The organism is Salsuginibacillus kocurii DSM 18087, from assembly GCF_000377705.1.
In the GTDB taxonomy this organism is placed as follows: domain Bacteria; phylum Bacillota; class Bacilli; order Bacillales; family Marinococcaceae; genus Salsuginibacillus; species Salsuginibacillus kocurii.
In genome coordinates, this window is record NZ_KB898623.1 from 1 (window position 1) to 115343 (window position 115343).

At 43.1% G+C, this 115343-nt stretch carries 113 protein-coding genes and 1 other annotated feature (1 of these 114 running past the window's edge); of the genes, 20 read left to right on the top strand and 93 right to left on the bottom strand.

Translation table 11 applies throughout. The features are described 5' to 3' along the window. The 16 genes from D469_RS0100005 to D469_RS0100085 form a co-directional block, all read right to left on the bottom strand. Positions 1-1672, bottom strand: a 1672-nt coding sequence (locus D469_RS0100005) for an IS1182 family transposase (protein ID WP_018921294.1), incomplete at its 3' end; no start/stop codon positions are given. A 744-nt stretch (positions 1673-2416) separates the two neighbouring features. Next, positions 2417-2500, bottom strand: coding sequence for a stage V sporulation protein SpoVM (spoVM, locus tag D469_RS19275; protein ID WP_018921296.1), 84 nt, complete (start codon positions 2498-2500; stop codon positions 2417-2419). Positions 2501-2652: 152 nt separating this feature from the next. Continuing rightward, on the bottom strand, positions 2653-3306 hold the full coding sequence (gene rpe, locus D469_RS0100020) for a ribulose-phosphate 3-epimerase (RefSeq protein WP_018921297.1): 654 nt from the start codon (positions 3304-3306) through the stop codon (positions 2653-2655). 3 nt (positions 3307-3309) lie between these two features. Then, a complete protein-coding gene (rsgA, locus tag D469_RS0100025; protein WP_018921298.1) occupies positions 3310-4191 on the bottom strand; it encodes a ribosome small subunit-dependent GTPase A in 882 nt (293 codons plus the stop codon). A 9-nt stretch (positions 4192-4200) separates the two neighbouring features. Further along, positions 4201-6222 carry a Stk1 family PASTA domain-containing Ser/Thr kinase gene (gene pknB, locus D469_RS0100030; protein WP_018921299.1) on the bottom strand — a complete coding sequence of 674 codons (2022 nt, stop codon included), beginning with the start codon at positions 6220-6222 and terminating at the stop codon, positions 4201-4203. A gap of 6 nt (positions 6223-6228) precedes the next feature. After that, the gene (locus D469_RS0100035) at positions 6229-6984 is read right to left on the bottom strand and encodes a Stp1/IreP family PP2C-type Ser/Thr phosphatase (RefSeq protein ID WP_026286026.1); all 756 of its coding nucleotides are present in this window, start codon (positions 6982-6984) and stop codon (positions 6229-6231) included. A 6-nt stretch (positions 6985-6990) separates the two neighbouring features. Then, positions 6991-8076 (bottom strand): dual-specificity RNA methyltransferase RlmN, encoded by a 1086-nt coding sequence (gene rlmN / locus D469_RS0100040; protein ID WP_018921301.1) that lies wholly within the window; start codon positions 8074-8076, stop codon positions 6991-6993. 10 nt (positions 8077-8086) lie between these two features. After that, complete coding sequence (rsmB, locus tag D469_RS0100045) at positions 8087-9442, bottom strand: 16S rRNA (cytosine(967)-C(5))-methyltransferase RsmB (protein ID WP_018921302.1); 1356 nt, start codon at positions 9440-9442, stop codon at positions 8087-8089. Continuing rightward, on the bottom strand, positions 9435-10379 hold the full coding sequence (gene fmt, locus D469_RS0100050; protein WP_018921303.1) for a methionyl-tRNA formyltransferase: 945 nt from the start codon (positions 10377-10379) through the stop codon (positions 9435-9437). Before fmt ends, rsmB begins: the two co-directional genes overlap by 8 nt. Before the next feature lie 40 nt (positions 10380-10419). Beyond that, on the bottom strand, positions 10420-12822 hold the full coding sequence (priA, locus tag D469_RS0100055; protein WP_018921304.1) for a primosomal protein N': 2403 nt from the start codon (positions 12820-12822) through the stop codon (positions 10420-10422). Then, positions 12819-14024, bottom strand: coding sequence for a bifunctional phosphopantothenoylcysteine decarboxylase/phosphopantothenate--cysteine ligase CoaBC (coaBC, locus tag D469_RS0100060; protein ID WP_018921305.1), 1206 nt, complete (start codon positions 14022-14024; stop codon positions 12819-12821). Before coaBC ends, priA begins: the two co-directional genes overlap by 4 nt. A 176-nt stretch (positions 14025-14200) precedes the next feature. After that, positions 14201-14404, bottom strand: coding sequence for a DNA-directed RNA polymerase subunit omega (gene rpoZ, locus D469_RS0100065; RefSeq protein WP_018921306.1), 204 nt, complete (start codon positions 14402-14404; stop codon positions 14201-14203). Next, complete coding sequence (gmk, locus tag D469_RS0100070) at positions 14404-15021, bottom strand: guanylate kinase (protein WP_018921307.1); 618 nt, start codon at positions 15019-15021, stop codon at positions 14404-14406. Before gmk ends, rpoZ begins: the two co-directional genes overlap by 1 nt. A gap of 33 nt (positions 15022-15054) precedes the next feature. After that, positions 15055-15315 carry an extracellular matrix/biofilm regulator RemA gene (gene remA / locus D469_RS0100075; protein ID WP_018921308.1) on the bottom strand — a complete coding sequence of 87 codons (261 nt, stop codon included), beginning with the start codon at positions 15313-15315 and terminating at the stop codon, positions 15055-15057. A 156-nt stretch (positions 15316-15471) separates the two neighbouring features. Further along, positions 15472-16353 carry a YicC/YloC family endoribonuclease gene (locus tag D469_RS0100080; protein ID WP_018921309.1) on the bottom strand — a complete coding sequence of 294 codons (882 nt, stop codon included), beginning with the start codon at positions 16351-16353 and terminating at the stop codon, positions 15472-15474. A 219-nt stretch (positions 16354-16572) separates the two neighbouring features. Then, complete coding sequence (locus D469_RS0100085; RefSeq protein ID WP_018921310.1) at positions 16573-19197, bottom strand: cation-translocating P-type ATPase; 2625 nt, start codon at positions 19195-19197, stop codon at positions 16573-16575. Between the two features lie 96 nt (positions 19198-19293). Between D469_RS0100085 and D469_RS0100090 the strand changes: the two genes are divergently transcribed. Then, positions 19294-21006 carry an Rqc2 family fibronectin-binding protein gene (locus tag D469_RS0100090; protein WP_018921311.1) on the top strand — a complete coding sequence of 571 codons (1713 nt, stop codon included), beginning with the start codon at positions 19294-19296 and terminating at the stop codon, positions 21004-21006. A 59-nt stretch (positions 21007-21065) separates the two neighbouring features. On the opposite strand, the gene D469_RS0100095 is transcribed toward D469_RS0100090, so the two are convergent. From D469_RS0100095 to D469_RS0100300, 42 genes are all read right to left on the bottom strand, one after another. Beyond that, positions 21066-21728, bottom strand: a complete 663-nt coding sequence (locus D469_RS0100095; protein WP_018921312.1) for a class I SAM-dependent methyltransferase — start codon at positions 21726-21728, stop codon at positions 21066-21068. A gap of 23 nt (positions 21729-21751) precedes the next feature. After that, positions 21752-22411, bottom strand: coding sequence for an orotate phosphoribosyltransferase (pyrE, locus tag D469_RS0100100; RefSeq protein WP_018921313.1), 660 nt, complete (start codon positions 22409-22411; stop codon positions 21752-21754). Next, the gene (gene pyrF, locus D469_RS0100105; RefSeq protein WP_018921314.1) at positions 22408-23130 is read right to left on the bottom strand and encodes an orotidine-5'-phosphate decarboxylase; all 723 of its coding nucleotides are present in this window, start codon (positions 23128-23130) and stop codon (positions 22408-22410) included. Before pyrF ends, pyrE begins: the two co-directional genes overlap by 4 nt. After that, positions 23127-24041, bottom strand: coding sequence for a dihydroorotate dehydrogenase (locus tag D469_RS0100110; RefSeq protein ID WP_018921315.1), 915 nt, complete (start codon positions 24039-24041; stop codon positions 23127-23129). Before D469_RS0100110 ends, pyrF begins: the two co-directional genes overlap by 4 nt. Then, entirely contained in the window at positions 24038-24814 is a 777-nt protein-coding gene (locus D469_RS0100115; RefSeq protein ID WP_018921316.1) for a dihydroorotate dehydrogenase electron transfer subunit, read from the bottom strand. The genes D469_RS0100110 and D469_RS0100115 overlap by 4 nt, the downstream gene beginning before the upstream one ends. Next, complete coding sequence (gene carB, locus D469_RS0100120) at positions 24811-28026, bottom strand: carbamoyl-phosphate synthase large subunit (RefSeq protein WP_018921317.1); 3216 nt, start codon at positions 28024-28026, stop codon at positions 24811-24813. The genes D469_RS0100115 and carB overlap by 4 nt, the downstream gene beginning before the upstream one ends. Continuing rightward, positions 28019-29119 carry a carbamoyl phosphate synthase small subunit gene (locus D469_RS0100125; RefSeq protein WP_018921318.1) on the bottom strand — a complete coding sequence of 367 codons (1101 nt, stop codon included), beginning with the start codon at positions 29117-29119 and terminating at the stop codon, positions 28019-28021. Before D469_RS0100125 ends, carB begins: the two co-directional genes overlap by 8 nt. A 123-nt stretch (positions 29120-29242) precedes the next feature. Then, on the bottom strand, positions 29243-30181 hold the full coding sequence (locus D469_RS0100130; RefSeq protein WP_018921319.1) for an aspartate carbamoyltransferase catalytic subunit: 939 nt from the start codon (positions 30179-30181) through the stop codon (positions 29243-29245). Between the two features lie 266 nt (positions 30182-30447). After that, on the bottom strand, positions 30448-31785 hold the full coding sequence (locus D469_RS0100135; RefSeq protein ID WP_018921320.1) for a solute carrier family 23 protein: 1338 nt from the start codon (positions 31783-31785) through the stop codon (positions 30448-30450). A gap of 274 nt (positions 31786-32059) precedes the next feature. Further along, complete coding sequence (pyrR, locus tag D469_RS0100140; protein ID WP_018921321.1) at positions 32060-32602, bottom strand: bifunctional pyr operon transcriptional regulator/uracil phosphoribosyltransferase PyrR; 543 nt, start codon at positions 32600-32602, stop codon at positions 32060-32062. 197 nt (positions 32603-32799) lie between these two features. Beyond that, a complete protein-coding gene (locus D469_RS0100145; protein WP_018921322.1) occupies positions 32800-33720 on the bottom strand; it encodes an RluA family pseudouridine synthase in 921 nt (306 codons plus the stop codon). Further along, complete coding sequence (lspA, locus tag D469_RS0100150) at positions 33710-34186, bottom strand: signal peptidase II (protein ID WP_018921323.1); 477 nt, start codon at positions 34184-34186, stop codon at positions 33710-33712. Before lspA ends, D469_RS0100145 begins: the two co-directional genes overlap by 11 nt. Before the next feature lie 220 nt (positions 34187-34406). Further along, on the bottom strand, positions 34407-37178 hold the full coding sequence (gene ileS, locus D469_RS0100155) for an isoleucine--tRNA ligase (RefSeq protein ID WP_018921324.1): 2772 nt from the start codon (positions 37176-37178) through the stop codon (positions 34407-34409). Positions 37179-37587: 409 nt separating this feature from the next. After that, the gene (locus D469_RS0100160; protein WP_018921325.1) at positions 37588-38112 is read right to left on the bottom strand and encodes a DivIVA domain-containing protein; all 525 of its coding nucleotides are present in this window, start codon (positions 38110-38112) and stop codon (positions 37588-37590) included. A 92-nt stretch (positions 38113-38204) separates the two neighbouring features. Continuing rightward, complete coding sequence (locus tag D469_RS0100165; RefSeq protein ID WP_018921326.1) at positions 38205-38984, bottom strand: YlmH family RNA-binding protein; 780 nt, start codon at positions 38982-38984, stop codon at positions 38205-38207. Positions 38985-39095: 111 nt separating this feature from the next. After that, positions 39096-39350 carry a YggT family protein gene (locus D469_RS0100170; RefSeq protein WP_018921327.1) on the bottom strand — a complete coding sequence of 85 codons (255 nt, stop codon included), beginning with the start codon at positions 39348-39350 and terminating at the stop codon, positions 39096-39098. A 21-nt stretch (positions 39351-39371) separates the two neighbouring features. Next, positions 39372-39809, bottom strand: a complete 438-nt coding sequence (locus D469_RS0100175) for a cell division protein SepF (protein ID WP_018921328.1) — start codon at positions 39807-39809, stop codon at positions 39372-39374. Continuing rightward, positions 39806-40519, bottom strand: coding sequence for a YggS family pyridoxal phosphate-dependent enzyme (locus D469_RS0100180; RefSeq protein ID WP_018921329.1), 714 nt, complete (start codon positions 40517-40519; stop codon positions 39806-39808). The genes D469_RS0100175 and D469_RS0100180 overlap by 4 nt, the downstream gene beginning before the upstream one ends. Positions 40520-40536: 17 nt before the next feature. Continuing rightward, on the bottom strand, positions 40537-41370 hold the full coding sequence (pgeF, locus tag D469_RS0100185) for a peptidoglycan editing factor PgeF (RefSeq protein WP_018921330.1): 834 nt from the start codon (positions 41368-41370) through the stop codon (positions 40537-40539). Between the two features lie 100 nt (positions 41371-41470). Continuing rightward, positions 41471-41716, bottom strand: a complete 246-nt coding sequence (locus tag D469_RS0100190; protein ID WP_026286032.1) for a YlmC/YmxH family sporulation protein — start codon at positions 41714-41716, stop codon at positions 41471-41473. 147 nt (positions 41717-41863) lie between these two features. Next, positions 41864-42661, bottom strand: a complete 798-nt coding sequence (gene sigG, locus D469_RS0100195; protein WP_018921332.1) for an RNA polymerase sporulation sigma factor SigG — start codon at positions 42659-42661, stop codon at positions 41864-41866. 198 nt (positions 42662-42859) lie between these two features. Continuing rightward, the gene (gene sigE, locus D469_RS0100200; RefSeq protein WP_040606403.1) at positions 42860-43585 is read right to left on the bottom strand and encodes an RNA polymerase sporulation sigma factor SigE; all 726 of its coding nucleotides are present in this window, start codon (positions 43583-43585) and stop codon (positions 42860-42862) included. 14 nt (positions 43586-43599) lie between these two features. Further along, complete coding sequence (locus D469_RS0100205; RefSeq protein WP_018921334.1) at positions 43600-44493, bottom strand: sigma-E processing peptidase SpoIIGA; 894 nt, start codon at positions 44491-44493, stop codon at positions 43600-43602. 271 nt (positions 44494-44764) lie between these two features. Then, positions 44765-45919: a cell division protein FtsZ gene (gene ftsZ / locus D469_RS0100210; protein WP_018921335.1), complete on the bottom strand. Its 1155-nt coding sequence runs from the start codon at positions 45917-45919 to the stop codon at positions 44765-44767. 45 nt (positions 45920-45964) lie between these two features. Then, the gene (gene ftsA, locus D469_RS0100215; RefSeq protein WP_018921336.1) at positions 45965-47260 is read right to left on the bottom strand and encodes a cell division protein FtsA; all 1296 of its coding nucleotides are present in this window, start codon (positions 47258-47260) and stop codon (positions 45965-45967) included. Positions 47261-47562: 302 nt separating this feature from the next. Then, positions 47563-47904: a DUF1290 domain-containing protein gene (locus D469_RS0100220; protein ID WP_018921337.1), complete on the bottom strand. Its 342-nt coding sequence runs from the start codon at positions 47902-47904 to the stop codon at positions 47563-47565. Next, positions 47901-48596 carry a DUF881 domain-containing protein gene (locus tag D469_RS0100225; RefSeq protein ID WP_018921338.1) on the bottom strand — a complete coding sequence of 232 codons (696 nt, stop codon included), beginning with the start codon at positions 48594-48596 and terminating at the stop codon, positions 47901-47903. Before D469_RS0100225 ends, D469_RS0100220 begins: the two co-directional genes overlap by 4 nt. Further along, positions 48593-49306, bottom strand: a complete 714-nt coding sequence (locus tag D469_RS0100230) for a DUF881 domain-containing protein (protein ID WP_018921339.1) — start codon at positions 49304-49306, stop codon at positions 48593-48595. Before D469_RS0100230 ends, D469_RS0100225 begins: the two co-directional genes overlap by 4 nt. Beyond that, the gene (locus tag D469_RS0100235; RefSeq protein ID WP_018921340.1) at positions 49296-50108 is read right to left on the bottom strand and encodes a cell division protein FtsQ/DivIB; all 813 of its coding nucleotides are present in this window, start codon (positions 50106-50108) and stop codon (positions 49296-49298) included. The genes D469_RS0100230 and D469_RS0100235 overlap by 11 nt, the downstream gene beginning before the upstream one ends. Positions 50109-50139: 31 nt before the next feature. Further along, positions 50140-51042 carry a UDP-N-acetylmuramate dehydrogenase gene (murB, locus tag D469_RS0100240; RefSeq protein WP_018921341.1) on the bottom strand — a complete coding sequence of 301 codons (903 nt, stop codon included), beginning with the start codon at positions 51040-51042 and terminating at the stop codon, positions 50140-50142. A gap of 45 nt (positions 51043-51087) precedes the next feature. Next, positions 51088-52185, bottom strand: a complete 1098-nt coding sequence (gene murG, locus D469_RS0100245; protein ID WP_018921342.1) for an undecaprenyldiphospho-muramoylpentapeptide beta-N-acetylglucosaminyltransferase — start codon at positions 52183-52185, stop codon at positions 51088-51090. 21 nt (positions 52186-52206) lie between these two features. Beyond that, on the bottom strand, positions 52207-53316 hold the full coding sequence (gene spoVE / locus D469_RS0100250) for a stage V sporulation protein E (protein ID WP_018921343.1): 1110 nt from the start codon (positions 53314-53316) through the stop codon (positions 52207-52209). Between the two features lie 80 nt (positions 53317-53396). Then, on the bottom strand, positions 53397-54752 hold the full coding sequence (gene murD, locus D469_RS0100255; protein ID WP_018921344.1) for a UDP-N-acetylmuramoyl-L-alanine--D-glutamate ligase: 1356 nt from the start codon (positions 54750-54752) through the stop codon (positions 53397-53399). Next, on the bottom strand, positions 54749-55726 hold the full coding sequence (gene mraY / locus D469_RS0100260) for a phospho-N-acetylmuramoyl-pentapeptide-transferase (protein ID WP_018921345.1): 978 nt from the start codon (positions 55724-55726) through the stop codon (positions 54749-54751). Before mraY ends, murD begins: the two co-directional genes overlap by 4 nt. Then, positions 55719-57221, bottom strand: coding sequence for a UDP-N-acetylmuramoyl-L-alanyl-D-glutamate--2,6-diaminopimelate ligase (locus tag D469_RS0100265; protein ID WP_018921346.1), 1503 nt, complete (start codon positions 57219-57221; stop codon positions 55719-55721). The genes mraY and D469_RS0100265 overlap by 8 nt, the downstream gene beginning before the upstream one ends. A 74-nt stretch (positions 57222-57295) precedes the next feature. Continuing rightward, a complete protein-coding gene (locus tag D469_RS0100270; protein WP_018921347.1) occupies positions 57296-59230 on the bottom strand; it encodes a stage V sporulation protein D in 1935 nt (644 codons plus the stop codon). 94 nt (positions 59231-59324) lie between these two features. Beyond that, positions 59325-61571 carry a penicillin-binding protein gene (locus D469_RS0100275; RefSeq protein ID WP_018921348.1) on the bottom strand — a complete coding sequence of 749 codons (2247 nt, stop codon included), beginning with the start codon at positions 61569-61571 and terminating at the stop codon, positions 59325-59327. Between the two features lie 30 nt (positions 61572-61601). Next, positions 61602-61955 carry a cell division protein FtsL gene (ftsL, locus tag D469_RS19280; protein ID WP_018921349.1) on the bottom strand — a complete coding sequence of 118 codons (354 nt, stop codon included), beginning with the start codon at positions 61953-61955 and terminating at the stop codon, positions 61602-61604. 14 nt (positions 61956-61969) lie between these two features. Further along, on the bottom strand, positions 61970-62908 hold the full coding sequence (gene rsmH / locus D469_RS0100285; RefSeq protein WP_018921350.1) for a 16S rRNA (cytosine(1402)-N(4))-methyltransferase RsmH: 939 nt from the start codon (positions 62906-62908) through the stop codon (positions 61970-61972). Between the two features lie 19 nt (positions 62909-62927). Beyond that, the gene (mraZ, locus tag D469_RS0100290; RefSeq protein WP_018921351.1) at positions 62928-63359 is read right to left on the bottom strand and encodes a division/cell wall cluster transcriptional repressor MraZ; all 432 of its coding nucleotides are present in this window, start codon (positions 63357-63359) and stop codon (positions 62928-62930) included. A gap of 314 nt (positions 63360-63673) precedes the next feature. Beyond that, entirely contained in the window at positions 63674-65293 is a 1620-nt protein-coding gene (bshC, locus tag D469_RS0100295) for a bacillithiol biosynthesis cysteine-adding enzyme BshC (RefSeq protein ID WP_018921352.1), read from the bottom strand. An 84-nt stretch (positions 65294-65377) separates the two neighbouring features. Further along, positions 65378-65770 carry a DUF3397 domain-containing protein gene (locus D469_RS0100300; RefSeq protein ID WP_018921353.1) on the bottom strand — a complete coding sequence of 131 codons (393 nt, stop codon included), beginning with the start codon at positions 65768-65770 and terminating at the stop codon, positions 65378-65380. A 189-nt stretch (positions 65771-65959) separates the two neighbouring features. Between D469_RS0100300 and D469_RS0100305 the strand changes: the two genes are divergently transcribed. Continuing rightward, positions 65960-66439 carry an N-acetyltransferase gene (locus tag D469_RS0100305; protein ID WP_018921354.1) on the top strand — a complete coding sequence of 160 codons (480 nt, stop codon included), beginning with the start codon at positions 65960-65962 and terminating at the stop codon, positions 66437-66439. A 125-nt stretch (positions 66440-66564) separates the two neighbouring features. On the opposite strand, the gene D469_RS19285 is transcribed toward D469_RS0100305, so the two are convergent. From D469_RS19285 to D469_RS0100325, 4 genes are all read right to left on the bottom strand, one after another. Next, positions 66565-67020, bottom strand: a complete 456-nt coding sequence (locus D469_RS19285) for a hypothetical protein (protein WP_156816867.1) — start codon at positions 67018-67020, stop codon at positions 66565-66567. A 75-nt stretch (positions 67021-67095) separates the two neighbouring features. After that, on the bottom strand, positions 67096-67860 hold the full coding sequence (locus tag D469_RS0100315; RefSeq protein ID WP_018921356.1) for an enoyl-CoA hydratase/isomerase family protein: 765 nt from the start codon (positions 67858-67860) through the stop codon (positions 67096-67098). 104 nt (positions 67861-67964) lie between these two features. Beyond that, the gene (rpmF, locus tag D469_RS0100320) at positions 67965-68135 is read right to left on the bottom strand and encodes a 50S ribosomal protein L32 (protein WP_018921357.1); all 171 of its coding nucleotides are present in this window, start codon (positions 68133-68135) and stop codon (positions 67965-67967) included. Positions 68136-68181: 46 nt separating this feature from the next. Beyond that, on the bottom strand, positions 68182-68715 hold the full coding sequence (locus D469_RS0100325) for a YceD family protein (RefSeq protein WP_018921358.1): 534 nt from the start codon (positions 68713-68715) through the stop codon (positions 68182-68184). A gap of 253 nt (positions 68716-68968) precedes the next feature. On the opposite strand from D469_RS0100325, the gene D469_RS0100330 reads away from it, so the two are divergent. Next, positions 68969-70198 (top strand): nucleotidyltransferase, encoded by a 1230-nt coding sequence (locus D469_RS0100330; RefSeq protein WP_018921359.1) that lies wholly within the window; start codon positions 68969-68971, stop codon positions 70196-70198. A 466-nt stretch (positions 70199-70664) separates the two neighbouring features. Here the strand turns inward: D469_RS0100330 and D469_RS0100340 are convergent, their stop codons facing one another. Beyond that, the gene (locus D469_RS0100340) at positions 70665-71720 is read right to left on the bottom strand and encodes a SepM family pheromone-processing serine protease (RefSeq protein WP_018921361.1); all 1056 of its coding nucleotides are present in this window, start codon (positions 71718-71720) and stop codon (positions 70665-70667) included. Continuing rightward, entirely contained in the window at positions 71680-72501 is an 822-nt protein-coding gene (locus D469_RS0100345; RefSeq protein WP_018921362.1) for a patatin-like phospholipase family protein, read from the bottom strand. The genes D469_RS0100340 and D469_RS0100345 overlap by 41 nt, the downstream gene beginning before the upstream one ends. Positions 72502-72698: 197 nt before the next feature. Between D469_RS0100345 and ylbJ the strand changes: the two genes are divergently transcribed. Continuing rightward, on the top strand, positions 72699-73895 hold the full coding sequence (gene ylbJ / locus D469_RS0100350) for a sporulation integral membrane protein YlbJ (RefSeq protein WP_018921363.1): 1197 nt from the start codon (positions 72699-72701) through the stop codon (positions 73893-73895). A gap of 894 nt (positions 73896-74789) precedes the next feature. Here the strand turns inward: ylbJ and coaD are convergent. Both coaD and rsmD read right to left on the bottom strand, forming a co-directional pair. Beyond that, positions 74790-75290 carry a pantetheine-phosphate adenylyltransferase gene (gene coaD / locus D469_RS0100360; RefSeq protein WP_018921365.1) on the bottom strand — a complete coding sequence of 167 codons (501 nt, stop codon included), beginning with the start codon at positions 75288-75290 and terminating at the stop codon, positions 74790-74792. A gap of 23 nt (positions 75291-75313) precedes the next feature. Beyond that, positions 75314-75862: a 16S rRNA (guanine(966)-N(2))-methyltransferase RsmD gene (gene rsmD, locus D469_RS0100365; RefSeq protein ID WP_018921366.1), complete on the bottom strand. Its 549-nt coding sequence runs from the start codon at positions 75860-75862 to the stop codon at positions 75314-75316. A 480-nt stretch (positions 75863-76342) separates the two neighbouring features. Here rsmD and D469_RS0100375 point away from each other — a divergent pair, with 480 nt between their 5' ends. After that, positions 76343-76729 (top strand): DUF7147 family protein, encoded by a 387-nt coding sequence (locus D469_RS0100375; protein ID WP_018921368.1) that lies wholly within the window; start codon positions 76343-76345, stop codon positions 76727-76729. Here the strand turns inward: D469_RS0100375 and D469_RS21385 are convergent. Then, on the bottom strand, positions 76726-77004 hold the full coding sequence (locus D469_RS21385; RefSeq protein WP_083910668.1) for a YlbG family protein: 279 nt from the start codon (positions 77002-77004) through the stop codon (positions 76726-76728). The two genes, D469_RS0100375 and D469_RS21385, sit on opposite strands and share 4 nt — an antisense overlap. Positions 77005-77170: 166 nt before the next feature. Here D469_RS21385 and D469_RS20865 point away from each other — a divergent pair, with 166 nt between their 5' ends. Then, entirely contained in the window at positions 77171-77482 is a 312-nt protein-coding gene (locus D469_RS20865; protein WP_018921370.1) for a hypothetical protein, read from the top strand. Between the two features lie 187 nt (positions 77483-77669). On the opposite strand, the gene D469_RS0100390 is transcribed toward D469_RS20865, so the two are convergent. Next, complete coding sequence (locus D469_RS0100390) at positions 77670-77921, bottom strand: hypothetical protein (RefSeq protein ID WP_018921371.1); 252 nt, start codon at positions 77919-77921, stop codon at positions 77670-77672. Between the two features lie 101 nt (positions 77922-78022). Between D469_RS0100390 and D469_RS0100395 the strand changes: the two genes are divergently transcribed. Beyond that, a complete protein-coding gene (locus D469_RS0100395) occupies positions 78023-78217 on the top strand; it encodes a YqzH family protein (RefSeq protein ID WP_018921372.1) in 195 nt (64 codons plus the stop codon). Here D469_RS0100395 and D469_RS0100400 read toward each other — a convergent pair. Continuing rightward, a complete protein-coding gene (locus D469_RS0100400; RefSeq protein ID WP_018921373.1) occupies positions 78204-78992 on the bottom strand; it encodes an SDR family NAD(P)-dependent oxidoreductase in 789 nt (262 codons plus the stop codon). The genes D469_RS0100395 and D469_RS0100400 overlap by 14 nt on opposite strands. A 137-nt stretch (positions 78993-79129) precedes the next feature. Further along, positions 79130-79342, top strand: a binding site (T-box leader). A 51-nt stretch (positions 79343-79393) separates the two neighbouring features. Between D469_RS0100400 and proB the strand changes: the two genes are divergently transcribed. From proB to D469_RS0100420, 4 genes are all read left to right on the top strand, one after another. Then, the gene (proB, locus tag D469_RS0100405; RefSeq protein WP_018921374.1) at positions 79394-80518 is read left to right on the top strand and encodes a glutamate 5-kinase; all 1125 of its coding nucleotides are present in this window, start codon (positions 79394-79396) and stop codon (positions 80516-80518) included. A 2-nt stretch (positions 80519-80520) separates the two neighbouring features. Next, a complete protein-coding gene (locus tag D469_RS0100410) occupies positions 80521-81771 on the top strand; it encodes a glutamate-5-semialdehyde dehydrogenase (RefSeq protein ID WP_018921375.1) in 1251 nt (416 codons plus the stop codon). A 15-nt stretch (positions 81772-81786) separates the two neighbouring features. After that, on the top strand, positions 81787-82620 hold the full coding sequence (gene proC / locus D469_RS0100415) for a pyrroline-5-carboxylate reductase (RefSeq protein ID WP_018921376.1): 834 nt from the start codon (positions 81787-81789) through the stop codon (positions 82618-82620). Positions 82621-82798: 178 nt separating this feature from the next. Continuing rightward, on the top strand, positions 82799-83665 hold the full coding sequence (locus D469_RS0100420; RefSeq protein WP_018921377.1) for an ion transporter: 867 nt from the start codon (positions 82799-82801) through the stop codon (positions 83663-83665). 25 nt (positions 83666-83690) lie between these two features. Here D469_RS0100420 and D469_RS0100425 read toward each other — a convergent pair whose 3' ends face one another. From D469_RS0100425 to D469_RS0100445, 5 genes are all read right to left on the bottom strand, one after another. Then, on the bottom strand, positions 83691-85058 hold the full coding sequence (locus tag D469_RS0100425) for an aspartate kinase (RefSeq protein WP_018921378.1): 1368 nt from the start codon (positions 85056-85058) through the stop codon (positions 83691-83693). Positions 85059-85311: 253 nt separating this feature from the next. Beyond that, positions 85312-86091: a tetratricopeptide repeat protein gene (locus D469_RS19295; RefSeq protein WP_018921379.1), complete on the bottom strand. Its 780-nt coding sequence runs from the start codon at positions 86089-86091 to the stop codon at positions 85312-85314. A gap of 55 nt (positions 86092-86146) precedes the next feature. Next, entirely contained in the window at positions 86147-86485 is a 339-nt protein-coding gene (locus D469_RS0100435; protein WP_018921380.1) for a hypothetical protein, read from the bottom strand. A gap of 25 nt (positions 86486-86510) precedes the next feature. After that, a complete protein-coding gene (locus D469_RS20870; protein WP_018921381.1) occupies positions 86511-87077 on the bottom strand; it encodes a nitroreductase family protein in 567 nt (188 codons plus the stop codon). Positions 87078-87396: 319 nt separating this feature from the next. After that, positions 87397-88173, bottom strand: a complete 777-nt coding sequence (locus tag D469_RS0100445) for a PRC-barrel domain-containing protein (RefSeq protein WP_018921382.1) — start codon at positions 88171-88173, stop codon at positions 87397-87399. A 692-nt stretch (positions 88174-88865) separates the two neighbouring features. Between D469_RS0100445 and D469_RS0100450 the strand changes: the two genes are divergently transcribed. From D469_RS0100450 to cbpB, 3 genes are all read left to right on the top strand, one after another. Then, positions 88866-89171 carry a MerR family transcriptional regulator gene (locus D469_RS0100450; RefSeq protein ID WP_018921383.1) on the top strand — a complete coding sequence of 102 codons (306 nt, stop codon included), beginning with the start codon at positions 88866-88868 and terminating at the stop codon, positions 89169-89171. A gap of 61 nt (positions 89172-89232) precedes the next feature. Beyond that, on the top strand, positions 89233-90060 hold the full coding sequence (locus D469_RS0100455) for a divergent polysaccharide deacetylase family protein (protein WP_018921384.1): 828 nt from the start codon (positions 89233-89235) through the stop codon (positions 90058-90060). Between the two features lie 659 nt (positions 90061-90719). Then, complete coding sequence (cbpB, locus tag D469_RS0100465; protein ID WP_018921386.1) at positions 90720-91157, top strand: cyclic-di-AMP-binding protein CbpB; 438 nt, start codon at positions 90720-90722, stop codon at positions 91155-91157. Positions 91158-91282: 125 nt separating this feature from the next. Here the strand turns inward: cbpB and D469_RS0100470 are convergent, their stop codons facing one another. The 4 genes from D469_RS0100470 to ylbD all read right to left on the bottom strand — a co-directional run bounded on the left by D469_RS0100470 (position 91283) and on the right by ylbD (position 93483). Beyond that, positions 91283-91732, bottom strand: coding sequence for an SRPBCC family protein (locus D469_RS0100470; RefSeq protein WP_018921387.1), 450 nt, complete (start codon positions 91730-91732; stop codon positions 91283-91285). Positions 91733-91915: 183 nt separating this feature from the next. Beyond that, positions 91916-92359, bottom strand: a complete 444-nt coding sequence (locus D469_RS0100475) for a YlbF/YmcA family competence regulator (protein ID WP_018921388.1) — start codon at positions 92357-92359, stop codon at positions 91916-91918. A 70-nt stretch (positions 92360-92429) separates the two neighbouring features. Beyond that, on the bottom strand, positions 92430-92795 hold the full coding sequence (locus D469_RS0100480) for a hypothetical protein (protein ID WP_018921389.1): 366 nt from the start codon (positions 92793-92795) through the stop codon (positions 92430-92432). 259 nt (positions 92796-93054) lie between these two features. Further along, positions 93055-93483: a YlbD family protein gene (gene ylbD / locus D469_RS0100485; protein ID WP_018921390.1), complete on the bottom strand. Its 429-nt coding sequence runs from the start codon at positions 93481-93483 to the stop codon at positions 93055-93057. A 224-nt stretch (positions 93484-93707) separates the two neighbouring features. Between ylbD and D469_RS0100490 the strand changes: the two genes are divergently transcribed. After that, complete coding sequence (locus tag D469_RS0100490; RefSeq protein WP_018921391.1) at positions 93708-94214, top strand: PaaI family thioesterase; 507 nt, start codon at positions 93708-93710, stop codon at positions 94212-94214. A 20-nt stretch (positions 94215-94234) separates the two neighbouring features. Here the strand turns inward: D469_RS0100490 and D469_RS19305 are convergent, their stop codons facing one another. Next, complete coding sequence (locus D469_RS19305; protein WP_018921392.1) at positions 94235-95341, bottom strand: CAP domain-containing protein; 1107 nt, start codon at positions 95339-95341, stop codon at positions 94235-94237. A 156-nt stretch (positions 95342-95497) separates the two neighbouring features. After that, entirely contained in the window at positions 95498-95929 is a 432-nt protein-coding gene (locus D469_RS0100500; protein WP_018921393.1) for a CBS domain-containing protein, read from the bottom strand. A 160-nt stretch (positions 95930-96089) separates the two neighbouring features. Between D469_RS0100500 and D469_RS0100505 the strand changes: the two genes are divergently transcribed. Both D469_RS0100505 and ytvI read left to right on the top strand, forming a co-directional pair. Further along, positions 96090-96446 carry a YugN family protein gene (locus D469_RS0100505; protein WP_018921394.1) on the top strand — a complete coding sequence of 119 codons (357 nt, stop codon included), beginning with the start codon at positions 96090-96092 and terminating at the stop codon, positions 96444-96446. Between the two features lie 203 nt (positions 96447-96649). Next, positions 96650-97708, top strand: a complete 1059-nt coding sequence (ytvI, locus tag D469_RS0100510) for a sporulation integral membrane protein YtvI (RefSeq protein ID WP_018921395.1) — start codon at positions 96650-96652, stop codon at positions 97706-97708. 377 nt (positions 97709-98085) lie between these two features. Here the strand turns inward: ytvI and D469_RS0100515 are convergent, their stop codons facing one another. The 6 genes from D469_RS0100515 to cyoE all read right to left on the bottom strand — a co-directional run bounded on the left by D469_RS0100515 (position 98086) and on the right by cyoE (position 103819). After that, positions 98086-98640 (bottom strand): DUF420 domain-containing protein, encoded by a 555-nt coding sequence (locus D469_RS0100515; RefSeq protein ID WP_018921396.1) that lies wholly within the window; start codon positions 98638-98640, stop codon positions 98086-98088. Between the two features lie 187 nt (positions 98641-98827). Beyond that, positions 98828-99172 carry a cytochrome C oxidase subunit IV family protein gene (locus tag D469_RS0100525; protein ID WP_018921398.1) on the bottom strand — a complete coding sequence of 115 codons (345 nt, stop codon included), beginning with the start codon at positions 99170-99172 and terminating at the stop codon, positions 98828-98830. A 4-nt stretch (positions 99173-99176) separates the two neighbouring features. After that, positions 99177-99797: a cytochrome (ubi)quinol oxidase subunit III gene (locus D469_RS0100530; protein WP_018921399.1), complete on the bottom strand. Its 621-nt coding sequence runs from the start codon at positions 99795-99797 to the stop codon at positions 99177-99179. Between the two features lies 1 nt (position 99798). Beyond that, positions 99799-101676, bottom strand: a complete 1878-nt coding sequence (ctaD, locus tag D469_RS0100535; RefSeq protein ID WP_018921400.1) for a cytochrome c oxidase subunit I — start codon at positions 101674-101676, stop codon at positions 99799-99801. Positions 101677-101710: 34 nt separating this feature from the next. Next, positions 101711-102793 (bottom strand): cytochrome c oxidase subunit II, encoded by a 1083-nt coding sequence (gene coxB / locus D469_RS0100540; RefSeq protein WP_018921401.1) that lies wholly within the window; start codon positions 102791-102793, stop codon positions 101711-101713. Positions 102794-102877: 84 nt separating this feature from the next. Further along, entirely contained in the window at positions 102878-103819 is a 942-nt protein-coding gene (cyoE, locus tag D469_RS0100545; protein WP_018921402.1) for a heme o synthase, read from the bottom strand. Positions 103820-104173: 354 nt separating this feature from the next. Here cyoE and D469_RS0100550 point away from each other — a divergent pair, with 354 nt between their 5' ends. After that, complete coding sequence (locus D469_RS0100550; protein WP_018921403.1) at positions 104174-105073, top strand: COX15/CtaA family protein; 900 nt, start codon at positions 104174-104176, stop codon at positions 105071-105073. Between the two features lie 309 nt (positions 105074-105382). Here D469_RS0100550 and D469_RS0100555 read toward each other — a convergent pair whose 3' ends face one another. From D469_RS0100555 to D469_RS0100565, 3 genes are all read right to left on the bottom strand, one after another. Beyond that, positions 105383-106552: a GNAT family N-acetyltransferase gene (locus D469_RS0100555; RefSeq protein ID WP_018921404.1), complete on the bottom strand. Its 1170-nt coding sequence runs from the start codon at positions 106550-106552 to the stop codon at positions 105383-105385. 267 nt (positions 106553-106819) lie between these two features. Continuing rightward, positions 106820-110269: a pyruvate carboxylase gene (gene pyc, locus D469_RS0100560; protein WP_018921405.1), complete on the bottom strand. Its 3450-nt coding sequence runs from the start codon at positions 110267-110269 to the stop codon at positions 106820-106822. Between the two features lie 387 nt (positions 110270-110656). Further along, entirely contained in the window at positions 110657-110941 is a 285-nt protein-coding gene (locus D469_RS0100565) for an Fpa/YlaN family protein (protein ID WP_018921406.1), read from the bottom strand. A 160-nt stretch (positions 110942-111101) separates the two neighbouring features. Between D469_RS0100565 and D469_RS0100570 the strand changes: the two genes are divergently transcribed. Then, a complete protein-coding gene (locus tag D469_RS0100570) occupies positions 111102-111599 on the top strand; it encodes a hypothetical protein (protein ID WP_018921407.1) in 498 nt (165 codons plus the stop codon). A gap of 142 nt (positions 111600-111741) precedes the next feature. On the opposite strand, the gene D469_RS0100575 is transcribed toward D469_RS0100570, so the two are convergent. Both D469_RS0100575 and D469_RS0100580 read right to left on the bottom strand, forming a co-directional pair. Beyond that, complete coding sequence (locus D469_RS0100575; protein ID WP_018921408.1) at positions 111742-113070, bottom strand: PhoH family protein; 1329 nt, start codon at positions 113068-113070, stop codon at positions 111742-111744. A 216-nt stretch (positions 113071-113286) separates the two neighbouring features. Next, positions 113287-113742, bottom strand: coding sequence for a pyridoxamine 5'-phosphate oxidase family protein (locus D469_RS0100580; protein WP_018921409.1), 456 nt, complete (start codon positions 113740-113742; stop codon positions 113287-113289). Positions 113743-113991: 249 nt separating this feature from the next. Here D469_RS0100580 and D469_RS21390 point away from each other — a divergent pair, with 249 nt between their 5' ends. Then, entirely contained in the window at positions 113992-114192 is a 201-nt protein-coding gene (locus tag D469_RS21390) for a YlaI family protein (protein ID WP_083910671.1), read from the top strand. A gap of 273 nt (positions 114193-114465) precedes the next feature. On the opposite strand, the gene D469_RS0100585 is transcribed toward D469_RS21390, so the two are convergent. Next, entirely contained in the window at positions 114466-114816 is a 351-nt protein-coding gene (locus D469_RS0100585) for a YlaH-like family protein (RefSeq protein WP_018921410.1), read from the bottom strand. Between the two features lie 20 nt (positions 114817-114836). Beyond that, positions 114837-115343 carry the 3' portion of a translational GTPase TypA gene (typA, locus tag D469_RS0100590; RefSeq protein ID WP_018921411.1) on the bottom strand. 1326 nt of this gene lie beyond the right edge of the window, so the window shows 507 of its 1833 coding nt (coding positions 1327-1833); its start codon lies off the right edge, out of view — the gene reads right to left on this strand; its stop codon occupies positions 114837-114839.

Below are 115343 nucleotides of genomic sequence, written 5' to 3' on the forward strand. Positions count from 1 at the left end.
GGGGCTGTCCCAAAAGCCTTTGAAAAGTATTAAAAAATCCGTTGTGATGGTTATTCATCACAACGGATTTTTTAGTATTATCCTTATGATAATGATAGAGGTTGTCCACCTCCTTTTGTTTTAGGAGGTTATGGGCTATGGCTGCCAACCCAAACTCTACGTTGACCTTGTCTAGGCCGCGAAGAGAAAAGCGGCGCAACGACCTATTGCCCTTGATATGGCCGAACACGCTTTCGACCTCTACTTTACGCAACTTATAGGTCTCAGCGCCTTCTTCCGTACCAAGGGCTTCTCTCGCTTTTTTCTTTTTCGCTTCATACAGCGGATTATAATGAATCTGCCGATTCCCTTTTGCTTTCGTACAAGCTGACTTGACCGGGCAATTACTGCAATCTTCCGCCTCGTAAATCCGAAATTGACGTCGGTAGCCATACGTATCCGTTCGATGTTTTTTGTATCGAAAGGTTACCTTTTGATTATTCGGGCAAATAAAGTAATCTCCTTTATCATCATAGGTCCAGTTTTGTACATGATAAGGATTTTTCTTAAAACTGCGTTTCTTCTCTTTTCGCCACATATTATAGGGAACGAGGAGATCGATGTCCTGATCATCGGCATATACATAATTACTCTCATTTCCATAACCAGCGTCCGCAACAACTTGCTCAGGGAAGGGCAGTGCTCGGTTTTTCAGCATTTTCATATGCGGTTGAAAGCAGCGAGCGTCCGTTGGACGTTGGTGAATCGAGTACCCCAGAATAAATTGATTTTCCGTACCAGCTTGAACGTTATAACCCGGCTTGAGCTGCCCATTTTTCATATGATCTTCCTTCATGCGCATAAATGTCGCATCACGGTCTGTCTTTGAGAAACTATTACGGTCTCCAAATGTGGCAAAATGATCTTCGTACTTTTGGAGCCGCGGCAAATAATCTGATGTCATGGATTTATGCATCCGCCGTAAGGTGCGAAGCTCTTCTTTCTTTACTTTTTTCTCTTCAGGATCGGCAGCTGATTCAACAGCCTGTTCCGCTTTGCCTAACTGCTCTTCCACTTGATGGACCGCCTCTTGAAGTTGTTCTGAGGTTATGCGAGCCGAAGGTTCTTCCGAAGGGGAACAGGTGGCTTCATCTTGACGGATCGTGTCTTCAATATGAGCGAAAAGGGTTTTTAGTTTGTCTTGGAGCTTTGCTTCATAACGCTCAGAAGCCTTTCGCCATACAAATGAATACCGGTTGGCATTCGCCTCGATTTTCGTCCCATCGAGAAAATAATGTTCCATAGTGATATACTCTTGGTCTAAGAGAAGTTGGATTAATTGGGTGAAAAGGGGCTCAATCAAGTCTTGCATGCGTTCGGAACGAAAGCGGTTGATGGTTCGAAAATTCGGTACTTGCTGGGCAGCTAACCACATCATCGGCAGGTTTTCTTCAAGGGCTTTTTGAATGTCACGACAGGAATACCATTTTTGCGTGTAGGCATACAAAACAATTTTCGTCATCATTTTTGGGTGATAAGAAGGGCGGCCTCCGCCCTCATAAGCGGCATAGAACAACTGCTCATCCACCTGTTCAATCATGTCATGCACCACACGTGACACATGATTTTCTGGAATCAAATCACTAAAATCCATTGGTAGAACGAGTTGTCCCATGGTATAATCTTTAAACATAAGAGATCATCCTTTCTAGTGGTTGGTGTGGTTACTTTCCATTTTAGCAAAAGGATGATCTCTTTTTTAGTATTTTAAATTGGAATAAAAAGGTAAGGGGCTGCCCTTTTGGGACAGCCCCTTCTGTGCTTTTTGCAGGGCTAATGGCGACACCTCAACTAACGTTGCAAATGTATCAAGAGATCATAAGTCCCGCTCCTTCAAAGCCAAAAAGTAGCTTTGCCAGCGCTCGCCTTTTGCTTGACGCCCCTCAACTCCGTTTTCCGCTTTTCTTTGTCTAGCTACGGACGTTAGCGGCTTGCAATCGCTTCTGGACCGGTCTGCGGCGGCAACAGCCTCCTCGCCGGTTAAGAACCGTGCGGCGCCGCTGACCAAACGCCCTCCGCTTTTCTGTCTAGCTACGGGCGTTAGCGGCTTGCAATCGCTTCTGGACCGGTCTGCGGCGGCAACAGCCTCCTCGCCGGTTAAGAACCGTGCGGCGCCGCTGACCAAACGCCCTCCGCTTTTCTGTCTAGCTACGGGCGTTAGCGGCTTGCAATCGCTTCTGGACCGGTCTGCGGCGGCAACAGCCTCCTCGGGGGGTGAGAAGGGCTCTGCGTCGCAAGACAAGTCCGCTCCGCTTTTCTCTGTCTAGCTGCGCATGCTAGCGGCTCGAGGTTTTTTCTAGTCCTGACTCCGCACAGCGAGCTGTGCTGCGCAGTTCTTGAAAAACTTGTCGCCGCTTTTCAAGCATGCTCCGCTTTTCTACGTATCTTTTCGGAATGAATGTAAGACGGCGCGGACCATTCCACCTAGAAACTTCGGCAGTTTAACCGTGTAAAATTTCATCGCCATTCCTCCTTGGTTCAAAGCTGGCGTTTATTCCGTCAATGCCCACATGTTCTTTGTTATATATATTCAACTTGACGAAAAAAGTACACGATTTTTTTAAAAGAGATTTAAAATCTTCTGCCTTCGCCTTTACCTCAGTTTATCCACGGTTACCCTTCCTTGCGAATGGCTTCCATTGCTGCTTTTCGGTCTGTTTGATTAAAAATGGCTGAACCAGCAACGAGCACATTTGCTCCAGCTTGCTTACACCAGGCGGCTGTTTGCTCATTCACTCCGCCATCCACTTCAATATCAATTGCTTGTGAACAATGTTCAGTTAATGTTGTAATCTCGCGAATTTTTGTCAACGTCTCCTGAATAAAAGCTTGACCCCCAAAGCCAGGGTTTACCGTCATAACTAAAATTAAATCTGTCAACTCCAGGCAATGCTGAACCACATCTATTGGCGTGTGAGGATTAATCGCCACTCCTGCTTTCATATCGTGTTCTTTGATGAGTTGAAGCGTCCGATGTAAATGCGGACTAGCTTCCGCATGCACAGTAAGAATATCTGCGCCTGCCTCTTTAAAATCGCTTACATACTTCTCTGGTTCTTCAATCATTAAATGAACATCAAGTACTTTGTTTGTATGCGGACGAATGGCTTTAACCACGGGCGGTCCCATTGTAATGTTCGGCACAAAGCGGCCATCCATTACATCCACATGAATATAATCAGCTCCGAGCTGATCAACTCCGCGGACCTCTTCACCCAAGTTGGAGAAATCTGCTGCTAAAATAGAAGGCGCAATTTTTATCGTCATGTTTTACCTCCAGGAAGTTTGTTTCACAATCTCTTCGTAAAATGATAGATAATGCTCGTAACGTTCACGGGAGATTTCAGCTTGTTCAACAGCTTCTTTGATCGCACAAGCCGGCTCTTTTCGATGCGTACATTCCCGAAACTTACAGGCGCTTCGCCGCTCCCTCATTTCCGGAAAATAAAGAGTAAGCTCTTCGGGCTGAATGTTTTCAAAATCGAGCGCACTAAAGCCAGGTGTATCTGCTACTTGTCCGCCCTGAACAGAGAGAAGTTCCACGTGACGAGTCGTATGTTTGCCACGCTTTAGCTGTTTTGAAATTTCACCCACTTCCAGATCGAGGCCGGGGCTGATCCTATTTAAGAAGCTGGACTTTCCAACTCCTGATGCTCCTGCCAGCACCGTAACCTTACCTGCAAAAGCAGTAGCAACTTGGTCCAGGTCCTCTTCATCTGTATGAGAGACAAAATAAACAGGATACTCCAATGATTCATAAAGCTGCTGGTAGCCTTTCATTTGCTCATATTTCTCCTCATTGCACTGATCTCTTTTCGTAAACAGCAAGATCGGTTCGATATCTTTCGCTTCCACATGTACAAGCATGCGGTCTAAGAGCCAAGGAGAAAAATCCGGAGAAACCGCTGAACACACAATTAATGCCTGCTCTACATTGGCAATCGGAGGTCGAGTCAATTTATTAAACCGCGCTTTAATTTCGAGGACGTATCCTTCCTCTATAGTCTCAGCCTCAAAGATTACCTCATCACCTACTAGTGGTTTTTCTTTCTTTTTGCGAAATAACCCTCTGGCCCGGCATTGATAACGACCTGTTTCATTTTCTACGTAAAAAAAACCACCGACTGCTTTTACAATCTTACCTTCAGCCATAGAGCCTCCTTATTCTTCGTACGGAAATGTATTGGATTGGACTTCTTCATCATCGATATAAAGTGTGTACGTGCCATCTATTTCGGGTGTAATCTCAAGTGGTATGTGGTACGTTTCTGACTCCTCAATCGTCTCTTCTACGAAAACTGACGGCTCATCTGTTGTCGCATCCTCATAAACGATCAGCACCTCATACTCTATTCCTTCGTCCTGTTCCTCTTCTGAGATTTCCACCGGAAGAACTGCTTCTACTTGTTGGCTTTCTGGTTCTTCTGGTTCTTCTTCCTCTACTACTTCTTCTTCTTCCTCTTCTTCTGGCCCTAACGAAATCACAAATTGGACCTCATCCCCGTATTCTACCGTTTCATACGGCCCAGGTTCATGTTGAATAACATCACCTTCAGCTACCGACTCAGAATGTGCTTCATTAAAGGTCCCCGTAAGTCCCTGTGATTGTAAATAATTACGTACATTTTCTTCTGACTGGTCCTGAAGGTTATCTAGAGAAAATTCAGGGAGTGAACTATATACTAAGTGAATTTCATCTTCATAAACAACACGTTCACCTTCGTCCGGGTCTTGACTGATAATTGTGTTTTCCTCTGCTTCAGTGGACTCTTCAGCTTCAAAACTGACTTCTTCAAAATCAGCCAGAGTTTCTTCAGCTTGTTCTCTCTGCATGCCCATAACACCTGGCATATCAACATTTTCAGGCCCTTCACTAACATGTAAATTTACAGTTGAGCCTTCTTTTACCGTCCGGCCTGGGTTCGGATTTTGCCTAATAACATAATCTTCTTCTATTTCTTCATCTTCAATCCACTCAATTTCGCTGATAAGCCCTTGTTCTTCAAGCTGTTCTTCTGCGTCCTCTATATGAAGCCCAGCCACCTCAGGCACGTCTACATCATCAACACTAAATAAGGCAGGAATTAAAGTAAAGGCGGCAACAATCGCCCCAAAAAACAACAATCCAATAAGAAATAATATTAACACCCAATTCTTCTTCTTCTTCTTTTTCTTAATTGGTCGCTCTTCATTGGAATTAGCTTCTTCGTTAGGGAGAGGTCCTGCAAGCGTTTCCTCTTCCTTTATATCCGCTCCTGCAATCTGCGTCTCTTCGTCAGGGTACTCCACTCCGCCTACAATAGGAACCGCTTTTGTCTGCTCATTATCCTCCTGCTCTAAAACAAGAGGTGCTTCCTCATACCGGTCAGGATCTAACGTAGTATCCACATCTCTTACCATTGCCTCAACGCTTTCATGACGTTGGTCGGGGTCTTTTGCGGTTGCTTTATAAATCGCATTTTTTAAACTTTGCGGGATGTTCTCGCGGAAATTCGATGGGTCCGGAAGAGGCTCCTGCAAATGTTTAATCGCAATGGAGACGGCAGAATCCGCATGAAAAGGCAGCTCGCCTGTAACCATTTCAAATAACACAATACCTAAAGCGTAAATATCAGAGGCTGTAGTCACCATGCCTCCCCGGGCCTGTTCTGGTGACAAATAATGGACTGTACCGAGCACAGATTTTGTATGAGTCATCGTCGCTTCTGTTGAAGCTCTAGCAATCCCAAAGTCAGCTACCTTTGCTTCTTGGTTCTGATTTAGCAATATATTGTGCGGCTTAATATCTCGGTGTATGACTTGCTGGCTGTGTGCATAAGCTATCGCTGAACCAACTTGGTGAAAGATCCGGATAACATCATCAAGCGACAAAACACCGACGCGATTGATATATTCTTTTAATGTTTCACCTTCGATATATTCCATGACAATAAAATCGACCCCATCCGCTTCACCAACATCATAAATATCTACAATATTTGAGTGAATCAAATTGGTCGATGACAGCGCTTCCCGATGAAAGCGCCGTACAAAATCACTGTCTCCCTTATAATGAGGCTGGAGCACTTTAACAGCCACCGGACGTTCTAAAATAATATCTCTCGCTTCGTATACCACAGCCATTCCGCCATCTCCAATGGTACGGATGACTTCATAGCGGTCATTGATTCGTTGTCCAATCAAACTGAATCACCTTCCGGATACATTTCCGTCTGTCGTCTGAAGCAATGCAGCTGTTACATTGTCAGTTGCTCCATGAGCATTTGCTTCCTCAATAACCTTAGCCACTAGTTCTTGAGCTTGTTGATTTAAACGAAGCATTTCGCCTAACGTTTCTTCTGATAACGTATCAGTCACTCCATCTGAACATAAGAAAAGCGAATAACCTGATTCTTGATTATAGAGGTTACTGCTGACAGTAACCTCTTCTTCTGTTCCCAGTGCTTGTAGTAAGACATTTTTTTGCGGGTGATGCTCTGCTTCTTCAGAAGTGATTTGCCCTTGCTTTACATATTCATTGACAAGGGAATGGTCTTCCGTCAACAGCGTAAACATCTTATTAGCCTCTAATAGATACGCTCTGCTGTCTCCTACGTGGGCCACTGCAATATCCTTGGGAAAGCCGCAGGCTGCAACCACTGTAGTTCCCATCCCTGCTTTTTCCGGATCTGCTAGCGCTTCTTTAAAAATTTCACCATTCACTTCAGTAATCACTTCAATCAGCCAAGCTTCTGCCTCTTCTACTGTTTCAAACGGTTCTTTTTGTTCACTCTTTTGCTTGAAAATATCAACAACCGCCTGGCTGGCAATGTCTCCAGCCTTATGTCCTCCCATGCCATCAGCGACAACAAGAAGAATTTGATCATCGGCCAAAGCTTTGACAAAAGCCGCGTCTTCATTATGAGGCCGAATTTGTCCTCGATCTGATAACGACCCAAAGTCCAACTGCATTCACCTCGTTTCTTCTTCGCGCTCCTTTGCTCTTAACTGTCCGCAGGCTGCCTCAATGTCGTGTCCTTGCTCACGACGAATCGTAACATTAACCCCGCGACTCTTTAATGTTCGTTCAAAAGCAAAAATATCATTACGCGAGGTCCGAACATAATCACGTTCAGGTACATCATTAACTGGAATTAAGTTGACGTGGCAGTTTATGCCTTTGATTAAATCTGCCAATTGTTCTGCGTGTTCTACTTGGTCATTAACACCGCCAAATAAACCATACTCAAAACTAATACGGCGATTTGTTTTTTCTTGATAATAACGAATGGCTTCCATAAGCTTATCAAGCGGCCAAGCCCGGTTTACTGGCATCAAGCGACTGCGGATTTCAGTAGTTGGGGCATGAAGCGAAACGGCAAAGTTAATTTGTGTCTGCTCGTCGGCAAAGTCATAAATACGTGGCACTACCCCGCTCGTGGAAACGGTAATGTGTCTTGCGCCAATATTTAATCCTTTATCATGATTAATTGTGCGTAAAAACGGCATCAATTCATCATAATTATCAAATGGCTCGCCTATTCCCATAATAACGACTGAATCCACGCGTTCTTCCTTTTCATCCAAGGCGCGCTGCACATCAAGAACTTGTGCAACAATTTCGCCCGCTTCAAGGTTACGTTTTAAACCGCCCAACGTAGACGCACAAAACGTGCAACCGAGCCGACAGCCAACCTGAGTGGTTACACAGACACTATTCCCATAGTCATGTCGCATCAGAACGGTTTCGATTGCATATCCGTCCGGCAGGTCAAATAAAAATTTCATTGTCCCATCCTGGGATTCCTGACAGACCACTTCTTTTAAAAGTGTGAGGGAAAAAGAATCATGTAGTTTCTCCCGCAAATCCTTGGAGAGATTTGTCATTTCCTCGAACGAAGTGACTCGCTTCTCATAAATCCATTCAAAAATCTGGGTCGCCCGGAAAGCAGGTTCATTCTGTTCTACTAGCCAGTCTTTTAGACCATCAAATTCCAGCGATAAAATCGAAGGTTTACCTTTGATTTCCGCTGGTACTTTTTGTTTCAGTTTTTCCACATTTAGCCTCCTAGAGGGTTTCTTTTTGCATGGCAGCGATGAAAAACCCGTCCGTTTGATACATGTGCGGCAGGATTGTCACTGCGCCTTCTGCACTCTTCTTTACCGCACCTTCATGTACAGGCAGCCTGGAAAAGAGTGTTTGATCAAAGGCAAATTCCGTCTGATCATTTAAAAATGCTGTCAATTGCTTCTCATTTTCAGCAGGGTTCAGCGTACACGTACTATATACAAGCCGTCCTCCCGGTTTAACCAGTTTGGCGGCTTCCTTCAATATGCTTTCTTGCAGGGTAAGGATCTCATTTATTGTGCCCTGTTTCATATGCTCTTTAATCTCCGGTTTGCGTTTTATAACACCAAGGCCGCTGCAAGGCGCATCGACTAAAACAACGTCAAATGTTTCTTCTTCCAATTCCTCGCTTGCCTGTCTTGCATCCATTTGAGCGACTTGAATCGATGATAAACCTAGGCGCATTGCTTGCTGTTTTACATTCAACACTTTTTGGTCATATAAGTCAAATGCAAAAATGAAAGCTGAATCAAGCCCCACTTCAGCCATATGCGTCGTTTTTCCGCCAGGAGCTGCACACAGGTCGGCTATTTTGTCGCCTTTTTTCGGGTTCGCAGCATGGGCCACTAACATCGAGCTTTCATCCTGGACAGTAAACAACCCTTGAGCATAGGCTTTAGATGAAAATGGGTCGCCTTTTTGAATCAGGATAGCTTCTTCGGCAAGGTTTCCTTTTTCTACTTGAAACCCTTCCTCTTCCAGCTTCTTCATCAAGTCATCTCTCGTTATCTTGAGGGTTTGCGTTCGAATCGTCAACAGCGGAGTTTCCAAATGAGAACGAGCGATATTTTCCGCTTCACCCTTTCCGTAGCCTTCTTCCCATAATGTAAGAATCCAGCGTGGATGAGATGTCTTAATTTCCAGCTGCTCAAGCGGGTGCTTAACCTTTTCTACGTCAGGTATGCCTTTGCGGTCAAGGTTCCTGAGTACGCCATTTACAAGTCCTGATAAGCCTTTCCGGCCATGAGTTTTTGCCAAATGGACTGCTTCAAAAATAGCCGCTCTAGCAGGAATGCGGTCTAAATAAACCATTTGATAAGCGGCAAGACGTAAAATAATGCGAATGCGGTTGTCCATTTTTTGGATCGGCTGTTTTAAAAATGGTTGCAAATAAAAGTCAAGCGTACGTGAACGTTTGATCGTGCCGTACACAAGCTCTGTCAATAAAGCACGATCCTTCGGGTCCATGTCATGTTCTTCAAGGACATGGTTAATCAAGAGGTGGCTGTACGCCCCTTCTTGTTCTACACGTTCTAAAATGGTCAAGGCATGATCTCGAACCGAGTGCTTACTCATCTCCTAATCGCTCCCCGGGACTTATTTCTTGCTGCAGGCCGTTGAGAAATGAAGCTGCCGGCATGCGTTTCTTGCCTGATGGCTGTACTTCTAGCAAATAAACGGCACCGTCTCCTCCAGTTTTTACGAGCAGCTTTTCTCGTTCCGCCTCGAGCACTTCACCAGGCGCACCGGTAAATGTCCCTTCAGCAGGACGCACTTCCCAGACTTTCAAGCTTTCCCCTCGAAAAGACGTATAGGTGACCGGCCATGGGTTCATTCCGCGCACATGATTGAATATCGCTCTGGCTGAATGGTTCCAATTAATTTTTTCCTCGCCGCGTTTAATAGTAGGAGAGAAGGTTACTTCTTCTTCTTGTTGAGGAAGCGGCTCAAGCCGGTCTTCTTCAATCGCCGGAAGCCATTCAGCTAATAGCTTGGCTCCTGCCTTGCTTAACTTATCGTGGAGACTGCCTACATGATCACTTTCTTCAATCGCAACGCTTGTCTTAGCAATGATATCCCCGGCATCAAGAGCTTCTACCATATACATTAACGTGACCCCCGTTTCTGTATCGCCATTAATGATGGCCCGGTGAATAGGGGCACCGCCTCGATGCTTAGGAAGAAGAGAGGCGTGTACATTCATGCATCCTAACGGTGGTGCTTCAATGATTTGCTTTGGCAGGATCTGACCGTATGCACAAGTCACAACTAAGTCAGGTTTCATGTTTAAAATTGGCTCATAGCTCTCTTTTTCTTTTAATGATTCCGGCTGGAAGACAGGTAAATCATTTGCTTCGGCTTCTACTTTAACCGGTGGCGGAGTCAGCTTTTTTTTCCTTCCTTTTGGACGGTCAGGTTGTGTAACCACTCCTGCAACCTCATAAGTTGAGGCAATTAACGTTTGTAAAACAGGTACCGCAAAGTCGGGGGTCCCCATAAAAAGTATTCTCATCAGTCAAACTCCCTTTCTCAAAGCAACCGCCACCCCAAGATTACATAAACATTTGCGGGTGACGGTCAATGGCGATATATAGATCTTCATTTGTAATTTCTTTTTTGTAATGATTTAAAAGGTCCTTTAAAATACGAGAGAGTTCAGGCTCATCCCTATATTTTATCATGCATTGATATCGATATCTATCCTTGATCCGAGCAATCGGCGAGGGGGTGGGTCCATAAATCATAGCCTCATTCGACAGGTGGTGAGAAAGAGCTTCGCCAATGGCTCCAGCTGTTTGAATCACCTTTGCTATATTAGGATGTGAAATGGTAATTAAACAAATGAACACATACGGCGGGTACAAGGCACGGTGCCGCCTTTTCATTTCGTCATAATAAAAAGAAACAAAATCATGACTCTTTGCATGCTGTATGCTGTAATGCTCAGGCTCATAGCTTTGAATAACCACTTCCCCTTCAACTTTGTCACGTCCAGCGCGACCGCTGACCTGGGTTAACAGTTGAAACGTCCGTTCTGCTGCCCGAAAGTCTGGAAGCTTTAAAAGGGTATCTGCAGCCAACACACCAGCAAGCGTAATGTTTGGAAAATCAAGCCCTTTGGCGATCATCTGGGTGCCGAGCAAAATATCAGCTTCTCCCGCTCCAAAAGAAGAAAGCAGTTTCTCATGTGCACCTTTCTTTTGTGTCGTATCTACATCCATGCGGATAATTCGAGCTTCCGGCAAAAGACGTTGCAATTCTTCTTCCACACGCTGTGTTCCTGTTCCAAAGAAACGAATATGTTCACTTTCACATTCCGGGCAAGTGGAAGCTGCTTCCTCTTCATGTGCGCAGTAATGGCATTTTAGCAAATTTTGATTGCGGTGATACGTCAGTGTAATGTCACAATGCGGACATTCTGCGGTAAAGCCGCAGTTTCTACACATCACAAACGTCGAGAACCCGCGCCGGTTCAAAAACAAGACACTTTGCTCGTTGCGTGCAATTCGCTCCTTTAATTTCTCATAAAGAGCTTGGGATAGAACACTCCGATTTCCTTCCCTTAATTCTTCCCGCATATCTACAACTTCAATAGCGGGCATAGGGCGATTATTGACGCGCTTTGGCAGTTCAAGCAATGTATAAACGCCTTTGTTTGCCCGCGCGTACGATTCCAGCGAAGGGGTCGCGCTCCCCAATAAAACGGGACACTGATGATAGCTGCTTCTCCAAATTGCTACATCGCGGGCATGATATCTTGGATGGTCTTCTTGCTTGTATGTACTCTCATGTTCTTCATCAATAATAATCAGCCCTAAATGTTGAAAGGGAGCAAAAATAGCAGACCGTGCGCCGACAACAACTTTGACTTCCTGCCGGTGTATTTTCCGCCATTCATCATATTTTTCTCCAATGGATAAAGCGCTATGTAATACAGCTACCTCCTGGCCAAAGCGAGCTTTAAAACGTTCGACCATCTGCGGGGTGAGTGAGATCTCCGGTACTAATACTATTGCCTCTTTCCCCTCTTTTAAGACGTGATCAATCGTCTGCAAATAGACTTCCGTTTTTCCACTGCCGGTTACTCCTCTCAACAGAAAAGGAGACTGGCTGTTCGCTGAAACAGCGGTAGTTAGCTGGCTAAGCAGTTGTTGTTGATCATCTGTCAAGGGCAGAGCGGCACTCTGCTCATTTTCCGCTTCAATAAAAGGGTCGCGGTACATTTCTATTTCTTTTTCAACAACCACTTCTTTTTGTACAAGGGCATCAACGACTGACTTTGTGATCGAAAGCTCCTGCAGTACAGTTGAAAGCGCAATCTGCGGCTCCGGAGTCTTTTTCAGGAAATCAACAATCTGCTGTTGCTTTTTGGCCCGTTTAATTTGCTCACCAACCCATTTTTCATCGGTTGCTTGTTCGGAAAGCTGGATATACTTTACCAGTTTGGCCCGGGCCTGGTCTTTTACTTTATACTCGATAAACACGAGATTCTCAGCAAGCGCTTTTTTAACAAACGTTAAATCTGGAGAGTCTAAGTCTTTCCAGGCCACACTTGTACGGTTATGAAACTTCTCCGGCAGACTTCCCGGCAGTTGTTCCGCTTCTGCGTTACGAACGACTTGTTTGGAGGTTTTGCCTCGCATCGCTGCTGGGAGCATGGCCTGATAAGCTGTAATATGAAAACAGACTGTCTCTTCTACCAGCCACTTGCCAAGTTCAATCAGTTCTTGTGTAAGTACTGGCTCCGGGTCCAATAACTCTACAATCTCTTTGCGTCCAGAAACGTCTGACACGGATTCCACTGCCATGACAAAACCTTGCAATTTACGTGGACCAAAGGGTACAACAACACGCATCCCGGGGTCCACCATTTCTTCCAATTTGGCCGGGATGTCATAATCAAAAAGCTTATCCGTTTGACCAGCAGCTACATCGACAATGACACGGGCAATCATAGTTTAGAAATCCCTTTCCACTCTTTTTCCAAGGCAGCTACCAAGTGCTCTCCAATTTCCAGTTTGGATAACTGCTCTAATTCCTTGCGCTCTCCATCTTTTGAAAAAAGGATAACCGTGTTTGTATCCGTGCCGAATCCACTTGCGGTTTGGCCGATGTCATTTACGACTACATAATCGAGATTTTTCTTGTTAAGTTTTTCTTTTGCATAGGTTTCTAGTTGTTCCGTTTCAGCTGCAAATCCCATTAGCAGCTGGCCTTTCTTTCGTTCGCCAAGCTCTTTTAAGATATCTGTAGTTCGTTCCATTTCAACAACCAAATCCCCAGTCTGCTTTTTAACTTTATGGCCAAACACGTGCTTCGGACGATAATCAGCGACAGCGGCCGTTTTAACGACAGCATCCGTCTCGTCAAAACGGGCAAATACGGCTTCACTCATTTCCTCAGCCGTTGAAACATCAATTCGAGTGACTCCCGCCGGTGTAAGCTCATGAACCGGCCCTGCAATAAGCGTCACTTCAGCTCCTGCCTTGGCAGCAGCTGCAGCAACGGCAAAACCCATTTTCCCACTGGAGGGGTTGGAAAAGTAACGAATAGGGTCGATCGGTTCTCGCGTCGGGCCGGCGGTTACTACAATCGATTTTCCAGTGAGGCGTTTTTTAAAAGCAAGGTCGTTTTGCAGTTTTTGCACGATCGCCTCTGGTTCAGCCATTCGACCTTTGCCTGTCCATCCACAAGCTAAATATCCTTCCCCTGCTTCAAGGTAGGAAACACCTTGTTGGAAAAGCTCTTTCATGTTCGCTTGCACTGCCGGGTGATTATACATATTCACATTCATGGCAGGAGCAATATAGACTGGTGCCAAGGTAGCAAGCAAGGTGGTAGTGAGCATGTCATCCGATATCCCCTGTGCCATTTTTCCGATTACATTGGCTGTTGCCGGCGCTATTACAACAACATCTGCCCAATCCGCAAGATCGACATGGGCTACTTTATCCGGCTCTTTCTCTGCATATGTATCTGTATATACCGTGTGGCGGGTTAATGCTTGAAAGGTTAAGGGCGTCACAAAATGCTCCGCTCCTTCTGTCATGATGACGCGTACATGCGCTCCAGCCTGCGTCAATTTGCTAGCTAAAGCAGCCGCTTTATAAGCGGCAATGCCACCAGTTACACCGAGCAATACGTTTGTCTCCTCCACCCTATTCTCCCCCTTTAATATTCTTCTTTAATTACTTTTGTTACCAAGTGCCATTCATGGTTAAAGAACCCTGACCGGCAGTTCTGTAAGAAGCAATAAGAATAAAGCTTTACACAGCTAATTTATTGTACATGAAAAAAGAACAACCTATTTATGGATAGGTTGTTTAACATAAACTAATCTTTTGATTTAAAGTTCAGCTTCCCTTCTTGTATTTCTTCCAATGCTTTTCCGACAAGTTTATGTGACTCTGACCGCGCTACCCGTATATTCGTTTCATCTGTTTCCTGAAGTTCACGGGCACGCTGGGCTGAAATCGTCACTAACGTGTACTTTGAATCAATTGTCTTTAATAAGTCATCAATCGATGGATATAACATTATTGATCAACCTCCACCAGTTCTTTATATTTATGAATCAAGCGATCTCTCCGGCAATGTTCAGCTGTAACAATCGCCTCTATGCGTTTCACAGCTTCTTCGACCTCGTCATTTTCAACGACGTAGTCATATTGTTTCATCATTTCAATCTCTTCTTTAGCTACAGTCATACGTTGATTGATCAAGTCTTCACTTTCCGTAGCTCGTCCTACAATACGCTCTCGCAATTCTTTTAAACTTGGAGGCATTAAGAAGAGGAACACACCTTCCGGATAGCGTTCCTTTACTTTAAGAGCACCCTGGACTTCGATCTCTAAAATAATATCGTTACCCTCATTTAAGCTCTGTTCCACATAAGGAAGAGGTGTGCCGTAGTAATTGTTGACATATTCAGCCCATTCTAACAGCTGATTTTGTTCAATCATCTCTTTAAATTCATCTTTTGTTTTAAAGAAATAGTTCACCCCATCGATTTCACCTTCACGGGGGGCGCGTGTAGTAGCAGATACAGAATAATTAATATTGTTCTCTGTTTCTCTTAGCGCACGGCAAACCGTTCCCTTCCCCACACCGGCAGGGCCAGATAAAACGATAAGTAACCCTTTTTCTTTTTTCATAACGTGTTCACGCCCTCTTTACACTAAATCTAATTATTCCTCATCTGAATCGTCTTTTGTATGAAGACGCTGTGCCACTGTTTCTGGTTGCACAGCAGATAAAATGACATGGTCGCTGTCCATAATAATAACCGCACGAGTACGCCGGCCGTATGTAGCATCTATAAGCATATTGCGGTCGCGCCCTTCTTGAATGATACGTTTTATTGGAGCTGATTCCGGGCTTACGATCGATATCATCCGATTGGCAGAAACAATATTTCCAAACCCAATGTTAATTAATTTGATGTTCAAGTAAATCCCCTCACTCTTCGTTTGGTCGGCTATGCTTTGTTGACATGGCTGCTTTTATCTATACAAGTTTAGAAAGCACGCTTCCATCGGTTTCTTAATCCCTTTTATATTAAGTATATACGTTCTGCGAGCAGAAGACAAAATACAACCTCCCTATTAACAAATATTTTGAATCTGTTCTTTCATTTTTTCAAGCAGGCTTTTTCCTTCTACGACATGAGCACTCATCGCGGCATCATTTGCTTTTGATCCAACCGTATTAATCTCGCGGTGCATTTCCTGAAGAATGAATTCCAGCTTTCTTCCTGCAACGCCAGCCTGGTCAACCGTAGTACGGAACTGCCCTATATGCGCTTGTAATCTCGTGATCTCCTCTTCAATGTTCACTTTATCTGCATAGAGAAAAACTTCCAACCGCAACCGTTCCAATTCTTCTTCCCGGCTTTCAATTTTCCATTCTTTTAACAGGGCATGCAGCTTCTCCCGATATGATACTACCACTTTTGGAGATAAGCGCTCCAGTTCTTTTGTATGATATGAAAACTCCTCTACTTCTTGCAGCAAGGCTTCGGTTAAAGCTTCACCTTCACGTGTTCTCATCGTATTTAACGATTCAAGTGCTTCCTCAAGCGCCTGTAAAAAAGCAATTCGACTTTCTTCAGTTAAGGAAAGGTCTTCTTGAATTGTCGTAAGCTCTGGCGAAAAAAGCACAGATTCTATCGGCAGGGAGCCTTCAAATTCACCGTACTGCTTTAGCTCATCAGCGGCCTTCATATATTGATGGATGAGAGGCCAATCCAGCTGGACGGTTTTATCCGCCTTCGCATCGTCACTTGCCGCGACATAGACATCTATTTTTCCCCGCTTACAGTGGGACTGAATACGTCTTTTTGCTTCCTCTTCAATCCCATTAAAACGGCGCGGCATTCTAAATTGGACGTCACAGTAACGGTGATTTACGCTTTTTATTTCAATTTGAACCCGAGCGTTTCCATAGCTGGCTGTAGCATATCCATACCCGGTCATACTCGTTAACATAACATCACTTCCGCGCTCCTTGGGTTTATTCTATCCAATTTTACCACCTACAACAAGCAAAAGAAAAGAGAGAAAGGCGAAGTATGAGGATAAAACGGCTGGGGCGGGCGCGTTTATGTTAGATGAACTATTTGCACAAACAATGAAAGTGCTACTGCATAGCAAAACCCTTTCAAACCTGCTCTGGGTATGAAAGGGTTTTGCTGTACCTGTTTAACTTTATACTTTACTGTTGCGTCTGGGAATGGCAAATAAAAGGGTCGGCAAGGCAGCCAGCGGCACTATTAACAACCATTCCGTCAGTGGCAGCGCTGTAGTATGGAAAATGCCTTGTAATGGCTCAAAATATATAACAACGAGCATTAGCAGCACAGAAGATGCCACCGCTCCAAGCAAATAAACATTGCCGAATGGATTTCGTGACGTAATATTTGTTTCACTGCGGCAATCAAACACGTGAATCAGTTGAGCCATAATTAACGTTGCAAAAGCAATGGTCTGTGCTCTCGTTAAATCATCCGGGAAAAGCATGAAGCTCGTCACAAATGCAATCAATGTAACGATTGCGATTAAAAAACCACGGCTAATGACCTTCCAGCCAAGTTTTCTGGCAAATATGCTTTCATTTGCTGGACGAGGCGGACGGTTCATCACATCCCGCTCTGGTTTATCCAGGCCAAGAGCCATTGCAGGCAAACCATCTGTGACAAGATTAATCCATAAAATTTGAATCGCAACAAGCGGAAGAGGCAAGCCCATTAACATAGCAAACAGCATAACGAGAATCTCACCGACATTAGAAGCGAGCATATAGCGAATGAACTTACGAATATTATCATAAATATTCCGCCCTTCTTTGATCGCTTGTTTAATCGTTGAGAAATGATCATCACTTAAAATTAAAGAAGCAGCTTCTTTAGCTACATCTGTCCCCGTCTTGCCCATTGCAACACCAATGTTTGCCGCTTTTAGAGCAGGTGCGTCATTCACCCCGTCGCCGGTCATAGCTACGATGTGCCCATTTCGCTTTAAAGCTTGGACGATTTTCAATTTATGCTCGGGTGTGACGCGTGCATACACATAAGTGTCTTGCACTTCACGCTCTAGTTCTTTCGGGCTGAAGCGGTCAAGGTCGCGCCCAGTTAACACTTTTCCATGTTCTGGCAAGAGCTCTAACTGGCTCGCGATAGCCTCTGCTGTTACGTGATGGTCGCCGGTAATCATTACCGTTTTTACTCCGGCTCTGCGGCACTCGCGAATCGCTTCCACTGCATCTTCACGCGGGGGGTCGATCATCCCTTGCATGCCTACAAGCGTAATTCCTTGCTCCACCTCATCCCAATCCACCTCTGCAATTGGTCCATTAATTTTTTTATACCCTACAGCGAGGGGACGGAGGGCGGCTTTTCCCATCTGTTGAATGGCCTGGTTCCAAATGAGTTGCCGCTCTGCTGTAAACGGTAAAATACGGCCGGCAGCCTGAATCGCTGCAGCACGTTCAGCTAATACATCAGGAGCTCCTCGCAATACAGCGTACTTTTCATTATTGTTCGTCTGATAAATAATGGTAGATCGTTTCCGTTCACTGTCAAATGACTTGCTGGCGAGCAAATGGGCTGAAGACGTGATGCCTGCCTGCTTAGCGGCATTAACCATAGCTTGTTCAGTTGGGTTTGTTCCTTCAAGCTGTTCGCCCATTGCCCCGTATAATAGGATTTGTTGCAATAAGTTATCTTCTTTTGCAGAAACTTTTTTTGCCTGCTCAGTGTAAAATGCCATGCCTTTATTATATTCTACATCCCAGCTGCGCTCCCAGGACCACAATTTCGTTACAGTCATTTCATTTTTTGTTAGGGTCCCTGTTTTATCTGAACAAATAATGGTAGCACAACCTAATGTTTCTACGGCCGGGAGCCGACGCACAATAGCTTTATGCTTAATCATGCGCTGTACGCCCAGGGCAAGAGCAACGGTTACTATTGCCGGGAGTCCTTCAGGGATAGCAGCTACCGCCAAAGAAACGCCGGCAAAGAGCATCGTATAGACATCGTGGCCTTGCATGACCCCTGTCCAAACAACTAGGCAGGTGAGGGCCAGTGCCCCTACAACTAACACTTTTCCAAGGTGTTCAAGTCTTCGTTGCAATGGGGTCATGGTAGCCACCGTATTATCAAGAAGGTGGGCAATTTTCCCCATTTCTGTCTGCATCCCGGTTGCTACTACCACCCCTTCTCCCGTACCTCGCAAAACTGTAGTGCCAGCATAACCCATGTTTGTATTTTCAGCGAGGGCGTTTGCCCGGTCCCATACAACCCCTGTGTTTTTATCAACAGGTTGTGATTCTCCGGATAAAGCTGATTCTTCCACCAATAATTCATGGGCACTGAGAAGACGAAGGTCAGCTCCAATTCGGTCTCCTGCCTGCAGTTTAACAATGTCGCCGGGCACAACGGTCTTAGCTGGAATCTCAACCCATGCCCCATTTCGTTTCACTGTCATTTGGGGGGCTGTCCACGCCTTCAATGTTTCAATCGAACGTTCCGCTTTTCGCTCCTGCATAAACCCGAGTACACCGTTTAAAAAGACAATAATCATGATCGTTATCGCATCTACGTATTCTCCTAAAAGTCCGGAAAGCAATGTAGCAGCGAGCAAGACCAATACCATAAAATCTTTAAATTGCTCTAAAAAAATGAGTAAACTTGATCGCTTCTTTTCACTAGATAATTCATTTAACCCTACTTGCTGCAGTCTATATTTCGCTTCTTGCGAAGATAGACCCGATTGCTCGTCTGTATGAAAGTGCTGTAAACATTCATCTGTAGAATAATTATGCCAATTCACTAGACGCTCCCCCACCCTCACAGTATCTTACAGCACATCCTATTCAGGCACGTCCACTTTCATGCTATACTTGTTCGTGACAGAAAGGGTGGTACTATGTCTTTTGATGGCATTGTTACCCGGGCGATCACTCATGAACTAAGTGAAACACTCGTACCCGGTAGAATTACAAAAATTAAACAACCAACAGCTCAAGATATCATTTTAACTATTCGCGCGAACCGTACTAATCATCAACTTTTAGTTTCAGTGCATCCTAGTTTTGCACGTTTGCATCTTACGAACCAAAGCTTTGAGAACCCGGCGGAACCACCGATGTTCTGCACACTCCTGCGCAAACATTTGGATGGAGCATTTATTCGAGCTATTGAGCAAAAAGAAATGGAACGAATCATCACTCTGACAATCGAAGGCAGAGATGAACTGGGCGACCCGTCCGAAAAAAAAGTAATCATTGAAATTATGGGAAAGCATTCAAATGTTACATTGGTCGATGCAGAAAGTGAGCAGATCATTGACGGCATTAAACACCTGTCACCAGCAGTCAATCGCCATCGCACGATCATGCCCGGCAGAACCTATGTCTTCCCGCCTGCCCAGCATAAACGAAATCCGCTCGAAGCTGACGAAGAGGAGTGTTTAAAACAGCTTGACCCCAACCAAGGAAAAATTGACAAACAAATCGTGTCGGCATTTAGCGGTATCTCTCCGCTCGTGGCCAGTGAGATTACGCACCGGGCCGGGTTGGGCAACGTGCGGCAGGTTGCGGAAGCATTCACAACTATCTTTGCTGACATTAGCAAGCACCACTACTCACCTACGCTCGTAACGAGCAAAGACAAAGAGTATTTTTCCGCTCTTCCGCTTACCCAGTTTAATGAACAAGCAAGCCATTTTGAGTCTATGAGTGAATTACTTGAACAATTTTTTTCCGGCAAGGCTGAACGCGACCGCGTAAAACAGCAGGCGTATGACTTGGAACGGATGCTGCGCAACGAGTGGCAAAAAAATAAGAAAAAGTTAAAAAAGCTGGAGAAGGATCTGCAGAAAGCAGAAAAAGACACAGAAGCCCAAAAACTGGGTGAACTTTTAACGGCAAATATGCATCTCGTTAAAACAGGGATGGAAGAAATTGAAGTGCTGGATTATTATGACGAAGCTGGGGGGAGCTTGACGATAGTACTCGACCCGGAAAAATCGCCGTCTGACAATGCCCAGGCATATTTTCAAAAATACAACAAAGCCAAGACAACCGCGCAGGAGGCAAAGAAACAAAATAAACTTACTGTGCGGGAAATGAATTACCTCGAAGGTCTGCTACAACAGATTGAAAGTGCATCGCCGGGCGACATTCAAGAAATGCGCGAGGAACTAGAAGAAGAAGGCTACATCAAACGAAAACAAGAGAAAAAGAAACGGAAAAAGAAAGATACGAGGCCACAGCTAGAAAAGTACCGTTCTTCTACTGGGGATGAGATTTATGTAGGGAAAAACAATAAACAAAATGAACATTTAACGAACCGCTATGCTCGTTCTTCAGATATTTGGCTGCACACTAAAGATATTCCAGGCTCACACGTTGTCATTCGAAACGCTGAACCGGAAGAGGCAACATTGATGGAAGCCGCAAATATCGCCGCTTATTTTTCAAAAGCGAAAGCATCGAGTTCTGTACCGGTCGATTACACAGAAATTAAACATGTAAAAAAACCGAGTGGCGCAAAGCCTGGCTTTGTTACGTATGATCAGCAAAAAACACTCTATGTCACACCGGACCAATCCTTAATTGAACAATTAAAGGACAGGTAACAAATAATCACAAAAGCTCCTTCATTGCTGAAATGAGGAGCTTTTTTTTATGTTGCACGTTATGAAGTTGGCAGAGTAGCTGCTGTCACAAAGGCTAAACCGTCCAGGACGGGAATATGCGCTTCATCCTTTAAGCCATTATCTTTTAAAAACTGGCGCATGGCGCGTGGACTCCACGTATGTCTTTTTTCGCTGACTCCGGCCCACATTTGCAATGCTTCCCGTTCAAAGCCCTCTAACTGCTTTTCATCGCAATAAGCACTGGCTGTTTCCTCCCCAAAAAAAGGTCCTGGGTTTAACATGATCAAACGCCCGTCTTGTTTAAGAACCCGTTTCATTTCCTTTAAGCCAAGCTCCGGTTCTGGCAGCAGAAATAAAACACAGGTAGAAGTCACAACATCAAATTGAGCCTCCCCATAGGGCAGCGCATAAGCCTCGCCTTGGACCAAATTGCTTTTCTCTGAAAATCCTTCCGCTGTTAACAGCGATCCGGCCTTTTCAACCATTTGCTCTGATAAATCAATGCCGTAAAGAGCATGTGCTTGAGGAGCAGCTTTTAGTAGTAAACGTCCGGACCCACATCCCACGTCCAGGATCGTCTTATTGTGAATATCAGCTTCTTGGATAATTGTTTCGTGAATTTGAGCAAGCCAGGATGTTTGCGCCATTTCATCAAAAAAGCGGACCCGGTTATCAAATTCTGACCCTGTCATTTTTCGCATTCAATCACCTGATTCCTCTTTGCTTAGAAGTTAAGGATACCATGTTTTTCTTGAAGGTGCATCCAGCGGCTGTCGCTCGGGTCTTGTTGAAATTGCTTAATCTTGTTCTCATCTGCAGCTGTAATCGCGCCATTACGGCGAGCTTCCCTCATAAGTACCTCCAGGTTGGTAAGGGAATAGGAAGGAAGGCTGGCGTCTGCTAATTGTTTCTTGCCTTTATTAAGACCGTACGTAAAGATAGAAACCACCCCTGCTACCTCCATACCTTCATTTCGTAATGCTTCGGCAGCTTCGATTACGCTCTTTCCTGTCGAGATTAGATCTTCAATTAATACGACCCGCTGACCTTTCTCATAGGCTCCTTCTATTCGATTTCCTTTGCCGTGCGACTTAGCAGAGCCTCTAACATAAAGCATCGGCAGGTCTAGCCTTTCACTTATCCAAGCAGCATGAGGGATGCCTGCGGTGGCAGTACCGGCGATCACATCAACCATAGAAAACTCGCGTTGGATCAACTCTGTAAAACCTTGTATGACATCCTTTCGGACAGCAGGATAAGATAAAATTAAGCGGTTATCACAGTAGATTGGCGATTTAATGCCCGAAGTCCAAGTGAAAGGATCATTAGGAGCTAAACTAACTGCTTCAATTGATAATAAATGACTGGCAATAACATGGTTCATTGTGCGTCCCTCCATAATTGAACTACGTTTTCGTAAGCGTGCTGCGGGTCTTCTGCCTGGGTAATTGAACGTCCCACCACGATCGCATCGCTCCCTTTTGCTTTAGCCTGCCCAGGGTCTACAACACGTTTTTGATCGTCTGCTTCTTCATCTTTAAAGCGGATACCTGGAGTTACTAAAAGAAAGTCGTTCCCCAGTTCTTGTTTGAGTAGTTCAGCTTCATTCGCCGAACAAACGACTCCATCAAGACCAGCCTGTTGAGTTAACTTGGCATATTCCACCACTACTTCTTCTAACGAACGATCAATCAATTGTTCGGTCTGCATCATGTGCTCGGTTGTGCTAGTTAGTTGCGTGACTGCAATACAAATGGGACGTGCTTGACCGGGCTTTGTTCCTTCTTCCAGTCCTTCCAGCGCCGCTTTCATCATAGTGGATCCACCCGGAGCGTGCACATTAACCATCCCCACCCCCATACTCGCTAACACCCGCATCGTTTTTTTAACAGTGGTAGGAATATCCATCAACTTTAAATCGAGAAAAACATGATAACCTCTAGCAATCAACCATCTTAAAAAGTCAGGGCCGCTAGCATAATATAATTCCATGCCTACTTTCACACAACGAGGTGAGCTGCCTTCTAGCAAGGATAAAAACTTCTTTGCTTCCTCTTCATTTTCATAATCCAATGCAATAATTGGTTCTTCCCATGTATTCATACCTGCACCTCATCTCTGCCAAGCTGAGAGATCGTATGAACTCCAATTTCGTCCAATAATGTCGGCAAGCTTTCAATGATTTCTTTACAGACGAATGGATTGCTAAAGTTAGCTGTTCCAACGGCCACTGCATTTGCTCCTGCATGCATGAACTCCAACACGTCTTCTGCCGTTTCGATGCCACCCATTCCAATGATCGGCAGGTTGCTTACCTGCCGGACTTGATGAATCATGCGAATCGCTACTGGTTTTACAGCTGGGCCAGAGAGCCCCCCAGCCTGGTTAGCTAAAATGGGCTCACCTGTCCGCCAGTCAAGACGCATACCAAGCAATGTATTTATTAATGAAAGGCCGTCTGCGCCTGCCTTTTCAACTGCCAAAGCGACTTCTGTTACATCGGCTACATTCGGAGAAAGCTTGACATAGACCGGAAGCGTTGTCACTTGCTTAACTTCTTTAGTTAAGGCTGCCGCAAGCTCCGGGTCCTGGCCAAAAGCGAGCCCGCCTTTTTTCACGTTCGGGCAGGAAATATTTAATTCCAGTGCATCAACATACTCTGATTCATTTAAACATTTTGCAACTTGGACGTACTCTTCTACTTCAGCTCCCGAAAGATTAACGACGATCGGCAGGTCATAGTGGCCGAGCCACGGGAGTTCTTCAGCAACAACTGCTTCTACTCCCGGATTTTGCAAGCCGATAGCATTTAGCATCCCAGATGATGTTTCAGCGACTCTTGGCGTCGGATTCCCGAATCTGTCTTCAAGAGTGGTTCCTTTTACAGCAGCCGCACCTAGAGTCGACAAATCATAAAACGGGGCAAATTCCCGCCCGTAGCCAAAACACCCAGAAGCTGGCATCACTGGATTTTTCATAGATAAACCTGGTAGTTCTACTTGTAAGCGGCTCATAATTTAACCTCCCGTAGTGGAAAGACCGGTCCGTCTTTACAAATTTTATAAAAGGTTTGGCCAGCACGAGCTGGAGAAAGAGGCTCGCAAACACAGGCGAGGCATGCGCCAAAGCCGCAGCCCATCCTTTCTTCCAAGGAAATATAGCCTTTTGCGGCTTTGTGCTGCTCGGTTAACGCTGCAAGCATCGGCTTGGGTCCACATGTAAACAGCCAGTCAAAGGAAAGAGCTTCCTGGCTAATCACATCTGTAACAAACCCTTTTCTGCCGTAACTTCCATCATCGGTTGCCACAAACACTTCCCCCAGTTCTCGGAACTGCTCTTCATAAAAAACAGCTTGACGATCTGAAAAACCGAGTACGGAAACAACCCTCAGCCCTTTTTGCTTTAGCTGCCGTCCTAGTTCATACAAAGGAGGAACTCCAATTCCTCCGCCTGTTAACAAAGCCGTTTCTCCCAACTGAGCTTCTGCAATTGGAAAGCCATTTCCCATTGGACCCAGCACATTAAGGGTATCTCCTGGAGATAAAGCTGTTAATTGCTGCGTCCCTTTCCCTTCTACACGGTACAGCACCGTACAGTGCTTTAGCTCTGGTTCTGCTTTAGCGATACTAAGCGGGCGACGAAGGAGCAGTTCGCCTCCAGGCGGTTTAATATGCAAAAACTGGCCGGGAGCCTGAAGAAATGAAGCGAGTTCGCCTTCTAGTACCAACTCATACGTCTGCTCTGCAATGTGGCGATGTGAATAAACCCTCATATTTTCCTGTTTCATACATGCACCTCTTGCTTGTGTGCCGTTCTTAACGCAGGGACAGGTTCAGTAGCAAACGTAATCATTTCCAGTACTTTTAAAAGCGCTTCTGCCGTATCCATTGAAGTCAAGCAGACGATGCCGTTTTCAACCGCTTCCCGGCGGATCCGAAAGCCGTCCCGGGCTGGTTGTTTGCCTTTTGTGAGCGTATTAATAACAAATTGAGCGTCTCCGCCTTGAATGGTTTCTAAAAGGTTTGGGCTTTTTTCACCTACTTTATTTACTTCAGCGGCAGGGATGCCGTGATCCGCTAAGAGAGCAGCTGTTCCTTTGGTGGCAAGAAGGTCATAGCCGATGCGGTGAAAACGTCTGGCCAGGCTGATTGCTTCATCTTTATCTTTGTCAGCGATCGTAAAGAGCACCGTGCCATGGACTGGAACGTTCATACCAGCTGCTTTTAGTCCTTTGTACAGGGCTTTTTCCAAGGTATAATCCCGTCCCATCACTTCCCCGGTCGATTTCATTTCAGGGCCAAGGCTGATATCCACCCGCCTTAGCTTAGCAAATGAGAAGACCGGCACTTTAACAGAAACCTGGGTTGGTTCAGGGTGGCAGCCCGTATCGTATCCGAGCTCCGACAGTTTTTCTCCGAGAATCGCGCGGGTAGCCAGATTGGCAATCGGCACGCCGGTAATTTTGCTCATAAACGGTACAGTACGGCTTGCGCGTGGATTCACTTCTAGTACGTACACATCGTCTTTAAATAGCACAAACTGAATATTTAACAGTCCAATGATCTTCAATCCACGTGCCAGCGCAATCGTTTGCTCTATAATCGTCTCTTTTGTTTTTGCTGTCAGGCTCTGCGGGGGATAGACAGCAATTGAATCACCGGAATGAACGCCGGCCCGCTCGATGTGTTCCATAATGCCGGGGATATAGACATTTTCTCCGTCTGAGATCGCATCGACTTCGAGTTCCTTTCCAATCAAGTAGCGATCAATTAATACCGGGTGGTCCGGGCTTACTTTTACCGCACTTTCCATGTACTGCAGTAGTTCCTCATCATTATCTACGATCTGCATGGCACGGCCGCCGAGCACATAAGAAGGCCGGACTAATACCGGATAGCCGATTCGTGCTGAAATATTCCTCGCTTCTTCTACCGAGGAAGCGGTTTTGCCGAGCGGCTGAGGAATGTTCAGTTCATGCAGGGCTTGCTCGAATTTGTCCCGATCTTCGGCACGGTCCATATCTTCTAAGGAAGTACCTAATACGGTAACACCGAGCTCTTTTAATTCTTCGGCCAAATTAATAGCTGTCTGGCCGCCAAATTGAACGATCACGCCTTTTGGCTTTTCGTGTTCAATAATGGTAAGTACATCTTCTTTCGTGAGCGGTTCAAAGTAAAGCTTGTCTGAGGTACTGAAGTCAGTGGAAACCGTCTCCGGGTTGTTATTTACGATAATGGCTTCATAGCCTGCATCTTGAATCGCCCAGACCGTGTGGACGGTCGCATAGTCAAATTCAATCCCCTGCCCAATCCGGATCGGACCAGAGCCCAGCACAAGAATGGAGTCCTTTTTAGTTACGAGTGATTCCTCTTCTTCTTCATACGTGCTGTAGTAGTAAGGCGTAAAGGATTCAAACTCAGCCGCGCACGTGTCCACCATTTTATAAACGGGGTGGATGCCCGCTGCCTGGCGCATACGACGAAGCTCATCTTCATTCATTTCCCACTTCATGGCAATATGACGATCACTGATGCCCAGCTGCTTGGCTTCTCCCAATGTTCTTTGATCCAAGCGCTGCTCCCTTAAATGGTCATCAAATTGCACAAGCTGTTGTAGTTTCGTTAAGAAGTAGCGGTCTATCCAAGTAAAACGGAATACATCTTCTAATGAGTAGCCGCGGCGAAAGCCTTCCCCAACCGCAAAAATCCGCTCATCATCTGCTCGTTTTAACTGGTCAATTAATTGTTCATCTGTTTTCTCGCAGTCTATGTCACGAAGGATGTGATCTTCTTTTGTATCAAGAGAACGAATGCCTTTAAGCAATGATTCTTCCAGCGTGCGACCAATAGACATTACTTCTCCAGTCGCTTTCATTTGCGTACCAAGACGACGGTTAGCCGCTTCAAATTTATCAAATGGCCATCTAGGGAACTTGGTTACCACATAATCCAGAGCAGGTTCAAAACTTGCAAATGTGGTGCCGGTAATTGGGTTTCTTAGTTCGTCAAGAGAATAACCGACCGCAATTTTTGCAGCCATTTTAGCAATCGGATAGCCTGTTGCTTTTGAAGCAAGCGCAGACGAACGGCTGACACGCGGATTAACTTCTATTACGTAGTATTCATCTCGCACAGGATCATGGGCAAACTGAACATTGCAACCGCCTTCGATCCCTAACTCGCGAATGATGCGAAGTGATGAGTTCCGCAGGCGCTGATAATCGCGATCTGATAACGTCTGACTCGGTGCTACTACGATTGAATCCCCTGTATGAATTCCTACTGGATCAATATTTTCCATATTACAGACGACAATCGCTTGGTTATCTTTATCGCGCATAACTTCGTATTCTACTTCTTTAAATCCAGCAATACTTTTCTCGATTAAACATTGGGTAACCGGGCTGTACTTTAAGCCTGACGCTACAATTTCCTCAAGTTCTTGTTCATCATAAACGAGACCGCCGCCGGTTCCTCCCAGCGTATAAGCAGGCCTTACAATCACAGGGTAACCGGTTGATTCTGTGAACTCTTTAGCCTGTGATACAGTTTCTACAATCGCGCTTTCAGGCACAGGCTCCCCAAGACGCGCCATTAAACTTCTAAACTCCTCGCGATCTTCTGCTTCTTGAATCGCTTTTAAGTCTGTTCCTAATAACTCCACATTGTAGCGCTCAAGGATGCCTGCTTGATTTAATTCCATCGCCATATTTAAGCCGGTCTGACCGCCGAGTGTAGCCAATAAGCCATCGGGCCGTTCCTGGCGGATGATCCGGCTCACAAAATCAAAGGTAAGAGGTTCGATATAAACAGCGTCAGCCATATTCGTATCAGTCATAATCGTAGCCGGATTTGAATTGATTAACACCGTTTCATACCCTTCTTCTTTTAAAGCCTGGCACGCCTGCGTACCTGCATAATCAAATTCCGCTGCCTGGCCAATAACGATTGGACCTGAGCCAATCACTAGAATCTTCTTGATATCTTCACGCTTAGGCATTCGTTGACAGCTCCTTTCTCTCCGTTTCACTTTTTTCCATTATTTCAAAGAATCGATCAAACAGTGGATTCGCATCTTCGGGCCCAGGACTTGCTTCCGGATGATACTGCACACTAAACACTGGGTATTTTTTATGGGCGACCCCTTCAACCGTTCCATCATTAATAGCTACATGAGTAATACTTAAATCAGTGCCGGCCAGTGATGATTCATCAATGGTGTAGCCATGATTTTGCGCGGTAATATCGACCCGACCGGTTCGTACATCTTTGACTGGATGGTTGGACCCGCGATGGCCAAATTTCAATTTGGAAGCAGTAGCCCCGCAGGCCAAGCTGATTAACTGGTGGCCTAAACAAATCCCGAAAATAGGAAGCTTGGAAATTAAGGTTTTAACCGTTTCAATCGCTTCGCCAACATCAGTTGGGTCTCCTGGGCCGTTACTTAGCATGATGCCATCTGGTTTAAGAGAAAGAATTTCTTTTGCAGACATGTCATAAGGTACAACATATACATCAGCACCACGTTTAATCAGCTGCCTAATAATTCCGTGTTTCGCACCGTAATCAATCAGCACGACCCGGGGCCCAACCCCAGGGGCATGATAGGCTCCTTGGGTCGAAACGCGACATACCTGATCGCGAGGAAAGGTCTGCGTCGTTAATTCCGCTGCCGTTACTTCCATATCTTCGTCAAGTGAGACAAAACGGCCCTTCAATGTTCCGTGCGCTCTTATGATCTTTGTAAGGCGCCGCGTATCAATTCCTGCCAAACCGGGAATATTTTTTTCCTGCAACAACTCATGCAGTGTATTCTCTGAACGCCAGTGACTTGGAGCAGCAGCTGCTTCTTTTACGATCAATCCCGCTAAAGAAGGGTGAATTGATTCGAAGTCGTCACGGTTGATACCATAGTTACCTATCAGCGGATAGGTGAGCGTTACAATTTGATCGCAATACGAAGGGTCTGAAAGAATTTCCTGATAACCGGTCATTCCGGTGTTAAAAACGACCTCCCCTGCTCTTCCCTCCTTTGCGCCAAACGCTTCTCCGATAAATACACTTCCGTCTTCTAATACGAGTGCCCGTTTCATAAGCCTCTCTCCCCTTTTTTCTTTGGCTTTGTTATATGTTGTTATTAATTTTCGCTTCAAAAGTACCGCACCTTCCCTTGTAACCAACACCACCTTACACTGGTCGTAACCAACGCCTTTTCTTTAAACGTTTGCCGTAGTCAGTTGTTCATTGAGCGTATATTGCAAAAGTGCCATTCGAATAAAAACACCATTTTTCATTTGCTTAAATATGCGGGAACGCTCGCACTCCACTAGCTCAGAAGCAATTTCCACGCCGCGGTTAATAGGAGCAGGGTGCATAATAATCGCACCTGATTTCATGCGCTGCTCTCTCTCAAGTGTTAGGCCATACAGCTGATGGTAACTGTCTTTTCCAGCTGCCATCTTCACCGCATGGCGCTCATGCTGGATACGGAGCATCATCATCACATCTGCTTGTTTTACGGCCGCATCCATCGGCAAATAAGGAACAGCAGGGTCTATCATTTCGACCCATTCACGCGGCCCACTTACATAAACATTTGCGCCAAGCCGTTGTAAAGCTTCTATATTTGATCGTGCTACCCGGCTATGCTGAATATCGCCGGCAATCACTACATTGAGCCCTTGAAATGATCCAAATTCTTCTTGTATGGTCATTAAATCGAGCAGGGACTGAGAGGGATGATGGCCGCATCCATCTCCTCCATTAATAATAGGTATCTTGACACCATTTACTAAGTCATCAAAGTAACGATCCTGACGATGTCTAACGACCACAACATCTGCCCCAATCGCTTCCATTGTTTTGACGGTGTCATAAAGTGTTTCCCCTTTAGTTACACTGGATTGATCAGCGTCAACATTTAAAATATGCATGCCTAACTTTTTCTCAGCTGCTTCAAAACTCATTTTTGTTCTTGTGCTCGGTTCAAAAAATAGATTCGCCACAAAACAATCCTCGCTAAATTTACTAAACTGCCCTCTTTTAATTTTTTCAGCTTCGCTTAAGAGTGAATGAACGATAGAGATAGGTAAATCAGTCAGTGTCGTAATATGTGACGAGTTTTTTAAAAAAGACTTGTTTTTAAGTTGCAGCATGAGAATATACCCCTTTCATCAGCTTAAATGTAGTGATCGTATTCACAGAAAGTACAATACATGAACAGTTGGGCCGTCGTCTTCAGAGCGTAATCATACAAATGCCTTTCCTTGTCATGCACTAAACTTTTTTATAAAAAACACCCTGACTCAATAAGAATCAGGGTGTGTAAAACCGCAAATGGATAGAGGTATCCACGTGCTGGATACAGGCGTGCTGCCTGCTACACCCTTATTTGTCTCTCGGGACATATTTAAAGGGAGAATTATTCGTACTTCTTCGTATCTTCATTCATTGCCTCATTCATAGAAGCAAACATTTTGTTATTTCCATAGGAATGTTCCCGGCCAGGCAGGATTAGATTCAACAGAATTCCGATCACGGTAGCCAGCGCCAAGCCAGCTATTTCAAGATCATCTGTAATTTCGATAAATGCACCGCCAATACCAAGGACTAATATAATACTAGAAATGATCAGGTTTCGTTTTACACCAAAGTCAATTTGATTATCAATCAACATCCGCATCCCGGCTGAGGCGATAATCCCGAATAATAGAATCGAGATGCCGCCCATTACAGCCGTTGGGACACTTGCAATTAAAGCTTCGATCTTACCAATAAAGCCAAAGATAATGGCCAGAACAGCAGCCCCCCCGATGACATAGACGCTGAACACTCGGGTTATAGCAAGCACTCCAATATTTTCTCCATACGTCGTATTCGGTGGACCTCCCAACAAAGAAGCGGTAATCGTGGCCACCCCATCCCCCATAATAGAACGGTGCAGGCCAGGCTTCTTTAAGAAGTTTCTCGAGGTGACTTTCCCTAACACCATCTGGTCGCCAATATGTTCTGATAATGTTACGACGGCAATCGGCACCATGATAAAAATAATAGTCCAAGACCATTCAGGGGTGTAGGTTGCATACGGAATGACAAAGTCCGGCACTTGAAACCAAGGTGCTTCGGCAACGGGCGTCGTATTAACCAGACCGGCAGCCAGTGCGATCAAGTAACCGCCGACAATCCCTAACAAAATAGGTATCAAGCTTAAGAAGCCAGTGAAAAATACAGATACAAGGACTGTGATCGCCAAAGTGGCAAGGGCTACACTGAAGTTTAGCATCGGATCAATGTACTGCCCGGCCTGATCATCATAATTCATGGCCATTTCAATCGCTGTTCCGGCCAAGCCCAGGCCGATAACCATGATGACGGGGCCAACCACAACGGGAGGCAGCAAATTCATCAGCCAATTCACGCCTGTTTTACGAATGATTAGTGCCGTAATACCATAAATAATTCCAGCGAAAAATGTTCCAATCATTACGCCTTCGGGGCCGCCAATCGCCATAGCTGATATAATCGGATAAATAAAAGCAAAGGAAGAACCTAAATAAGCTGGAATCTGCCCTTTTGTAACAAGCAAGTAAGCTAACGTCCCAAGGCCGCTGGATACTAACGCTACAGCTGGGCTTAAATCAGTTAAAATCGGGACAAGAATTGTTGCGCCAAACATGGCAAATAAGTGTTGCAGGCTGAGAAGCAGCCATTTATTTTTTGGGGGCAGTTCTTGGATGTCAATTTCTTTTTGTTGTGCCACTCTTATCATCTCCTGTGCATATGATTCGGTGTGTCCCTGGCTTAAATCCTTTTGGATTTTCAAAGGAAAGTAGTTTTATAAACAGCTTGTTTGTTATAAAGCGTTTATGTGGGCGATTAATGGAGCCAATGACCTAAAAAAGTCCAAAAAAAATCTTTGCCGGAACGAGCAAAGAGGTTTCGCCGCACAGGTAGAAGAGCCTTTCTTTGCTCTTGCATACTTGTGGTACGTCCCCCCTTTTCGGTCTCACGGGACCGATTTAAAGAGGTAGTGCTTATTTTGATGTAATTACGACTCCATCTTTCTTATCTTCTTCCTCTACGTTACAGACCACGATTTCAGATTTTGAGGTTGGTACATTTTTACCAATAAAGTCAGGGCGGATCGGCAATTCACGATGTCCACGATCAATCAGGACAGCAAGTTGAATCTGTGAGGGCCTTCCTTCATCAATCACAGCATCCATTGCTGCTCGCACCGTTCGACCAGTGTACAGCACATCATCAACTAAAATAACGGTTTGATTGGTCACATCCAACGGAATCGTTGTGCCTTTCAATTCTGGCTGTTCATCGGACGTTTTTACACTTAAGTCGTCCCGGTACAATGTAATATCGACCTCTCCAACAGGAATACTGCTTCCTTCAATTCGTTCAATGTGTTCAGCCAGCCGCTTGGCAATATGAATGCCTCGCGTCTTAATGCCGACAAGCACACATGATTCTATTCCTTTGTTGCGTTCAATAATTTCATGAGAAATTCGTGTTAAAGCCCGTCGTACTGCTTGCTCATCCAATATTGTCCGCTCTTCTTTCACCACAATCACCTCTTGGTCCAACGTTAACGTAAAAATCCTCTCGCCCAGTTGAGCGAGAGGATGGAATTATAACAGTATCACAAAGACTGAAGCCAAATACGCCTTTGTCGTTAATTCACACCTTCTCAGCCTCACTGGACTGTTCTTAAAGGTAAGCTTTATTCTGTTAGTTAGTATGACAAAAGCCAGGCAAAAAATCAAGCATTCATTCGAAGTTGCGTCAAAACTTGTGTGAAATCATCGGGAAATGGCGCTTGAAACTTCATGAATTCTTTAGTGGCAGGGTGAACAAAAGCCAACGTTTCTGCATGTAACGCCTGCCCTCTAATAGCGAACTTTGACTTTGGTCCATATTTAGGATCTTTTACAACAGGGTGATTTATATATGCTAAATGCACCCTGATTTGATGTGTTCGGCCTGTTTCGAGCTGGCAAGTTAATAGAGAATGCGAGTTGAATCGTTCTTCCACTTCAAAGTGAGTAGTTGCTTCTTTTCCATGCTGGTCAGTTACAGCCATTTTTTGGCGGTCATTAGGGTCTCGTCCAATTGGAGCTTCGATCGTCCCACGCTGGTGGGCAATGACTCCGTGGACAATTGCTTTATACAAACGTTCTGCTTTCTTTTCTCGCAATTGGTCTGCTAGCTGTTCATGAGCATAGTCCGTCTTAGCCACTACGAGTAATCCGGATGTATCTTTATCAAGTCGATGGACAATCCCTGGGCGGAAGTCGCCGTTCAGTGTAGATAGGGAAGGTGTATAATGCAAAAGTGCATTTACTAACGTGCCAGTCGTATGACCCGGAGCGGGATGAACAACCATGCCTCTTGGTTTGTTAACAACGAGCAGTTCTTCATCTTCATATAAAACATCAAGAGCAACATTCTCCGGCTCAATTGTTTCATGTTCGGGCGCTGGTGGGGTAACTGTTACTTGGTCGCCAGCTTTAAGTTTGTAGTTACTTTTTTCACTTTTGTTATTCACTTGCACGTGACCTTCTTTTGCCCATTTTTGCACAGTGCTGCGAGACCAGTCAGGAAAAAGCGCGACAATATGTTTATCCAGCCGTTCCCCTTCTCCTTCTTGAGATACTACAAGACTTAATTGTTCATCCTTCATGCGCTTGCTCCTTTTCTTTTCGTTCATCTAAAAAAATGCGTCCTAAGAGTAAAATAACACCAATTACCAGTGCTGCATCAGCTACATTGAAAATCGGAAAACTATAGGCTCCGAAATATACATCAACAAAATCCACTACTTCTCCAAAAAGAATACGGTCAATGAAATTTCCAATTGCCCCGCCTAGCAACAATCCTAGCGGAAGACCGTACCAAACACTGCGTCCTGCATAGAGATACATGTAATAGATGAGAGCAACTGTGACAACGACTGTTACAATGTAGAATAACCATTGCTGGCCTTGCAAAATACCAAAAGCGGCCCCTGCATTACGGTGCGAGGTGAGGTAAAGAAACCCATCAATAACCGGGATCGATTCTCTAATTTCCATGTTATTTACAACCAAACGCTTGGTCCATTGATCCAATGAAATGATCACAACTGCGAGCAGGTAATACTTCCACATGCCAGCGACGTCCTTTCTTTCTCTCTCAATATCATTTCTTGCACTCTTCGCATTTTAGCATACCCGGGGATAAGCAGGAAGCAAAATCCTCCTACATCTTTAGTATAGCTACTCATACCAAAGAGCTGCCCAGAAGATTGAACGTCTCGGCTGGGCAGCTTCTCTTCTTTTACTTTTTGTCTCACTTAGTTTGAAACAAAGAGTAAAAAACACTTATTTTTTAGACCACGTGAGAATAATGCTCTTTTACCACAGTGGCACAACGTGAACAGAGTTCTGGATGTGTTTCATCTTCACCAACATTTTCTTTAACATGCCAGCAGCGTTCACATTTTTCTCCAGAGGCCGCTTCAACCCGCACAGAGATCGTTTCAAACACATGGGAATCTGTTGGGGCACTCTCTTTTTCCCCCATAATTACGGCATCTGAGACGATAAAGAGTCCATTCAAATCACCAGCTGATTCTAACAGGCTTCTCGTTTCTCCCGAGACAAACAATTCCACCCGTGCTTCTAGCGACTTGCCAATAACTTTATTATTCCGTGCTTCTTCGAGGGCTTTTAACACTTCATCGCGCACTTCCATAATGTGGGTCCATTTTTCGCGAAGAGCGTCAGCCCCTTCAATGGCTACAGGTTCTGGAATGTCTGTTAATTGTACAGATTCTTCCGTTACTCCTGGAAGGTGGGCCCATACTTCTTCCGTCGTATGCGGGATAATTGGCGTTACAAGCTTTGTTAATGTAACAAGCGTATCATACATCACCGTTTGGGTCGCTCGTCTAGCTGAAAGGTTTTCAGGTTCTACATAGAGTGTGTCTTTGGCAACATCCATATAAAAGGAGCTTAATTCAATGGTACAGAAATGATGCACGCTTTGATACACATTTGAAAATTGGTAGCTGTCATAGCCTTCTTTCGCTTTTTTCAATACATCCTGCAGACGAACATAGATATATTGGTCGATTTCACGAAAATCGGAGCGGTCTACCCGATTGGTTGCTGGGTCAAAATCATGTAAGTTGCCAAGCAAAAAGCGAAACGTGTTCCGGATTTTACGATAGCCTTCAGCTACTTGCTTTAATATCGCATCAGAAATACGCACATCTGCCTGATAATCAACGGAAGCTGTCCAAAGCCTTAAAATGTCGGCACCCATTTGTTTCATGATGTCATTTGGTACCATTACATTGCCTAACGATTTACTCATTTTTTGCCCTTCTCCGTCCAACGCAAAGCCATGACTGACAATCGTGTGGTACGGAGCTTTTCCTGTCACCGCCACACTTGTTGAAAGTGATGAATTAAACCAGCCGCGATATTGGTCTGAGCCTTCAATGTACACATCCGCCGGGCGCTGGAGATCTTCTCGTTCTTCCAGTACTGCCTGGTGAGAAGAACCAGAGTCAAACCACACGTCCATAATATCCATTTCTCTTGTGAAGGTACCTTGTGGGCTGTGGGTAGAAGTGTATCCTTCAGGCAGTAGATCTTTTGTTTCCCATTCAAACCAGATATTTGAGCCATGCTCTCTAAAGAGGGCCGCCACGTGTTCAATCGTTTCATCTTCCACAATGGGCGTACCATCTTCTCCATAAAAAATTGGAATTGGAACGCCCCAGGCACGCTGCCTGGAAATACACCAGTCGCCTCTGTCGCGTACCATATTGTAGAGCCTGGTTTCTCCCCAGCCTGGGTACCAGTTTACATTTTCCACTTCTTGCAGCAATTCTTCACGAATGTTTTCAATTGAAGCAAACCACTGATTCGTTGCTCTAAAAATTACTGGCTTTTTTGTACGCCAATCGTGAGGATACGAATGAGTAATGAATGTTAACTTCAAAAGCACACCGCGCTCATCCAGCTGTTCAGTAATAGACTTATTGGCTTCGTCATAAAAGACACCTTCAAATCCTGGCGCTTCCTCAGTGAAGTAGCCTTTGTCGTTTACCGGGCAAAGGACATCGAGCCCATATTGCTGGCCGACAACAAAGTCATCTTCCCCGTGGCCTGGAGCGGTATGAACACAGCCCGTACCAGCTTCTAAATTAACATGCTCTCCTAAAACAACAAGCGATTCGCGTTCATATAGTGGATGAACTGCTTTCACGCCTTCGAGTTTAGACCCTGTCAATGTCTTCACAATTTCTGTATCTTCCCAACCAAATTCTTCAGCCAATGTGTCAACTAACTCAGTTGCCACAATAAACTTCTCTCCACCTGTTTTTACAACGCTGTACTCAAGTTCAGGATGAACAGCAATAGCCAAGTTTGCTGGGATAGTCCACGGAGTTGTTGTCCAGATCACGAATTTTTCCGTGTTCTCTAATACTTCATTGCCGTTAGAAACCGTAAAGCTGACATAGATGGAAGGAGAGCGCTTATCATGATACTCAATCTCTGCCTCCGCTAACGCCGACTCTGAGGAAGGAGACCAGTATACAGGTTTTTCTCCTTTATAAATATGGCCGTTTTTTGCCATTTCCCCAAACACCCGTACTTGCTGCGCTTCGTATTCGGGTGTCAGAGTGACGTATGGATTTTCCCAATCCCCACGCACACCAAGACGCTTAAATTGGTCACGCTGGCGGTCAATCTGTTTCATCGCATATTCTTCACATTTCTTGCGAAATTCAGCTACTGATAATTTTTTGCGATCGACTTTTTTGTTTTTTGTGAGGGCTGTTTCAATCGGCAAACCATGGGTGTCCCAGCCCGGCACGTAAGGGGCATGATAGCCATTCATGGAATGGTAGCGCACAATAAAATCCTTTAAAATTTTATTCAAGGCGTGACCCATATGAATATCTCCATTCGCGTATGGAGGCCCGTCGTGAAGAACAAACATCTCTCGGCCTTTCGTCCGTTCTTGCACCTTTGCATAAATATTTTCTTCTTCCCATTGCTTTTGCCGTTCTGGTTCTTTGTTTGGCAAATTACCACGCATCGGGAACTTCGTTTTTGGCATAAGCAGTGTCTCTTTATAACTCAATGAATTGTCCTCCTTAAAATCTGATTCTATAAGCATACAAAAATCCCCGTCCAAAAAGGGACGAGGATTACCCGCGGTACCACCCTGATGGAGCTGCGCCTGCTAGACGAGAACATGAGTTACCGCCCGTTTGACAGCTTCTCTTTCTCTCCCTATTACGTTGGCATTTTCCGCTCTAAAACGCTCCGCTTAGGTCCACTATAACGGGTGGGACCGCCAGAATCTACAAAACCATTTTTCGGTTCTTCGGTCTGGGGATTCGAGGGTGATATTTAGTCCGGTGCTTCCATCAGGCTTCCACCATCCCTGATTCGCTAGCTGGGCTGCCGTACCTACTGTCCCTGTCATCATCACAATTTTTATGAATACTCGATGTGTAAAAAAAGTATAGACCTCGCTTCTTCGTACGTCAAGTCGAAGAATAGCTGTCTTTATACATAGGTGTATTTTCGTCTTCATCACTTTGGTCCATGGATCGCGTTAACTCATCCCAATCTTCATTATGTAACATTTCCAGTTGGGACTCAATTAACATTTTAAAGCGCATACGGTATACGGAAGCTTGTTTTTTCATTTCTTCTGTCTCAAGCGAAACCTTCCGCGATTTTGACAACGCATCATTAATAATGCGGTCCGCATTCTTTTCCGCTTCTTTAACTATTAAGTCCGCTTCTTTTTTAGCATTTCGCTTCACTTCTTCAGCAGATTCCTGAGCAACTAATATCGATTTGTTAAGGGTTTCTTCAATATTTGAAAAATGCTCAAGTCGTTCCTCTAGCTCTGTTACTTTCTCAAATAATTCGTTTTTCTCTCGAATTACAGTTTCAAAGTCTTTGATCACCTGGTCCAAAAATTCATTGACTTCATCTTCATCATAACCGCGAAATCCACGTGCAAACTCTTTGTTGTGAATATCTAAAGGAGTTAATGACAAAGAAAACACCTCCTAAATAAACATTTTATTCAGCGGTCTGCTCAACATTTTATACTGTACTTCTTCGAGATATAGCCGTTATTTCCCTGTAGTTATTTTATTTTTTTTCCATAGTGGATAAAAAAACTGCCTTTTTTGGACTCACCCTCTATACTCAGCAACTTGCTGCGGCCAAGCCCCCGCACCGAAATAAAATCCCCCGGCTCTACGATAAAAGATGGTTCTTCAATCGTTTGCCAATTTACTTTGACTCGTCCTTTCTCAATAAACGGTAGAGCTTTTGTGCGAGAAAGACGGTATATCTCTGCAAGTAAGACATCCAAACGAAACGATTTAACAAAACCTTTTGCTTCACTCCATTCTTCAGTTACCGTAAGAGCTTGGGCTAACGGCAGCGTTCGAAGCGAAACCGATGTATTGCCAACCGAAGTTAAATTCATTTCTACAAATGTCGCAATTTCTTTAGCAACAAGAAATTGAAAGGTGTCGCCCTGCTTAACAATATCGCCAAACTTTTCTCTTCGTACCCCTAAACTCATTAAAGCACCTAATAAATCACGATGGCTTAACTCAACAAACCGGCCGGGATACGTTAATTCTAACAGTACAAGTTCAAACTGTCCGCGTTCATTGGACTCATAGAAAGGAGCAATCAGGGCTCTTCTTCGCTCAACAGGTCCATTGAAGCCGCCATCAAACGAAAGCAGAATCTCTTCATCTTTGCCGATCACACTACGGACAATTTCCTGCTGCCGCGGATCTAAAAAGTCCGTTAATTTAGCGGTGTAGCGTGTTTGTACGATATCTTTCCATTCTAATACTTGGTCGATAAACGGGTGCTCGTCTTTTCGGAAATGCTGATAAATAGACAACGCGTTCGAACCTCCATTACATCACAAACGCAGCTTTCACTGCTTGCCGCACCACCTGTTATTATAGCCAGCCTTATAACTAAGGCTTATATACAGACTGACGACCGTTGCTTACGTAAACAGCGCAATCACGCCATAGCGAGCAAAGTTTAAAGCAATTAATGCGACAATTGGCGAGATATCGATCATTCCAAGTGGCGGAATGACTTTACGAAACGGTTCAATAAACGGTTCTACAATTGAACCGAGCATTTGTCCAAATTGTGATTCACGTGAACCTGGGAACCACGACATGAAAATATAAATAATGACGGCAAATGAATAGATTTGCATACCAAAAGCTAGAAAATAACCGATAGATTCCATTTTTTCACCACCTTAATCCACTTAAAACTCGTGACCTTCTTGCATCATTTCTGTTATTTGCCCAGTGACGTTGACATTATCGGGCACGCAGAGGAAAATATTTTGACCAATTTTAGTTATATCACCGCCAATGGCATAAACTGTGCCGCTTAAAAAATCAACGATACGAAGCGCCTGATCACGACCAATTCGTTGCAAATTAATAATTACAGCTTTGCGGTTCTTTAACTGGTCTGCAATATCTTGTGCTTCATCATACGTACGAGGTTCTACAAGCATGACTTTGGCCGATTGTTGAACGCTTTGCAGGCTCACAACATTCTTTTTATCTTGTTCTCCTGTTTGGGCTTTTACTTTCTGTTCTTCCTGGGATTCCGGCCACTCGGTAACTTCTTCCACTTCCTCAACGACATCATCATCTAATTCGAAAAATTTTTTAAAACGGTTTTTCATGCTCAATCTGAACGCACCTCCTCACTGCCAGACACGTCTTGTCCAACTAATAACTGCCCAAGCCGTACCATAGTAGCTCCTTCTTCAACAGCAATTTCAAAGTCATTTGACATTCCCATTGATAAATGATGGCAGGGAGCGTGAGCAAGTTGTTTAGTTGCGATTATATCACGAAGTTGACGAAGTTCCTTGAAAAATGGGCGAACTTCTTCAGGATATTCTACAAAAGGAGCCATTGTCATTAAACCGCTTATCTCAAGCGCTGGATATTCTTTTAGCTGCTCAATGAATGCTTCCAAATCAGCGGGAGCCAAGCCTGTCTTTGTACGTTCGCCAGACACATTCACCTGTACTAAACATTTCATTTTTTCTCCGGGTGGCATGCGTTTATTAATTTCTTCAGCCAAGGAGAGGCGGTCCAATGAATGTATATAATTATAATAAGGAATAATCTTTTTCGCCTTTTTTGACTGAAGTTGGCCTACGAAATGCCAGGTCCCCCGGGCTTCAAGAGCATTGTATTTATTCATTGCTTCATCTACGCGATTTTCCCCAAAATGTTTTATACCTGCCTCCCAGGCTTCGTATGCTCTGTTGCTGGAGACGTACTTTGTTACAGCAATGACTTCCACCTCTTCCGCCGTTCTTCCGCTAATCTCCAGAGCGTGGGAAAGTCTTTCCTTTATAGTTGATAAATTTGTTGCAACCGTGCTCACGAAAGAATCTCCTCTCTCTATGTCTCGTTTTCAACCCAGCCAATTCCAGCGAGCATTCTGCCAGACTCAAGACCGTCTCTACGGTGTGAATAGAAGAGGGAAGAATGATCATATGTACAATACTCCGACTTGAGAATATGAGTACTCTTCACCCCTTCAGCCCTTAGAAGAGCTTCATTGACTCGTTTTAAATCAATGCGGTAGCTCCCCTCACCTGCATAGTCAATCGCTTCATCTAATTCGACTTGCGGGAGTTGAAGGTTCACTATTTCATTATACACTCGTTCATCTACTTCGTAATTTGTTTTTCCAATTGAAGGGCCAATCGCTGCTTGGAGTGAATTAATATTTATTCCTTGAGCTTTTAAATGATAGATCATTTCATTAACAATATTGGCAGCTGTGCCTTTCCAGCCAGCGTGAGCCAGCCCAATCCAGCCGGTTGAAGGGTCTACAAACCAAATAGGAACACAATCCGCATAAACTGCAGTCAATAACAAGCCCTCATCGTTTGTTATCAACCCATCTGCTTTTCCACAGGCATTTTCTATGTCTTTAGCACCTTGGCCACGCTGCGAACGGTTCACCACTTGAATCTGATTGCCATGAACCTGCTCAGGCGCAACCCACTGCGCTAATGGAATTTGAATATCTTCAGCCAAGTATGCTCGGTTTTTTAATACATCACTCGGCTCATCGCCAACATGAAGCCCCGTGTTAAGCGTATCATAAGGCTGCTTGCTCTCTCCGTGAAGGCGAGTCGAGAATCTTGCGCGGAGTAAGGGGAACTTATTTTCCCATGATGTCAGCTGCAGCCAGCGACCCATTTGTTCAAATGGTTCGTCTTTCATGCCCATCCTACCTCTCGTTATTTCGTCGTTCTAATACAGGATTCAATTAATTGTACCATATTTTTTTCAGCCCCCACACCCTAAGAACGCTTACTTATATTTACGGATGGCTTTTGGGTGCATGGACAAGAATGACATCATTGCCGATTTTCACAACATTCGACCAAGGTATCATCCATTCTCCGTCTTTTGCGAGCCAGCCTAGCATCTTACCACCACTTCCTACAATTAAGCCGTCAATCATTCCTGTTTCCAAATTAACTTCTACATCTTGTAAAAAACCAAGCCGCTTGCCGGTGTGCATATTCACAATATCCTTTGTTTCCAACTCAGAGACTCGTAACATGCCGCCACCCCTCCCTGCTTTATTATCCATACTATAGATATGCATCTGTCTCCTGACATATCCATCCCTAAAATACGAAGTCTTTATTTTCTCTACTCTTTTTATTTGCGTATGATTTTTCTGTGCTAAACTATAAAAAACTCCCGCTTAACGCGGGAGTTCATCACTTGTATGTTTATTCATTTGTTTAATAGCTGATTTTTCCAAACGTGATACTTGAGCCTGAGAAATCCCTATTTCATCGGCTACTTCCATTTGGGTTTTCCCATCGAAAAACCTCATTGTCACAATGTTTTTTTCGCGATCATTTAGGCGCTCCATTGCTTCATCAAGCGCGATATGTTCAATCCATGAATGATCTTTTTCTTTTTCATCGCGAATCTGATCCATCACATAAATGGGGTCTCCCCCATCATTATAAATCGGTTCAAACAATGAAACAGGGTCCTGGATCGCATCTAAAGCGAAAACAATGTCTTCTTTAGGTATTTCTAAGGCATCTGCAAGCTCCTGGACCGTAGGCTCTCGGTCTTTAATTTTATCGTTCATGAGTTGATCACGCATTTGCAGCGCTTTGTACGCTGTATCACGTAAGGAACGGGAGACACGGATCGGGTTGTTGTCCCGTAAGTGTCGCCTAATTTCCCCAATAATCATCGGTACTGCGTAAGTGGAAAAGCGGACATTGTGAGATAAATCGAAATTATCAATGGATTTCATAAGGCCAATACAGCCCACCTGGAACAAGTCATCGACATTCTCGCCACGGTGGTTGAATCGTTTGATAACACTTAAGACCAACCGTAAATTTCCATTTACGAGTTCTTCCCTTGCTGAATGGTCACCATCCTGAAACGCTGTAAATAACTTTTTCATTTCTTGGTTTGTTAGGACTGGAAGCGTGGAAGTGTCTACACCGCAAATTTCAACCTTACTACGTGCCATGCCGTCCCTCCCTGTCGTGATGTGCGAAAAACAGGTACATTGTTTACCCTGAATTTCCGGAATCATGAAGCTACACGTTCAGTTTGTCCGGACGACATGTTTTTATGCGGAGCGGCCTATTTTCCTTTCCAAATTTGTCGAATTTAGTAAATCTGTCCTGAGTCTAAATCATTGAGCGTGCCACAAATACTCGAGCATTCATACCATTTTATTAAATTCTTTCTGCAATCTTTTAATAATTCGCTTTTCCAGCCTTGAAATATAAGACTGCGAAATACCCAATAAAGTGGCAACATCTTTTTGAGTATGAGGAGGTCCGCCTGCCAGACCGAATCGCATCTCCATAATTTGTTTTTCCCTATCATTCAGGCGAGTCATTGCCCGCTTTAGCAAGGACTTGTCTACCTGAAATTCCAAATCTTTTGTAATAATATCGTTTTCTGTGCCGAGTACATCTGATAACAGCAGTTCATTTCCATCCCAATCTACATTTAACGGTTCATCAAAAGAGATTTCCGAACGCATTTTATTTGTCCGGCGCAAGTACATTAATATTTCATTTTCAATACAACGTGAAGCATACGTTGCCAGTTTTATTTTCTTTTCAGGATCGAAGGTATTAACAGCTTTAATTAAGCCAATTGTACCGATACTAATTAAATCTTCAATGTTAATGCCTGTATTTTCAAACTTGCGTGCAATGTATACTACCAGCCGCAAATTCCGTTCAATCAATACAGAGCGGACGTCTGGATCTCCCTCAGGCAAACGCGCTAACAAATCTTGTTCTTCTTCTTTAGTCAGCGGGGGTGGCAGTGCATCTTTTCCACCAATATAATATATATCATTTTTTCCTGTCTTCAAACGTTGCATCCACTGTTCTACTTTACGGAACCATTTAGTAATCTGGAACTTAATGATAATAACCCCTTTCTAAGTTAGGATGCTTCTGACCATTCGTCGCAAATTGGAACAATGGCCTGAAAATCTGAATTGGTTGACAAACGTCTTTTCTCTACAGCAATTAATATAGATTCAAGCTTTATCCAGTTGTTTGCACGCTTAATTCTTGCTGCATCAGGACGTAAGGCTGCGAGTAAACCTTCTTTCGTGCCTACGCTCTGATAAGGAATAAAGCGGAGCTTGTATGTGTGTTTTGTTTCTTCGGAACACTGGTCAATCGATCCCTCTGCAAGCAACGTTAATTCATTGTATTGCTGTACTGGAAGTACCGCTTTGAAAGCTTCTAGCTCAAGGATAATAACCGGGGTGTTTGTTATTGGGTCTTTCAAAAGGTTGCCAGAATCAAGCAGTCCTCTTACATGTTGTTTTTTGTTAAAAAGTTCAATTTCCATATCTACAATATGAGAGGTTTGATGATTTCTTCTTTTTTGTAAATGATTAAGCCAAAGCAGAACACCCGTACCAATACTAAGCGTTAAGAGCACTACTCCTACATTTAGAGGGAAGGACGAGTCAGGCTCATTTAAGGCTCCTACAGGTTGTCTATACAATGATAGAGTTGAAATAAAACCGCCAACTGTAAAACTAACGGCAAAAAAAAGCGTGACCATTTTTAAAAAGAGTGGAAATGGCTGCCTCCCAAAGGCCAATACAACAATACATGCAGCCAACATAATATGGCTTGTAAACGATTCAAGATAATGACTATATCCAAGCGGCCAAAGAAAGATACTCAAACTAGATACTCCCGCACTAAAAACGAGACGTTTAAAGCTAATCGGTTTTTTAATCCAATAACTTGTTATGAGAAGGAGCATGCATGTTATCACTACATTCATTACATACATTACATCCATATAAATGGTCACCTCATCCCCCCTCTCTACCTAAGTGTAAGCCACCAAAATAAAAAAAACTGTCGCTCTATCACGACAGAAAAATGCCAATTTTGTCTATTTTTACCTTTTATTCTCCTTATGAACGCAGAAAAAAGGGGTGCATCACCACAGGTGAACACCCCTTTTTCTTATATGGTTTTATCATTATAAAAATGTCACTGATAAGCGTTGCAACGTAGTCTTATTCACTGCTGCTTAGCTTAGAGGTTGAAATCCTTGTCGCAAAGAAGAATTAAATTAATTATTTTTTACGTCTGCGGTTCCTCAAGAAGGTTGGGATATCTAATGTGTCATTAGCTTCTTGTCCTTCTTGACGAGGTTGTTCGTTCACTGGTTCTTCTTTTCTACTAGGACTTGGTTGGGAACTAGAAGAAAGTGAAGGACGTTTCTGGCTAGCTTGAGTTGTTGCTGCACGTTTTTGTGCAGGAGCACTTTCTTGTTCATTTTCTTCAAAGCCAGTAGCAATTACTGTTACGACAATTTCATCTTTTAACTCTTCATTAATGACTGAACCAAAGATCATGTTTACTTCTGGGTCTGATTCTTCAGACACGATTTCTGCTGCTTCATGAACTTCAAACAAGCTTAAGTTTGAACCGCCAGTAATATTCATCAATACACCTTGTGCACCGTCAACAGAAGTCTCCAAAAGCGGACTGGAAATAGCTTTTTTAGCAGCTTCGGCTGCACGGTTTTCACCTGTAGCTATTCCAATGCCCATGAGCGCTGAACCTTTGTCCATCATAATCGTTTTTACATCAGCAAAGTCTAAATTAATTAGTCCTGGCACAGCAATTAAATCAGAAATACCTTGCACACCCTGTCTGAGCACATTATCCGCTTCACGGAAAGCTTCTAACATTGGTGTATTTTTATCTACGATTTCTAAAAGTCGATCATTTGGAATAACAATTAATGTATCTACTTTTTCTTTTAAACTGCCAGTTCCGTTCATAGCCTGCGTAGAACGTTTCCGGCCTTCAAAGGTAAATGGGCGCGTGACTACGCCTACTGTAAGGGCGCCAATTTCTTTAGCCACTTCTGCAATAACCGGCGCTGCACCTGTACCTGTGCCACCGCCCATACCAGCAGTAATAAATACCATATCCGCACCTGTCAGTGCTTCTTCAAGCTGTTCTTTGCTTTCTTCGGCTGCTTTTTTACCAATCTCAGGGTCTGCTCCAGCTCCGAGCCCCCTTGTTAACTTTCCACCTAACTGAAGTTTTGTTTCTGCTTCAGATAGCTGCAACGCTTGAGCATCTGTATTGACTGCTATAAATTCTACTCCCTGCAAACCGTTTTCAATCATGCGATTTACAGCATTCGAACCGCCGCCACCTACACCGATCACTTTAATTTGCGCCATTTGGTCCATATCCATTTCAAACTCTAACATCTCAGGTCCCCCAATCAGTCAAGTCTACCTGTCTATGAAACGCGTTTATTCAAAAAAGACGCGAAAAACGTTTTTGACACGCTTCTTAATTCCAGGCCGATCGCTGTCGTCTTGGTTTACAGTTTCTTGTTTAACCGCTCGTTTTTCTACGGTTGTTGGTCCATGTTCATCTTCTAATGGTGCAACTGCTGCACCAACTTCCTTGCCTTGAATTTTAACATTACGCTGAGCAAATTCAATCAGCCCAATGCCATTGGTATATTTTGGCTCCCGTACGCCAATATGATCTGGAATGGCAATCCGAACTCCCTGGTTCAGCACATCACGCGCCAATTCCAAGATCCCAGGCAACATGACTGTACCTCCAGTCAATGCATACCCGCCTGGCAAATCATAATAACCCAGCTTTGCAATTTCTGCTTCAACCATTTCAAACACTTCTTCGAGTCGCGGTTCAATGATGTGAGCCATCTCATACTGGCTGTATGCTTCTTCCACACCATTTCCGATCGTTACAAGAGAAAAGGTGACATCATCAGAAGCTTCATCAATGAAAGCATGTCCATAATCAATTTTGGCCTGCTCAGCATCTTCTGTCGATGTTCTTAAACCGACTGAAATATCATTGGTTATGTGATCCCCACCGATGGGCAACACAGACACAGCCTGCAGTCTCCCTTGCTCGAACACAGAGACAGTGGTAGATCCTCCTCCTATATCGACAAGCGCAACTCCAAGGGATCTTTCATCTTTTGAGATAGCGACAGATCCCGCAGCTAAAGGCTGTAAACAAATATCTGCAACTTCAAGTCCTGCTTTTTCTACACAGCGAAGTAGATTATGTAAGACTGTTTTAGATGCTGTGATAATCATACCTTCCATTTCAAGGCGAACGCCGATCATACCGCGGGGATCTGTAATTTCATCAAGGCCATCAACAATAAATTGACTTGGCACAACATCAACTACTTCACGTTCTGGAGGGATTGATAATACTTGAGCAGCGTCTAAAACACGCTCGATATCATCTGCCCCGATCTCCCGATTAGGATCAGAGACAGCAACCACCCCATGACAAGGCTGTAATTGGATGTGATTTCCATTCACGCCGACGATTGCTTTTTCAATCGTCAAACCTGCAGTACGTTCTGCCTGGGTGACCGCGGATTCAATGGCATACACAGTTTCATCAATGTCAACGATGGCACCTTTTTTAATCCCATCTGACACTGCTTCGCCTACCCCGATTACATGGAGCTGGCGACCATTCATTTCGCCTACCATCACCCGTACACTGGACGTACCAATATCCAGACTTACATAAATTTCATCTCTTGACATTGTCCGTAAGCCACCTCCTCTTGATCAAATCTCTTTTTCATTTGTTGTGTTAACTAATAGTTGTTTTTTACGATAATGGAATGCGTGACCCGAACCTTCCTTTGTAGAAGAGAAGTTCCACATTTCAAATGAAAATCCCTTCCAATTTTGTGAAATCTTAAGGTAAGATTAGAGAGGTGCGTTCCGAATGAGACTATTCTAATCAATTAAGATCAAACTAGGAACAAGTGACTCAGTTTGAGCAGACAATCACTGTATATCCCAATTAAACCTTAGTAGAATTCACCACATGTGAAGCTTTTTCACGCCTGCTTTTGAGGCATACATAACCTTACGATCTGTGATAAATTTTTAAAAAGCCCAAGTCCTAATGCAAAAACTGCGGCTAAGTATAAGTCTACACCAATTTGCTGGCCTAGAAAAGCTAAAGTTAGCGCCAATATAAGATTACTTCCGAAGCCTGATAAACATATTCCTGTATGAAACGTGTTTTCAAGAGAGGCCCGAATTCCACCAAAGAGGGTGGCGAGGAGGCTGAGCAGTAATAAAGCAACATACATATCAAACCTAGCTGGGAACGGCACGTTTATTAGGATGCCAATCATTAGTCCCAGAAAGGTTCCAACTACCGGAATCCAAATCATTTCTCCCCCTCCTCATTTGCAGAGAAATGCTGCATACGAAGCTCCTGGGAAAAAGCAGGCAAACTTACCGCCTCAGCCGGGGTCATGTTTACGTTTGCTCGATCATTTTCCAGCCATTGCACCGATTCAGCCACCTGCATTTGACTCTTCAACTCTGCCGGCTCATCCGTTAACACATACACCGTAAGTGGAAGCGCAGGCAGCGGGTTGCCGTTTATGTGAGGTATTTGATTGACTTCACGAAATGCAGATTGTGTAGTAATTCGTTCATGGCCAATTGCTACATCCTCTGCTTCATAGCGGTTCAAATCATTCAGCAAACGTCTTAAATGTTCCACGCGTACATGCTGGTCAGTTTCGTAAGGATGTTCTTCCGGCTTGATTCGTATCAACAAGCCACCACCTTCTCGGTCCGTCAAACCTGCATTTTTTTCGAGGTCTTCTAAAGTCTCCTCCATTGCAGCAGCCGTATGTGCTTTTTGCTCGTGTTGATAATCAGCTAATAATGATTCATATTCAGAAAGAGACTCATTTAAAGCAAGTGCTCTCTCCTGTTCACGATCCAACAGCTGCCGTAATTCAAGGACAGTTTCTCCCTCAAACGCATTATCACCTACTGGCTGAATAAGTAACCAGCCTCCGACTACTCCTGTGCAAACAGCTATGGCAAACAACAGATACCGTGCCTTCATAAGGCTTCCTCCTCCAACATTCCATGTGCAGGAAGACTCAACTCGGCTACTTGTTGAATGCGTACTTGAATTTGTTCGTTCAATAACTGATCGGCTGTCCCGCCAGAAAGCTGTAAGGCATCAGATAAGGTCTCTGATGGCCCAATTGCCGTTATGACAAAAGGAGCAAAGGACGTCGTACCATCAACCTCAATTACCGGACCTAAACATTGTATGTATGAATGGCGGTTAATACGGGTCCCGTTAACCGCTACTGCCTCTGCTCCAGCTGCTAAAAGTTCATCGATGACTTGCTGAACGTGCCTGTCATGAACGATATAATCATTGGGATTGTGATGCTCTGGTATATAAGAATAATCATCAAGAGAGACTTTAACCCCCGGCCCCTCGTAGGCTATTTCTCCTTCAAGCATCCGCAATTGTTCAATTTGCTCAGTTATGAATTGCAAGCTATTTTCCGTTTCGGCTGCTTTTTCTTCCAATTGGCTCACTTCGCTTTGGCGCAGACGTAACTCTGCTTCTAATTCCCGGTTTTTATCTTGGGTGCTCATAATTCTTTCTTGTAAGTGTTCGCGCTGCTCCCACTCGACGTGGGCAGCTGAGGAAGAAGAAGGGGGACCAATCTCGGTGTCTACTAGCAATGTCACTACTATGAGGGCAACTAAGCCTAAAAATAATGCAACACCATATTGAAACCCTCTATTCTTCAATACTTCCTCCCCCTTCTTCCACTCCTTGTTCTCCTTGCTCTTCATTCTCTTCATCATCTTCGTAAGATTCAAAATATGGGCTCATTCCCATATGGAGGACTCCGGCTTCCTCGGGATCAATTTCATTAACAAGTGCAGGATAGGGCTCCATTGCTTCAGCAAAATCAGCGATTTCTGTATGTACCATTAACCCGTCGTTCATCACTAATTCTAGTGCAAACGGCTTGTCTTCTGAAGGTATATGATGAATCTCAGAAATACGGTTTACAATCCCATCTCCTGTTTCAGCAAGCTCAGCCGTAAATTCCCTTAAAATGTCGACATCTTCCCAATTATAAAGGACAGGAGCCTCCGAAGAGGGATGTTGTACAGCTTCATCTGTTAATAGCTGCCCATTTGAAAGGATGGGGACATACCTATCCCCTTGTCTAAGAAAAGCCATAAGCGAATCTTCAACAATAGTAATGGTGACTGTATTGGGCCAATTTCTTGTTAACTCTGCTTGTTCGACGGTAGGGAGTGTTTCAATGCGTGCAGCAGCCTCTTCTAAATCTGCATTCCAGAGGTGGTCATTTTCTTGTATAGAGCTATACTGCAAAACTTCATTACTATCAGCAAACTCATTTCCTTCAACATTGATCTGTGATATATGACTTAGAGGGGACTGAAAGTATACCACTGTCAAAATGAGGAGAAAGAAAATGGACAAGTATAGAATAAGCCGACGATTGGCTCTCTTTTTTCTCTGCTCTTTTAACGTTGGGATCCGGTCTTCAATCGTCACTACTTTTCTATCTGCCATTCCCGCCCCCCCCTTTTTATTGGATACTTGTTTAGCGGACAATCTCTACTTCAGTTTCCAACTTGATGCCATATTGTTTTTGAATTTCTGCTTTAGCATGTTCAATGATTGCAACTACATCTTCAGCCTTGGCCTCATCGACATTTACGATAAAATTTGCATGCAAGGTTGAAACCTGGGCACCACCCTTTTTAAAACCTTTCAGGCCAGCTTTTTCGATTAAATGGCCAGCGTGGTCTGGCAGGGGATTGCGAAAAACACTTCCTGCACACGGATGGTTCCAGGGCTGGGTATCACGTCTGTAGTCTTTATTTTTCTGCATTTCTTTCGTGATTGCTTCTTTATCCCCTGCTTTTAATTTCAAGCGAGCTTCTACGCAAATGCCTCCATCAAATTGCAGGCTTGAGGTCCGGTAAGAAAAATTCAAGTCCTCATTAGGGACCCATTTTAATTCACCAGATGGATAAAGAATAAGGGCTTCTTCAACGATGTGAGCCATCTCTGACTTATGAGCTCCAGCATTCATAAAAACGGCCCCGCCAACATTCCCAGGGATTCCACCGGCAAACTCCAAGCCTGACCAACCTTTTTTGCTTAAAATGGTTGCCAGCTTGATTAATGAATAACCTGCTCCTACTTGGACCTTGCCGTCTTCTGAAACATCAAGGCGTGACATCTTATCACCTAGTTTAATCACCGCACCACGAATGCCTGCATCACTTACGAGCAAGTTAGAACCTCTGCCTATAACCCGCCAGCTTAGTTGGTTATCTTTCAACACTTTTATCGTCTGTTCTAATTCTTCACTGCTTCTTGGTTCGATGAAAATGTCAGCAGGTCCGCCGATCCTCCAGGTAGTATGTTTACTTAAAGGTTCGTCTTGCTTTACGTGCTCAATTCCTACTTTCTGCAGTCGATCTACGAGCTCTTCCATTTTATCACCTCTTACTCCTCGTCACATGAGACGATAGACTACGAATCACTTGCTTTCAATCACTTCTTTAATTACTTGATATAAGCGATTGGAAGCATCGGGCACTCCAGCGTTTAAAGCTGCTTCATGCATACGTTCCCACGTCGCCGTCGTTTCAAACAACTCATCAAGCGTTTCAATAAAATGCGTTTTGGACCAGTCCTGTTCCAGATGCACATAAGCTGCTCCTCGGGTTTCGAGTGTCCTTGCATTTTTTTCTTGATGGTTATTTGTTACATATGGACTTGGAATTAATATGGACGGGATTCCAAGCGCTGTTAATTCTGCCAACGTGGTGGCCCCTGCTCTTGTAACAAGAACATCAATATGGGGCAGCACTTCTGGCATATTATGCAAAAAAGGTTCAACTGCAATATTAGCTGGACGGCCAGAAGCCTCCATCTTCTCATTCACTTTTTCATAATGAACCTGCCCCGTCACGTAAAGGACTTGATAATCTTTGCGTTCAATCTCCGCTATACTATCAAGAAAAGCATCGTTAATCGGCCTCGCGCCCCGGCTGCCTCCGACAACAAGCACCGTTCGTTTTTCCGGAACTAAACCAAATGAAGCCAAAGGGTTCTCTGAGCGAATGGAAGAAACCTCTTGAGCTCTTGGGTTCCCTGTATATGCAACTTTTTCTTTCGGAAAGTACGACGAAGAATCTTCAAAAGAAATAGCGACGCGACTTGCATATTTACTTAAAAATTTATTCGTTAAACCTGGAACGCTATTTTGTTCATGAACGATTGTCGGAATGTTCATCCGAGCGGCAGCATAAACAACCGGGCCACTTACATACCCTCCTGTTCCAATCACTACATCCGGCCGGTCTTCTTTAAACATTTTCTTTGCTTGTTTAACAGCTTTTAAAAACCGGTACACCGTACGAACGTTATGGAGTGAAAGTTTGCGTTTAAAGCCACTAATTTTCACAGAGGAAAAAGCTACCCCCGCCCTTGGTACAAAGTCGCTTTCCAATCCTGTTTCACTTCCAATATATTTGATACGAGCGTGGGGCTCTTCCTTTTTCAAAAACCGTACAAAAGCTAAGGCAGGGTAGATGTGTCCACCTGTACCTCCACCTGTAACCACAACTTTCATCGCAGACTTCCTTTCTGTTTGTTAAACGCTTCTGAGTTGAGAACTAATATTGAGCAATAAGCCTACCGCTAAGAGCATCAGGGTTAAAGAAGACCCTCCGTAGCTTAAAAATGGAAGAGTAATCCCGGTAACCGGGAACATTCCAATAACTACCCCGATGTTAATCATCACTTGAACGAGTAGAAGGCCTACAATACCAACAGCTAAGAAGGAAGCAAACGGATCGTCAATTAATAAAGCGATGCGAATACCTCTCCACATGAAAATGGAAAAAAGCAAAATAACGATAGCCCCGGTAATAAATCCGCCTTCCTCTGCTAAAATGGCAAAAATAAAGTCTGTTTGCGGCTCTGGCAAGTAATAGTATTTTTGTCGGCTATCTCCAAATCCCAACCCCACTAAACCACCAGGTCCGATCGCATACAGTGATTGAATGCTTTGAAAACCGCTGCCCAGGGCATCAGACCAAGGGTCGAGAAAGGATGTTAATCTTTGCAGCCGGTAAGGAGCTGAGATGACTAGCAAGGCAAAAGCCACCACACCGAGGAGACCAAGCCAGACAAAATGGAGAATACGGGCCCCACCGATGAAAATCATCGCCATGGCAGTAATGACCATGACTGCTCCTGTCCCAAGGTCTGGCTGCAGCATGATCAGTCCAAACGCTGTCCCAATTAAAAGAAGAAGCGGGAAGACTCCTTGGCCAAAATAACTCATATGCTCTCTTCTTACCGCCAATAAGTGAGCCACCATGCCGATCATAGCTAGCTTCATAAATTCTGAAGGTTGGACCGAAAAAGCTCCTATTCCAAGCCAGCTTCTAGCCCCTCCTCGTTGCAGTCCCACTCCTGGAATCAGAACGATAATCAGCAGGATAAAGCAAATCAGCATGATTAAAGGTAAATATGGGCGCCACGTTTGATAGGGGATATTCATCATAACGGTTAAAGCAACCAATCCTAATGTGGCAAAGAGCAACTGACGTTTCAAAAAATAAGTTGAATCTCCAAAATTATACTCTGCCCACGCTGCACTGGCGCTATATACCATTACAACTCCTATGGCTACCAAAAGTACCGTCACCAATAACAGCCAGCGATCAACCTGCTTAAACATTTGATTAGATTCCATGTTCCTCACGCCTTTATTCATACAAGATGACACAGAATATGTGCTGGTCCAATGTATGATTGCATGAAGGAAGACATGCCTTACTTCGGTAAACTTTTTACAAGCTCTATAAAATGCTTACCTCGTTCTTCGAAGGTGGCAAATTGATCCCAACTGGCACAGGCAGGGGAAAGAAGCAGAACATCTCCTGAGGCTGAATGTTCAAAGGCTTCCGTTACTGCTTCGTCAAGCGTATCTACCGCCCTAATATATTTGCACTTTGCAGAGCTTGCCACTTCCGCCCATTTTTCTTTGGTTTCGCCGTAGCTGATTACCGTTTTTACATGATTCATATGTTCAATCAACGAATGAAAATGATGACCCCGATCAAGGCCGCCAGCTATTAGTACAACTGGTGTTTGAAAAGCAGATAAAGCTTTTTCAGTTGCCAAAACATTTGTAGCCTTTGAATCATTATACACTTCACGCCCTGCAACTTCTCCAATGTATTGCAGCCTGTGCGTAACCCCAGTGAAAGTCTTTAAAACGTTCCGGATGCCTGCATACGTAGCTCCGCTCTCTAACGCGGCAGCCACGGCAGCAATCATATTCTCATGATTATGTTCGCCAGGCAAAAGGATATCTCCTTCATTGATTAGGAACTCTCCTTTTACATACAGGGCCCCATTCACAAAAGAAATTCCCTCCTTTAACAAGCGCTTGTTGGAAAAAGGAAGAAGAGAAGCTGAGCTTTCTTTTGCATAAGAAGCAATAACCGGGTCCTCAACGTTATATACAAACGTTGAGTCGGAAGTTAAATTGCGCATGATCTTTGCTTTAGACTGAATATAATCCTCTTTTGTGCCATGATAGTCCAAATGAGCATCATAGATATTTAGCCAAACAGCAATATCAGGGCAGAACGAAGCTGTGCCTTTTAACTGAAAGCTGGATACTTCAGTAACCATTACTTCACTTTTTTTCACCTGTTGAGCTACTTCACAAGCTACACTTCCGATGTTGCCAGCAAGATGAGAGGCTTGTGAAGAGGCTTGAAGCATTTCGTGAATTAAAGTGGTGGTAGTCGTTTTCCCATTAGAACCCGTAATCGCAATTAAGCGGCCTTCATTAACAAGGTAGCTTAGTTCTAGCTCGGTAAGTACTGGGACTTGTTTTTCTTCAGCCGCTTGGACCAGCGAGTTATGATAAGGAATGCCTGGATTCTTCACCACCGCTGCAAGTTTTTCATTCACAAGCGATAGCGGATGACCGCCAGCGACAACCTTAATCCCTTGATTTCGCAATGCTTCTACATTTGTTAATTTCTCTTCCGGCAACGCATCATTTATAGTGACGTAAGCACCTAACTGGTGTAGCAACTTGGCAGCTGCTACACCACTCTTTGCCATACCTAACACAAGAACTTCTTTACCATTAAATGTTGTTATTTGTTTCATCCTAACCACACCTCAATATAGATACCAAGCACTGCAAATACGAGCGCAGCCAGCCAAAATGTCACCACCACGCGCCATTCAGACCAGCCGGATAATTCGTAATGGTGATGCAATGGGCTCATCTTAAAGACTCGTTTGTTTCTTAATTTAAATGAAGCAACTTGAATGATTACTGATAATGTTTCGATGACGAATACCCCGCCAATGATGATCAATAAAAGCTCAAGGTTGACTGCAATGGCCACCGCTGCAATCGCTCCGCCAAGCGCAAGCGAACCGGTATCACCCATAAAAACTTTAGCAGGGTGAGCATTAAAGACAAGGAATCCTAGAGCTGCGCCAACTACAGCTGCGCTGAATAAAGCTACATCAGTTGCTCCTACATACCAACTCAAAATAGCATAAGCACCAAATGCCACGGCTGCTGTTCCCGCTAGTAAGCCATCAAGCCCATCTGTTAAATTAACAGCATTTGAAGCACCTACAAGCATGAGCATCACTAGAACGATATAAAACCAGCCAAGGTCAAGTGAATAGGTTGTCAGCGGAATAGTAATTTCAGTATTTAATCCAACAGCATCCAATACAAAGAAAAAGACAACTGCAATTAAAAGCTGGGCAACTAATTTTTGTTTTGACGTCAAACCAAGGTTCCGTTTTTTTACAACTTTAATAAAATCATCTAAAAATCCAATAATCCCAAAGCCTAGCAATACAAGTAAAAGCATCCAAACTTGAATCGTTAATTCTGAGAATATAAGGGCGATCACTATAGTTGCCGCAGCAATGGCAAGTAACACCATTACCCCGCCCATTGTAGGCGTCCCCTGCTTTTTTTGATGAGAGCTCGGACCTTCTTCACGGATGCTTTGGCCGAATTTCAAGCGTTTGAGTGCTGGGATGAGCATCGGCGATAAACCAACACAGAGGAGGAAAGAAACCACTAAGGCAAGCACAACTGACCATTCAATCACGTGGACCCCCTCCTTTCATCAGCTTGTGTACACTTTCTTTTGCAATCTCCCGGTCATCAAAGTAAAACCGTTCACCCTTTATTTCTTGGTACGTTTCATGGCCTTTGCCAGCAATTAATACGGCGTCATTTGCAGCTGCGCTGGCAACAGCTTGCTCAATCGCCTTTCTGCGGTCAATCTCTACCTTGTAATTTGAACCTTTAATACCAGTTTCCATATCTCTTATGATAGCTTCCGGCTCCTCTGAACGCGGATTATCAGACGTTAAAATCGCTTCATCAGCATACTCCACAGCTAGCTTAGCCATCTCCGGGCGTTTCGCACGGTCACGGTCACCACCACAACCAACTACCGTAATTAACCGGCCTTTACTTGTTTCCTTTAGTGTTTTTAATACATTTTCAAGGCTGTCGGCTGTATGTGCATAATCAACAATGATCGAAAAATCCTGTTTCCCTTCTACGAGCTCAAACCGCCCATCTACCCCTTTGACAGCTTCCAGACTTTCTTTAATGACTTCTAAAGAACAGCCGTTTACAAGGCAGGCGCTGGCAGCAGCCAAGACATTATACACGCTAAAGGTGCCAATTAATTTTACATTCAGGTCTATTGATCCATAGGGCGAGCTCAGCGTAAACGCCGTATGAGAGGAAGACAAGTGAATGTTTTTAGCAGTAACATCTGCATTTGCGTCCACTCCATATGTAAGTGTAGGTGCGGCACTCATTTTTTCAATCACTTCTGCAGCAGGATCATCAGCATTAATAACTGCTTTTTTGCCATTTGCGTCAAGGCTGTTTCCCAACTGGGCAAATAACAAACCTTTGGCATACGTATATGCTTCCATTGTTTTATGGTAGTCAAGGTGGTCCGGCGATAGATTAGTAAATACAGCCACATCAAAATCACAACCTCTTACACGCCCCAAGTCCAAAGCATGCGAAGAGACTTCCATTGCTGCTGCTTCTACGCCTTTATCTGCCATAGCAGCAAATGTGCGTTGCAAAACGAGTGATTCAGGCGTTGTATTTACCGTCTGCTGAACTTCATCGCCAATTTTTGTATAAAGAGTCCCCACCATTCCCGTTTTTTTGCCAGCTGTCTGCATAATCGCATCAATTAAATGAGTGACTGTCGTCTTGCCATTGGTGCCCGTCACGCCATAAAGTGTAAACTGTTGTGTCGGCTGGTTATAAAATGCGACTGCTAATTCTGCCATTGCCCGCTTCGAATCTCTGACAAGGATGACAGGCACTTTATTCGTAGAGACAGGCCGTTCGGCAACAATTGCCACGGCCCCATTTTTTACTGCTTCTTCCGCAAAATCATGCCCATCCACAGTATATCCCGATATACAAATAAATAAAGATTGCGGCTGTGCCTCCCTAGAATCCATCTCCAGCGAGAGAATTTCAGGATCCCCGGTCCCAATCTGTTCGTAATCAATTAATATCTCACATAGCTTAGATAAGGTATAAGTTGTTGAACCGTCCATAGTATAGCTCCCCCAAAAATGCGTATATAGCTCTAGCACTTTCTTTGATGTTTAGTTAATACACTTCTTCTATTTTAATCGTCTGCTTGTGATTTGTCACCAAGATAAAGTCTGATCGTAGAACCTTGCTCAACTCTGCTACCAGGGGCGGGAGACTGACTAACAACATATTCCCCAGTTCCTTCCGTTTGTATTTCCAACGGATAGGACGCATGGTGGAGTTCAGTTAAGGGCAGACCGACCACGTCCGGAATTTCTACGGGCTCCGTATCGGTCCAATCCAGCTCTTTTTCCAGCTGGTCTTCTCTTGGTTCAACCTCCATCGCTCGTAAACTGTCACCTATAACGTTCCCCACAATCGGTGCAGCTACTACGCCTCCGAACTGCATCGTATCTTTAGGGTTGTCAATGGCAATATAGACGACAATTTCAGGATCATCCATTGGGGCAACACCGATAAATGAGACAATATGATTATCTTTTAAATAACGCCCACCTGAAGATTTTTGAGCGGTTCCGGTCTTTCCTCCTACCCGGTATCCATCCACAAACGCCCCCTTACCAGTCCCTTTAGCTACTACATGCTCGAGGGCCCGGCGCACTTCTTGAGACGTGTCTTCGCTGATTACCTGTTTTTTCATCACAGGCTCTTTTCTCTCAATAATGTCTTCTGTCTCTGGGTCAACCCATTCCATGGCCAAAAACGGCTCATACAAATACCCTCCATTCACTGCAGCTGCAACAGCTGTCACTTGCTGTAATGGGGTTACTGAAACGCCTTGGCCAAACGCAGTGGTAGCTTGTTCAAGCGGCCCCACATTCTCTGGGTCAAATAATATTCCTGTTCCTTCTCCTTGCAAGTCAATCCCTGTTTGTTCCCCAAAACCAAATTCGTGAATATAGTCAAACAACAGATCTTCACCGAGCCGTTCACCAAGCGTCACAAAGCCGGGGTTACACGAATTTTGCACCACTTCCATGAAGGTTTGGTCCCCGTGTCCGCCTTTTTTCCAGCAGCGTAAGCGCTGACCAGCCACTTCAATGTGGCCCGGGTCGTGGAAACGGTCCTCGTCCAAGTCTACTACTTCTTCTTCCAGAGCCGCTGCTAATGTCATAATCTTAAACGTTGACCCTGGCTCATACTGTGACCAAACAGGCTTATTCTGGTTATAAATTTCTGGCGGCACGTCTTGAAAATGTTCAGGATCAAAGTCTGGCCGACTAGACATCCCAAGTATCCCGCCTGTATTAGGGTCCATTGCAATACCAATTGCCCCATCAGGCGAATAAGTTGCTTCTGCGATATCCAGTTCTCGTTCAATAATTTTCTGAACCTGTTCATCAACACTTAAATTCACGTGCTGACCATCTTCGGGCTCAACATATCTCTCTGCCATACCAGGCATGCGCTGACCTTTAGCATCAGAATAAAAAGAAACCGAGCCGGGACTTCCACTTAATTCTTCATCATAGTATTGCTCAAGTCCTGTTAAGCCCTGGTTGTCAATCCCGGCAAAACCTAAAACATGTGATAAAAACGCACCGTTTGGATAATACCTTCGATTATCCTCGGCTATATATAGTCCCTCAAGATCTAAGCTACGCAGGGCATCAGCCAACTCAGGTGTCATTTTGCGCCCTTCCGGATTAATCCGGACGATCGATTGCTGCTCTGTAATTTTCTCATACACTTCATCTTCTGCCTTCTGTAAAATGGAGGAAATTTCAACAGCAGCATGAGCAGGATCTTCAACCTGACTTGGCACAACTAACAGCGACGGTGCACTTATATTGGTCGCAAGTGTTTCGCCATGGCGGTCCCTTATTTCTCCTCGTTCGGCTTCAAACGGTACATCTCTTGCCCAGGAGTCTTCAGCTAAATCTGTCAGCCATCCTCCAAGATAAAATTGCACATAAGCTAAGCGTGCGATGAGCAACACTGAAACAAACAGCCCAATTGCAAGCATTAGAATAAGTCGGCGTTTTAATTGTTTCCGATTCGGTTTCAATGCAGAAAGCCTCCACGTAAAAACTCCACCAAGGGCGGGTATTTTACTGTATGGTTGTACCTTCTACATTAGAACACTGAACCGGCCTCTTCTTTTACTCCGAATCGTTTACATCAGGGTGTTCTTCATGAAGCTCGTCTTCAGCTTGACCTTCATCGTCTTCCGTTTCTGCATCTTCATCACTTTCTTCGACCTCTTCTTCAAAATCTCGTTCTGCTAATTCAACGGTAAGATATTCCTTTGAATTGAGGTTAGCTCCAGTCTCAATACTCTGTGCGGTCACAAAGCCATTACCAAGATGATGAACAGACAGGTCAAGCACCTCGCCAATCTTCGCTACATCTCTTAACGTCCAGCCTGTAAGGTCAGGCATTTCCCCTGGTTCTTCAGCAGGTCCTGCAAGGATAACTTTTTCACCATGAATCAAACTGCTTCCTGCTTTGGGTACTTGGTTGACAACTTCTCCTTCATCATGAAGCACAAGTGGCTCTAACCCTTGGTCTTCAAGCGTATTAGCAGCTTCTTCAATTGACATGCCAGTAACATCTTCGACAGCTGTGCCTGACCGCTCATGGGAGGCTTCTTCTTCAAAATCGGGAGTCACATCTAAATATTGAAGACTTTGCTGCATCACTGTGTTAAATATCTTTGAAACAGGAGCTGTTCCGGATTCTTGTTCGTCCAAATTCGGCCGATCGACAGCTACATATGTAATTAACTGTGGATCATCCTTTGGGGCCATGCCGAGGAAGGAAAAAATATTTTCGTCATCTCCTTGCAAATATCCACCCTCTGGTCCAACAATTTGGGCTGTACCCGTTTTCCCAATCACGTCAAACCCTTCAATATGATAAGGAGTCCCCGTTCCATTCGAAGAAGTTACCACATCTTCTAGCAAATCTCTTGTATGTTGAGCTGTTTCAGCAGATATTGGCGTTCCTGCTTCTTCTACCGAACGTTCATACAACACACTTTCGTCTGAGGCATCATACATGTTTTCAACCACATAAGGCTGAACCATGGTTCCATCGTTGGCAATAGCTGTCGCTGCTTGCACCATTTGAATAGGGGTGAACGCCGAGGCTTGTCCAAAGGCAGTCGCCGCTGTGTCAAACTCATATTGACGGGCAATAGAACTAGTAGCTTCTCGTGGTAAATCTATGCCAGTCGGCTCATTGAAACCAAAATCCTCAAGGTAATTGTAAAATTGCTCTGAACCTAAATGTTCTTTTACCATCTTTGCAAAGGCTACGTTAGATGAGCGCTCAAATCCTTCATCGTACGTAATCTCTCCCCAGCCTTCGCCCTGGTTATGATCAGATACTGTATCTGGTCCAATAGAGTAACGACCGGACTGAAACGTATCTTCTCCATTGTAGACTCCTTCTTCTATCGCCGCAGCCAGTGTGAACATCTTCATGGTTGAGCCAGGTTCAATACTCTCTGAAACGGCATAATTGGAATAATTCTCTATACTATTATATTCATTCGGGTCAAAGCTGGGACGATTAGTCATTCCAAGAATAGCTCCAGTTTCAGGGTCAGCCACGATAGCTGTCATGCGTTCTGGGTCATACTCTTTCTCTACTTGAGACATCGCTTGTTCTAGCGATGTCTGAATCGTCGAATCAAGCGTCAAGGTCACTTCATTTCCTTCCACCGGTTCTTGAATGGTTTCGTCAGGATCTAAAAGAGGCAGCCCTCTTCCATCTCGTTTATAAGATACCGACCCTGGCTCTCCAGTTAATTCTTCGTTCAACCCTGCTTCTAACCCCATCCCTGCAGTACCCGTATTGCGGTCTACATACCCTAATACGTGCGAAGCAAATTCTTGGTTCGGATAATAACGTTTCGTTTCATCACGGAAAAAGATACCTTCTAACTCTAACGCTTCAATCTCTTCTTTTTCTTCGTAACTTAAAAAGCGTGAACCAGCGCCTAGTTCCACTTGGTAGCGTTCTTCTTCGATTCCCCGTCCAATCAGATCTCTTAAGTCTTCTTCTTCCATATCGATATGCGCGGCAAGTTCACTGGCTGTTTTATCAGGGTCCTCCACCGCTTCATCAGCGTCAGGGTGTAAGACTGCATAAACAGAATAGGACTGAACTTCTTCCGCAATCGGGTCACCGTGACGGTCATAAATCGTCCCCCGGCTTCCAGCGATTTCTTCCTCGGTGGTCCACCGGCTTTCTGCTATTGCTTCAAGGTTCTGACCATCAACTTCTTTTCCGACTTGCACATAAATAAGCCGCCCTGAAAAGACGGCAAGAAATATAAATATAATCGTTAAAATAAAAAGTGCACGTGTGATCACCGTGCCTCTTTTTTTATTTTCATTCATTTTTCCACCACCTAAGCCTATAAGACTCACTTAATCTTGGACGACTCGAACACGATCTTCTTGAAGTGACATATTTAATTCTTCTGTGGCGTAATGAATGATTCGATCTGGGGCACTAAGCTCGGATACTTGTACATAAAGACTTTCATTAATCTCTTGCTGTTCCTGCACGGAAGTATTTAACGTGGATATTTCACGTTCTTGTGTATGAATGTGGGCGTAATTCGAAATAATCACTGAGGCAACAATGGCTATAATCACAGTCACGAACAAAAACAGTAGCTTCTCGCCTTTTGTTATTTTGCCAGGCAGCCTTTTCTGTACCGTTTTATGTACTGTCTCCGGTGCAGATTTGAATTCTTGTTGTCTAGCATATTGCTGCATTCTAATCCCTCCCTCTAATTTTTCCTTGCAATTCTTAGCTTGGCCGAACGTGCACGGTTATTTTGTTCTTGCTCCTCAGCTGTTGGAACAATTGGTTTTTTGCTGACTAGTGCAAACTCAGGTTGATACTCCTCAGGGATAACAGGCAGGCCGCGCGGCAAATCTGGAAGGGAACTTTTCTGTTTAAAGAATTGTTTTGCAATGCGGTCCTCTAAAGAATGAAAGGAGATGACACAAATCCGGCCCTCTTTATTTAATAGTTGTGATGCTTGCTCAAGTGCTTCTTCAAATGCTTTCAACTCATCATTAACGCCAATACGTATAGCTTGAAAGGTTTTTTTAGCGGGGTGTCCGCCGGTTCGCCTGGCTGCTGCTGGAATAGCCGATTTAATGACCTCAGCAAGCTCGGTAGTTGTTTTAATAGGTTTTTCTTCTCTATTTCTTTCGATCTTGCGCGCAATTTGCTTGGCAAATTTCTCTTCCCCGTAGCGATGAATTAACCAAGCAAGATCAGCAAACGACCACTCATTAATGACTTGAAATGCTGTCCGTGTCTGGTTGCGGTTCATCCTCATATCTAAGGGTGCCTCATGCCAATAACTAAATCCCCGTTCTCCTTCATCAAATTGGTGAGAGGAGACACCAAGGTCAAACACAACTCCATCTACAGCGTCTATGCCTTGTTTGTGCAAAGCCGCTTTTAACCCTCTAAAGTTTTCTTCAATAATAATAAGTTGATTTTCATAGGCAGCTAATCGCTTCTTTGCTGCTTTTACAGCCTCTTCATCTTGGTCGAAAGCAAAGACTCGGCCTTTTTCATTTAAATGCTTCAATATTTCTTCAGTATGACCGCCGCCGCCCAACGTACAATCTACATACGTTCCTGAAGGGTTAATTTGTAAACCTTCAACCGTTTCATGGAGCAGGACAGTTTCATGTTGAAACGCCTTCAAACGTTCCACCTCCTGCGTTCTATAAATCAAGATCAGCCATGTTTTCTGCTAGCTCACTAAACGACATTTCCGCTTCGTCGACATAAGCTTCCCATTTGCTAGCAGACCAAATTTCAACGCGAGTCGAAACACCAACGATTACACATTCTCCTGATAACTCAGCATAGGTGCGAAGCGATGCCGGGATTGGGACACGGCCTTGCTTGTCCGGTTTCACTTCGGCCGCTCCGGAAAACAAAAAGCGAGAGAATGCCCGTGCATCTTTTCTAGTTAAAGGTAATTGCTTCACTTTCTGTTCCAATGTCTTCCATTCTTCATACGGGTAGACAAATAAACAATGGTCCATCCCTCTTGTAATTACAAAAGGAGCACCTAAGCCATCACGGAATTTGGCAGGGAGGATGAGGCGTCCCTTATCATCGATTTGGTGATTAAACTCGCCGATAAACATAGCTTCTCCACCTTTACTCCACCCTATGTGTATAACGTACCACAATCCACCACCTGTTACCACTTCAAATTATAAATTTAATTTTAAAAAATGATTTCAATATCAGAGAAAAGCCCAGCCTTCTTTACTAACGTTTGTTAAAACATGAACTTTATTAACATTTATTTTCGGTCTCTTTAAATGTCGGTTTGCTAACTACCTATTAATACAGCTTTCACCCTTTCTCCTATATCTCTCGCAAATACGAAAAGCTGCCCCGGGTAGGACAGCTTTTCGTGATTACTATTAAATTGTTTTATGGAAAACGCTCACTCTTATAAATAAACGACCTTTTTCCCTTTACCGAGCGTAGAGACATTGTTTATAAATCGGTTAAGATCATCATCTCCATTATGGTTCAACCAACACATGACGTTAAACAGCCGTTCTTGCGTACCTCCAAGGGGAAAGAGATGATTTTTTGCCATACGGAGATTCTTTAAGCGAGTATATAAGCGTTCGGTCTGAAGCTCATTTAACCGCAACCCGAGACTAGTGACTTCCTTCACGATCTGGCCTCTTTTCTGCTTGACGTATGTTTCTTGCCCGTCCGCCGTTTCATGGATCAACTGAAAAAGTTGGTCTAAGGATGGCAATATTTCTGATAGCGCTTTGCCGGCTTCCTTCTCACCATCTATTGGCGTTGCCTGCTTTTTTACACCTTGCAAATAGTGATCCACTTCTTCTGCAGTAAGCTCCTCCAGTTTTAAGTGTTCATTCCGAAGGGTTTTAGCTGTTTTTCTGTCTACTAGCTGCAGAAACAAACGTGGCACCACCGGCGGCACATGATAACCAAACTTATGAAACAAAGGAGCTACCATTGACCAATAATGGATTTCGCCAGGGCCGGCTACAAAGGACAACACAGGAAAAAGGTGTTCTTGCATCAAAGGTCTGGTAAAGACATTTGTACTAAAACGAGCGGGATCATCTGCAGCCATGGCACTCCATTCTCCCACAGCTGCTCGCCCTTCTCCATTGCTTAGCTTCAATTCCCCACTATCCATTTGTAAAAGCGGCCATCTTCGTTTCTCTTTAACGACAAATAAATGAGTATGGTCTTTAGAAATATCCAATGGAACTTGATAGCCATCGGCAAGTAAATTTTGTTTCCCGGTATCAAAAGCATGCTGAAGATCATCTAACTTCTCTATCATCTCTTTAAACATATCGCCTTCAAGCGCCCGCAGGTTTGAATCATAAGCATCCACTAAGACCAGTCCCTGGTCTTTAAACAAGAAAGAAAGAACTTCCGCAAAATAATCACTCATCGTGTGAGCGCGACTTGCTAACGTGAGCAACGTGTCTAGTAATGGCTTCGTATGTTCCGTTTCCTGTAAAGTTGAAAAAACCTGAACTAAAAAATCTTCCAACGCATCTTTATCTAAAGCTTGCTCAGATAGAGGCGAGCGCTTCAACTGCCTCCCTTGGTATGTTTGTTTCTGTGTTACTTCATGTTTAGGAAGGAAGACGTGGTGAACTTCTTCAAAGTCGTGATCTTCCCCAGCCACCCAAAATAGCGGAATCACAGGTACACCCAGCTGTTTCTCCTGCTCTTTGGCCAGAATAAGAGCAGTGACAGCTTTAGCTATCGTGTATAGCGGCCCGGTTAGTAAACCAGGTTGTTGGCCAGTAACAACAAACACACTGTTTTCGTCTTTTACTTTCTCTATCATCTCTAATGCGTTTTCTGAATATAAGAAGCGTTCTTGATATCTTTTTAAGATGTAATAGAGCTTTTCCCGTTCAAAAACTCTGCCGTTAAGCTCTTCCAACCTTTTGTCCTCCGCACCAAAGGGAGGATAATCAAAGTACGTTAGAGCTTTCTTATTTCCATTTATGTAGTCCCCACTAAAACCAGATAGTGTCGGAGGGGATTCATCTGTTACCTTCATGAACTGGTGCCCCCTAATCCATTCTGCAAGCAATTACCTTCAGGATATCATGACGAAAACTGTTATTCTAAAAAAAAGAATCGATTAAATATAGACATAATTCATCCAATAATACCCCAACCCTACAAAAGAAAGTAGCACATAAGCTGAAAAGAACAAAAGAAACTGAAAACGCCAAACTCCCATTAGCATATGACGAAGAGAGATTTCTTCATACTTTTTCCAATGAACCCATGTGAACAGGCTCGCCACAACCAATAAGAGCAGCACAAAAAGCCATAACAGTGAATAATTCCATATAGCACTCACCAAAACATAAACAGCACCCATAAAAAAGATGGTAGAACCATCAGCAGCATGGAGGAGCGCTCGTTTTTTCTGTTTATGTATTTTGACAGATATAATATATATAAAATAAAACAGTAAAAGCGGTACTGTTAGCAAAGTAGCTAATATAAACGCGACTGCCTCGCCCAATCTTAACACACCCCCCGGTGTTAGTTTGGTAGATGTAGCTCTTAGATTTTAGCATAGTTAGAAAAGCATGCCCATGGAGTGTTGGCATTTAAAAGATTTTTACTATTCAAAATTTAATTACACCCCATACAAACGCTTTCATATGTAGTAAAATAAAATTGACTCGCACTTCTACTAGGAGGGGTTACATTGACTACTTCAAACGTTGAGCGCTTGCTCATCAATTACAAAACACTTGAAGATTTTACAAACTTCAAAGAGTACGGCATTCAAGAACTTTCGATGAAAGAAGAACTTGAAGAAAACATTATTGAAAACGACAGTGAATCTCCTTTTTACGGAATATATTATGGCAACCGCCTGGTCGCACGTATGTGTTTATACCGCATTCGCGCAAAATATGATCATTATTTTGAGCCTCCACAAGATTACCTTGAACTATGGAAACTTGAAGTGTTGCAACCATACCGGGGCCAAGGCTTCGGCGAAGAACTCGTCAATTATGCAAAATCATTCGGTCTCCCGGTAAAAACAAACGCCAGGCAACGCTCTGATGATTTTTGGCATAAAATGGATTTTGAAGCCGTCACCTATGTTCCCGAACGAGACCGCGGTGAAAATCCATACGTTTGGTACCCGGAGGGCGTCAAAGAACAAGAACAGGACTAGCTGTCAACGAGTTGCTTTTGCGTACAACCAAAAGAGGCTGCCGATCCCGGCAGCCTCTTTTCAATTTCCCGCGGATGAAAACGGTGTTGTCTTTGCTCAAAGCCTAGAAGCAGCTAGTAGCATGCTTATTTCGCTTCCATCGATTCTCCGACAGTAACGCGAACGATTTCTTCCCGCAACTTTTCATATTTGTCCTTCCAAAGGTCCCGCTCATTCAGCATTTCCTCGTACTCGTTCGCCGACACCCACTTCGTTTCATCAACTGGTTGAGAGGATTTTTCTACTTCCCATTCTTTCCATTTCTTTAAATGTGCAATTGCGTCTTCAAGCATGTTCATACGTTCAGAGTTAAGTGTATCCTCTGCCTCTTTCCCACTTTCCTCCACGTTCTCTACTGTTGATTGCAATTGCTTCCTAACTACTGCGTTCCACCGATAACCACAGGCAGCAGCTGTCCTTTCTAGCTCAAGCCCTGCTTGTTTAAACGCATCTAACTGAGTTTTTCCTTGATCAATGTACGTCGTAACTATTTTCGCAAGAATTTGATCTTCTTTTTTTGACCACGCATCCTGACGCATCATTACTCATTCCTTTCAAATGATGAGTTAACTCAGGATATGCTTACATTCTTGGAGATAGAATACCCTTTATCTCATTTATAGTTTTTTCTCTATGAAGCGCTGAACGGCTTTTTCATGTGCCGGAAGTGCCCATAGGCGTGCACATTCTGCAATTTCTTCAGCCATTTGCCTTCGCAACTCTTCTTTATTTACGGTTCGCAATGCCATCGCCTTGTAAGCTTTGCACACGTCAGGCGGAGAAGCTAACACTTCCTCTATCTCTTGCTGACAATGTTCTATCAGTGCGTCACCTGCTAGTATGTGATCAACAAAACCCATTTCTTTGGCAGCATGAGCAGAGTAAATAGCACTGGACGTTAGCATCGAAAAAGCCTTGGACCGGTCAATTCGCGTAAAAAGAAGGGTGCCTCCGCCCCACCCCGTTGTAATAGCGAGACCTCCTTGTACAAATCCTATTTTTGCCTGAGGAGTACTAAATCTATAATCACAAGCTGTAGCTAGTTCACACCCTCCTCCTATTGCTGTGCCATTAAGCAAGGCTACTGTAGGCTTCGGAAAGAAATATAACTTATCCAATACGCGATTCATTCTCTCTAACATCTCTTTCGCTTCGACTTCAGTTTTTAAGTTATGAAATACAGATAAATCTCCACCCGAGCAAAAAGCAGCATCTCCACTCCCTTTTACAATCACAGCGCGAACATTCGGATCTGACTCAGCCCGGCCTAAACATTCCATTAATTCAGTCATCACTTCATAATTCACTGCATTTCGTTTATCAGGACGATTAATTGTAATCCAGGCGTCCTTTTGCTCCACTTGATATGTAACCGTTCTCAAAAAACCATCTCCTTATTTTAGTCTACTATAATATCAACAATTAAAAATCAAAATCAACACAAAAAACCTTCCCTCATTAGCCGGGAAGGTTCTGTCCTTTAGTCTTACGCTTTAACATCTTGCCCTTTGTAAGAACCGCAGGAGCTGCATACACGGTGAGTACGCTTCATTTCACCGCATTCCGGGCATTCAACCATGCCTGGAATTGAAAGCTTTTTGTGGGTACGACGTTGTCTCTTCTTTGTCTTGGATGTGCGTCTGACTGGTACAGCCATCAGTCCCACCTCCTTTTCGTATTCATGAAGTCGGCTTATGCCACATTCAATCTTCTTTTTCAAAAAACTTGGCAAGGTCAGCGAGGCGGGGATCTACCTTTTGATCCTGTTCCTGCTCGCGGCGGTGTTTCAATTCATCTTCTGTAACGACTTCCCAAAACTCTCCTTGCTGCGGTGCTTCTCCATCTGCCGAATCTCCAATCACCTGGATTGGAAGCTCCAACAAGACATGTTCTTTGATGTAGGGAGATAAGTTAATAATACCCTGCTCAGGTTCATGCAACGAATCATCTTCTTCACTCACCGGTTTTCCATCTAATTGAAAGCGTTCCACAGCTTGAATATCAAATGGAACTTCGACGTCTGCCAATGTTCGCGAACACGGAAGAGTCATTACTCCTTTGATGTTTAATGTAAACTCCGCTCGCTCTGACGAAATCTCACCATTACCCGTTACTTTAATGGGAGATATAGCTCGAAGCTCTTTATCAGTTTCAACAAGGTCCTGTCCATCGATTGAGTCATCAATCGTTACACCTGTGCGCTGGTTTGCCAATAATTGTTGAATGGTCCATCTCATTGATGATCACCTCAAAGCAACAAAACTCATTATAGATGTTTATTCCTTAGTTTGTCAACGTTTTTTCTTTACATTATACTCATTAGTAGCGGGGCTTTTATATCCTAACATGCGGAAAGAATTTTGAACAGATTTTTAACATTAATAATGTGGTTTTCTTACGTAGTAACCACAATTTAGTCTTTGTAAACTTTATCTCTTCTATCCCTTTCACTTTTACATTCAACCCTTAGGAGGAAGGAACGATCGACGTATGCACGTGACCGGCGTTATTGTTGAATACAATCCACTTCATAATGGTCATGCTTATCACTTACAACAAGCAAGAAAGCAAAGCGGTGCAGATATAGTAGCCGCTGTTATGAGTGGTTATTTTTTACAACGGGGAGAACCTGCTCTTCTTCCCAGGCGAACACGGGTGAAAATGGCTCTTCGCGCAGGCGCTGATCTTGTCATTGAGCTCCCCTATTTATACTCTACTCAGCACGCCTCAATTTTTGCACACGGGAGTATCGCTATACTGAAGGAATTGGGCGCCGATTCCATCTGTTTTGGAAGTGAAGCCGGGGACCAGGATTCATTTCACCAATTACAAACGTTCATGGCCACTCATAAAAAACAGTATGAAGAACTTATTCAAAACAAGATAAAACTAGGAATGAGCTATCCTCGTGCTTGCTCAGAAGCTTTCCAGGCACTACTTCCTGCTGAGAGCCTCCCTAGCCTCTCTCAACCAAACAATATTCTCGGCTTCCATTACATGGAAGCTATTACCAGGCTCCAAGCCAACATTAAACCCTTTACGGTTCAGCGAATTGGGAGCGGCTACCATTCTCTGCACGAAACAAAAGGGATCATGAGCGCCACAGGGATTCGGAATGCCCTTTCAAACGGCCAATCACTTGTGGACCTCAAACCTTACCTGCCTGCTTCCACTGTTGAAGAGTGGCAACAAGATGAGTTCTTGGTCGACATGAACTGGGAACGTTATTTTTCCTATTTACAGTACAAATTATTAACAACAACCCCCGCGGAACTTAGTGCCTGCTATGAAATTGAAGAAGGGATTGAGAATAGGCTGCAACAAGCAGCTTTAAACTCAACCACCTTTAACGAATGGATAAATAATGTCAAAACAAAACGCTACACTTGGACGCGCATTCAGCGAATGGCTACTCATTTGCTCACGGGAGCTAAAAAAGAAGACATGAGGGTTTCACTAACTGATAGCAAGATTGACTCCGCCCGGCTATTAGGGATGAACCAGAAAGGACAAAAATGGCTAAACGAGCAAAAACATAATCTTCACCTTTCATTATACACCACCCCTAGTAAACAAGACACCACCCAGAGTCGGTTAGATGCAAGAGCAGCTAAAAGTTATTTCATGGGCTTTCCCAAAGATAAACGGTTACAAGGAATAAAGCATGAATACAGCATGCCCCCGCTTCGTTATGATGAAGAAGCACAACTCTTTAAATAGCTCTAACATTGTTGAAGGCGTGCAGGCTGCTCCCTCCCCCCATAACAGTCATGTGGGCGACATCAACGTCGTCTTCACTACGTTTGATGTCGCCATATCTGCTTTGCCGCAAACGCATTAAAAACCACCATAACGCCTTGCACAAAGCTGCTGAAAAACTGCTTATCGCATAAGAAATGGTTTATTTTTTTACTATAACCTGTTTAAAGGGGTTGATGAGATCTGCGCAAGCTCGCTTTCCTTGGAGAAGTCAGCAAGCCGCTTCGAGCGTCGCTCTGCAGGGCCTTGCCCTGACTTCTTTTCCCCCTGGAGTCTCACTTTCTTCGGTCTCAACTATTTCTAACAATGTAATTATCGGTGAATGGACTTTTTAGCAGCCTCCGCCTTGTACCTGCGAGAGTTCCCTTGGAGCGCGTTTCTGTTGTAATCTCGTACCTTTCAGAAAGGTATGTTAAAACAAAAATGGCTAGGAACCTCTATGTTCATTGAGGTAATCAATAGCTTCCTGCAACGTCTCCACCGGGACAATCTCCATAGCCGTATCTATGTTTTCAGCTGCTTCAGCTGCCTCCAGGTAGTTCGAACCTTCTTCATCTTCATCAGCCGGGGTAAAAAAGATATCAATGCCAGCTTGGTCAGCTGCTACAACTTTTTGACTGACACCGCCAATCCGCCCTACATTTCCCCCTTCATCTATGGAACCGGTCCCTGCTATATTAAGGTCACCGGTTAAATCCTGCTCCGTAACCTGGTCATATATTTCAAGTGAAAACATAAGACCTGCTGAAGGCCCGCCGATAGCACCGGCATCAATATCTACTGACGGGTCAAAGCTTACTTCCCGGTCGGCAACAGGATATTGAATACCTAATCCGACTTGACCATCCGTTGCCATTTCGCCAGGGAAAGGCTCCATTTGTACAATTTCATCAAATCGTTCTCCGTCCCGCTCAATTGTTAATTGAACTTCATCTCCTTCTTCTTTTCCTTCCAGCTGGGCGTGCAATTGCTCTAGTGTCTCAATCTCGACTTCATCAATAGCACGTATATAATCTCCATTCTCTAAATAGTTGGCTCCATCCATTCCTTCAACTACTTGCGTCACTAGAATCCCTAATGGCTCCATGTCTACTTCCAGGCCTGCAGCCTCGTAAGCTGACAATTTAGAAGCCTCTTGCGAACTAGTCATCAACATTGTCTGCCTATGCTGATAATCCTCGTCTGTTTCGCCTTCTTGCAGTAAAGCATCTTCGTGAGTTAACGTTCTGTAATCACTAAACTGTGACCATACATATAGAAAAGGATTTGCCCGTTGCTGTTGAATCGTTGTTAAATAGAAATCCCCTTCTTGTTCTTCCATACCCTCGACTTCTATAAATTGGTCCAGCGCTAATGCATCCCCGGGCTGGGAATAATAATAAGGGAGCGGGATTTGATATATGGCAAGCATAATTAGGAGGATGAAAACAGTTAACCAGTATTTAGGCATCGGCTTGGGTTTCTGTTGATTCGGTTGATTCATGATTGAGCTCCTTCCACTCCGAAATTTTTTCTTTTATTGTAGGAATTAAGCGCTCAGTTTCTTCTCTTCCCGCAGCTATTAGTTTCTCACTCTCTTCAAATTCAAAGGTGTGATGCCGTGTGGTGATAGGGCGAATAATAGCGTCTGCATTAATTTCTTTTTCCTGCATCAATTCCCGTCCCATGATTTCCATGCTTTGCATAATCACGTCATAGATCGAAGTGATCTCAATATTTTCTTCAAAAAAAGAAACATCTACAGCTATGGTTACGTCAACATCCTGCTCTTTCAATGTACTAGCCGGTACTCGGTCAATGACGCCCCCATCAACGCACCACTTCTCACCGATCTTTTCTGGGACAAAAATACCTGGAATTGAGATGCTCGCCCGTACAGCCTGTTCTACCTCTCCCTCCTTAAACAACACTTGTTCTCCTTGCTTTAAGTCCGTAGCTACTATGGTAGTTGGAATATCCAATTCTTCTAGCTTTTTGTTTTTTACTAGCATAGCAATGACTTGTTTTAGCCGATTACCTTGAATCAATCCCATTTTTGGCACAGTAAAGTCCAGATAGTAACGTTTACGAAACAATTTAGCTAGTTTTTCAAGGTCAGAAGGGGTTTGACCAGCTGCATACAGACAACCAATGAGCGCTCCTATACTGGAGCCTACAATATAGTGTACCGGGATCTCATGTTCTTCAAGCACTTGTAAAACGCCAATATGAGCAATTCCTCGTGCGCCTCCCGATCCTAAAGCTAAACCAATCTTCGGAAACATGTTCAACCCTCCGGTTCTCTTTCCATTTACATTCCTATTCTATTTTATCATCTCATACGTATAGTGATGACAGCCCTGTCCACTTCGTTCAACGAATACTCACAATTCATGTTAGTTGCTCTCTTTTGAGAGTCCTTTGGCATTCCAGCCATACAGTACGTCCATGGGTAGAAGTTATAAGGAGGTTTCATTTACAGGTGGTCCGATCTAGATTTTATTCCTTACTTATAGGATGTGTTACATTTACATTTGTTATTGCTTTAATCGTTGATTCAGAAACATCATTTGAAGCATCCATGCGCGGTATGACGATGTGGTGGGAGATCGTCTTCCCAACACTACTTCCTTTTTTTATTATGTCAGAATTACTCCTTGCCTTCGGTGTTGTTCATTTTATCGGTACATTGGTAGAGCCGGTCATGCGCCCTTTATTTCGTGTTTCTGGGTCCGGGGGCTTTGTGTGGATTTTAGGAATGGCTTCAGGCTACCCCGCGGGAGCTAGATTTACGCTTAGACTATGGGAGCGCGGCGACATTTCAACCACAGAAGCTGAACGGTTAGTTGCATTCACGAATGCAGCTAATCCCTCATTTTTAGTTGGGGCTGTAGCCGTAGGTTTTTTTCATGAACCAGCTCTTGGTGTACTGCTGCTGATTGCTCATTACAGTGCAAATGCACTAGTAGGCATAAGCATGCGTTTTTATGGAAAAACTCCTTCCCTTGCTCATAAAAAAGGCAGAGTTTCATTAATGGTTGCATTTGAACGTATGCATCAAAACCGTATTAAAGAATTGCGCCCCATTGGAGAAATCTTAAGCGATGCCGTGGAAAGTTCCGTACGTACCTTGCTCATGGTTGGAGGCTTCATGATTTTTTTCTCTGTAGTCGTTGAGCTGGCCACTTCATTACAGGCGTTAGTTCTGCTTAGCCAATTTCTTCATATTATTACTTCTTTAGCTGGCCTTCCTCAAGCTATGGATAGTGCGATTGTAGCTGGGTTATTCGAGATGACTCTTGGAGCAAACCTCATTAGTCAAACTACAGGTGTCACGCTCAAAGAACAAGCAATAGCAGCTAGTTTTGTCTTAGGATGTTCCGGCCTTTCCATCCAAGCTCAAGTTGCCAGTATGTTGGCTAAAACGCCAATCCGTTTAACTCCTTTTTTCTTTGCCCGCTTACTGCACGGTCTCTTAGCTGCCCTTCTCACTTATTTGCTATGGCCGTTTTTAAATATTGAGGCAAACATGGAGACATCACGAAGTGTAGTTGCCTCGCCACTAGAGTCATTTACCTTCTCCCATTTCGGCTGGGTCGAAGTATTATGTACCTTTTTATTAATTTTTACAGTACTACGCTCATTAAATAGACAGCGCCAACCTCGTAAAACAATATAAACATTTGATAATGTTAACAGTCTAAGGGCATACTAACGGCGGTTATAGCAAAGAAAAAGGTGATAATTTTGCTTTTCAATATAGTGATCGGGTGCTTAATTCCGTGGGTCTTTCTCTTCCTATTATATAAAAAGTCTCCTAAAATAACCGTCTTAATCCTCCCTTTAGGCATTTCTTTAGCATTTCTTGCGAACAATTGGGGAGACGGGATTTTTTGGATAGTGACCCCATATGTCGAAGTAAACCCTTCTCTTTCATCATTTGCTTGGAACATAGGATACTTTCCGTTTTTAGCATGCATATTTGCTTATATTACAGTTAAAAAAACTTTGAATAGCGTGGTCCTCGTTTTGGCCTTTTCAGTTACGACTACATTTGCAGAACTAATGAGCGTAACGATAGGCAGAGTCTCCTACTATAACGGTTGGACCATCAGCCTCACCTTTTTGGTTTATCTAACATCCTTTCTCATAACCTTAGGCTATGTCCATGTACTATCCAAATTTAAAATACTACATGTACCCAGTCCAGATGGCGGGTAAACGCTAAAACAAATTTCTAAATTAAGAGGGAATAAATCTTCACTTCGGAAAGGGCTTACGGAAGGTATAAAGAAGAGAAGTGAGCCGCTGTTCTAGCTGAACAAACACTTTAAAATGAAAGTACTACTCCCCCGTCATAGAAGAGGATACAATTAAAAAGTTAACACCTAAGTAAACAGCGATGAATTTAAACGAGAAGCGATGAGAGGAAGGTATTTATAGACGGAAGTTCTTTACACAGGAGCTGCTCCAAAAAGGGAGAGCTCCTGTGTAACTATGTATAGTTATTGTGGTGCCTGCAAAAAGGGCTAGCAAAGCACTCTACACCCACAAACAAAATGATAAATCCGCATCAGTCCTTCTGATCAACGGCCTCCCCATACTTCCTCTGCAATGCTGCTTTTACAGATTGCGGTACAAGATCAGTGACATCCGCATTATATTTTGCTACTTCTTTCACAATGCTCGAGCTTAAATAGGAATACTGATTGTTCGTCATCATAAAGAACGTCTCGACATTCGTATCCAGTTTACGATTAATAGAAGCAGCTTGCATTTCATATTCAAAATCAGAAACAGCCCGTAAACCTCTTACGATCACTCCTGCCTCCCGACTTCTTATATAATCAATTAAAAGCCCATGAAAGGCATCAATTTCAATATTAGCCATGTCTTTTGTTGCCTCTTTTAACATTTGAACTCGTTCCTCCACTGAAAAAAGCGGGGTTTTATTCCGATTATGTAAAACAGCAACCACTACATGATCAAAAACCTTTGCACTTCGTTCAATGATATCAAGGTGGCCATTCGTTACTGGATCAAAACTCCCTGGATAAACAGCTACTGTACTCACAACAAAGCTCCCCTTTTTAATATTCACTCACTGAAAATTGAAACCCCTGTGGAATCATAAGCTTGTTGGCGCATCAACTGCAGATCGTTTACCCTGTCGGGAAGTTTACTCTCACGTGGATGTTCACAGATGACGAGTGCATCCTCTCCGACTAGTTGATGCGTTTGAAGTTGAACAAGCATTTCTGAAAGATTAACCTTATCATACGGAGGATCTAAAAAGATATACTGAAACGCCAGTTCTCGTTTCTGTAAAGCTTTCATCGCACGCTTCGCATCGTTCATAAATACTTGCGTCTGCTCCTCTACGCCTGCTCGGCGGATATTTTCATGAATCGTTCGGACCGCTGCCCGCTCACGATCGATAAAAATAGCAGATTCTGCACCACGGCTTAAAGCTTCAATCCCTAATGACCCGCTGCCAGCATATAAATCAAGCACTTGGCCCCCATCAAAAAAAGGCCCAATTTGTTGAAATAACGCTTCTTTCACTTTATCAGTAGTTGGCCTCGTTTTTTTGCCTGGTACTGGTTTCAACCCAAGCCCTTTTGATTTACCAGCTACAATCCTCATAAGCTCCGCCCTCTTTCTTTAAGCCAAAACATAACCTTCCTCACGCTAATACTTCTTACACTTTCCATGTTTCTTATGATTTATTGAATAAAACATTCTAATCTTGCTCATACTTGAAAACAGACAACATGACTAGGTGTTGTTTAAACCGCAATGTTCTTTTGCTCCCCCCAAAAGAACATACTCCGGTTTCTCCTCTCCCTTACAATTGTCCATACAATCTGGACCAGCTGCTCCCTAGCTTGGAGCAGCTTTTTTTTATTTTCAGCTACTGAAAAAAGTTCTGTTAAAATTAGAGCTGATATTTTGTCCATGGCTTCTTACGTCACATACGGAGCTGGAGCCTCGCTTATAACCCAAACGCCTCGGTCATAACAAGCCTTCTATAACCTCTTCATACATGCGTGCATGATTTAGGGTACAGTTTTCTCTTTCTTTCGTGATAAAGTAGATGCATACATAAAAAAGGAGTCGAAAGAAATGATACAGCGATTTATTGAACTAGGCACCGGATATGGCGATATTTATGAATTGATCGAAATTCTTCACCATCAAAACAACCGTATACAGGCTGTCCTTCAGCTAAATGCACAGAGCGGCAATTCTACTGTCGTTTCATATGTTGCCATCCTTAAACCAGCTCAACAAAAATTTCAGCCATTATATATTTGCCGAGAAGGCATTCCAAACCCAGCATATACACAAAATGAGAGAAGCCGGCTGATTGACGAAGCCGTTTCAGCAAACGGCTTATATATTCAGGAATTGGATGTTAAACATTCTTCTGAATTTGCTGAACCTCAGCTTTATTACCAGTATTTAATCGGGATTCTCCGGATGAGCCGAATCATTGACCCTCTCACTTAATGGGAAGACGTCTGTTCTTCGGTCTCGGCTTTTAAATTGGCAATGGTGTTAGAGGTTTCTATTTGAACCTGGGGCCGATACGACCAATCAATTTGGGTAACAAAAGGAAGAGATTCTAAATCTGCAGCCACATGCTCTGCCTCCTCAGCATCGCAATAAAGGATTGCATATTTCATTCGTTTTGATACGTAGTGAACATTTCCGTATTTACGCAATTGTCGTGCTTTTTTTGTCGATCGCAACCAGACGGAGAGCCCTTGTCTACTTTTATACATATATTCCACCCTTTGCTCTCTGTTTACGTTAAGTCTAGCACGGGTAACGTATATCGACAATCAGGAGACTAAATGATTATTAAAATCAGGGTTTTGCTCTCTTTTTGTAAATTTGGCAGCACCTTTAAAGGTAGAATGGAGTTGGGTGAATTAGGGGGGGGAGCGGATGACACTAGAAGCTATGTACGCCCAATTAGAATCACAATTAGCATATACCTTCGGCAAATTCAATGTAAAACACAGAATGGCTGGAGGGGTTCATTTTTTTTACCTGCCGGCTCACAACGAACTTGAATACAAATTACAAAAAACTGCAGCCCGTGTAATCCAAGGCAAACAGCTGCAAGCAAATATTCATTATTCCCGTTATGATCCTGGGCAAGATCAGCACATTTATAGGGTGAGCTTTGTGGTCCCGCTGAAGAAACGTTTCTGCTGCGGGAATGGCTGCACTGATTGTATACGCCTTAAGAGATGAATTTTATTAATAAGCAACATTCATGCATTAAATTATTATTAACAAAGGTAAGATTCTTCCATTACTAGCTTGGCAAGCATCCGTTCATGCCAGAAGCATCTGCCCCCTGTGCTTACATTTTAAGTGCCAATAAAAAAGCGAAGGCGAACACTATGACCCCTTCGCTTTGAAGCACATTCTGTTAATATTAAATGGCAAAGCCAACTGCTAAAATGGCGGAAATAATTCCTACACTTAATAACACTCCATTGATCATGGTCTTTCGGTTAGATTTTGCCATCCAAACTAAGAAAATGACAAGGACAGCCAATGCGGCCATAAACAAGCTTCCTAATAGAAAATCAAGTCCACCGTAGCGGCTCCATTCAAAGACTAGAGCTAAACACCAGGCAACAAATAAAGCAATTGCCCCGAGTGATAATCCTTTTTGCATACTCATAATTGTTTCACCTGCTTCGACGAAATCTTTTTCTCCGTTTATTTTACACGATTCCTTTTCTTTACGCGAGTCTTATTCCTTTATAGCAAGGAGGAAGCCAGTTGTCTGCTGATTGGACACTTTCTTATATGAAAGAAGTATATTATTCTTACTCAGGAGAGAAGGAGTTCCCTTTAACAGAAGAAGAACTATTACAGCTAAAAAACCACATTGACGAGCGTTTGCGTACAGAGACTGATACGCCAGAATTCGAAATTATTCACGATTGTATTTATGCTTATTTTAACGGCGATTAATTTTTTTCATAAACAAGGGTTTCGATAATGTCTCAACAAAACGTGGAGATAAGCTATAAAAGAAGGCCGCAATGTTCATCCAGCGCGGCAGGTTTACTTCGCGTTTTGGCTTGTCTACAGCTCTTGCTATATGCTCAGCAGCTGTAGATGGAGATATGAGCCAGCGCCCTACTGCTTCCTCATAACCCCCGCTTGGGTCAGCCTTTTGTAAAAATGGGGTTTTTACAGGGCCATAATTGACTGCGGTTACATATACATGGTTCCCCACCTCCATCCGCAATACGTTCGTATAAGCGAGCATGGCATGCTTACTAGCAGCATAAACTGCCGACTTTGGAGTGGGAAGCTTCCCGGCCTGAGAAACTACATTTATAATATGCCCTTGATTACTTTCTTTTAAAAACGGAAGTAAGTTGTTAACCAGTGCGATTCCACCAAGTACGTTTACTTGGAACGTTTCCTCAGCCGTATGCATATCTATTTGTTCTATTTCCTGAAATACCCCATAACCCGCATTATTAATCAAAACATCAGGAGAATAGTTATTGTCTTGAATCCACTTAATTAACTGACTCCGGTCTTTTTCTTTTGTAATGTCACAAGCAAAAAAGGACGGTTGATATCCTGATTGTTCATAAATATACGCACTAACTTCGGCCAGTTTCTTTGACGAGCGTGCCACTAAAACGGGCGAATGGCCGTTTTGGGCAAGCAGCAAAGCTGTTTCTTTGCCAATTCCACTTGATGCACCGGTTACCCACACTTCTCGTCTCACGCAGCCACCTCCTCGTTATGCAGCTTATTCATTTTTACGAATATCGTAAATAGGCAGCGAGAATGATTGCACATCTCTTCAACTAATGATAAAGTATTCATCAAATGATACACAAACGATACATTGCATCATATAAATAAAAAGCGAAGAAAGGATCAAGTAAGCTGAAACCAAGCATTAGAGAGCGAAATCCACGGCTGGAAGATTTCGTGCCACTGCATCGGCTGAACCTGTCCCGGAGCTAGCAAGCAAACTTGCTCGCACGTCAGCGATATTGACGATTAAGGGGATGCATGAACCTTGCATGCATCAACCAAAGGTGGTACCGCGGAACACCCTCCGTCCTTTGTAACAGGACAGAGGGTGTTTTTTGTTTCAGTTTAGAACAAGGAGCGAAAAAAATGGGAAAAGAACGGATTGTTGTTAAAATCGGCAGCAGCTCACTTACCAATGAACAAGGTGGATTGGCAGAAAAAGCTATATCAGAATATGTCGAAGCCATAGCCCGCCTTAAAAAACAAGGACATGAAGTGGTCGTCATTTCTTCTGGTGCGGTGGCAGCCGGCTTTAACGACCTCGGCTATCCAACCCGTCCAGTATCCACAGCTGGCAAACAAGCCGCTGCGGCTGTCGGCCAAGGGGCGTTGATGCAAGCTTATACTGAAGCTTTCCAATCTCACGGTTTACGAACCGCTCAAATTCTTTTAACGAAAGAAAACTTTGCCAACCGTTCACAATATCAAAATGCTTATGCGACACTACAAGAATTATTAAAACGGCAAACGATTCCGATTATTAATGAGAATGACACCGTCTCCATTGACGAATTAACGTTTGGAGACAATGATATGCTCTCCGCCCTCGTAGGGGGTATGATGCATGCCCGTCTACTCATTATGTTAACGGATATTAACGGCATCTATGATTCCAATCCAAACACAAACCGCGACGCAAAACGTTATCATTTTTTACCTGATGTCCCTGAAGAATTAGTAGAAAATACAGGTAGCGAAGGTTCAACACTCGGCACAGGTGGCATGAAATCAAAAATTGAAGCTGCCCAGCGAGCTCTCTCGTTAGGATTAAATGTATTTATTGGCCAAAAACAATCTGCAGATGCCTTGTTAGATGTACTAGCAGGCAAAGGCAATGGCACATACATCGGCTATAAACCCCCTTCTTCGCTTTCCATCTCAAACAAAAAACAATGGGTCGGACTTCATTCCGAAGTCTCCGGACAGCTTGTCATTGATGCAGGGGCCGAACGGGCTTTAATGGAAAAGGGAAAAAGTCTGCTTCCTGCCGGTATCAAAGAAACCTCAGGAAGCTATCATGCCGGTGACGTAGTAGAAGTTGTAAACGAAAAGGACGAACGAATTGGAAGAGGCCAAGTCAATATGTCTTCAATTGAAATCCAAGAAATTAAAGGACTTCCATCCAATGAAGCGTTCGGTTTAATTCAAACCTCACGTGCTGAAGTCATTCACCGTGATGACTGGGTCCCATTAACAAAGGAGCGAACATAAATATGAATGAATTAATTGAAAAAGCACAACAAGCAAAATGGAGCCGAGAACAACTTGCACTTTTAACAACTGAAGAAAAAAATGAAGCGCTGCAGCATATGGCTGAAGCTCTCGAAAATGAAAGGAATTTTATCGTAGCTGAAAACAAAAAAGATATTGATGAAGCAAAAGAAGCAAACATCTCTGCTGCGTTGATTGACCGGCTTACCTTAAGTGATCAACGGGTCATTGGAATGGCAAATGGGCTTCGTCAAGTAGCTGAACTAGAAAACCCAATTGGGGAAATTACTGAGGAATGGACGCGGCCAAATGGACTGCTGATTCAGAAACAACGCGTGCCTCTCGGCGTGATTGGAATGATTTATGAAGCTCGGCCTAACGTCACCGCTGAAGCCTCCGCACTTTGTCTAAAAGCTGGTAACGCTGTACTCCTGCGCGGAAGTTCTTCTGCCTCTCATTCGAACCAAGCCATAGTGGATGTATTAAAACGTGCCTTGGAAGACACTGCTCTTCCCCCAACTGCGTTACAATTGTTGACTGACACCTCAAGAGAAACGGCAAATGAAATGCTTAAGCTCACTGACTATCTTGATGTCTTGATTCCAAGAGGGGGAGCCGGCTTAATTCAACACGTTGTAAAAGAAGCTGCTGTTCCAGTATTAGAAACAGGCGTTGGAAACTGTCATGTCTATATCGATGCATCAGCAAAAAAGGAAATGGCTATTCAAATTGCGGTGGATGCCAAAACAGACCGCCCCTCTGTCTGCAATGCTTGTGAAACCATTTTACTGCATGCAGATTGGGCCGATAACTATTTAGTGGAGCTGAGTGAAGAGCTGAGAAAGCAAGGAGTCACCATTCGTGGAAACGAAAAAGCAAGGGCTCTTGATGGGAATATTGAACGCGTTTCGGAAGAAGACTGGTCTTGTGAATATCTAGACCTTACAGTAGCTTTAAATATTGTAGACTCCACGGAGGATGCAATTCGTCATATTCAATCGTATGGAACGGGACATTCAGAAGCCATTGTGAGTGAAGAACCTTTATCTGTAGAGAATTTTACTAGTCGGATAGATGCGGCTGCTCTTTATCATAACGCTTCCACACGTTTTACGGATGGAGAAGAGTTTGGATTCGGGGCAGAAATAGGGATCAGCACGCAAAAACTTCATGTAAGAGGGCCGATGGGATTAACAGCTCTCACCTCGAATAAATATTTAATTAAAGGCACAGGCCAAACTAAAAGTAAGTAGGAAGGCGGGGCAAGTATGCTTGAAAATACAAAAATCACCTTTATCGGTGCTGGGTCAATGGCTGAATCGATGATCGGAGGATTCATTCAAGAAAAGCTCATCCAACCCGGACAAATTACTGCTATCAATAAAGAAAACCACCCGCATCTCGAAACCTTGCAGAAGAAATATGACATTCAGACTACGACTAATTTGCAGGAAGCAATGACTGCAGCTGATATAGTCATCCTAGCCGTAAAACCAAAACACAGTGCTGAGGTCATGGAAAAATTACGAGAATATCTCACACCTTCCCAATTACTGGTTTCGGTCTTGGCAGGAGTTCCAACCTCCTACTTACAAGAACTAAGTCAGAGTACGATACCAATCATTAGGGCCATGCCTAATACTTCAGCAAAAGTTGGAGCTTCAGCCACTGCTATCTCTGCAGGTGAGCATGCCGTACAAAATGATATCCAAATTGCCCGTCTGCTTTTTTCGGCAATCGGGAGTGTCACTATCGTTGAGGAAGAACAGCTAAACGCAGTGACAGGCGTTTCTGGCAGTGGGCCCGCTTATGTTTATTATATTGCAGAAGGAATACAGCAAGCAGCACATGCTGCTGGTTTAACCGATACACAGAGCCGGGAATTGATTGTACAAACGCTGTATGGAGCTGCTAAACGGTTGAAGTACTCAGATAAATCAGCTAGAGAACTATACCAGGAAGTTATGAGCCCGGGAGGAACAACTGAAGCGGCCTTTAAAGAACTCGAATCTTATCAGGTGCAACAAGGGATCGAAGCAGGGGTCCAGCAGGCGGTCCAACGCGCAATAGAACTGGGGCAGATTCCTTCAAATTTAAAATAAGGTATAAGAAAACGTGACATCCCCTACTATTTGGTGTCACGTTTTCTGCTTATTACAGCATTATAAATTATTACAAAAGAGAGAACTTTTAAGATTTATCTTTTAAGAATAGTCCAGCTCCTGTACAATCTAAAAGGATATCTCTACATACTTAGAAAGGGGCAAAGACTTCAAAGCTATGAATGAAGAAGCAGCTGAACACAAATCATGGCGGTATAAAGTTTCCCGCCTCGTTGAACATAAGCTATTTACTTGGACAATTATAACCTTCATTCTAATCAATGCGATCATTGTTGGAATCGAAACCTATCCCGCATTTTATGATGGCAATGAAGGTCTCTTTTTTCTTTTAGACCGCATTTTGCTCTGGATCTTTACTGTAGAAATCGCTTTACGCTTAATTGCGTCTGCCCCCACTTTGTCATTCTTCCGCAGTGGCTGGAACTGGTTCGACTTTTTAATTGTAGCGGCCGGGCATATATTCGTCGGAGGGCATTTCGTTACTGTTCTGCGAATTCTTCGCGTACTGCGTGTTTTACGTGCCATTACTGTCATCCCCTCCCTTCGCCGGCTCGTTGATGCTTTAATGCGCACCATTCCATCGATGGGAAATATCATGATTTTAATGAGCATCGTGTTTTACATTTTTGCAGTGATAGGCACGATTTTGTATGCCGATGTGCTACCAGAGTATTTCGGCACGTTAGGTGCTACCATGATTACTCTATTTCAGGTCGTTACGCTTGAGTCCTGGGCCGAAGAAGTTATGAGGCCGGTGCTTGCTATTGACCCTTCTTCTTGGATTTATTTTGTATCATTTATTCTGGTTGGAACGTTTGTTATTTTCAACCTCTTCATTGGTGTTATTGTAAATAATGTGGAAAAAGCAAATGAAGAAGATTTTAATGGGGAGTCAGGAGCTGACAAAGGAGCTGAACCGTTAATTCCTGACAGCAACACGAGGGAGATTCAAGAATTGCGCTCTGAAGTGGCTGAGTTAAAAGAAATGCTAAAAGAAATGAATCAAAAAAACGACCGTGAATAAGACGGTCGTTTTTTTATCTCTTCTTTTATTGGAGTACTTTTTTCGCACTAAAAAACTCTTCATATAAAGCACAAATCGCATGGTCTACATGTTCTTCATAAATGCCAAAAGATAATGACACTTCAGAAGAACCTTGGTTAATCATTTCAATTGGAATTTTATTATCAGATAACGCTGCCGCAGCTCTTCCAGCAATCCCCACCGTTTCATGCATCCCTTCTCCAACAAGCATAATCATCGCATAACCCTTTTCAATATGAGCATCATCTACTTCTAACTCTGTGCGAATACGTTGCAGAATACGGCTTTCTTTTTCGGGAGTCAGCTGCCCTTCATCAAGGATCACCGAGGTATCGTCAATTCCTGAAGGCATATGTTCGTACGAAATATCCTCATCTTCAAGAATAGTTAGCAATTTGCGTCCAAATCCAATTTCCCGGTTCATTAAATATTTACGGACATACACAGTACTAAATCCTTTGTCGGCTGCAATTCCAATAATCGGGTTTTCCGCATGCTCTCTTTCCGCAATAATCATTGTTCCTGGAGCATTAGGGTTATTAGTATTTTTCACACACACTGGTATGGATTTACGGAAAGCAGGTATTAATGCTTCATCATGAAAAACACCAAACCCGGCATATGAGAGTTCCCGCATTTCACGGTATGTCATCCGTTTAATTTCACAAGGCTCTTCCACTACTCCAGGATTAGCGGCATATACAGAATCTACATCTGTAAAGTTTTCATATAAGCTTGCCTGCAGGCCTGCTGCCACAATTGACCCTGTGATATCCGAACCGCCCCGTGGAAATGTAACAAGTCGACCGCTTTTTGCATACCCAAAAAATCCTGGAAATATTAAAATCTCTTCACGCTCACGCAATTTATACAAGTGATCGAAGGTTTCCGCCAAAACTTGGGCATTCCCTGGGTCATCGCTAACCAATAATCCTGCTTCTTTTGGATTCATATATTGGGCTGACACGCCAAGCTGTTGCAGATAGCGAGCAATAATTTTTGCGTTATTGTCTTCTCCGCCCGCTTTCATTTGGTCCATATACTCCCCAGGATGGCTTGAATCATAACGTAAACGCTCATTAAAGTCTTCGCGAATCGTGCTCACAATATCTTCGCCTAACTCTAATTCATCAGCAATGCTTTTATACCGTGCAACCACAGCTTCTAGTTCTTGTTGTGCTTCACCCCGTTTAAGATAAGCTTCGCCTAGCTGAATCAAAAGGTCAGTCACTTTCGTGTCATCGTCACTTCGTTTGCCAGGAGCAGATACTACCATTACCCGACGCTCCGAGTCAGTCAGCATAATATCTGTTACTTTTTTAATTTGTCCTGCGTCCGCTAGTGAACTTCCACCAAACTTCGCTACCTTCATCTTATTCTCCACATCTCCCATACGATCTTTTTTATTTTTGTAACTTTTCTTAACATATCATAGGCTTTACCTGAGCTCAAATCGCATCAGATAAGTTGAGATCTCCTCAAAGAGGCTCAGGTGCTTAGAAAGAAGAAAACATTTTAGAGAACCTACTTTTTCTCCAAGAGCTTCATGCACAGCATACTTCCAATTTTAATGTTGCCCCCGGTACCCGAAGACGTTCATGGCCTCTACTCTGAAACATGCTTACTCATTTCTTATGAAGCAGACGAAAAGCAGGGCCGAGCTTTTCTTTTAATGAATGGGCCCTTTGCTTTCTTTTTATTTTTTTATACATTTTCTTAGCTTGTTTGTCTCCAGTTGCTAAAGCTTTTTCATACCAATGCAATGCTTCCCGCCAGTCCAGCTTTCCTCCCCGTCCGTTTAAATACATAAAGCCCACATTTTGCATGGCTGCTGCATCCCCTTTTTCGGCTGCTTGCAAATACAGTTTAAACGATTTTAACGGGTTTTCTTTCACACCAATCCCTTTATCATACATCCAGGCCAAATTGTTCATCGCACGTGCATGTTCTTGCTTGGCTGCTCGTTGATACCAATAAAAGGCCTTCTTTTCCCCATTTTCGTTCTCGATAACTCGTTTATAATACATTGTAGCCAGCATAAATTGAGCATCAGCCTGCCCTGAGGTTGCTGCTTGTTTATACCAGTAGTGAGCTTTCTCTTCATCGCGGTTAAGGAATGTACCTTTATAATAATGATTACCTAATAAAATTTGCACTTCTATATCTCCGTCATCAGCCGCTTTTTTGTACCAATGCTCCATACTATGAGCATCACTTGCCACCCCTAGTCCTTGTTCATACATTCGTCCTAAGTTACGGATAGCCCCCATGTGTCCCGCTTCAGCCGCCCGTTTAAAACAAATGAAAGCTTGGCTGGACTTTCCTTCTTTCATCGCTTGGACCCCCGTGGAAAAAAAGGTGTCGCCTGATGAAGCATTTTTCAAAGCATCTTTACTCTTCTTCATCCAATCGCCTCAATCATTACTGCGCAACCAGTTCGCTTTTCAATATCCTTTCGACTTAGCCAAAATAGGTGGGATGGTCCCATTTGCTAGGAATCACCCCCAGCGTTTGTAAGAGGGCATGTATAATAGGAACACCTTCATCTGTCATAGCCTGGTCTGTACATTCAGATTCAGCACTGTAGTCAGTAGATTGGGCTCCCCCCCACGTTGTTTCTTCTAAATAATTAGTTGTATCTGCCTGATCAAAACATTGAGGCGCTATATAAACTTCGTGCGTATGATCAACAATCATCCGTGTGTCCGGAGGAGCTGATAATGTAATAGGAACAATTAAGGCTACAGAAAATAAGACAAGAATTGCAACAGTAAATAATATCAGTGGTTTTCTAAACATGTAAAGTCACACTCCCTGCCTTGCTTTAACTGTGCCAAGTTACAGACTCATTCAGATTTCGTTTTTTTACATTCGGGACCTTTTCAGGTATCCCCATAAATATAAAACCTACAATTTTTTCTTCTGGGTTTAATTGCAGAAGTGTTCTTGCTTCCTCGTCAGTCGTAAGTGGGCCTGTCCCCCAATACGATCCTACCCCTTGCGACCAGGCTGACAACATCAAGTTCTGAACGGCACAAACTACTGCGGCATAATCTTCTTGTTCACGTATGGGATCAATGCTGTATTGCTGTGTTGTAACACAAATCACATAAGGAACATCAGACATAAATTGATATCCCTTTTTCCCTGCAGTAACGGCCCGCTCAGAAGTAGAATCCTCAAAAAAAGACTGCTTTAGTCGACCGCGTCGCAAGGCTAATTTCTCTTTGCTATCCCCTTGAATAATATGAAAATGCCACGGTTCGGTCATTTTATGATTCGGGGCCAGGACGGCACATTCAATAGCTTCATTAATAATAGACACATCTATAGAGTCGTCTCTAAAATCATAAATGGTGCGCCGGGTTTTAAGCCCATTAATAAGGTCCATTTCCATCAGCTCCTCTGATTTATCCACCTCTTATTATACGATTTTCGGGAGCTGCAGGTCTACCGCTTGAGTTTGAAAGCCTAAATCATCAATCTGCTAAATTGAACCTTTTTTAGATAAATGCTTTCTATTATGGAAGCATTTTGTTTAATAGAAGCTTTGCTTACGTTTTATGGCAAAGTTGCAGGAGTAAGTGAAAGTTCAGCAAGGCATCTCTACCCCTTCTTTTTTATAGCCTTCGCTATCACGTCAGTTCCCAAAAGAGCCGATAAACAAAAAAGTCCAACCTTATTTTAGGTTGGTTGAACTTCTTCATTGATCATTCATCGTACGGCTTTTCAAAATGACTATAAAGCTTTCGCTCATACGTTGTTGTTAAAGGCTGCCCTTCTTCATAAGCTGGGGCATTTTCTATTCTTTCAGGTAACACATTTATCTCAACGGTTAGGTCGCGATCATTAATGTCAGTTATCCAATCTACTGACACTAACACAGATTTTGACGGGGCAAAACGGGTCGTATCCAACGTCAAGTACCTGATCTGCCAATCTTTACTCTCGATAATAAAATCATCGATATGACCCACCTTTTCACCAGAAGCTTGAACCGTATATCCAGACCAATCACCACTTAAATCCTTAAGACTTCTTAAATATGAAGATTCTTTTCTTTCCTCCTCTTTTTCCTCTGCTTCTGTAACCATAGACTCATCTGCATAGGGAGAAGCAGCAAGCTGATTTGGATACGGGAACGCTCCCCAAATATTTGTCGCGTTCCAGTAATAACCATAGCCGTAATGCTGTAAGAGTTCCCGTTCATAGGGGCGTGTTACAGGTTCTACATCTTCAATCGAGGGGGCATTCTCCACTTGTTCTTCACTTATATTTAAACGCACGATACCTTCCTCAACATCTACCCCTTTAACAGATATCGTAGAAATCAAACTTTTCTTGCTCGGCAGTAACGGCTTTGTATCCAGTAGTAGATAACGAACTGCCCATTGCCTGCGGTCCATGTAAAGATCTCGTACTGTGCCTAAATCTCCGTCTTCCGTTAACACACCAAACTTCGTTAACCTTTTCGCGCGAAACAACATATCATATACACCCCTTTTTTCTACAGTAGTTGCCTTATATGATGTTGTTCCATTTAATCGTCTTTTTTAAACCTCAGGTCTGCTGATGTAGTCGTTTCATTCCAACCTTCTCGTAGCCAGATACGGTTACATAATTTTCTACAAATAAAGAATTCGCTGAATACAGTTCCGACACTTGCTATGAACGTAAGGTTTATTCACATTTGTTCTGGCCACAGGAAACATTCACTTCCGACTTTCACTGCTGACACAGTTATCCGTCGTCTGTCAAAAGGAGAGAGTTCCACTAAGGTCGTAACACTATCCATAAATTCTTAAAAGTAGTCCATATAGTAGCTTTAGTTCTTCGCTCCAGGCGGCTGGCCGTCACCACAGGCAAACACACGATATAGGATTCTTTATCGTCGTTTCAACTGCTTTTTGCTATTAGTTTATATTAAAGCGAAGTTATGTTAACCTCACCCCATAAAAAAATAACGTACTTATTCACTCACACCTTGTCAAAAAGAATCCCCTTTCCTCTCTATAGGGTAATTATCAGAAAGTGCGTGTGTTCCAAAAAACTATCAGTCTATTTTTAAATAACTGAAACTTTTATGTTAAGAAAACTAACATAAAAGGGTAGTGAATCTGACATATATGATATAGTTATAGATGACATCTTCGCGTGAATCATGAAGGAGGCGTAATTAATGTCTTCATATAAGGATAAAAAAGTCATTACCATAGGAATTGTAAGTGAGCTAACCGGCTTGTCTGAACGGAAAATTCGTTATTATGAAGAACGCAAATTATTGTTCCCTGAACGAACAAATGGGGGAACCAGAAAATATTCTTTTGCCGATGTCGAAAAATTAATTGATATCGCCAATAAAATGGAAGACGGCATGCAAACTTTTGAAATTCGTAAAATGGAACAGAAGAAACTGACCGACAAGCAATTGCGTGAACGAATGCTGCGCGGCCAGATTAATGCTGCCTTTAATGTCAGAAAATAATTCATGAAAATTCATTCGGACGGACACCCTAAAAAAAAAATGATAACGAGGTGTAAGGCGAGTGAAGAGATGCAGTTATTTTTTAAGTGTTCTTTTACTGCTCTTTAGCGTAACTTCTGAAGCGCATGCAACTGAAGGTAAATCAGGATCTGATTACAATGTCTCTATTGTTATTGACGATTTTGGCGGTGGAGGAGAAGGAACTAGTGAGCTGCTGGATTTTGACGTCCCTTTAACAATTGCCATTATGCCTTTCTTGTCGACGAGTCAAGAAGATGCACAAAAAGCTCAAACAGCCGGGCATGAAGTAATGATTCATATGCCAATGGCTGCCTCCTACGGAAAAGCTTCATGGCTTGGGCCAGGAGGCATTACACCGAGTATGGAACCAGACGAGGTCCGCTCAGTGGTTAAGGATGCCATTGAACACCTACCGGAAGCAACAGGCATCAATAACCACATGGGCTCTGCCGTTGTGACAAAAGAAGAACTTATGCGTCCTTTTTTAGAAGAAGTACAAGCAGCTGGCTTGTATGTATTGGACAGCGCTACCCATGGAGATTCAGTTATTCCTGAAATCTGCCGGGAACTGGGCGTACCATTTGCCTCAAGAGATGTATTTCTTGATGATACAAATTCTAACCGCCACTTTGTTGAACAACAGCTTCAACAACTATTTTCTCTCGGAAAAGAACAACAATACGCAATTGGTATTGGACACGTAGGAGTCCGGGGCAAAGAAACAGTTGCAGCATTAAGCCAAGTTCTTACTGATAAAGATAAGAGAAAACATATAGCGCCAGCCTCCGCCATTATTTTAAAAGAACCAACTAATAATCCAGACAACTTTTGGCAATATCAATATCCTTTAAATCATCTCAGAGATTAATGTTTTTTCAAAAGAACGTTCAACCTTCAAAACAACGCTTATAGTCATGTGATTTTGTGCAGTTTTCATACCATCATGCAGTGCGCTTACTTTGTTTTTCTACCTTTTGTCCCCTTTACGTAAACACGTCTACTTTCCACACTCATCTCCTTCGTTCCGGTGTCACCTTTATTACTATGGGGTATAAGCCTGGATAAAGGAGGGTTTTAGGTGGAAATATGACTAGATCGGGGGTTAGTGGATTATATTAACTTCTCAACTTCTTGAATGGTTTGTTTCGTTTCCGTTTTAGGACTTCTTGTTCTTCAACTCTTTCCTTTTGTTATCCTTACCTTTGCAAGCAGCAGGCTCTTTTGGGTTGCACTCGTCTCCCTCTCCTTAATTTCACTCACCTTTTGTCTTGCTCTCCGCCGCCTCACTTCATTTTCTTTTGTTACCTCCATTTTTATTGCACCCGGTTTTTTCCTTTATGCGCTTATTCGAGCAGTATTGCTGACTTATCAACGAGGGGGATTTATTGGAGAGGGACTTTTCTCCAGTCATGTACTGCGGAGAATCAAAACAAACATCTAGACTTGACAAAATGTACTTTCATTTCTACTATTAAGTTGGAGCCAGTCATTTTACCTGAAAATGACAACAGGAAGAAGTGATGAAAGATGCAAACTTTAAAAAACAGTCAACTCTTGGATCAAGAAATCCGGGAACTGATTATTTCTCATGAAAAAGTAGCCCATGTTCAATTAAATAACCCACTTGATCATGCATTATTAATTCTTATTAAATCAGGATATACAGCGATCCCGGTGCTTGATCGAGATTACCGCATTCAAGGCCAAATTAGTAAAGCCAAAATTCTGGATTCTATTTTAGGCCTCGAACGAATTGAAATGGAACGTTTAAACGACTTGAAAGTAAAAGATACGATGGAAACAGAAATGCCTATTATGAGTATGAACAGCACATTTGGCGAAGCCTTGACACGGTCAATCAATCATCCGTTTGTATGTATCGAAGACGAAGATGGAGCGTTTGTAGGCATTCTAACCCGCCGTTCCATTCTTGCTCTAGTTAACCGTTATTTTAAACACACATAACCGTATTTGCTGTTCAGTAAACGTATGACTGACTTTATACCAACTGTTATCCTTTTTGTGGTGTAACTAAAAAGCCCAACTATGATAACAGCGTTGGTATAGTCAGTTTTTTTTTAAGTGAAGCTCTATCTATACAGCGAAGTTCTTTCTTCGTGAAAGTATTTTTTAATCCTGTTTGCCCGACCCTTAAACGTTTGTCTGAGAGCTATATTCAGTAAAAACGTTGGTAATTTAGCTTCATATATAATTCGGTCAACCATTATAGTTTTCTCATCTGCTTCGGTAAACAAATGCTCGTGATACCAGTACTCTAAGGGATAAGGGAGGTCTTTCCCTTCATCGATAAAGCGACGTTTTGGTTCAACTTTCGTAACTTCTGATATCCACTTTGTTTTAATTCCGCCTACAGACAGTGCAACGTGTAAATCTTCACCTTCTGTCACATAGGGTGAACTTTCAATTTTGAGGTTTTGAAAACTTTGTACACGCTCTATATTTTTTGGCTGAGTGAAAAAATCCCAAGCTTCTTCAAGCGGAGCTTCTATATCTGTGTGGTAAATAAATATAGAGATCATTTCCCCCTCCCTTTTTCTAGTTAATATAACAATATCCTTAACATATTTATTATATTCAAACCCCGTTCTTTAACCAGCACATTATGTTCTAGCAGAGTTAACGGATTATTCTTCCCTCATGAACACTAAAAAAAGCTGCGGTAAAAGGAAGATTCCTTTTACCGCAACTATTAAAACGAAAGCTTATGAACAGCCGCAGCTGCCCCCACTTCCGCATCCTCCGCCACACGACATCTGGTCAAAAAATGGATTCCCAGTAGGGACTTTAATTGTGGAAGAGATCATGCCTGCTATTTCAGCCGAAATATCATTGAGTAATTGCTCCAATTCTTTTTCGGCTTTTTTAAAAGTGGCAATGGTTTCATTCTGATCTACCTCACGCTTGACCGAACGAATTTCTTTAGTCAAACGGGAATAATCAGGGTGGTACTTACCGAAACGCTCGACTTCTTCATAGTCTTCTTTCTTTTGAATGAACTGCTTAATCAACAACTGCGCTTCTTCGTCCTGTTCCAAAAAAGCGCGTGTATTTATATAATGAGCGTACACATCTGAATTCAACACGATTTGTCCTAATTCATAAGATTCATCAAGAAATACCGCAGGAGTTGATACGATTGTTTCCATTAGAACACCTCCACTATCTGCATTGTAACATGTGGAGAGAGATCTTGTAAGACACCGATCTATATCCTGACTATTTTATCGTTGCTTTAAAACATTCCTTTTCTTCATAACTTGTACCCTCTTGATCAGTCACTTCGATACAAATTTGATGACTCCCTTCTTCTAAATCCTGTAAACGAAAAGCTGCTTGATTTTGGACACTGTGTTTTGAACCGTTTATTAACACTGTAAGTTGCGCAGGTGCCTGTTCTTCATTTGCTTCTTCCCTCAATGTATATCCACCTATATAACATTCCACAAATACAGTTCCATCCTGTACATCATGTTTTATTGACAAATTTGTATTATTTTCTTGCAGGTCAGCGTGTTGAGGGAATAATGCTACTAGCATTATGCACAGAATAAATGCTCCATATATTAAAAATGGCCTAACCATTTGTCTCACTCCTTTCCCTATAGTGTGAGTACAAATGCCGGCCATTATCCAATCCTCTTTTTTTGTTTACCTAATACTATTGTTATTTCATCTTTCAGACATACCGAATTAAATGGGTTATACTACCTTCCCTGCACAAGAACATAAGACAGGTCTGAATCTGCACGAAGAAACTATAAGCTCATTCGGTCTATGCGTAGTCTGCTTTGACTAACCGAATGGAAAATAAATCACTTTCAACCATTAACGGCTTCATTTGTTAAAACCCACGAAACATGAAGGGGTCTTCTTGATGTCCATCTCTATGTGGAGGCGGTGAGGAATTTCCTTGGAATTGCTGCAAAAGCCGTTGCACATTGCCCATTGCGCCATTAAATTGAGAAATGTGGTGCTGGAGATCTTGAATATTAATTTGACTTAACAACTTCATGAGGCCATCCATTTGTTCTGAATTGCCCGTAGGGTTAGAAGATCCACCTGCCTCTGAAGGGTTTTGGGTAGAAGAATCATCCTCAGTTCGATATGTCTTCCATTCATCATGATCTTCTCCTAGTATGACCCAATCTTGATATATGTCATTCCAGGTTACATCTCCACTTCTCACGCGTTGAATCAAATGCGGATGCTTCAAAACAAATGATTTGAATTTTTGAACATCGGGGTGGAGTTTAGAGGTTTCTTCCGACACAGCTCTCATCTCCTTTACCTTTTCGTAACCTTTACTGTTAGACTACGCTTATGAATGTAAAGAGGTTCGCCTAATTGTCGGCTTGTGACTTGCTTGCTACAATAGTACAAAGTTTACGTTTCAAAAACCCGCTCACGGGCGTTAGTTTGCAGGCAGCCTCCTGTTCCAAAAGTGCTGATGGTTTGCTCTAGTACTGTTCATTATTGAAAGGAGGGGCTCTCCCCTTGAATGCACATTCTGTAACACAGGACCAACTAAAGACCAAATTAAATAAACTGGCAGAACTTTGTACAGCTGAAGACTTAAAAACGTTAGATCACTTAACCAACGGTTTACTGCAATATCAAGATGGTGGCAATTCATCATATATTGGCAGTTGGCTTCAACCTGAACGTAAATTGTTAGAAAACGGATCCTTTCAAATGAAAATCCCCATAACCCCACTAGTCTACAACTCCCTACATATAGTGCACGGGGGGATTACTGCTACTTTAATTGATATGGTCACAGGAGGAGTTATTCATGCTCATCTCCCTGAAACAAAAGGTGCCGTAACAACTGACTTGCAACTGCGATATTTTAAGCCTGGAAAAGGAAATGAACTTACCTGCTATGGGACGCTCTTGCGCCTTGGGCAATCTCTATGTACAGCCGAAGGCATTATTTTTGATGATAAGGGAGACCTTATCGCAAAAGGGACAGCGACGTACGCAGTCATTGAAAAGCCTTAACCGTTAGTCTTTACTCATGGTTAGGGGTGCTCTTCAAGGGGGACAATAAAATTTTGGGTAAAATAACGTTCATATACTCCGGCTCCGTGATGAGTAAATTCTTCATGCAAAACGTTTTCACGATGCCCTTCGCTATTTAACCAACCAACTACAGCGGCAAGTGAATCGGTATATTGAGAAGCTAAATTCTCACCTGCCGCTGTATAGGTGGCCCCATGAGCCTCTAACCGCTCTCCCAAATCGGTTCCATCAGGTGCTGTATGAGAAAAGAAGCCCTCTACAGCCATTTGTTCACTATGGGAAAAAGCTGCTGCAGCTGCGTTATCGTCCCACTCTAATGAAGGGAGCTCATAATGATCTCGTATGCCATTATTCCAGTCATGAACCCGGTATTTGCTACTGTTTTCAATTGCTTGCCATTCTTGTCTTGTATGACTCGGCCGCTCGGGAAGTGCTCCTTGGTATGTCACCGAATACGGACGATGATCTAAAAGAAGCTCTGCGGTTAAATAACGGATGGCCACGAGTTCGTTTTGAACCGTATCAAAGTAAGCTTGTACAAAAATATTGTCGATTTCAGCTAATGGTCTGATTGAATAAGCTTCATCTTCGATATGAAACGTATACTGACGCTGGTCCACCTCTACATCCACGTCTTCAGAAAAAGTATAAGCGCTCTCGATTTCTTCACGGCTCATGCCTGCACGGACCTCTTCATCTTGTATACTCTCGCCCATATTAGCTACCATTACAATCGTACCGTTAGAAACACCAATCCCTGTATATCCTTCATCTAAATGATACATTTGCCAATCGTAGTCATAAGCAGATGGTCCTGAGCGAATTGGTTCTCCGTGCAACTCTTGATACTCTTCAACTTCTTTTCCAACCCAGTTATGATTAGCGGCTTCACTACCTTCCTCAGGTTCCTCGACATGATCCTGTTCAACAGGTTCTTCTTCCTCCGCTTCTTCCTCTGCTTCTTTTTCCTCATTTGTTTCTCCTATTTCTCCAAGAGGGTCATCACTTTGCTCTTCACCCACGGGGGTAAAATATAAATAAACCCAAAACAGAGAAATTAACAGTACGAACACAAAAAAGAAAACTAAAAACGCCTGCTTTAACACGACAAATCCCTTTCCTTGTCCTTTTTCCTAACTCTGTGGCATACCACTATTTAAACTCTTGTACGAGCTAGTAACAACTACTTCTTTTAAATTTTATACTTCTTTTCGCCTGAAGAAAACCCTCCCGTAAAATTAACGAGAGGGTTTTCTTTACCATCAATGATGTAGATGAGGTTCTTCGGATATTTCACTTAATGCGATACCAGCCTCGTCTTTAGCTGTTCTAGTTAATGAAAGGTCCCCAAGTGAAACAATACCTTGAAGTTTTCCGTTCTCCACGACAGGCATCCGGCGGATCTGCATTTTAGCCATTGTTTCTGCACAATCCTCTGAACTAGTCGTAGGGGAAGCCACTTCCATCTGTTCACTCATAATTTCTTGGATCGGAGTGGTTGCCTCTTTTCGTTCCGCTATGCAGCGAATAACAATGTCTCTGTCTGTTACCATCCCGAGTAGATGATTGTCCTGATCACAAACTGGGATCGCCCCAACATGTACATCCCTCATCATTTCTGCTGCATGTTGTACTGAATCCTGAGGTTGACACGTTTGTACATCTGTGGACATACAATCACGTAGCACTTCCATATTATACCTCCTTTGTTTCTGAATCACGGTTAGTTTGTTCATATCAGTTTAAGAATATACGGAAGACAGCTGTCATAAAGATGCCAAACAATTGCGTTGCATCGAACTAAATTTCATACTATGATAAAGAAAGATACAATGACGTTGAGGAGGCACAAAGATGAAATTAACCAATTTTGACCTTCAGGATAAAGAAGTCAATTTTGCAAAGTTGAAACGAGTCATGGAAGAAAACTCATTTGTTCATGCTGAACAATGGGATTATCAACGCGCAACGTTTGATATAAAAATGTTGGACAAAACAGATGATGCTACATATTATCTCCGTGTACCCGTCATTGCAGTAGACGGTGAGATCCCTAAAAAAAGTGCCACAGTTAAAATACTTACACCTTATTTGGGACGGCATTACTATCCACATGGAGTAGAATATGATGAGGAGTTCCCTAACAAAATCACCTCAAAATGCGAAGCGAAACTTAAAGCGGTTGAAGAGGAACTAAATTCCGAACTTTAAGTATCACCCATTTGTTTACTTAAACCGGCTGACTCTCGTTCACCGGTTTTCTTTTTTGTACAGCACAGACCGGGTCAGCTTAATTGGGGAAGATATACTGAAAGTACTGCTTTATTTATTGGCTGCAGCATAGGGTTGGTAGTAAAAACTCTACGCATTAAAACAAACAGGACAAGCAATCAAATTGAGAAAGGAGTATAGGAGTGGCTCAACTATTAACCAAAAAAAATTTACTAACTGCTCTTTTTATTCTATTCCTGCTAGTTGCAGCTTATTTTATTTTACCGGTCTCCTTGCCGATTTTGCTTGCTTTATTAACAGCATTGCTTTTAAATCCACTGGTAAGGTTTTTAACTACACGAGCGAAGTTGAAGAGAAATTTGGCAGTAACCTTTGTTTTTACGCTTTTCCTCTGTATTTTAGGCCTGACTGGCTACATTGGGACGACGCAATTAATTACCCAAATTGTGGACTTTGTAGATAATCTTCCTGCCTTGTTAAATGAAATCAACCGGGCGTGGTTAAATTTTCAGGCAAACCTTGAGACTACTTATGCGGACTTGCCACCTGACTTAGTAAATGAAATTAACTCTCAAGTAACCAGCACCCTTAATTCAATCCGTGAAGACTTCTCTCCCGGAGAAATTATTGCTAGTGTTACTGCGATGATCGCAGCTATTCCGTCTTATCTAGTCTCATTTCTGGTTTACTTAATTGCTCTCTTTCTGTTTATGCTTGAGCTTCCTCGTCTAACAAAACAAATGTACAGCTTTATGACAGAAGCTACAGCAAAAAAAGTAAGCTTTATGACTTCACGATTGGCTTCTGTACTACTCGGTTTTTTCAAGGCTCAATTTCTTGTCAGTATAATTATTTTCATTGTTACGTATATTGGTTTATCATTTATTGCACCAGATGTAGCATTAATGATGTCCGTCATTATATGGTTGGTTGATTTTATCCCTATTATCGGTTCAATTGCGATATTAGGCCCGTGGGCGCTCTTCCAGCTGATTCTTGGAGATCTCGTCTTAGGAAGTCAGCTGTTAGTGTTGGCAGCTGTTTTACTCATTATCCGCCGTACCGTGGAACCTAAAGTAATGGGCCATCATATCGGCCTTTCTCCTTTAGCCACACTCATTTCACTTTATATTGGTTTGATGCTCTTAGGAGTCGTCGGATTTATTGTTGGCCCTCTTTTAGTAATTGCCTTTACATCAGCTCGCGAAGCAGGGATTATTAAATTCAATTTTAAAATTTAAATATGATAAAGGCCTGGCAGTCTAATAACTGCAACCCTTTACCAAAGCAGGGAAAGCACTGATCATTTATATTCGTACCACCTGTAAACGCTTGAGTGTTAAATTCAGGTTGGTGCAAAAGAAAAGCCTGGGAAAAGCATTTGCACTTTTCCCAGGCTTTTTTTATGATTGATGCTAATCAAACCTTTAATGTACTGAATTTGCCTGTATTTAAGGATGGTAGTGATAAAGTTGCTTGATATGCCGAGCGTGACTGACTCACCTACGGAAAAGCGAGCCTAGCGAGATCCCGAAGACCGATAGCCTAAGACTCTAGGTACGTTTAGGAAAACTATGGTAGAAATATCAACATCACTCTGTAACAGAACAACGCCTCTTTAATAATAAGGTGAGATCATCAGATAAACAAGCACACCTGTAATGCTTACATATAACCATAAAGGCATTGTCCACCTAGCAATCCGACGATGCTTTTCAACCTGATTGGAGATTCCTCGAAAAAAGGAGAGCAGAGCTAAAGGTACGATTACCGCTGCTAACACAATATGGGTGACTAAGATGAAGTAATAAACCCAGGCCATCACACCTGATCCACCATATGAAGTGGAGTCTGCTAAATAATGGTGAAACAGGTACGTTATTAAAAACAGACCGGTGGAAGTAAATGCAGCATATATAAAGCGCCGGTGCAGTTTGACATTCCTTTTAAGAATAGCAAACAATGCTGCAAATAAAAATACGGTGGTAAAACTGTTAAAAATCGCATTCATTAATGGCAGAAGGGTTAAATCAAACCCGAGCAGGTCACCTTGATAACCATCCATAAAAAATAATATGACAATTAAACCGTTTATGACAATTGTTAAGGTAACAACTAATGGCGTGTAATTGCGAGCACTATCATTATTGACACTTTGTTGCTTCACGTTCATCCCTCTTTCCTTCCATTGAAATCACTTTGCTTTCCAGCATATATGTGCTTTCCAAGGTTACAGCTGCTTGTTTCTTTTTTAACCATCCCCATTATACTAAAAACTCCCTTCTTATAAACTAAAAGAATCGTTACAAAAACATGAACAAACCCTCCTTTATCGAAAAAGGAGGGTTTGAATCAGTTCATTAAAATTTCACTTCACCGAGCAAAATGGTTAATGAAATAACGGTTGGCGCTGATAAAAAGATACCAGATACCATCATAGCATTTGGCCAGCCATGGTCTTTATCTTTTAAATGCATGAAATAAAACATTTGCAAGAAGAACTGAACCATGGCAAGTAAAAGAATGAATGGCACCGCGAAACCATAAGGTATGGCTTCGCTTGCCACGGCGATAAACGCCAAAATTGTTATAAAAATCATAAACGCAAATGCAGTAATTTGAACACGTTTTTCTTGTTCCATTTGGATTTTTTCATCCTTTGACATTGCGCTGTCGGTGAAAGGCTGTGATAAATTTTCACCCATGTGATCACACTCCTACTCCCATCAAGTATACAACCGTGAAAATGAAGACCCAGACAACATCAATAAAGTGCCAGTACAAACTTGCCACATAAAACTTAGGGGCATTCGTTAAGGTAATACCCGACTTTCTGTAACGAACTAACAGGGTAGTGATCCAACCTAAACCAAATAATACGTGAGCCCCGTGCAGGCCGACTAGCGTATAGAAAGATGAGGCAAATGCGCTGGTGGTGTAGCCTAAACCATAATGCACAGAGTATTCATAGAACTCAAAGATCTCCAGTCCAAGAAAGGCTGCACCTAATAGAACTGTAACCCACATCCAGCCCATGAGTGCTTTGAAGTTGTTTTTCTTCATGGCAAACATGGCAAGCACACTCGTTAAAGAACTTGTTAAAAGGATCATTGTCATAATGAAAACGAGCGGCAGGGAGAAAACGTCAGCTGAAGTCGGGCCATCGGCCGTACCGCCTCGGAGTCCGAGATAGGTTCCGAAAAACGTGGCGAACATAATCGTCTCGCCGCCAAGAAAGACCCAAAATCCTAGAAATTTATTTTGGCCTTCAAGTGTAGCTTTCTCAGGATTCGGGGGCAGGCCTTTAGAAATATCTACCGAATCGGCCATATTAGCCCACCTCCTTATCTAGCTCTTCTTTTACGCGTTCAACTGGAATATTATATCCATGGTCTTCCTTGATGGAATGAAGGAACATTGATCCAAATACAACTACCCCACCGATTATAGTAACTGCTAGTGGCGGTATGATCGGATTATCCATATTGAACATGATAATACCGAAGCCCATGATAAATAATCCAAGCGCGATCGTAAACGGATAAATAGAACCATTTGGCATGTGAATATCATCTAAAGGTTCTGCTGGTTTCATATTCCCGTCACCATGTACTTTTTCATAAAAGACAGGATCCAAGGAACGAACCTGCGGCGTTTGAGCGAAATTATACTCTGGCACAGGAGTCTGCGTCGACCATTCAAGTGTTCTAGCTCCCCATGGGTTGCGCACAGTAACTTTTTCACTCTTATAAGCAGAATACACATGGTTAATGACAAGTACAATAACTGCTGCACCCATGATGAAAGTTCCGATTGTTGACACCATATTCATTGTAGCCATACCTTGGCCTTCAAGATACGTATATACTCGGCGCGGCATTCCAATCAATCCGAGAATATGCTGAATAAAGAAGGTCATATGAAAGCCAATGTACATTAACCAGAAGGTGAGCATTCCTAACTTCTCATTTAAATGGTGACCAAACATTTTTGGATACCAGTAGAAAAGGCCGGCAAACAAACCGAGAATAATACCACCAATAATAATGTAGTGGAAGTGTGCAACGACAAAGTACGTGTCATGATACAAATGGTCTACAGGCGCCATAGCTAGCATTACACCTGTAACCCCGCCCAATACAAAGGTAGGTACAAAGGAAGAAGCGCAAAGCATCGCTGTATTGAAAGTGATCTTCCCGCCCCACATAGTAAAGAGCCAGTTAAAGATCTTGATACCAGTAGGCACGGCAATGGCCATCGTGGCAATCGCAAATACGGAGTTAGCAATTGGCCCAACACCTACTGTAAACATATGGTGCACCCATACCATAAATCCTAAGAATGCAATAACTAGGGTTGCAAATACCATCGCAGTATAGCCAAACAGTCTCTTCCGTGAAAAGGCCGGAATAACTTCAGAAATAATACCGAAAGCCGGCAAGACAAGAATATAAACTTCCGGGTGACCAAAAATCCAGAAAATATGCTGCCATAAAACGACGTTACCGCCCAACTCTGTAATAAAGAACTGGCCTCCGAATACACGGTCCAGCATAATAAGCGCAAGACCTGCTGCGAGCGGAGTAAAAGCAAATACAATAAGTATAGAAGTAACAAGTGTCGTCCAGCAAAAGAGTGGAAGACGCATCATTGTCATTCCCGGCGCCCGCATATTTACAATCGTTACGATAAAGTTAATACCAGAAACAAGTGTCCCAATACCACTTACCTGTAACCCTAATACATAAAAGTCAATACCTAAATGCCCATATTCCCGGCTTGATAATGGTACATAGTTTGTCCAGCCGGCGTCTGGTCCTCCTCCGAAGAACCAGCTAAGACTTAGCAGCAGACCCCCAAAAAAGAAGATCCAAAAACCAAGGGCGTTTACAAATGGGAACGCGACATCTCGTGCTCCAATCTGCAGGGGAACAACAAAGTTCATAAACGCAAAGATCAACGGCGTTGCTGCCAAAAATAGCATGATTGTTCCATGCATCGTAATTAATTCATTAAACGTTTGTCCTGTAACAAAAGTATTCTCAGGGAACATAAGCTGGATACGCATGAAAAGAGCCATAATACCGGCCTTAACAAAGAACAGCGCACCCGCCAGCAAATAAAGCACTGCGAGCTTTTTATGGTCAACTGTCGTTAACCAATCCCATAAAACACTTTTCTCGCTTGTTTTGACGGTTGTGTCAGCCACGTGGATTAACCTCCTTTTTTATAATATTAAAAAACTAATCTTGTACAGATAACCCTTGCAAATATTCAATTAGTGCTTCCATGTCCTCATCTTCCATGTCAGGGAATCCAGGCATGTTGTTATCTTGCTTAACCTCTTGTGGGTATCTAATCCACTCATCAAGGTTTTCATCAGTTGGATCCAAATATCCAGCAAGTGTCTCGCGATCACCAAAGTTGGTCAACGTCGGACCTTGTTCTGAGCCTTGGCCACCAATAGCGTGACAACCAATACATCCTTCTTGTTCAAAAACTTCACGGCCTTGATTTGCCATAGTCTCATCATCTTCTGCTGGTTCAAATTCTTCTGGGTCTTGAGACATTTCTTCAACCCATGCATCATAATCATCACGATCTAACGCGATAAGCTTGAAGTCCATTAAAGCGTGAGACGGTCCGCAAAGCTCTGCACATTTCCCTTGATAAACACCTGGTTCATCTGCTTCTAACCATAAGTTATTTGTAATACCAGGTACGTTGTCTACCTTACCTCCAAGGGCAGGCACCCAGAATGAATGGATAACATCCTCCGCGTGAAGTTCGAACTCTACTTTTTCTTCCGCAGGTATGTATACTTCCTGCCCAGCCGTAAAGCCTTCTTCATAATCAAACTGCCACCAGTACTGATGTCCTGTTACTTCAATAGTAACCCCGTCTTCTTCAATCTCGTCCTCGTCCAATTCTTCTTCTCCGCTGTCACCTGAACCTTCAGGACCTGATGGCGTAGTATCAGCCAGCATAAATGTCCCTGTAACTGTAGGTACTGCCAAAATAACAAGCAGCAAAATAGGAATAACGGTCCAAGTAAGCTCAAGGGTCTTACTTCCTTCCACTTGCTCTGGGATTTCTTCATCCCCTGGCTTTTTACGAAATTTGATAACCGCTATGAAAAACAACGTAAATACGACAATGATAACAAGTGCCATCACATACAAGCTAAGCATCATATTGTCAAAAAGCCACTGGGCTTGAGGTCCCATTGGATCAAGAGCTGTCAGCCCTTCTTCACCACACCCTGCCAGCAGGAGAGTCAATAAGGCAAATGGAAAGAAACGCATAATACCTTTCCGTGTACTCATTACATGTTAACCTCACTTTCTGTTTAAAAATAAAAGCTTCTATTTTGTTAGTATGATCATTATCCTTACCAGCGGAATTGCAAATTATAGGTGGACAATGACCATAAGAACAAACAAGATCGTTAGATAATTCAAGGAATAGACAAACATAAGACGTGCCCATTTCACATCATCTTTCATTTTCCATCCCATTACTCCGAGCCCTAGCCATCCTAATCCCAGGATAGCGGCTACAATAGTGTAGAAGGTCCCGAATTCAAACAGTAAAAGAGAAACCGGAATTAATGCTGCGACGTATACAACAATCTGACGTTTTGTCATTTCAAACCCAGCTACAACAGGCAGCATTGGAATACCCGCAGCTCGGTATTCGTCACACCGCTTCATCGCAAGTGCTAAAAAGTGCGGTGGCTGCCAAATAAACATAATGGCAAACAGAGCCCAAGCATAGGTATGGAGAGATGGATCAACAGCAGCCCAAGCAGCGAGCGGCGGCACAGCACCTGCTATACTTCCCACTATTGTGTTTAATGAATGGGTGCGCTTTAACCACATCGAATAAATGCCCACATAGACCACAAAACCAACCAGGGCAATAATCGCTGCTGTCACTTCAACTGCGAGCAGCACAGCTAGTCCAATTCCAGCTTGCATTAAACCGACAGCAAGCACTTGTTTAGGTTCTACTAGCCCAGTGACTGTAGGACGTTCTTCCGTACGTTTCATTAAATGATCAATATCACGATCAATATAATTGTTTAACGTACACCCCCCCGCCATCACTAAGCCAATTCCAAGCAAAGTTAAAAACAAATAGTGAAGGTTCCCAACAAAGCTATAGCCACTTGTATATGTTGCAGCTAAAAAGAAACCAGCAAAAGCTGTCATCAGATTAGAGTTGACAATTCCCATTTTCGCCAAGGTTAAATAATTGCGAAAAGATGTCGCATTCGGTTTTGCGTCGACAGGGCTCGCCTCTTCTTTCATTACTTCTGCTGCTTTCATAGCGGTGTCTGTTTTCTCCATTCTTTCACCCCCTTCTATCTAAAAACACAAAGCCGTTTCTCACCTCAAATGAGCACGACCTTTGTCAGGATGACGCTTTCATGTCCCTCTGCCCCTTCCTTTATTTTAACAAGGGATGAGCACGGGTGCACACTCATTATACTTTGACTTAGTTGCATACGCTAGGAACATTATATCTTAAAACAACTTCTGTTTCATTAGATTCCTGAGTTTCACACGATCTTCACATTTGATTTGCCATATAATCTTCACTGTTCATAAATTGACTTTTAGCCCGTTTATACCTACGATAAATGTGGTGTTTATCGTAATCCCATGCGATTCACCTCGATTTTTGACAAGAGGGTGAAAACATTGCATAGAGGTCTTGAAATTTATGGAATTATTACGTCCATAGGCATGCTTATCGTTCTTTTACAAGGAGTGCTTGTAACAGCAACAGATTCGGGAGATGGCTGTGGATCGACTTGGCCCCTTTGTTTTGGCGAAGTTATGCCGCAGTCTCCAGCACTAGAAACAATTATTGAATACAGCCATCGCCTTGTTTCAGGGCTTGTTGGTTTACTGGTTATTATTTTAGCTATCTGGTCCTGGAAAAAATTGTCCCATATTCGCGAAACAAAATTTTGGGCTATTATGGCAGTGCTATTTATTATTTTCCAGGGACTCATGGGAGCAGGAGCAGTAGTTTGGGGAAATTCTAACATTGTACTTGCTCTGCATTTTGGTATCTCTGCCATATCTTTTGCAACAGTAGTAATTTTAACCGTCCTTGCATTTGAAGATGGAAAAGAACCCATCACCCCAAAAGTAAGTAAAGGCTTTCGCTACTATCTCTTTTTTGTACTAGTATACTGTTATGCAGTCATCTACACAGGAGCTTATGTAAAACATACAGGTTCAAGTTATGCTTGTCCTGATTTTCCTCTTTGCCATGGTCAAGTGCTCCCTGACCTAAGTGTTCCAGGAGGATTCCAAATATCCGTTCAACTCCTTCATCGGTTCAGTGGTATTTTGCTCCTTATCTTTTTAATCATTCTATTCATTTGGGCGTTCAAACAACTTAGCCACGTTAAATTATTAACCGTACTAACAGGAGTAAGCGTTCTGCTCGTATTAATTCAAGCAGGTTCAGGGGTAGCCATTGTATACATTCAAGACAACATAACTACTTCTCTCATTCATGCTTCTGTAATATCGCTGTTATTTACGGTGTTATGTTATATAGGGATGATTATAACGAGACGCCGCTAATAAGGCCCAATGATGTAAGTCTCTGTAAAAGTAGTGTTGATCTAGCTCGATGTCCTCCTTTTCCGCGGACGTATCGAGAGCTTGGTCTTTAGGAGGGGCGCCCTCCCCGGCATACAAACCTCGTTATCATCAACTTCCTTTCATAGAACAATGTAAAGAAAGAGCTGACCTCTAGCAGGCCAGCTCTTTCTAGTTACTGCGAACTATTGAATGAAGGACATCTCCTGGTAACAAAAGCTCCTTAGCTCTTTACACGCATGTGCCTATAGTGAATACGTCCGCCTGCACGTTTTCACAGCCTCTAACCTTTTAGAAAAAGTCATATATAAACGGCTTGGCGGTTGGAATGCTTTTTTGCAATTGTTCAATTTGACTTGCAGGTCCTTTAATAAAGTCATGTTGATACAGCTCGATCGGAGTGGAATATCCATAGAAAAGAGGCACAAGAGTGTTAATGTCTAGAGTCAAGATTTTATCGTTTTTTTGAAAGTCACTCGTTTTTTCTACAGTGCCGGCATGAGTATCAATTTGATAACTTCCTTCATTCCACGGAGCTAGCGGGTCTTTAATGTTTAATTCAATTGGCTCGGTCACTGCATGAAACGGCGTAGATTTCAAAAATGCTTCAACATCAATTATTCTCGCCATCGCATAGCTTTTCTTTTCAATATCAAAACCGGGATTTCTCATCATAAAGCGTGAAAACTCCCCAGTCGGCATATTCAATTCTGCTTCATCAATCATTGAATCGTGCTGAGATATAAAAGCCCATAATGCACGTTTGGCTTTATTATTAAGGTAGGCCATTTGGTGCAGGGATAACTTTTGATCTTTTACTTGATAGAGAATATACCCTTCTGGCTCATTGTCTTTATTAAAGTAAACTACACGCTGGCCACTTTTAAAACGACTCATTCTTCGTTCCCACCACCAATCAGGCCGTGAGATAGTCCCATCATAGTTAGCCGCAAATCCTTCATATACCGCTTTCACTGGTTCATATTGATCACTTTTTAAACGTGTGACATAACCATCAGCTGGTTGGGAGGGCTTGGGCAGGTCTTCTGCATCCATTCGCCATAGTTCTTTATCACAAAACAACTCCCATCCAAATTTGCGGTAAAAGGAGATAGCGAATGGATGAAGCATAGAAACAATCATCTGTTTTTGATACATCTCTTCTATACTTTGCATGAGCAGCTTCTTTACTAAGCCATGCCGGCGAAATTCAGGCCAAGTAGCAACACCTGATACCGCACCTGTTGATAGCTTTCTACCGTGATAATACGTATCTACAGGCAAAACCAACACTTTTGAAGCAAGCTCATTGTTTGACGTAAATGCGCCCAGCTCCCACTCCGGGCGCATTTTCTGCAGCCGCTCCTCCCGTTCTTCGTCTGTAAGTTCATGTTGAAAAGCAAATTCACCCAAGTTAAGACTTGCTTCTTTGTCTTCTGTAGTTAGTTTTCTAATTTCCATCGTATATTCACTCCTTTATGTTATAGCTGATTACGTAACAGAGGGGTTCCCCCCCTGCTGCTTCATCGAGTGGTTGAGACAGGGGATGAATAGCCTTTCTTCACTCATTTATGCAAACCCTTTAATTATGTAGCAATAATTAACTTCCTGTTAAATCACCCCCTCCCCCTCAAGTGCTTCATCCTAAGCGCAGAGAGAAAGCTAAACATATGAAAAGACTCCTCTCCTGAAAAGGGAGGAGCCTTATACTGTACGGACTAGCTCAGGTTAGTCAGCAAATTCTATTAATAGATCACCAGTTTCAATTGGGTCTCCGTTAGCGACATGGATAGCTTTAATCTCACCATCGAATGGTGCTTGTACAGTCGTTTCCATCTTCATCGCTTCAGTGATCATAATATGATCGCCTTTCTTCACCTTTTCACCTTTTTCTGCTAACACTTTAATAACAGTCCCCGGCATTGTAGCCCCAATATGATTATCATTATCCTTGTCAGCTTTAGGTTTAACGACACTTTCAACTTGAACATTTTGATCTTTGATCATGACTTCGCGTGGCTGTCCATTTAATTCAAAATAAACAATGCGGTTCCCATTATCTTGCGGTTTAGAAATCGAAACTAGTTTTACAATTAACGTTTTCCCTTGCTCAATTTCGACCTCAATTTCTTCACCCAGGCGAAGTCCATAAAAGAACGTAGGAGTATCCAGCACACTTACGTCACCAAACTGCTGGTTAAAACGCTGATAATCCATATACACTTTTGGATAGAGCGCATAGGATAGAACATCATGCGCAGTTACTTGGCGATTAAGCTTGTGGTATAGCTCTTCTTTTAACTCATTAAACTGAACCGGCTCCATGTTTTCACCAGGACGGTAGGTGATCTCTTCCCGTCCTTTTAAAATGATGCGCTGCAATTCTTTTGGAAATCCTTGATATGGCTGGCCTAAATAACCTTGGAACAATTCAACCACAGAGTCCGGAAAGTCCAAGTTTTCTCCGCGTTCATAAATATCATCTTCAGTTAAATCATTCTGCACCATATAAAGCGTCATATCCCCAACTACTTTAGAGGACGGTGTGACTTTCACAATGTCACCAAACATATCATTTACGCGACGGTACATTTTCTTTACTTCCGGCCAACGATCTTCGAGGCCTACTGCTTTCGCTTGCTGCTGAAGATTGCTGTACTGGCCTCCAGGCATTTCATGTTCATAAACCTCCGGATGAGGTGCCTTCATCCCACTCTCAAAGCCTTGATAAAAGGTACGAGCCCTCTCCCAGTATTCACCCAATTGTTCTACGCTTTTAATATCGAGCGACGGCTGGCGCTCAGTGCCGCGCAACGCATAATAAAGACTGTCAGCACTTGGCTGAGATGTGCCTCCTGCCATGGGGCTAAGAGCTACGTCAACCACATCAACACCCGCTTCAATTGCTTTTGCATAGGTGAAAATACCATTACCACTCGTATCATGTGTATGAAGGTGAATTGGAATATCAATTGTTTCTTTTAGTTCTGAGATAAGGCTGTAAGCTGCTTCTGGTTTTAGCAGGCCGGCCATGTCTTTAATGCCGAGGAAATGAGCTCCTTCTTCCTGCAAGGATTGAGCCAAACGTTTATAGTAATTCAAATCATATTTTGTTCGTTTGGTATCTAAAATATCTCCGGTATAACACATGGAGGCCTCAGCCACTTTACCTGATTCCCGCACAGCAGAAATCGCTAGCTTCATGCCTTCCACCCAATTCAAGGAGTCAAAGATCCGAAAGACATCAATCCCTGCACTGGCTGACTTGTCCACGAATTCTTTAATTAAATTATCTGGATAATTTTTATACCCTACTGCATTCGAACCTCTAAGAAGCATCTGCATAAGCACATTCGGCATTTTTTCACGCATTGTAATCAGACGCTCCCATGGGTCTTCATGCAAAAAGCGCATTGATACGTCAAATGTGGCCCCGCCCCACATTTCCGAAGAAAACAAGTTAGGGAGCAGTCTTGCTGTCGGGTCGGCAATTTTCTTTAAATCATTGGTGCGAATCCGTGTCGCCAGCAAGGACTGATGCGCATCGCGGAACGTAGTGTCAGTTAAAAGTACCTCATTTTGATCTTTAACCCAATCAGCAAGCCCCTCCGGCCCGCGTTCATCTAAGATTTGCTTCGTGCCGTTTAGTATCGGTTCGCTATACTTAACCTTCGGCAGATGCGGTGTTTCAAAAACAGGCTTTTTCTCCTGTTCCAGGCCTGGATAGCCATTGACAATTGTTTCGCCGATAAAGGACAACATCTTTGTTCCCCGGTCTTTACGTTTAGGGAAGACAAAGAGCTCTGGCGTCGCATCAATAAAGGAGGTGTTATACTCTCCAGACAAAAACTGGTGGTGTTGAACTACATTTTCTAAAAAGGCAATGTTCGTTTTAATTCCACGAATACGGAATTCTCTTAGGTTTCGTAGCATCTTAGCTGAGGCACCTTCAAATGTTAAAGACCATGTAGAGAGTTTTACAAGCAGGGAATCATAATGAGGTGTAATTACCGCACCCTGGAATCCATTACCTGCATCAAGCCGGACCCCAAAGCCTCCACCAGTACGGTACGCCATAATTTTGCCTGTATCAGGCATAAAATTATTGCTTGGGTCTTCTGTCGTCACCCGGGACTGAATGGCATATCCATGTGTGCGAATGTCAGCTTGCTTTGGAATGCTTAACTCCGGCCCATGAAGATCCACTCCATCAGCAATCATGAGCTGAGCTTGGACAATGTCAACTCCCGTGACCATTTCCGTGATGGTATGTTCCACCTGAACCCGCGGATTAACTTCAATAAAGTAAAATGCGCCTGATTCATCGACGAGGAATTCCACAGTTCCTGCATTTACATATTCTATATTTTCAGCTAGCTGTACAGCAGCCTGGCTGATTTTTTCACGAACTTCTTCCTCTAATGACACGCTAGGTGCTACTTCCACAACTTTCTGGTGCCTGCGTTGAACCGAACAGTCACGCTCATATAAATGAATCATATTTCCGTGGTGGTCACCGAGCACTTGTACTTCAATATGCTTAGGATTTTCAATGAATTTCTCTACATACATTTCATCGCTGCCAAAGGCTGATCTCGCCTCAGATTTTGCTCGGTCAAACGCTTCATCTAACGCTTCTGCGCTGCGTACGATCCGCATGCCGCGTCCGCCCCCGCCAAGCGATGCTTTGACGATAAAGGGGAAACCGTGCTCTTCAGCAAATTGCCGGACTTCTTCTTTTCCGGAAACCGGTCCGTCACTTCCGGGAATGACCGGCAGTCCCGCATTAATAGCCTGCGTCCTAGCCTGCACTTTGTCACCAAACATATTGAGGTGTTCGCTGCTCGGTCCGATAAAAAGCAAACCTTCTTCTTCACATCGCCTCGCAAACTCAATATTTTCGGAGAGAAAACCATACCCAGGGTGGATGGCGTCTACTCCGACACTTTTGGCTGTCTCAATAATACCTTCAATATCCAAGTACGCATCGATCGGCTTTAAGCCTTCACCAATTAAATAAGCCTCATCCGCTTTGTAACGATGATACGAGCCGGTATCTTCTTGGGAATACACGGCCACTGTCCGAATATGTAGCTCTGTACATGCCCGGAAAATGCGAATCGCAATTTCCCCCCTGTTAGCCACTAGCACCTTTTTAATGTTTTTAAGTTCACTCATCAAATTCCTCCTAGCGTATCATTTCTCTCCCCTGCCCGCTTTTGTATTTTGTGGGCGAGCTAGTTTACAGACTATTTAGAAATATAGTATATCATAACACTTTTTCTGTAACAGTCAAAATTTAAAAACTGTCATATTATATGTAAGTACCTATGCTCTTCAACACTGATGAACTCATTCTTTAAGCAATATAGAGTTTGTGACAACATTTTATATCTGCTAAAAAGACAAACCTTTCCTAAGCGTACAAACTGTACTAGTTGGTTCGAATCTACATTTCTAAATGGCTTATAAAAGATGCCTTACACCCCTATCTTCGCCCCTTAGCACGAGTAGGCCAATAAAAAAACCAAGCTTATTCGGGTGAATTCCGAATAGCTTGGTTTTTTACTTACCTTCAATCGTTGCTTCATGCAGCGCAGCGAGTTTACGCTCAAGCTCTGAAAGAATATGTTTACCTGATTGCTCATCGATTAAATTCAACCGGATCGCAAAATCAATCTCACGGGATAAGCCAAACATCTGGGTATCTAGAACTTCTTCATATAAAGGGCACTGGGGCATCGTTAAATTATCCATCTGAACTTCAATAAGCTTTCTAATTTTTTCAGCATCAGCTTTTAGTAAGGCATACGCCTTATCATAACTAATTGAAGTAACCTCTATACTCATGAGGAACCCTCCTCTATCATACTCCTTATTCATTCATCATATCGGTTACTCTTTAAAAATGCAAGCCGAGATAAACGTATTTCCGAAGATTCTCGTCACACAGTTTAGATTTTTTTGTGATAGGATGGGTACTAGCTGGTTATAAAAAGGAGCAATAAAAATGGAATTTATTGTATTTATTCATGGGGATGTAAAACATACGATTACAATTGACCCCACCGTTTGGATTTTTGACGAACGTAAAGTTGATTTAACCACTTATTTTCAAGAAGATAGGAAGGATGCAGCACAGGAAGAAGAAATTGCTTCTGTTGCTAAGCGCTGGGAGAAAGAGCGAACAGAAGGGTCTAACATGCCTGAAAAGCACAAAACAAATGAGATCCGCTCAAAAAAAGAAGCACTGCTTGAAGGTTCATTTGGAATAGAGTTCACCCCGTTTCTAGAAAATTCAGAGCCCTCAACCAATGCTAGTTCACTAATAATTGAAACCGAACATAGCGAACACAAGCTTTCCCTTGATGAAGGAAGTCGGCTTATCATTGGATTCAGCAGTGAAGGCAAGCCTTTATATGAAACAGGGCCTGTGCACGCCTACTACGGAGATGGGAGCAATCAAAGCAACCCCATCACTCATGTAAAAGGCTTTCGAATCGAATAAATTGCCTGTCCATCAAGAAAGTACTTTAATGTGCCGCGCGGTCGTTGCCAACGACCGCGCTTTATTTTTTATAGCTGGCAGCCTCGAAACAAAGCATTTCTATTTTGTTTAAAGCCTTTGCCTTTATAACGATATACCAAGCTTACAATAAATCGGCTGCAAGTTGAGCCAAACCTGACCTTTCTCCCTTTTCCAATTTTATATGGGCACTAACTGCTTCATGTTTAAATCGTTCCACCACATAAGTGAGTCCATTTGTTCGTTCGTCCAAATAAGGATGGTCAATTTGAGCCGGGTCTCCCATCAATACAATTTTGCTGCCTTCCCCAACCCGGGTTAAAATAGTTTTCACTTCATGTTTCGTTAAATTTTGAGCTTCATCAATAATAATAAATTGGTCAGGCAAGCTTCTCCCCCTGATATACGTTAAAGCTTCCACTTGAATAGAGCCCATTCCCACCAGGATTTCATCTAATTCTCCAGGCTTTTTGGTATTAAATAAAAATTCTAGGTTATCAAATATTGGCTGCATCCAAGGGCGCAGCTTTTCTTCTTTTTCTCCGGGCAGGTAGCCAATATCTTTACCAAGGGGGACAACCGGTCTTGCGACAAGCAGCTTTTTATATGCAGCTAAGTCTTCGGTCTGCAATAAGCCTGCTGCCAATGCTAATAGTGTTTTTCCCGTTCCTGCTTTCCCTGTCATCGTTAACACAGAAATTGAAGGGTCCAGCAAAAATGAAAGGGCAATCCGCTGTTGCACATTACGCGGGCGAATACCCCACACTTGTTCGGATTCAACTTCAACTGGCGTTAATTCCTTACCATCTTTCGAAACTTTCCCTAAAGCAGATGTGGAAGAGCCAAAAGCATCTTTCATAATAAAACACTCATGAGGTGACACCGGTTCATCTGTGATCTCTGAAACGTGAAGTGAGCGCGTTTGATAAAACTGATCCAAAATTTCTTTACTGACTGATAAACTCTTAAACCCTTCGTATATATGATCATCGTCAATAACCCGATCATGCAAAAAGTCTTCTGTCTTTAGTTCTAAAGCTTCTCCTTTGATCCGTACAAGCGCATCCTTGCTTACAATGATGACCGGTTTTGGTTCAGCGTTTTGCCTCTCTTCCATTTGCAGGTTCATGGCGACCGCTAACAACCGATTATCATTAGTCATCTCTGGAAAACGGTCTCTCATGTATTGAAACGAGCGATGGTTTAATTCAACGCGGAGTGTCCCCCCTGAATCCAACGGAATTCCTTCATCCAGCCTTCCATTTAATCGTAATCCATCAAGCAACCTCGCTACATAACGAGCATTCCTACCCAGCTCATCCATATATCGTTTCTTTGCATCAATTTCTTCCAACACGACAGCCGGTATTATCACTTCATGTTCTTGGAATGCAAACAAAGAACGGGGGTCTTGCAAAAGGACGTTCGTATCCAGCACGTAAATTTTTTTCATGCTCTGGCCTCCTGCCTCGAACTATAATCATTTTTATTTGTACCAGCTATTCCTTCAATATACGCAAACAAGCTTAAAATATTGCTAAACGATTATCATCACTCTTCCTAAAGTAAAACTATCAACCGCTGTATTTGTCCATATTTCAGAGGAATTATTGATTTTCAACTCTGTAAAAAAAGAGTAAAAAAAAGCATAAATCGGGGGTTCCCCGATTTATGCCTCTTTTAAAGCTCCCATCACTTGCCGGTCCAATTTAGCTGCGGCATCAAGGTCATACGTTTTATCATATTTCGGCTCTTCAGAAATTTGGGCACCGTAAAACATCACATCTCTCACTTCCTGAATATCAACTTCCATAAAAGCAAGCTTTAACGGGATACCTTCCATTCGTTCTGTAATAAAGCGCGCCTCTCCAGCAATGGAATAAGAAGAACCATCGATGATAACATTTAACACTACACCTGCGTGGGCTTTGATGTTTTCAACAATTCGTGAGCTAGTATTCACTGCAAACCGCACGTGCTCTGAATCCGGGGCATACACCCAGGAAATAGCACTTACATTTGGCGAACCGAGTTCATAGTCGGTGGTAGCCAAAAGGACAAAACGTTCTTTTTGTAAAGCAGTCAACAACTTATCTTGCAGCTTATGCTCAACTTGATTGGCCATAACGTGACCTCCTATGTGTAACATATGCTTACCGAATAAATCCGGATAATACTACTATACCTAAAATTTAAGAACAGGAAAACATGTCCTTGTCCATTCCGCCATTTCTTTTTATGTATATGTCCCACAAGCTTAAGCAACCCTCATTTTTCTTTTTATGGATAGATTCATCAATTCCTCCTTCACGATAAACACTATATCCATGTTATACTATTTACAGTAACTTGTAAGTAGAGAGTAGGGATAGTTATGAAAGCACGTTGTGTACTATGTGACACAATTGACGTAATATCAGATGATAACCCATTAGCAAAAAAGCTTAGAAATCGACCGATTCACACGTATATGTGCGAAGCTTGTCACACCCGTATTACCGACCGTACCATCGAACGAACGTCGTCTGACCATTACCGATCCTATAAAGATATTCAACCGAAAGAAGATTGGTAAATTAAATACTATATGAGCTATGAGCTTTCCCCCTTAACAAAAGCATGGAAGCTATACTGAAGCTGAGTTCAAAATTATCTTTTCTTCACTTCTTTTCATCGTTTAAGCCTCCGCAGGAAAAAGTGATTCAGATTAACACTTTGTCGTAAAGCCGAGCAAGTATTCACACTCTTATGTTTTTCGCATAGACAAGTAATACAAGTATACAAGTAAAGCCAAGCTTATAATAAAGGTCCGAAGCTCTCTTAAGAAGAGATGCTCCGGACCTTTTCATCAGCTTGTCTTGTGTTCAGACTGCTGATCCTTTTTATGAGATCGCAGTCTAATTTTATATATGCCAAGCACAAGGGCAGAGATAATTAATGATTCCACAATCGGCATTCCTACTGCAAATATAGTAATGGGGAACGCGCCAATTATCAAAGCAGCGTAAACAATTACATTTTTTAAAAGAGGAAGTTTGCGAGCAAATCCAAGATTAAAAACTACGATGCTCATAATAATTACTGCTGCATACAATAGTATAAACCCGAGAACCGGCTGTTCGTGGACATTTAGAAGCCCGGCGAACCAGGAGACATCGCTTTGGCCGATATCATTGATGGTTGGCTCTTCGCCATTCATGAGGCGGCTCCTCCTTTACATTAAGACTTCTTTTTTCTCTTCTCTTCGCGCTCACGCATCGAAGTATTTAACGTTTTTTTCCGCAACCTGATCGATTCAGGGGTAATTTCGCAAAATTCATCTTCATTTAAATACTCAAGCGCTTCTTCTAACGTTAAAATGCGTGGGCGCTTCATTGATTGGGTCTGATCTTTAGTAGCAGAGCGAATGTTTGTAACATGTTTTTCTTTAGTGATATTTACTGATAAGTCATTATCTCTTGAATGCTCTCCTACGATCATACCTTCATACACTTCAGTGCCTGGCTCCACAAATAACACACCACGGTCTTCAAGGGCCATCATACTGTACCAAGTAGCTTTCCCTGCTTCAAGGGCTACAAGAACACCTTGGCGTCTTCCTCCGACTTGTCCTTCAACAAGCGGTCGGAAACTGTCAAATGTATGATTTAAAATGCCAAAACCTTTTGTCTGCGCCATAAATTCAGTCCCATACCCGATTAAACCACGCGATGGTACTAAAAACTC

Bases quoted from the DNA above. Each gene is read 5' to 3' on its own strand.
- spoVM (WP_018921296.1), bottom strand. From the start codon at position 2,500: ATGAAATTTTACACGGTTAAACTGCCGAAGTTTCTAGGTGGAATGGTC.
- rpe (WP_018921297.1), bottom strand. From the start codon at position 3,306: ATGACGATAAAAATTGCGCCTTCTATTTTAGCAGCAGATTTCTCCAAC.
- rsgA (WP_018921298.1), bottom strand. From the start codon at position 4,191: ATGGCTGAAGGTAAGATTGTAAAAGCAGTCGGTGGTTTTTTTTACGTA.
- rsmB (WP_018921302.1), bottom strand. From the start codon at position 9,442: ATGAGTAAGCACTCGGTTCGAGATCATGCCTTGACCATTTTAGAACGT.
- fmt (WP_018921303.1), bottom strand. From the start codon at position 10,379: ATGAGAATACTTTTTATGGGGACCCCCGACTTTGCGGTACCTGTTTTA.
- priA (WP_018921304.1), bottom strand. From the start codon at position 12,822: ATGATTGCCCGTGTCATTGTCGATGTAGCTGCTGGTCAAACGGATAAG.
- rpoZ (WP_018921306.1), bottom strand. From the start codon at position 14,404: ATGTTATATCCATCGATTGATGACTTATTAAAGACAATTGATTCAAAG.
- gmk (WP_018921307.1), bottom strand. From the start codon at position 15,021: ATGAAAAAAGAAAAAGGGTTACTTATCGTTTTATCTGGCCCTGCCGGT.
- D469_RS0100080 (WP_018921309.1), bottom strand. From the start codon at position 16,353: ATGTTAACGAGTATGACCGGGTATGGATATGCTACAGCCAGCTATGGA.
- D469_RS0100090 (WP_018921311.1), top strand. From the start codon at position 19,294: ATGTCTTTTGATGGCATTGTTACCCGGGCGATCACTCATGAACTAAGT.
- D469_RS0100095 (WP_018921312.1), bottom strand. From the start codon at position 21,728: ATGCGAAAAATGACAGGGTCAGAATTTGATAACCGGGTCCGCTTTTTT.
- pyrE (WP_018921313.1), bottom strand. From the start codon at position 22,411: ATGAACCATGTTATTGCCAGTCATTTATTATCAATTGAAGCAGTTAGT.
- pyrF (WP_018921314.1), bottom strand. From the start codon at position 23,130: ATGAATACATGGGAAGAACCAATTATTGCATTGGATTATGAAAATGAA.
- D469_RS0100110 (WP_018921315.1), bottom strand. From the start codon at position 24,041: ATGAGCCGCTTACAAGTAGAACTACCAGGTTTATCTATGAAAAATCCA.
- D469_RS0100115 (WP_018921316.1), bottom strand. From the start codon at position 24,814: ATGAAACAGGAAAATATGAGGGTTTATTCACATCGCCACATTGCAGAG.
- carB (WP_018921317.1), bottom strand. From the start codon at position 28,026: ATGCCTAAGCGTGAAGATATCAAGAAGATTCTAGTGATTGGCTCAGGT.
- D469_RS0100125 (WP_018921318.1), bottom strand. From the start codon at position 29,119: ATGAAACGGGCACTCGTATTAGAAGACGGAAGTGTATTTATCGGAGAA.
- D469_RS0100130 (WP_018921319.1), bottom strand. From the start codon at position 30,181: ATGCTGCAACTTAAAAACAAGTCTTTTTTAAAAAACTCGTCACATATT.
- D469_RS0100145 (WP_018921322.1), bottom strand. From the start codon at position 33,720: ATGAAGGATGAACAATTAAGTCTTGTAGTATCTCAAGAAGGAGAAGGG.
- lspA (WP_018921323.1), bottom strand. From the start codon at position 34,186: ATGTGGAAGTATTACCTGCTCGCAGTTGTGATCATTTCATTGGATCAA.
- D469_RS0100170 (WP_018921327.1), bottom strand. From the start codon at position 39,350: ATGGAATCTATCGGTTATTTTCTAGCTTTTGGTATGCAAATCTATTCA.
- pgeF (WP_018921330.1), bottom strand. From the start codon at position 41,370: ATGAAAGACGAACCATTTGAACAAATGGGTCGCTGGCTGCAGCTGACA.
- D469_RS0100190 (WP_026286032.1), bottom strand. From the start codon at position 41,716: ATGTTACGAGTCTCTGAGTTGGAAACAAAGGATATTGTGAATATGCAC.
- sigG (WP_018921332.1), bottom strand. From the start codon at position 42,661: ATGGCACGTAGTAAGGTTGAAATTTGCGGTGTAGACACTTCCACGCTT.
- ftsZ (WP_018921335.1), bottom strand. From the start codon at position 45,919: ATGTTAGAGTTTGAAATGGATATGGACCAAATGGCGCAAATTAAAGTG.
- ftsA (WP_018921336.1), bottom strand. From the start codon at position 47,260: ATGTCAAGAGATGAAATTTATGTAAGTCTGGATATTGGTACGTCCAGT.
- D469_RS0100220 (WP_018921337.1), bottom strand. From the start codon at position 47,904: ATGATTTGGATTCCGGTAGTTGGAACCTTTCTGGGACTAATGATTGGC.
- D469_RS0100225 (WP_018921338.1), bottom strand. From the start codon at position 48,596: ATGAAGGCACGGTATCTGTTGTTTGCCATAGCTGTTTGCACAGGAGTA.
- D469_RS0100235 (WP_018921340.1), bottom strand. From the start codon at position 50,108: ATGGCAGATAGAAAAGTAGTGACGATTGAAGACCGGATCCCAACGTTA.
- murB (WP_018921341.1), bottom strand. From the start codon at position 51,042: ATGGAAGAGCTCGTAGATCGACTGCAGAAAGTAGGAATTGAGCACGTA.
- murG (WP_018921342.1), bottom strand. From the start codon at position 52,185: ATGAAAGTTGTGGTTACAGGTGGAGGTACAGGTGGACACATCTACCCT.
- spoVE (WP_018921343.1), bottom strand. From the start codon at position 53,316: ATGGAATCTAATCAAATGTTTAAGCAGGTTGATCGCTGGCTGTTATTG.
- murD (WP_018921344.1), bottom strand. From the start codon at position 54,752: ATGAAACAAATAACAACATTTAATGGTAAAGAAGTTCTTGTGTTAGGT.
- D469_RS0100265 (WP_018921346.1), bottom strand. From the start codon at position 57,221: ATGGACGGTTCAACAACTTATACCTTATCTAAGCTATGTGAGATATTA.
- D469_RS0100275 (WP_018921348.1), bottom strand. From the start codon at position 61,571: ATGAATGAAAATAAAAAAAGAGGCACGGTGATCACACGTGCACTTTTT.
- ftsL (WP_018921349.1), bottom strand. From the start codon at position 61,955: ATGCAGCAATATGCTAGACAACAAGAATTCAAATCTGCACCGGAGACA.
- mraZ (WP_018921351.1), bottom strand. From the start codon at position 63,359: ATGTTTATCGGCGAGTTTAATCACCAAATCGATGATAAGGGACGCCTC.
- bshC (WP_018921352.1), bottom strand. From the start codon at position 65,293: ATGAAGGTAACAGATGAATCCCCTCCGACACTATCTGGTTTTAGTGGG.
- D469_RS19285 (WP_156816867.1), bottom strand. From the start codon at position 67,020: ATGATGCGTCAGGATGCGTGGTCAAAAAAAGAAGATCAAATTCTTGCG.
- rpmF (WP_018921357.1), bottom strand. From the start codon at position 68,135: ATGGCTGTACCAGTCAGACGCACATCCAAGACAAAGAAGAGACAACGT.
- D469_RS0100325 (WP_018921358.1), bottom strand. From the start codon at position 68,715: ATGAGATGGACCATTCAACAATTATTGGCAAACCAGCGCACAGGTGTA.
- D469_RS0100330 (WP_018921359.1), top strand. From the start codon at position 68,969: ATGCACGTGACCGGCGTTATTGTTGAATACAATCCACTTCATAATGGT.
- D469_RS0100340 (WP_018921361.1), bottom strand. From the start codon at position 71,720: ATGAATCAACCGAATCAACAGAAACCCAAGCCGATGCCTAAATACTGG.
- D469_RS0100345 (WP_018921362.1), bottom strand. From the start codon at position 72,501: ATGTTTCCGAAGATTGGTTTAGCTTTAGGATCGGGAGGCGCACGAGGA.
- rsmD (WP_018921366.1), bottom strand. From the start codon at position 75,862: ATGAGGATTGTAGCTGGTAAATCAAAAGGGCTTGGGTTGAAACCAGTA.
- D469_RS0100375 (WP_018921368.1), top strand. From the start codon at position 76,343: ATGATACAGCGATTTATTGAACTAGGCACCGGATATGGCGATATTTAT.
- D469_RS21385 (WP_083910668.1), bottom strand. From the start codon at position 77,004: ATGTATAAAAGTAGACAAGGGCTCTCCGTCTGGTTGCGATCGACAAAA.
- D469_RS20865 (WP_018921370.1), top strand. From the start codon at position 77,171: ATGACACTAGAAGCTATGTACGCCCAATTAGAATCACAATTAGCATAT.
- D469_RS0100390 (WP_018921371.1), bottom strand. From the start codon at position 77,921: ATGAGTATGCAAAAAGGATTATCACTCGGGGCAATTGCTTTATTTGTT.
- proB (WP_018921374.1), top strand. From the start codon at position 79,394: ATGGGAAAAGAACGGATTGTTGTTAAAATCGGCAGCAGCTCACTTACC.
- D469_RS0100410 (WP_018921375.1), top strand. From the start codon at position 80,521: ATGAATGAATTAATTGAAAAAGCACAACAAGCAAAATGGAGCCGAGAA.
- proC (WP_018921376.1), top strand. From the start codon at position 81,787: ATGCTTGAAAATACAAAAATCACCTTTATCGGTGCTGGGTCAATGGCT.
- D469_RS0100420 (WP_018921377.1), top strand. From the start codon at position 82,799: ATGAATGAAGAAGCAGCTGAACACAAATCATGGCGGTATAAAGTTTCC.
- D469_RS0100425 (WP_018921378.1), bottom strand. From the start codon at position 85,058: ATGAAGGTAGCGAAGTTTGGTGGAAGTTCACTAGCGGACGCAGGACAA.
- D469_RS19295 (WP_018921379.1), bottom strand. From the start codon at position 86,091: ATGAAGAAGAGTAAAGATGCTTTGAAAAATGCTTCATCAGGCGACACC.
- D469_RS0100435 (WP_018921380.1), bottom strand. From the start codon at position 86,485: ATGTTTAGAAAACCACTGATATTATTTACTGTTGCAATTCTTGTCTTA.
- D469_RS20870 (WP_018921381.1), bottom strand. From the start codon at position 87,077: ATGGACCTTATTAATGGGCTTAAAACCCGGCGCACCATTTATGATTTT.
- D469_RS0100445 (WP_018921382.1), bottom strand. From the start codon at position 88,173: ATGTTGTTTCGCGCGAAAAGGTTAACGAAGTTTGGTGTGTTAACGGAA.
- D469_RS0100450 (WP_018921383.1), top strand. From the start codon at position 88,866: ATGTCTTCATATAAGGATAAAAAAGTCATTACCATAGGAATTGTAAGT.
- cbpB (WP_018921386.1), top strand. From the start codon at position 90,720: ATGCAAACTTTAAAAAACAGTCAACTCTTGGATCAAGAAATCCGGGAA.
- D469_RS0100470 (WP_018921387.1), bottom strand. From the start codon at position 91,732: ATGATCTCTATATTTATTTACCACACAGATATAGAAGCTCCGCTTGAA.
- D469_RS0100475 (WP_018921388.1), bottom strand. From the start codon at position 92,359: ATGGAAACAATCGTATCAACTCCTGCGGTATTTCTTGATGAATCTTAT.
- D469_RS0100480 (WP_018921389.1), bottom strand. From the start codon at position 92,795: ATGGTTAGGCCATTTTTAATATATGGAGCATTTATTCTGTGCATAATG.
- D469_RS0100500 (WP_018921393.1), bottom strand. From the start codon at position 95,929: ATGGAAGTGCTACGTGATTGTATGTCCACAGATGTACAAACGTGTCAA.
- D469_RS0100505 (WP_018921394.1), top strand. From the start codon at position 96,090: ATGAAATTAACCAATTTTGACCTTCAGGATAAAGAAGTCAATTTTGCA.
- D469_RS0100515 (WP_018921396.1), bottom strand. From the start codon at position 98,640: ATGAACGTGAAGCAACAAAGTGTCAATAATGATAGTGCTCGCAATTAC.
- D469_RS0100525 (WP_018921398.1), bottom strand. From the start codon at position 99,172: ATGGGTGAAAATTTATCACAGCCTTTCACCGACAGCGCAATGTCAAAG.
- D469_RS0100530 (WP_018921399.1), bottom strand. From the start codon at position 99,797: ATGGCCGATTCGGTAGATATTTCTAAAGGCCTGCCCCCGAATCCTGAG.
- coxB (WP_018921401.1), bottom strand. From the start codon at position 102,793: ATGAGTACACGGAAAGGTATTATGCGTTTCTTTCCATTTGCCTTATTG.
- cyoE (WP_018921402.1), bottom strand. From the start codon at position 103,819: ATGGAGAAAACAGACACCGCTATGAAAGCAGCAGAAGTAATGAAAGAA.
- D469_RS0100555 (WP_018921404.1), bottom strand. From the start codon at position 106,552: ATGGAAATTAGAAAACTAACTACAGAAGACAAAGAAGCAAGTCTTAAC.
- pyc (WP_018921405.1), bottom strand. From the start codon at position 110,269: ATGAGTGAACTTAAAAACATTAAAAAGGTGCTAGTGGCTAACAGGGGG.
- D469_RS0100565 (WP_018921406.1), bottom strand. From the start codon at position 110,941: ATGAGTATAGAGGTTACTTCAATTAGTTATGATAAGGCGTATGCCTTA.
- D469_RS0100570 (WP_018921407.1), top strand. From the start codon at position 111,102: ATGGAATTTATTGTATTTATTCATGGGGATGTAAAACATACGATTACA.
- D469_RS0100575 (WP_018921408.1), bottom strand. From the start codon at position 113,070: ATGAAAAAAATTTACGTGCTGGATACGAACGTCCTTTTGCAAGACCCC.
- D469_RS0100580 (WP_018921409.1), bottom strand. From the start codon at position 113,742: ATGGCCAATCAAGTTGAGCATAAGCTGCAAGATAAGTTGTTGACTGCT.
- D469_RS21390 (WP_083910671.1), top strand. From the start codon at position 113,992: ATGAAAGCACGTTGTGTACTATGTGACACAATTGACGTAATATCAGAT.
- D469_RS0100585 (WP_018921410.1), bottom strand. From the start codon at position 114,816: ATGAATGGCGAAGAGCCAACCATCAATGATATCGGCCAAAGCGATGTC.